Source organism: Paenibacillus sp. DS2015, from assembly GCF_050433705.1.
Taxonomy (GTDB): Bacteria; Bacillota; Bacilli; order Paenibacillales; family Paenibacillaceae; genus Paenibacillus_AQ.
On the sequence record NZ_JBNPWS010000001.1, the window covers coordinates 57,672 to 173,014 of the forward strand.

At 43.8% G+C, this 115,343-nt stretch carries 126 protein-coding genes and 2 pseudogenes (2 of these 128 cut by a window edge); 27 read left to right on the top strand and 101 right to left on the bottom strand.

Features of this window, described 5'->3' with window-relative positions:
- Window positions 1–565 carry the 3' portion of an AraC family transcriptional regulator gene (locus J2T13_RS00290; protein WP_429367229.1) on the top strand. It extends 386 nt beyond the left edge of the window, so 565 of the gene's 951 nt are visible here — the last part of the coding sequence; its start codon lies beyond the left edge, outside the window; it ends in the stop codon at window positions 563–565.
- Here J2T13_RS00290 and helD read toward each other — a convergent pair whose 3' ends face one another.
- The 4 genes from helD to J2T13_RS00310 form a co-directional block, all read right to left on the bottom strand.
- A complete protein-coding gene (gene helD / locus J2T13_RS00295) occupies window positions 566–2,914 on the bottom strand; it encodes an RNA polymerase recycling motor HelD (RefSeq protein WP_429367231.1) in 2,349 nt (782 codons plus the stop codon).
- Window positions 2,915–3,198: 284 nt separating this feature from the next.
- Window positions 3,199–5,037 (bottom strand): adenine deaminase, encoded by a 1,839-nt coding sequence (locus J2T13_RS00300; protein ID WP_429367233.1) that lies wholly within the window; start codon window positions 5,035–5,037, stop codon window positions 3,199–3,201.
- A 228-nt stretch (window positions 5,038–5,265) separates the two neighbouring features.
- On the bottom strand, window positions 5,266–6,282 hold the full coding sequence (locus J2T13_RS00305) for an aldo/keto reductase (RefSeq protein ID WP_429367235.1): 1,017 nt from the start codon (window positions 6,280–6,282) through the stop codon (window positions 5,266–5,268).
- 16 nt (window positions 6,283–6,298) lie between these two features.
- On the bottom strand, window positions 6,299–7,363 hold the full coding sequence (locus J2T13_RS00310) for an FUSC family protein (RefSeq protein ID WP_429367237.1): 1,065 nt from the start codon (window positions 7,361–7,363) through the stop codon (window positions 6,299–6,301).
- Between the two features lie 150 nt (window positions 7,364–7,513).
- Here J2T13_RS00310 and J2T13_RS00315 point away from each other — a divergent pair, with 150 nt between their 5' ends.
- Complete coding sequence (locus tag J2T13_RS00315; protein ID WP_429367239.1) at window positions 7,514–7,984, top strand: hypothetical protein; 471 nt, start codon at window positions 7,514–7,516, stop codon at window positions 7,982–7,984.
- Between the two features lie 51 nt (window positions 7,985–8,035).
- On the opposite strand, the gene J2T13_RS00320 is transcribed toward J2T13_RS00315, so the two are convergent.
- The 4 genes from J2T13_RS00320 to J2T13_RS00335 all read right to left on the bottom strand — a co-directional run bounded on the left by J2T13_RS00320 (window position 8,036) and on the right by J2T13_RS00335 (window position 11,849).
- The gene (locus tag J2T13_RS00320; RefSeq protein WP_429367770.1) at window positions 8,036–9,097 is read right to left on the bottom strand and encodes an AI-2E family transporter; all 1,062 of its coding nucleotides are present in this window, start codon (window positions 9,095–9,097) and stop codon (window positions 8,036–8,038) included.
- A 69-nt stretch (window positions 9,098–9,166) separates the two neighbouring features.
- Window positions 9,167–9,799: a phosphatase PAP2 family protein gene (locus J2T13_RS00325; protein ID WP_429367241.1), complete on the bottom strand. Its 633-nt coding sequence runs from the start codon at window positions 9,797–9,799 to the stop codon at window positions 9,167–9,169.
- A 266-nt stretch (window positions 9,800–10,065) separates the two neighbouring features.
- Entirely contained in the window at window positions 10,066–10,335 is a 270-nt protein-coding gene (locus tag J2T13_RS00330; RefSeq protein WP_429367243.1) for a DUF6171 family protein, read from the bottom strand.
- A 23-nt stretch (window positions 10,336–10,358) separates the two neighbouring features.
- Complete coding sequence (locus J2T13_RS00335; protein WP_429367245.1) at window positions 10,359–11,849, bottom strand: alpha-N-arabinofuranosidase; 1,491 nt, start codon at window positions 11,847–11,849, stop codon at window positions 10,359–10,361.
- Window positions 11,850–12,170: 321 nt separating this feature from the next.
- On the opposite strand from J2T13_RS00335, the gene J2T13_RS00340 reads away from it, so the two are divergent.
- On the top strand, window positions 12,171–13,361 hold the full coding sequence (locus J2T13_RS00340; protein ID WP_429367246.1) for a peptidylprolyl isomerase: 1,191 nt from the start codon (window positions 12,171–12,173) through the stop codon (window positions 13,359–13,361).
- 151 nt (window positions 13,362–13,512) lie between these two features.
- On the top strand, window positions 13,513–14,463 hold the full coding sequence (locus J2T13_RS00345) for an ArsR/SmtB family transcription factor (protein ID WP_429367248.1): 951 nt from the start codon (window positions 13,513–13,515) through the stop codon (window positions 14,461–14,463).
- A 111-nt stretch (window positions 14,464–14,574) separates the two neighbouring features.
- Here the strand turns inward: J2T13_RS00345 and J2T13_RS00350 are convergent, their stop codons facing one another.
- The 9 genes from J2T13_RS00350 to J2T13_RS00390 all read right to left on the bottom strand — a co-directional run bounded on the left by J2T13_RS00350 (window position 14,575) and on the right by J2T13_RS00390 (window position 25,857).
- Window positions 14,575–16,089: an alpha-N-arabinofuranosidase gene (locus J2T13_RS00350; RefSeq protein WP_429367250.1), complete on the bottom strand. Its 1,515-nt coding sequence runs from the start codon at window positions 16,087–16,089 to the stop codon at window positions 14,575–14,577.
- A gap of 215 nt (window positions 16,090–16,304) precedes the next feature.
- On the bottom strand, window positions 16,305–17,699 hold the full coding sequence (locus J2T13_RS00355) for a serine hydrolase (RefSeq protein ID WP_429367252.1): 1,395 nt from the start codon (window positions 17,697–17,699) through the stop codon (window positions 16,305–16,307).
- A gap of 36 nt (window positions 17,700–17,735) precedes the next feature.
- Entirely contained in the window at window positions 17,736–19,220 is a 1,485-nt protein-coding gene (locus J2T13_RS00360; protein ID WP_429367254.1) for a tagaturonate epimerase family protein, read from the bottom strand.
- Between the two features lie 40 nt (window positions 19,221–19,260).
- Complete coding sequence (gene larC / locus J2T13_RS00365) at window positions 19,261–20,703, bottom strand: nickel pincer cofactor biosynthesis protein LarC (protein WP_429367256.1); 1,443 nt, start codon at window positions 20,701–20,703, stop codon at window positions 19,261–19,263.
- On the bottom strand, window positions 20,700–21,380 hold the full coding sequence (gene larB, locus J2T13_RS00370; protein ID WP_429367258.1) for a nickel pincer cofactor biosynthesis protein LarB: 681 nt from the start codon (window positions 21,378–21,380) through the stop codon (window positions 20,700–20,702). The genes larC and larB overlap by 4 nt, the downstream gene beginning before the upstream one ends.
- Window positions 21,377–22,204: an ATP-dependent sacrificial sulfur transferase LarE gene (gene larE, locus J2T13_RS00375; RefSeq protein WP_429367260.1), complete on the bottom strand. Its 828-nt coding sequence runs from the start codon at window positions 22,202–22,204 to the stop codon at window positions 21,377–21,379. Before larE ends, larB begins: the two co-directional genes overlap by 4 nt.
- A 43-nt stretch (window positions 22,205–22,247) precedes the next feature.
- Window positions 22,248–23,819, bottom strand: coding sequence for a gluconokinase (locus J2T13_RS00380; protein ID WP_429367262.1), 1,572 nt, complete (start codon window positions 23,817–23,819; stop codon window positions 22,248–22,250).
- Window positions 23,816–25,093: a lactate racemase domain-containing protein gene (locus J2T13_RS00385; RefSeq protein WP_429367264.1), complete on the bottom strand. Its 1,278-nt coding sequence runs from the start codon at window positions 25,091–25,093 to the stop codon at window positions 23,816–23,818. Before J2T13_RS00385 ends, J2T13_RS00380 begins: the two co-directional genes overlap by 4 nt.
- A complete protein-coding gene (locus tag J2T13_RS00390) occupies window positions 25,090–25,857 on the bottom strand; it encodes an SDR family oxidoreductase (RefSeq protein ID WP_429367266.1) in 768 nt (255 codons plus the stop codon). The genes J2T13_RS00385 and J2T13_RS00390 overlap by 4 nt, the downstream gene beginning before the upstream one ends.
- 181 nt (window positions 25,858–26,038) lie before the next feature.
- Here J2T13_RS00390 and J2T13_RS00395 point away from each other — a divergent pair, with 181 nt between their 5' ends.
- Window positions 26,039–27,040 carry a LacI family DNA-binding transcriptional regulator gene (locus J2T13_RS00395; RefSeq protein ID WP_429367268.1) on the top strand — a complete coding sequence of 334 codons (1,002 nt, stop codon included), beginning with the start codon at window positions 26,039–26,041 and terminating at the stop codon, window positions 27,038–27,040.
- A 74-nt stretch (window positions 27,041–27,114) separates the two neighbouring features.
- On the opposite strand, the gene rhaD is transcribed toward J2T13_RS00395, so the two are convergent.
- A complete protein-coding gene (gene rhaD, locus J2T13_RS00400) occupies window positions 27,115–27,954 on the bottom strand; it encodes a rhamnulose-1-phosphate aldolase (RefSeq protein WP_429367772.1) in 840 nt (279 codons plus the stop codon).
- 277 nt (window positions 27,955–28,231) lie between these two features.
- On the opposite strand from rhaD, the gene J2T13_RS00405 reads away from it, so the two are divergent.
- On the top strand, window positions 28,232–28,987 hold the full coding sequence (locus J2T13_RS00405) for a DeoR/GlpR family DNA-binding transcription regulator (protein ID WP_429367270.1): 756 nt from the start codon (window positions 28,232–28,234) through the stop codon (window positions 28,985–28,987).
- Between the two features lie 140 nt (window positions 28,988–29,127).
- Here the strand turns inward: J2T13_RS00405 and J2T13_RS00410 are convergent, their stop codons facing one another.
- From J2T13_RS00410 to J2T13_RS00460, 11 genes are all read right to left on the bottom strand, one after another.
- On the bottom strand, window positions 29,128–29,853 hold the full coding sequence (locus J2T13_RS00410) for a LutC/YkgG family protein (RefSeq protein ID WP_429367272.1): 726 nt from the start codon (window positions 29,851–29,853) through the stop codon (window positions 29,128–29,130).
- Window positions 29,846–31,354, bottom strand: a complete 1,509-nt coding sequence (locus J2T13_RS00415; protein WP_429367274.1) for a LutB/LldF family L-lactate oxidation iron-sulfur protein — start codon at window positions 31,352–31,354, stop codon at window positions 29,846–29,848. Before J2T13_RS00415 ends, J2T13_RS00410 begins: the two co-directional genes overlap by 8 nt.
- 2 nt (window positions 31,355–31,356) lie before the next feature.
- Entirely contained in the window at window positions 31,357–32,079 is a 723-nt protein-coding gene (locus J2T13_RS00420; protein ID WP_429367276.1) for a (Fe-S)-binding protein, read from the bottom strand.
- Window positions 32,080–32,204: 125 nt separating this feature from the next.
- Window positions 32,205–32,963 (bottom strand): DeoR/GlpR family DNA-binding transcription regulator, encoded by a 759-nt coding sequence (locus J2T13_RS00425; protein ID WP_429367278.1) that lies wholly within the window; start codon window positions 32,961–32,963, stop codon window positions 32,205–32,207.
- Between the two features lie 19 nt (window positions 32,964–32,982).
- Window positions 32,983–34,458, bottom strand: coding sequence for a rhamnulokinase (locus tag J2T13_RS00430; RefSeq protein ID WP_429367280.1), 1,476 nt, complete (start codon window positions 34,456–34,458; stop codon window positions 32,983–32,985).
- Window positions 34,455–35,675, bottom strand: a complete 1,221-nt coding sequence (gene rhaI, locus J2T13_RS00435; protein ID WP_429367282.1) for an L-rhamnose isomerase — start codon at window positions 35,673–35,675, stop codon at window positions 34,455–34,457. The genes J2T13_RS00430 and rhaI overlap by 4 nt, the downstream gene beginning before the upstream one ends.
- 46 nt (window positions 35,676–35,721) lie before the next feature.
- A complete protein-coding gene (locus tag J2T13_RS00440) occupies window positions 35,722–37,791 on the bottom strand; it encodes a bifunctional aldolase/short-chain dehydrogenase (protein WP_429367284.1) in 2,070 nt (689 codons plus the stop codon).
- Between the two features lie 284 nt (window positions 37,792–38,075).
- Window positions 38,076–38,504 (bottom strand): RbsD/FucU family protein, encoded by a 429-nt coding sequence (locus J2T13_RS00445; protein WP_429367774.1) that lies wholly within the window; start codon window positions 38,502–38,504, stop codon window positions 38,076–38,078.
- Window positions 38,505–38,556: 52 nt separating this feature from the next.
- On the bottom strand, window positions 38,557–40,080 hold the full coding sequence (locus J2T13_RS00450; protein WP_429367286.1) for a rhamnulokinase: 1,524 nt from the start codon (window positions 40,078–40,080) through the stop codon (window positions 38,557–38,559).
- An 81-nt stretch (window positions 40,081–40,161) separates the two neighbouring features.
- Window positions 40,162–40,821 carry a class II aldolase/adducin family protein gene (locus J2T13_RS00455; protein ID WP_429367288.1) on the bottom strand — a complete coding sequence of 220 codons (660 nt, stop codon included), beginning with the start codon at window positions 40,819–40,821 and terminating at the stop codon, window positions 40,162–40,164.
- Between the two features lie 14 nt (window positions 40,822–40,835).
- The gene (locus J2T13_RS00460) at window positions 40,836–42,623 is read right to left on the bottom strand and encodes an L-fucose isomerase (protein ID WP_429367290.1); all 1,788 of its coding nucleotides are present in this window, start codon (window positions 42,621–42,623) and stop codon (window positions 40,836–40,838) included.
- Window positions 42,624–42,854: 231 nt separating this feature from the next.
- Here J2T13_RS00460 and J2T13_RS00465 point away from each other — a divergent pair, with 231 nt between their 5' ends.
- From J2T13_RS00465 to J2T13_RS00475, 3 genes are all read left to right on the top strand, one after another.
- Window positions 42,855–44,105, top strand: coding sequence for a methyl-accepting chemotaxis protein (locus tag J2T13_RS00465; protein WP_429367292.1), 1,251 nt, complete (start codon window positions 42,855–42,857; stop codon window positions 44,103–44,105).
- A gap of 292 nt (window positions 44,106–44,397) precedes the next feature.
- Window positions 44,398–44,964 (top strand): sigma-70 family RNA polymerase sigma factor, encoded by a 567-nt coding sequence (locus tag J2T13_RS00470; protein ID WP_429367294.1) that lies wholly within the window; start codon window positions 44,398–44,400, stop codon window positions 44,962–44,964.
- Entirely contained in the window at window positions 44,961–46,064 is a 1,104-nt protein-coding gene (locus J2T13_RS00475) for a DUF4179 domain-containing protein (RefSeq protein WP_429367296.1), read from the top strand. Before J2T13_RS00470 ends, J2T13_RS00475 begins: the two co-directional genes overlap by 4 nt.
- 105 nt (window positions 46,065–46,169) lie before the next feature.
- On the opposite strand, the pseudogene J2T13_RS00480 reads toward J2T13_RS00475, so the two are convergent.
- Window positions 46,170–46,576, bottom strand: a pseudogene (locus J2T13_RS00480) (transposase); the annotation flags it as partial.
- A 447-nt stretch (window positions 46,577–47,023) separates the two neighbouring features.
- On the bottom strand, window positions 47,024–48,130 hold the full coding sequence (locus J2T13_RS00485) for a DUF4349 domain-containing protein (RefSeq protein WP_429367298.1): 1,107 nt from the start codon (window positions 48,128–48,130) through the stop codon (window positions 47,024–47,026).
- A 332-nt stretch (window positions 48,131–48,462) separates the two neighbouring features.
- Here J2T13_RS00485 and J2T13_RS00490 point away from each other — a divergent pair, with 332 nt between their 5' ends.
- Window positions 48,463–49,110 carry a metal-dependent hydrolase gene (locus tag J2T13_RS00490; protein ID WP_429367300.1) on the top strand — a complete coding sequence of 216 codons (648 nt, stop codon included), beginning with the start codon at window positions 48,463–48,465 and terminating at the stop codon, window positions 49,108–49,110.
- Window positions 49,111–49,128: 18 nt separating this feature from the next.
- On the opposite strand, the gene J2T13_RS00495 is transcribed toward J2T13_RS00490, so the two are convergent.
- The gene (locus J2T13_RS00495; RefSeq protein ID WP_429367302.1) at window positions 49,129–49,968 is read right to left on the bottom strand and encodes an AraC family transcriptional regulator; all 840 of its coding nucleotides are present in this window, start codon (window positions 49,966–49,968) and stop codon (window positions 49,129–49,131) included.
- 152 nt (window positions 49,969–50,120) lie between these two features.
- Here J2T13_RS00495 and J2T13_RS00500 point away from each other — a divergent pair, with 152 nt between their 5' ends.
- Window positions 50,121–52,127 carry a beta-galactosidase gene (locus J2T13_RS00500; RefSeq protein WP_429367304.1) on the top strand — a complete coding sequence of 669 codons (2,007 nt, stop codon included), beginning with the start codon at window positions 50,121–50,123 and terminating at the stop codon, window positions 52,125–52,127.
- A 106-nt stretch (window positions 52,128–52,233) separates the two neighbouring features.
- On the opposite strand, the gene J2T13_RS00505 is transcribed toward J2T13_RS00500, so the two are convergent.
- On the bottom strand, window positions 52,234–52,440 hold the full coding sequence (locus tag J2T13_RS00505) for a DUF1657 domain-containing protein (RefSeq protein ID WP_429367306.1): 207 nt from the start codon (window positions 52,438–52,440) through the stop codon (window positions 52,234–52,236).
- A 134-nt stretch (window positions 52,441–52,574) separates the two neighbouring features.
- Between J2T13_RS00505 and J2T13_RS00510 the strand changes: the two genes are divergently transcribed.
- The 3 genes from J2T13_RS00510 (at window position 52,575) to spoVAD (ending at window position 55,042) form a co-directional block, all read left to right on the top strand.
- A complete protein-coding gene (locus J2T13_RS00510; protein ID WP_429367776.1) occupies window positions 52,575–53,435 on the top strand; it encodes a DUF421 domain-containing protein in 861 nt (286 codons plus the stop codon).
- Between the two features lie 105 nt (window positions 53,436–53,540).
- Complete coding sequence (spoVAC, locus tag J2T13_RS00515) at window positions 53,541–54,026, top strand: stage V sporulation protein AC (protein ID WP_429367308.1); 486 nt, start codon at window positions 53,541–53,543, stop codon at window positions 54,024–54,026.
- Between the two features lie 5 nt (window positions 54,027–54,031).
- A complete protein-coding gene (spoVAD, locus tag J2T13_RS00520) occupies window positions 54,032–55,042 on the top strand; it encodes a stage V sporulation protein AD (protein WP_429367310.1) in 1,011 nt (336 codons plus the stop codon).
- Window positions 55,043–55,171: 129 nt separating this feature from the next.
- On the opposite strand, the gene J2T13_RS00525 is transcribed toward spoVAD, so the two are convergent.
- Window positions 55,172–56,200: a Gfo/Idh/MocA family protein gene (locus J2T13_RS00525; protein WP_429367312.1), complete on the bottom strand. Its 1,029-nt coding sequence runs from the start codon at window positions 56,198–56,200 to the stop codon at window positions 55,172–55,174.
- A gap of 294 nt (window positions 56,201–56,494) precedes the next feature.
- Entirely contained in the window at window positions 56,495–57,382 is an 888-nt protein-coding gene (locus tag J2T13_RS00530; RefSeq protein WP_429367314.1) for a sugar phosphate isomerase/epimerase family protein, read from the bottom strand.
- 238 nt (window positions 57,383–57,620) lie between these two features.
- Here J2T13_RS00530 and J2T13_RS00535 point away from each other — a divergent pair, with 238 nt between their 5' ends.
- Entirely contained in the window at window positions 57,621–58,466 is an 846-nt protein-coding gene (locus tag J2T13_RS00535; protein WP_429367316.1) for a helix-turn-helix domain-containing protein, read from the top strand.
- A gap of 136 nt (window positions 58,467–58,602) precedes the next feature.
- On the opposite strand, the gene J2T13_RS00540 is transcribed toward J2T13_RS00535, so the two are convergent.
- The gene (locus J2T13_RS00540; RefSeq protein WP_429367318.1) at window positions 58,603–60,228 is read right to left on the bottom strand and encodes a response regulator transcription factor; all 1,626 of its coding nucleotides are present in this window, start codon (window positions 60,226–60,228) and stop codon (window positions 58,603–58,605) included.
- Complete coding sequence (locus J2T13_RS00545; RefSeq protein WP_429367320.1) at window positions 60,229–62,043, bottom strand: cache domain-containing sensor histidine kinase; 1,815 nt, start codon at window positions 62,041–62,043, stop codon at window positions 60,229–60,231.
- A gap of 126 nt (window positions 62,044–62,169) precedes the next feature.
- Between J2T13_RS00545 and J2T13_RS00550 the strand changes: the two genes are divergently transcribed.
- From J2T13_RS00550 to J2T13_RS00560, 3 genes are all read left to right on the top strand, one after another.
- Window positions 62,170–63,051 carry a carbohydrate ABC transporter permease gene (locus J2T13_RS00550; protein WP_429367322.1) on the top strand — a complete coding sequence of 294 codons (882 nt, stop codon included), beginning with the start codon at window positions 62,170–62,172 and terminating at the stop codon, window positions 63,049–63,051.
- Window positions 63,051–63,887: a carbohydrate ABC transporter permease gene (locus J2T13_RS00555; protein ID WP_429367324.1), complete on the top strand. Its 837-nt coding sequence runs from the start codon at window positions 63,051–63,053 to the stop codon at window positions 63,885–63,887. The genes J2T13_RS00550 and J2T13_RS00555 overlap by 1 nt, the downstream gene beginning before the upstream one ends.
- A 110-nt stretch (window positions 63,888–63,997) precedes the next feature.
- Window positions 63,998–65,296 carry an ABC transporter substrate-binding protein gene (locus tag J2T13_RS00560; RefSeq protein ID WP_429367326.1) on the top strand — a complete coding sequence of 433 codons (1,299 nt, stop codon included), beginning with the start codon at window positions 63,998–64,000 and terminating at the stop codon, window positions 65,294–65,296.
- Window positions 65,297–65,366: 70 nt separating this feature from the next.
- Here the strand turns inward: J2T13_RS00560 and J2T13_RS00565 are convergent, their stop codons facing one another.
- The 4 genes from J2T13_RS00565 to msrA form a co-directional block, all read right to left on the bottom strand.
- The gene (locus J2T13_RS00565; RefSeq protein WP_429367328.1) at window positions 65,367–66,104 is read right to left on the bottom strand and encodes a YdcF family protein; all 738 of its coding nucleotides are present in this window, start codon (window positions 66,102–66,104) and stop codon (window positions 65,367–65,369) included.
- Between the two features lie 76 nt (window positions 66,105–66,180).
- Window positions 66,181–67,074 (bottom strand): TIGR01777 family oxidoreductase, encoded by an 894-nt coding sequence (locus tag J2T13_RS00570; protein WP_429367330.1) that lies wholly within the window; start codon window positions 67,072–67,074, stop codon window positions 66,181–66,183.
- A gap of 57 nt (window positions 67,075–67,131) precedes the next feature.
- Window positions 67,132–67,401, bottom strand: a complete 270-nt coding sequence (locus J2T13_RS00575) for a hypothetical protein (protein ID WP_429367332.1) — start codon at window positions 67,399–67,401, stop codon at window positions 67,132–67,134.
- A 243-nt stretch (window positions 67,402–67,644) separates the two neighbouring features.
- A complete protein-coding gene (gene msrA / locus J2T13_RS00580) occupies window positions 67,645–68,163 on the bottom strand; it encodes a peptide-methionine (S)-S-oxide reductase MsrA (protein WP_429367778.1) in 519 nt (172 codons plus the stop codon).
- Window positions 68,164–68,393: 230 nt separating this feature from the next.
- On the opposite strand from msrA, the gene J2T13_RS00585 reads away from it, so the two are divergent.
- From J2T13_RS00585 to J2T13_RS00595, 3 genes are all read left to right on the top strand, one after another.
- Window positions 68,394–70,130 (top strand): DEAD/DEAH box helicase, encoded by a 1,737-nt coding sequence (locus J2T13_RS00585; protein WP_429367334.1) that lies wholly within the window; start codon window positions 68,394–68,396, stop codon window positions 70,128–70,130.
- Window position 70,131: 1 nt separating this feature from the next.
- Window positions 70,132–71,079 (top strand): YqhG family protein, encoded by a 948-nt coding sequence (locus J2T13_RS00590; protein ID WP_429367336.1) that lies wholly within the window; start codon window positions 70,132–70,134, stop codon window positions 71,077–71,079.
- A gap of 236 nt (window positions 71,080–71,315) precedes the next feature.
- Window positions 71,316–72,338, top strand: a complete 1,023-nt coding sequence (locus J2T13_RS00595; protein WP_429367338.1) for a hypothetical protein — start codon at window positions 71,316–71,318, stop codon at window positions 72,336–72,338.
- A gap of 264 nt (window positions 72,339–72,602) precedes the next feature.
- Here the strand turns inward: J2T13_RS00595 and J2T13_RS00600 are convergent, their stop codons facing one another.
- A complete protein-coding gene (locus tag J2T13_RS00600; RefSeq protein ID WP_429367340.1) occupies window positions 72,603–72,845 on the bottom strand; it encodes a YqzE family protein in 243 nt (80 codons plus the stop codon).
- Between the two features lie 245 nt (window positions 72,846–73,090).
- On the opposite strand from J2T13_RS00600, the gene J2T13_RS00605 reads away from it, so the two are divergent.
- Window positions 73,091–73,813: an N-acetylmuramoyl-L-alanine amidase gene (locus J2T13_RS00605; RefSeq protein ID WP_429367342.1), complete on the top strand. Its 723-nt coding sequence runs from the start codon at window positions 73,091–73,093 to the stop codon at window positions 73,811–73,813.
- Here J2T13_RS00605 and J2T13_RS00610 read toward each other — a convergent pair.
- The gene (locus J2T13_RS00610; RefSeq protein ID WP_429367344.1) at window positions 73,788–74,627 is read right to left on the bottom strand and encodes a divergent polysaccharide deacetylase family protein; all 840 of its coding nucleotides are present in this window, start codon (window positions 74,625–74,627) and stop codon (window positions 73,788–73,790) included. The two genes, J2T13_RS00605 and J2T13_RS00610, sit on opposite strands and share 26 nt — an antisense overlap.
- Before the next feature lie 447 nt (window positions 74,628–75,074).
- Between J2T13_RS00610 and J2T13_RS00615 the strand changes: the two genes are divergently transcribed.
- Complete coding sequence (locus J2T13_RS00615) at window positions 75,075–76,058, top strand: tyrosine-type recombinase/integrase (protein ID WP_429367346.1); 984 nt, start codon at window positions 75,075–75,077, stop codon at window positions 76,056–76,058.
- A gap of 56 nt (window positions 76,059–76,114) precedes the next feature.
- Here the strand turns inward: J2T13_RS00615 and J2T13_RS00620 are convergent, their stop codons facing one another.
- The 37 genes and pseudogenes from J2T13_RS00620 to J2T13_RS00800 all read right to left on the bottom strand — a co-directional run bounded on the left by J2T13_RS00620 (window position 76,115) and on the right by J2T13_RS00800 (window position 101,547).
- On the bottom strand, window positions 76,115–76,627 hold the full coding sequence (locus J2T13_RS00620; protein WP_429367348.1) for a DUF4352 domain-containing protein: 513 nt from the start codon (window positions 76,625–76,627) through the stop codon (window positions 76,115–76,117).
- A 110-nt stretch (window positions 76,628–76,737) separates the two neighbouring features.
- Window positions 76,738–77,049 carry a hypothetical protein gene (locus J2T13_RS00625; protein WP_429367350.1) on the bottom strand — a complete coding sequence of 104 codons (312 nt, stop codon included), beginning with the start codon at window positions 77,047–77,049 and terminating at the stop codon, window positions 76,738–76,740.
- 100 nt (window positions 77,050–77,149) lie between these two features.
- Entirely contained in the window at window positions 77,150–77,293 is a 144-nt protein-coding gene (locus tag J2T13_RS00630) for a hypothetical protein (protein ID WP_429367352.1), read from the bottom strand.
- Window positions 77,294–77,387: 94 nt separating this feature from the next.
- Window positions 77,388–78,164: a M15 family metallopeptidase gene (locus J2T13_RS00635; RefSeq protein ID WP_429367354.1), complete on the bottom strand. Its 777-nt coding sequence runs from the start codon at window positions 78,162–78,164 to the stop codon at window positions 77,388–77,390.
- Window positions 78,165–78,176: 12 nt separating this feature from the next.
- Window positions 78,177–78,395, bottom strand: a complete 219-nt coding sequence (locus J2T13_RS00640) for a hypothetical protein (protein WP_429367356.1) — start codon at window positions 78,393–78,395, stop codon at window positions 78,177–78,179.
- The gene (locus J2T13_RS00645; protein ID WP_429367358.1) at window positions 78,376–78,570 is read right to left on the bottom strand and encodes a hypothetical protein; all 195 of its coding nucleotides are present in this window, start codon (window positions 78,568–78,570) and stop codon (window positions 78,376–78,378) included. Before J2T13_RS00645 ends, J2T13_RS00640 begins: the two co-directional genes overlap by 20 nt.
- Before the next feature lie 37 nt (window positions 78,571–78,607).
- Window positions 78,608–78,844, bottom strand: a complete 237-nt coding sequence (locus J2T13_RS00650) for a hypothetical protein (RefSeq protein WP_429367360.1) — start codon at window positions 78,842–78,844, stop codon at window positions 78,608–78,610.
- 17 nt (window positions 78,845–78,861) lie between these two features.
- A complete protein-coding gene (locus J2T13_RS00655) occupies window positions 78,862–79,833 on the bottom strand; it encodes a tail fiber protein (RefSeq protein WP_429367362.1) in 972 nt (323 codons plus the stop codon).
- Window position 79,834: 1 nt separating this feature from the next.
- Window positions 79,835–80,407, bottom strand: a complete 573-nt coding sequence (locus J2T13_RS00660; RefSeq protein WP_429367364.1) for a putative phage tail protein — start codon at window positions 80,405–80,407, stop codon at window positions 79,835–79,837.
- Window positions 80,404–81,486 (bottom strand): baseplate J/gp47 family protein, encoded by a 1,083-nt coding sequence (locus J2T13_RS00665; protein WP_429367366.1) that lies wholly within the window; start codon window positions 81,484–81,486, stop codon window positions 80,404–80,406. The genes J2T13_RS00660 and J2T13_RS00665 overlap by 4 nt, the downstream gene beginning before the upstream one ends.
- Before the next feature lie 2 nt (window positions 81,487–81,488).
- Complete coding sequence (locus tag J2T13_RS00670; RefSeq protein ID WP_429367368.1) at window positions 81,489–81,905, bottom strand: DUF2634 domain-containing protein; 417 nt, start codon at window positions 81,903–81,905, stop codon at window positions 81,489–81,491.
- On the bottom strand, window positions 81,905–82,300 hold the full coding sequence (locus J2T13_RS00675; RefSeq protein WP_429367370.1) for a DUF2577 domain-containing protein: 396 nt from the start codon (window positions 82,298–82,300) through the stop codon (window positions 81,905–81,907). Before J2T13_RS00675 ends, J2T13_RS00670 begins: the two co-directional genes overlap by 1 nt.
- Window positions 82,301–83,434: an XkdQ/YqbQ family protein gene (locus tag J2T13_RS00680; protein WP_429367372.1), complete on the bottom strand. Its 1,134-nt coding sequence runs from the start codon at window positions 83,432–83,434 to the stop codon at window positions 82,301–82,303.
- Window positions 83,434–84,111, bottom strand: a complete 678-nt coding sequence (locus J2T13_RS00685; protein WP_429367374.1) for a LysM peptidoglycan-binding domain-containing protein — start codon at window positions 84,109–84,111, stop codon at window positions 83,434–83,436. Before J2T13_RS00685 ends, J2T13_RS00680 begins: the two co-directional genes overlap by 1 nt.
- Before the next feature lie 13 nt (window positions 84,112–84,124).
- Window positions 84,125–85,672 (bottom strand): annotated as a pseudogene (locus J2T13_RS00690) (phage tail tape measure protein); the annotation flags it as partial.
- Window positions 85,673–85,952: 280 nt separating this feature from the next.
- Window positions 85,953–86,417: a hypothetical protein gene (locus J2T13_RS00695; protein ID WP_429367376.1), complete on the bottom strand. Its 465-nt coding sequence runs from the start codon at window positions 86,415–86,417 to the stop codon at window positions 85,953–85,955.
- A 186-nt stretch (window positions 86,418–86,603) separates the two neighbouring features.
- Complete coding sequence (locus J2T13_RS00700; protein WP_429367378.1) at window positions 86,604–87,005, bottom strand: phage tail assembly chaperone; 402 nt, start codon at window positions 87,003–87,005, stop codon at window positions 86,604–86,606.
- Between the two features lie 85 nt (window positions 87,006–87,090).
- Entirely contained in the window at window positions 87,091–87,534 is a 444-nt protein-coding gene (locus J2T13_RS00705; RefSeq protein ID WP_429367379.1) for a phage tail tube protein, read from the bottom strand.
- Window positions 87,535–87,547: 13 nt separating this feature from the next.
- Window positions 87,548–88,594, bottom strand: coding sequence for a phage tail sheath subtilisin-like domain-containing protein (locus J2T13_RS00710; protein WP_429367381.1), 1,047 nt, complete (start codon window positions 88,592–88,594; stop codon window positions 87,548–87,550).
- Between the two features lie 52 nt (window positions 88,595–88,646).
- On the bottom strand, window positions 88,647–89,069 hold the full coding sequence (locus J2T13_RS00715; protein WP_429367383.1) for a hypothetical protein: 423 nt from the start codon (window positions 89,067–89,069) through the stop codon (window positions 88,647–88,649).
- Window positions 89,070–89,504, bottom strand: a complete 435-nt coding sequence (locus J2T13_RS00720; RefSeq protein WP_429367385.1) for a hypothetical protein — start codon at window positions 89,502–89,504, stop codon at window positions 89,070–89,072.
- Entirely contained in the window at window positions 89,504–90,145 is a 642-nt protein-coding gene (locus J2T13_RS00725; RefSeq protein ID WP_429367387.1) for a hypothetical protein, read from the bottom strand. The genes J2T13_RS00720 and J2T13_RS00725 overlap by 1 nt, the downstream gene beginning before the upstream one ends.
- A complete protein-coding gene (locus tag J2T13_RS00730; RefSeq protein ID WP_429367389.1) occupies window positions 90,145–90,990 on the bottom strand; it encodes a hypothetical protein in 846 nt (281 codons plus the stop codon). Before J2T13_RS00730 ends, J2T13_RS00725 begins: the two co-directional genes overlap by 1 nt.
- The gene (locus J2T13_RS00735) at window positions 90,987–91,385 is read right to left on the bottom strand and encodes a hypothetical protein (protein WP_429367391.1); all 399 of its coding nucleotides are present in this window, start codon (window positions 91,383–91,385) and stop codon (window positions 90,987–90,989) included. Before J2T13_RS00735 ends, J2T13_RS00730 begins: the two co-directional genes overlap by 4 nt.
- Before the next feature lie 209 nt (window positions 91,386–91,594).
- Complete coding sequence (locus J2T13_RS00740; RefSeq protein WP_429367393.1) at window positions 91,595–92,614, bottom strand: major capsid protein; 1,020 nt, start codon at window positions 92,612–92,614, stop codon at window positions 91,595–91,597.
- 74 nt (window positions 92,615–92,688) lie between these two features.
- A complete protein-coding gene (locus tag J2T13_RS00745; protein ID WP_429367395.1) occupies window positions 92,689–93,063 on the bottom strand; it encodes a hypothetical protein in 375 nt (124 codons plus the stop codon).
- Between the two features lie 28 nt (window positions 93,064–93,091).
- Entirely contained in the window at window positions 93,092–93,661 is a 570-nt protein-coding gene (locus J2T13_RS00750; RefSeq protein WP_429367397.1) for a hypothetical protein, read from the bottom strand.
- An 85-nt stretch (window positions 93,662–93,746) separates the two neighbouring features.
- Window positions 93,747–95,267 carry a phage portal protein gene (locus tag J2T13_RS00755; RefSeq protein WP_429367399.1) on the bottom strand — a complete coding sequence of 507 codons (1,521 nt, stop codon included), beginning with the start codon at window positions 95,265–95,267 and terminating at the stop codon, window positions 93,747–93,749.
- Between the two features lie 20 nt (window positions 95,268–95,287).
- A complete protein-coding gene (gene terL / locus J2T13_RS00760; protein WP_429367400.1) occupies window positions 95,288–96,868 on the bottom strand; it encodes a phage terminase large subunit in 1,581 nt (526 codons plus the stop codon).
- Window positions 96,869–97,586: 718 nt separating this feature from the next.
- Complete coding sequence (locus J2T13_RS00765) at window positions 97,587–97,979, bottom strand: phBC6A51 family helix-turn-helix protein (RefSeq protein WP_429367402.1); 393 nt, start codon at window positions 97,977–97,979, stop codon at window positions 97,587–97,589.
- Between the two features lie 218 nt (window positions 97,980–98,197).
- Window positions 98,198–98,428 carry a hypothetical protein gene (locus J2T13_RS00770; RefSeq protein WP_429367404.1) on the bottom strand — a complete coding sequence of 77 codons (231 nt, stop codon included), beginning with the start codon at window positions 98,426–98,428 and terminating at the stop codon, window positions 98,198–98,200.
- Between the two features lie 18 nt (window positions 98,429–98,446).
- Window positions 98,447–98,623, bottom strand: a complete 177-nt coding sequence (locus tag J2T13_RS00775; RefSeq protein ID WP_429367406.1) for a BC1881 family protein — start codon at window positions 98,621–98,623, stop codon at window positions 98,447–98,449.
- A 573-nt stretch (window positions 98,624–99,196) separates the two neighbouring features.
- A complete protein-coding gene (locus J2T13_RS00780; protein ID WP_429367408.1) occupies window positions 99,197–100,078 on the bottom strand; it encodes a hypothetical protein in 882 nt (293 codons plus the stop codon).
- On the bottom strand, window positions 100,075–100,359 hold the full coding sequence (locus J2T13_RS00785; protein WP_429367409.1) for a hypothetical protein: 285 nt from the start codon (window positions 100,357–100,359) through the stop codon (window positions 100,075–100,077). The genes J2T13_RS00780 and J2T13_RS00785 overlap by 4 nt, the downstream gene beginning before the upstream one ends.
- Complete coding sequence (locus tag J2T13_RS00790; protein WP_429367411.1) at window positions 100,356–100,532, bottom strand: hypothetical protein; 177 nt, start codon at window positions 100,530–100,532, stop codon at window positions 100,356–100,358. The genes J2T13_RS00785 and J2T13_RS00790 overlap by 4 nt, the downstream gene beginning before the upstream one ends.
- 142 nt (window positions 100,533–100,674) lie before the next feature.
- Window positions 100,675–100,995, bottom strand: a complete 321-nt coding sequence (locus tag J2T13_RS00795; RefSeq protein WP_429367413.1) for a hypothetical protein — start codon at window positions 100,993–100,995, stop codon at window positions 100,675–100,677.
- 342 nt (window positions 100,996–101,337) lie between these two features.
- Entirely contained in the window at window positions 101,338–101,547 is a 210-nt protein-coding gene (locus tag J2T13_RS00800) for a hypothetical protein (RefSeq protein WP_429367414.1), read from the bottom strand.
- 141 nt (window positions 101,548–101,688) lie between these two features.
- Between J2T13_RS00800 and J2T13_RS00805 the strand changes: the two genes are divergently transcribed.
- Window positions 101,689–101,895 carry a helix-turn-helix domain-containing protein gene (locus J2T13_RS00805; RefSeq protein ID WP_429367416.1) on the top strand — a complete coding sequence of 69 codons (207 nt, stop codon included), beginning with the start codon at window positions 101,689–101,691 and terminating at the stop codon, window positions 101,893–101,895.
- On the opposite strand, the gene J2T13_RS00810 is transcribed toward J2T13_RS00805, so the two are convergent.
- From J2T13_RS00810 to J2T13_RS00820, 3 genes are all read right to left on the bottom strand, one after another.
- Window positions 101,881–102,543: a hypothetical protein gene (locus tag J2T13_RS00810; RefSeq protein WP_429367418.1), complete on the bottom strand. Its 663-nt coding sequence runs from the start codon at window positions 102,541–102,543 to the stop codon at window positions 101,881–101,883. The genes J2T13_RS00805 and J2T13_RS00810 overlap by 15 nt on opposite strands.
- Window positions 102,543–102,824 carry a sigma factor-like helix-turn-helix DNA-binding protein gene (locus tag J2T13_RS00815; RefSeq protein WP_429367419.1) on the bottom strand — a complete coding sequence of 94 codons (282 nt, stop codon included), beginning with the start codon at window positions 102,822–102,824 and terminating at the stop codon, window positions 102,543–102,545. Before J2T13_RS00815 ends, J2T13_RS00810 begins: the two co-directional genes overlap by 1 nt.
- 92 nt (window positions 102,825–102,916) lie before the next feature.
- A complete protein-coding gene (locus tag J2T13_RS00820) occupies window positions 102,917–103,105 on the bottom strand; it encodes a hypothetical protein (RefSeq protein WP_429367421.1) in 189 nt (62 codons plus the stop codon).
- Between the two features lie 831 nt (window positions 103,106–103,936).
- On the opposite strand from J2T13_RS00820, the gene J2T13_RS00825 reads away from it, so the two are divergent.
- Window positions 103,937–104,341, top strand: a complete 405-nt coding sequence (locus J2T13_RS00825) for a hypothetical protein (protein ID WP_429367423.1) — start codon at window positions 103,937–103,939, stop codon at window positions 104,339–104,341.
- Between the two features lie 20 nt (window positions 104,342–104,361).
- Here J2T13_RS00825 and J2T13_RS00830 read toward each other — a convergent pair whose 3' ends face one another.
- The 5 genes from J2T13_RS00830 to J2T13_RS00850 form a co-directional block, all read right to left on the bottom strand.
- Window positions 104,362–104,532: a hypothetical protein gene (locus tag J2T13_RS00830; RefSeq protein WP_429367425.1), complete on the bottom strand. Its 171-nt coding sequence runs from the start codon at window positions 104,530–104,532 to the stop codon at window positions 104,362–104,364.
- Window positions 104,529–105,053 carry a zinc-ribbon domain-containing protein gene (locus J2T13_RS00835; RefSeq protein WP_429367427.1) on the bottom strand — a complete coding sequence of 175 codons (525 nt, stop codon included), beginning with the start codon at window positions 105,051–105,053 and terminating at the stop codon, window positions 104,529–104,531. The genes J2T13_RS00830 and J2T13_RS00835 overlap by 4 nt, the downstream gene beginning before the upstream one ends.
- A gap of 379 nt (window positions 105,054–105,432) precedes the next feature.
- Window positions 105,433–106,137: an adenylate kinase gene (locus tag J2T13_RS00840; protein ID WP_429367429.1), complete on the bottom strand. Its 705-nt coding sequence runs from the start codon at window positions 106,135–106,137 to the stop codon at window positions 105,433–105,435.
- Window positions 106,137–107,339: a hypothetical protein gene (locus tag J2T13_RS00845; RefSeq protein ID WP_429367431.1), complete on the bottom strand. Its 1,203-nt coding sequence runs from the start codon at window positions 107,337–107,339 to the stop codon at window positions 106,137–106,139. The genes J2T13_RS00840 and J2T13_RS00845 overlap by 1 nt, the downstream gene beginning before the upstream one ends.
- Before the next feature lie 76 nt (window positions 107,340–107,415).
- The gene (locus J2T13_RS00850) at window positions 107,416–107,691 is read right to left on the bottom strand and encodes a 3D domain-containing protein (protein ID WP_429367433.1); all 276 of its coding nucleotides are present in this window, start codon (window positions 107,689–107,691) and stop codon (window positions 107,416–107,418) included.
- A gap of 4 nt (window positions 107,692–107,695) precedes the next feature.
- Here J2T13_RS00850 and J2T13_RS00855 point away from each other — a divergent pair, with 4 nt between their 5' ends.
- On the top strand, window positions 107,696–107,857 hold the full coding sequence (locus J2T13_RS00855) for a hypothetical protein (RefSeq protein WP_429367435.1): 162 nt from the start codon (window positions 107,696–107,698) through the stop codon (window positions 107,855–107,857).
- Here the strand turns inward: J2T13_RS00855 and J2T13_RS00860 are convergent.
- From J2T13_RS00860 to dut, 5 genes are all read right to left on the bottom strand, one after another.
- Window positions 107,847–108,095 (bottom strand): hypothetical protein, encoded by a 249-nt coding sequence (locus tag J2T13_RS00860; RefSeq protein ID WP_429367437.1) that lies wholly within the window; start codon window positions 108,093–108,095, stop codon window positions 107,847–107,849. The two genes, J2T13_RS00855 and J2T13_RS00860, sit on opposite strands and share 11 nt — an antisense overlap.
- Before the next feature lie 129 nt (window positions 108,096–108,224).
- The gene (gene thyX, locus J2T13_RS00865; protein ID WP_429367439.1) at window positions 108,225–109,028 is read right to left on the bottom strand and encodes an FAD-dependent thymidylate synthase; all 804 of its coding nucleotides are present in this window, start codon (window positions 109,026–109,028) and stop codon (window positions 108,225–108,227) included.
- Window positions 109,018–109,173, bottom strand: coding sequence for a hypothetical protein (locus J2T13_RS00870; RefSeq protein ID WP_429367441.1), 156 nt, complete (start codon window positions 109,171–109,173; stop codon window positions 109,018–109,020). The genes thyX and J2T13_RS00870 overlap by 11 nt, the downstream gene beginning before the upstream one ends.
- Complete coding sequence (locus J2T13_RS00875; RefSeq protein WP_429367443.1) at window positions 109,170–109,532, bottom strand: hypothetical protein; 363 nt, start codon at window positions 109,530–109,532, stop codon at window positions 109,170–109,172. The genes J2T13_RS00870 and J2T13_RS00875 overlap by 4 nt, the downstream gene beginning before the upstream one ends.
- Window positions 109,529–110,089 (bottom strand): dUTP diphosphatase, encoded by a 561-nt coding sequence (gene dut / locus J2T13_RS00880; RefSeq protein ID WP_429367780.1) that lies wholly within the window; start codon window positions 110,087–110,089, stop codon window positions 109,529–109,531. The genes J2T13_RS00875 and dut overlap by 4 nt, the downstream gene beginning before the upstream one ends.
- On the opposite strand from dut, the gene J2T13_RS00885 reads away from it, so the two are divergent.
- Window positions 109,986–110,231 (top strand): hypothetical protein, encoded by a 246-nt coding sequence (locus J2T13_RS00885; protein ID WP_429367799.1) that lies wholly within the window; start codon window positions 109,986–109,988, stop codon window positions 110,229–110,231. The genes dut and J2T13_RS00885 overlap by 104 nt on opposite strands.
- Here the strand turns inward: J2T13_RS00885 and nrdJ are convergent, their stop codons facing one another.
- The 8 genes from nrdJ to J2T13_RS00925 form a co-directional block, all read right to left on the bottom strand.
- Window positions 110,232–112,445 carry a ribonucleoside-triphosphate reductase, adenosylcobalamin-dependent gene (gene nrdJ / locus J2T13_RS00890; RefSeq protein ID WP_429367445.1) on the bottom strand — a complete coding sequence of 738 codons (2,214 nt, stop codon included), beginning with the start codon at window positions 112,443–112,445 and terminating at the stop codon, window positions 110,232–110,234.
- Between the two features lie 69 nt (window positions 112,446–112,514).
- On the bottom strand, window positions 112,515–112,670 hold the full coding sequence (locus J2T13_RS00895; RefSeq protein WP_429367447.1) for a hypothetical protein: 156 nt from the start codon (window positions 112,668–112,670) through the stop codon (window positions 112,515–112,517).
- A gap of 151 nt (window positions 112,671–112,821) precedes the next feature.
- Window positions 112,822–113,145 (bottom strand): hypothetical protein, encoded by a 324-nt coding sequence (locus tag J2T13_RS00900; RefSeq protein WP_429367449.1) that lies wholly within the window; start codon window positions 113,143–113,145, stop codon window positions 112,822–112,824.
- Entirely contained in the window at window positions 113,142–113,678 is a 537-nt protein-coding gene (locus J2T13_RS00905; protein ID WP_429367782.1) for a crossover junction endodeoxyribonuclease RuvC, read from the bottom strand. Before J2T13_RS00905 ends, J2T13_RS00900 begins: the two co-directional genes overlap by 4 nt.
- Window positions 113,662–113,931 (bottom strand): hypothetical protein, encoded by a 270-nt coding sequence (locus J2T13_RS00910; RefSeq protein ID WP_429367451.1) that lies wholly within the window; start codon window positions 113,929–113,931, stop codon window positions 113,662–113,664. Before J2T13_RS00910 ends, J2T13_RS00905 begins: the two co-directional genes overlap by 17 nt.
- Window positions 113,928–114,131: a hypothetical protein gene (locus tag J2T13_RS00915; protein ID WP_429367453.1), complete on the bottom strand. Its 204-nt coding sequence runs from the start codon at window positions 114,129–114,131 to the stop codon at window positions 113,928–113,930. The genes J2T13_RS00910 and J2T13_RS00915 overlap by 4 nt, the downstream gene beginning before the upstream one ends.
- Window positions 114,128–115,183 carry a hypothetical protein gene (locus tag J2T13_RS00920; protein ID WP_429367455.1) on the bottom strand — a complete coding sequence of 352 codons (1,056 nt, stop codon included), beginning with the start codon at window positions 115,181–115,183 and terminating at the stop codon, window positions 114,128–114,130. The genes J2T13_RS00915 and J2T13_RS00920 overlap by 4 nt, the downstream gene beginning before the upstream one ends.
- Window positions 115,184–115,343, bottom strand: the 3' portion of a protein-coding gene (locus tag J2T13_RS00925) for a hypothetical protein (protein WP_429367456.1). The gene runs 95 nt beyond the window's last position; the window shows 160 of its 255 coding nt (coding positions 96–255); its start codon lies off the right edge, out of view; it ends in the stop codon at window positions 115,184–115,186.

Here is a 115,343-nt window from a genome sequence, read left to right on the forward strand (position 1 = left end):
AAATAGCGGGTGGGAAATTGATATTCTGAATTATTTAGATAACATCCTCGCTGAGAATGATGCTCAGACGCCGACATGTGAGTTAACCACTAAAGCGCAACTTTATCTTATTTTTGCCAAAATGAATGCCCATATGCAAGCCAACATCAAAACAGATCTTAGACCCACGGGCAGTCATGATAAAATAGAACGTCTAAAAAGTGTATTGAATTATATTCACCAACACTATTCCGAACCTCTAAGACTCAAAGACCTAGCTTCAGAGATCAATATGAGCGAAGGACATTTTTGTCGTTTTTTCAAGCAAATGGTCCAGAAAACGCCCGTGGACTACTTGAATCATTATCGAACACAGAAGGCATGTAAGCAATTAGAGAATAGTGACAAGAAAATCGTTGATATTGCCATGGATGTTGGATTTGAGAACCTCAGTTATTTCATCACCGTGTTCAAACAATATCAAGGCTGCACCCCTTCTCAGTACCGAAAACAATTCTATGGAGGGGTGAATATCATAACCGAATTATCTAATGATCTGCAACAGGGGATTCCTACTTCTCTTTGACTAGATTAGAACATATTTATCTGGAGATACATCCGTAATAAAGCGACTCGGTTCACCAAGGCTATATAGATGTAACAGATGCATCGCTCTCGTGCAGACAGTGTAGAACAATTTCCGTTCACTTTCTCTCATGTATACACTACTAGAAGCATCATAGATGAGGACGGCGTCGAACTCGACTCCTTTGGCTAGATATGAAGGGATAACCAATGTTCCTTTGGCAAAAGACGGCGTCGTCTTCGTCACTTTTTTCAAAGTTAACAAATCCTTCAATTCATCGTATACACGCTCACTCTCTTCTAACGTCTTACAAATGATCGCTGTATGTTCATAACCTTGTTCATTCAGGATTTCAATATCAGCAATAATATGGCGATGAAGCTGCTCTCGGTCTGTCAATACAGTAACAAGTGGCTTCTCACCTTGCCGGTTAAAGGGGACAATGTTCTCTCCACCGGGCATCATACTACGCGTAAAATCAACAATCTCATACGTAGAACGATAACTTCGAATCAAGTTGATGACTTCCGTTTCACTTGGACCGTATAACTCTTGTAGCGATTCTAAATTACCAAGTACCGACGCATGTGAATAAATGCCTTGATTAAGATCTCCTAATGCCGTCATGCGAGCTCTTGGGAACATTTTCTTCAAATATTGCAATTGGAATGGTGAATAATCCTGTACCTCATCCACAAACACATGCCGAATCATATTATTACTCTGGAATCCTTTTACAAGCTCTTGTAGATATAAGTAAGGTGTTGCATCCTCATAGGCAAGCTTGCCTTGATTCAGATCTGCAATCGTTAAAGTGCAAATCTCATTCCAAGACGAAGGTAACGTCTCTTCACCACTTACTAAGCGTATAAGTTCCTCATTCTGGTACAGCTCACGGTACAAACCTCTGACATCCACGAAGCGCTTCCGTTTAATCCATTTCCGAACCGGCTTCAACCATTCATTCACGATCATTCTTGCTAGCAAATTCCGTTCCCGGTCCACATCATTGAAGGTATCTTTGCGGGCATGCTGCTTACGTCTTATATGGGTGTATGCCTTCTGATACTCATCGGGACCTAGCAGCTCAATCTGACTATCTACCCACGATGCTGAGCGTTCCGACCTCGCAAATGTAGCCAACTCTTTGATCATCCACTCCCGCATCAATTCAATACGATTAGCAAGCTTTACACCTTTATCGAAACTGTAGAATTTCTTCACCATATCTTCAGCCGCTATAATAAGGCGCCCTTGGAAGCGAATAGGCTTAAATTTCATTCCGGAGATCTCCAGATTTTCTCTATACTTCGTGATGGCTTCTAGATAGGCTTGTGAAGATTTATAAGCAATGCTAGCTCGTTTCACTTCAAGCGGCTGCCCTTCATCTGCATTAAGCATGGACTCCATCTGTGAGAAGATATCTTCCAGTTCGAAATCTTTGGCCAAACGATAATCTAGATAAGCCTGAAAGGTCGTCTGCTGCATATTCTCTTCACCCAACTCTGGCAGCACTGTTGATACATAACTATTGAATAGAGGGTTGGGCGAGAAAAGAAGCACTTGATCCGCTTTCAGCGTAGAGCGATATTTATATAGAAGATACGCAACTCGCTGCAGGGCGGCAGATGTCTTGCCGCTACCCGCAGAGCCCTGAACGACGAGCATTCGACTCTTATCATTTCGAATCACCGCATTCTGTTCTTTCTGTATCGTTGCTACGATACTCTTCATTTGATTATCAGCACTATGACTTAGTACTTGTTGAAGTAACTCATCACCAATCGTCACACCTGTATCAAAGAGCACATCAATTTTGGCATTTCGAATGACGAACTGTCGCTTAAGTTTCATCACGCCATTCATCTCACCTGCGGGCGTCTCATAACTCGTAGGCCCTGGAGCACCATCATAGTAGAGGCTAGATACCGGTGCCCGCCAATCATAAACAAGGAATGTCTCATCGTCATTATCTAGAAATGAAGAGATGCCAAGATAGATGATATCACTCTGACTCGTACCTTCTTCTTCAAAATCAATTCTTCCAAAATAGGGTGACTTTACGAGTAGTTTCATTTTTTTCAGAGCTTCTGAGACCTGTAAATGACTTCTTTCCCGTTCCGACAATACTTGCGATTGCTGCCGCAAACTGGTTGAGGTCTCGCCCAAGTCATCCGAACTACTGAAATTCACTCTAACTTCATCCCAGAATTCTTTACGTAAATCAACTACATCGCCTCGAACGGTTCCTACTTCCTTTTGCAGCTTCTCGATTCGACGTGCGACTTTGTCAGTCACCTCGTCTACACGTTCCTGCTCCTCGCGCCATTCCTGATCGTTCGTGCTCATATATAATCCATCCCCTTACCCGTGGTTTGACAGTATCAATTTAGTATGTTATTATTATATTGGAATTATTTTGTTTTTTTATATTTTTTTGTCATTACATGACATCTTTCTATTGTAACAATCCACAGAATAGAAATCAAATCAGTTATCTACTTTATATGATGATCGTTCAAATATTGTCCATTAGTGACAAACAAACGGATATTCTCCCTTATGGGAGGATATCCGTTTGTAGTTTATTTATACTATAATATAGATAGCTTGAACTAAAAGCTTCTACTCATCTATTTGATTTCACCCTCTTGATCGAATAAGGAAACAATTTCAATACCCTCAGCAGAAATGGTTACCAGACCTTTATCTGACAGCCGTATCTCAGGAATAACAACTAGTGCCAAAAGCGATAGCGTCATGAAGGCATTATTCAGACTACAGCCAGCTCGCAGTAGCGCCTGACTTATCGCTTCAGATTGATGAGCCACCGTCTCGAAAGGCTCCGGCGACATCAAGCCCCCTATAGGTAAAGGAAACACCGTCGTTTCCGTTTCAGTAACCATTACGACGCCACCCTGCATCTCAGCCGTTAAATTCGCCGCTTTAGCCATAAGGTGGTCATCATTGCCAATCACCGTAAGATTATGGCTATCATGTGCTACGGTCATAGCGATAGCTGCTGGAATACGTAGCCCAACACCCATAAGGATCCCAAGCGCACTTCCTCCATTTTTACCATGACGCTCAAATACGGCCATTTTGCATAAATCATCTACTGAATCAAGCTGCACACGATTGCCTTCTACTTTAACAGGCACTTTTCTTTCCTTTGTCTCGACATGATTCTCCACCACTTCAATGGCTCGTGCGTATAGGAATCCAGATTCTACAGGAGCTACAATCTCGAAATCTTGCGCAACTAATTGGCGTCCCATATGAACCGTTTCGAATGCCTCTTCTGGAATACTATAGCCTTCCCATGTCGTTGTCATCTGACCATTCACTGCAACAACAATCCCTGCCGCAATCGTCATCACCACATTCACATCAGCCAGTCTACCATCCAGCAAAATAATGTCCGCGCAAGAACCCGGGATAATAGAACCGATATCTTGCGACACTCCAAATCGCTCCGCTGTATTTATCGTTGCCATTTGGAAGGCTGTCACCGGCTTCACACCTTGAGCAATAGCATGTCGCACAACGAAGTTCATGTGTCCTTCTCTTAGCAACGATTCCGAACTTCTATCATCTGTAACCAACATCATCCGGCGGGTATCTATTCCCCCTTCGGTATGTGCTTTGATGGTCTCTGCAACATCATGCCATGCCGAGCCTTGACGCATCTTAGCGTACATCCCAAGACGAATACGTTCAATTACATCTTCTTTCGTGACACATTCGTGATCTCCACTCACTCCACTAGCGGCGTATGCTGGCAATCTCCAATCATCTGATTTCCATGTAAAGTGACCATCCGCATATTTACCCGCTCGTAACGTTGCTTGAATTTCTCGAATCATTTTGTCATCCCCGTATACCACACCAGGAAAGTTCATAACTTCCCCAAGTCCAATCATATCCGGTCCCCAATTCAGTGCCTCTGCTACTTCATCAGGTCCAATGAATGCTCCTGTCGTTTCTAATCCTGGATGTGTAGAAGGAACACATGAGGCTACCTGCATGTAGGCTGCTAATGGCGTAGTTCTTGCTTCCTCTAGCATGAACCGTAAACCAGTGAGCCCCAATACATTCGATATTTCATGAGCATCAAAGAAACCTCCTGTCGTTCCCAGGGGTAACACAGCTCGCGCAAACTCGGTCACCGTTAATTGTGTGCTTTCGATATGACAGTGGCCATCTAAGAGTCCTGGTGCAGCATACTTTCCTTTGGCATCGATCACAACCGTATTCTCGTCTAACGTATGATTTATATCTTTACCCACATATGCAATCCTTGAGCCTTGAACTGCTATACACATGTTCGGAATTATTTCACCTGATACCACATTCACCAAAGTAGCGTTAATCACAGCTAGCGTGGCCTTTAGATCACCACGTGCGGTAGCCACTAAGTCAGGTACCCAATCTGCTAAAGTTGCTCTTTCCCACTTCTGTTGACTCGTCATTTGAATCCCCCGCTTCCTAAATGCTTGCTAGTATTATAATGCGATGTCACTTATATGTAAATAAACACTTCATCAATGTATGTTATATGAAGGAATCAAATCCATTCCATTGTACATTATTTTCGGATCACCACTTAAATGTTAGATTTTCTTACGAATAACTTCGCAAGGAAGGCTACCCTAGGGTTAGGGTAGCCTTCCAATCCATATATTATTTTAAATTATTGCTTAGGACAAGACAGCATTAGATACCTCACTTATTTCTGTTAATTCATCCCCGGTCAACGCGAACCTCATCGCGCCGATATTCTCCACTGCATGCTTAACCTTAGATGCACCTGGGATAGCCACCACTGTGTCACCATGATAATGAATCAACCAGTTCAACGCCACTTGGCTTGCCGTTCTCTGATATTTAATCCCCAATTGCTCTAACAAATCAATTAAAGGCTTGCTTATAGCCAGACCCTTTGGCTTAAATGATGAATGATAACGACGAATTCCCCCAACCAGCGTTGGATCTCCATGAAATTTACCTGTAAGGACTCCCTGTTGTAATGGCGAATAAGCAATAATGGTTATACCTAGTTCTTTGGCTGCGGCCAACACGCCATTGTGTTCAATTCTGCGGTCAAGTAAATTATATTTCACTTGATTAGAGACTAGCTCATATCCATATTCCTTAAGAATCGTATGCGCTTTGACCATCTGAGAGGCTGAGTAATTACTCACACCTGCATAACGAATTTTTCCGTTAGAGATTAATGCGGACATCGCCTTCATTTCTTTCTCAATGGAGGATAAGGAGAAAGGCTGATGAATCTGATACAAATCGATGGTTCGGCCACCCAGTGCTGCTATTCTATCTTCAATTGTTGTTGTTAATGAATTCGCACTCCGCCCGATAGGCCACCACTTTGTTGCAATATGGACATCTGACAGTTCCATACCTTGATTCTCAATGATTCGTAAAGCTCGATCAAGTGCTCGTTCGGACTGTCCTCTACCATAGGACTCAGCTGTATCTAACCAGTTCATCCCCCCTTCAAGACTCATACGAACAATGGCTACGATGTCCTCATCTGACAACACAGGCCAGTACCTTCCGACCAATCCCGTCCCTTTACTAAATTGCCAGCATCCAAGTCCCAAAGGGGAGATCTCTAGGGGGGATCTCCCCAACTTTCTCCGTTCTATCACGTGCTCATCAGGTTTAGTCTTAGGATGCAACAATGGTTGTTCCATGAATTCAACCCCTCCCTTACTTTCTAAACCAAGAACGCCATCCATTATCATCCTTTTTCTCTTCATCACAACCATGGTGATGATCCACTAAACGATTCAGCCGATCCAATTGATACCCATAATCATACAACGAGGCTGCTACAATAGACAGCCTAAACGAACCATTAATATCACTGTCTTTATATCGCTGAATGGTGCGTTTCATAAATTCATCACTATGCTCTTCTGATAAAAGCGCATCTGTGGTATTTTCCTTCAGTTTATCTCCAAATTTGAGTAGAATGTGTTCGTGAAATTTAGTTAAGTTCACAATTTGTTCATGGAAATCTTGATCAGTTTCTGAGAACCTTTCACATTGAAAATAGTGTTCATCTACGGCATCAAGCACTTCTCGCCCTTTATATAATGTATTTAGCATTTGCTTATATACTACTAAACGTCTACTTTCACTAAACGTTGCCTTTCTCATCTTCTTATGTTCTTCCTCGAACAATGAATATTTATCAGCTAAAGCTCGAATATCTGCTCTTAGCGTATTCTTTTCCTCACGAAATACATTTTCCTTGATTTCATTCGTAATCGAAGTTCGCAGTAACAAAGACATATGATCGAAGATCGTTTGAATTTGTTCACCCATTTGAATTTTAGGTTTGGGTGGAATTACTAATATATTGATCAAGAAGGCTGATACGATTCCAACTAGACTTAGTGAGAAGCGATTCAGTGCGAATTCCCATTGACCCGAGGCTTCCATAACAGAGATGACCGTTACAAGTGTCAGCCCAATCGTATCCCCCATTTTGAGCTTTAGACAGACCATAATCACTAGAATACATACGAGTCCAATAGCAATAGGTGAATTAGAGAAGAAGTAACCCGCTAACATCGCTATGACCGCTCCAAGCGTATTAGTCTGAAGTTGATCTAAGAAATAACGCCATGAGCGATAAATCGAAGGCTGCATAGCAAAAATGGCTGCTACTGCAGAGATAACATGTGGCGTCAATTCAAGCCAAGAACTAATATACAGGGCGAGGGTAACCGCAATCCCCGTTTTAAGCATACGTGCACCAAAAGTCACCGTTAACCCCTCTCCTCTACAATTAAAATTAAAATATATTACCCTTTAATGAGCCTTATGATACATGCATGAAATTTACAATACTGCTCATACTACAACTTATGAAATACAAAATATAGAAAATATCAAATATAAGAGGGTAATCTAAACATGAAATCAAAGATAAGCTTAATATTGTCCTGTTCAATAGCTTGCCTAGTTGCAAGTAGCATAGGAATGACATCTTCCACTGTCCATGCTAAACAATCTACATCAGAACTGTCTCAGTCTATGCCCATAATCAAACCAGAGCAACACCACCATGGAAGACATTATGGCATTCTGAAGGATGCTGCTACGTTATTAGGATTGGAGCGTCAAGATTTGATTCGTGAATGGAAGACCGGCAAAACACTTGCACAGATTGCAGTCGCAACGAAAGGATGGGATGAACAGACGTTCACACAAAAACTAAGTGATATACAAATAAGAAATATTGATCAAGAGGTTGCATCCGGCAAGATCACATTAGAAGAGGGAAATCGTATGAAGAGTAACTTACCTAAATATTTGAAGAAAGCCTTGCAATACACTCATAAAAATCACCATGAACGGCAAAAGGGCTCCTTCTCTCATATTTAACATCTATTGAACATTAAAATCCTAACTTCACGGTTAGGATTTTGTTATGTTTTATTCAGATTTCTTCAACTTTTTAGACTTCTTAGTAAACGGCAACAATATTGGAACTTCAAGTATATCTAATAAAAACATGAAGATAGGTACACCAAGAATCAGACCCCATACTCCAAAGAAATGCTCAGCCACAATCAATACCGCGAATGTATAAAAGATGGGAAGGTGCGTCTTAGAGGACATGAATTTAGGATTCATAAAATAAGCTTCAAATGCATGTAACCCCGCCACCATAATAAGCACATAGACTATTTTTATAATACCACCGATTTTAAAAGCAATCGCACATAAGGGAAGAAGAGATACAAATACTCCTACTACAGGCACTAATCCAAATAGAAAAATCATAATAGCTAAACCGAATAAATTAGTGAAACCCATCATCCATAAGAAGAATGTTGAAATCAAACAATTAATTAAAGATATTAAGAACTGAACTTCAATCACTTTTCCGAATGAAAACACGAACTTTCTAGAAAAATAAGCTAACTCATCATAAAAATAAGCGATTTTGCTTTCCTTGAAATTAGCAGTAAAATGAGTTACCTTCTCTTTTTCTAACATAAAGAATAAGCTCATGATAATCGCAATTCCTATATCAAACCCCCACTGACCAATATCTGAGATGGTCTTGACCAACAAGTTCAACCCTTGATCTACATAGCTAACGACATCAATTTCACGCAGTGTTTCCATAATATAATTTACTAGCTTGTATTCCGTAGGCTCGAATGGTTTACTATAGAATACAATCACTTGCTGAACAAGTTCATTAAGCTGCCAAATAAGCTTCGGGGCATATTTAACGGCACCAACAATCATAAGACCAATGGCAACCAGATACATTACAATAATTATTAATTTCCCACTCATTCGAAGATTAGTACTTATCCTCCGCGTTAAGAAAGAATGGACTCGATTGACCATATACGTAATGATAAACGTAATTAAGATCAGGTTCATCATACTCCGGAATAAATAAAGAACCATGACTGCAATTAATAATACTATTAGTCTTCGTATCAATGGAATTTGCAGTGTATTTTTGAATGATGTCATCACGAACAGTAAGACTCCCTCTAACGATATATTTTAGAATAAGTATACCACCAAGTAAGGTTCATCGCTTTAACGTTTCTTATATCTTTCAAAACCTATTACACAGATCAAAAGCCACATACTACTGGCAAGGTAGCCTCCGATCACATCACTAGGGTAATGGACACCTAAATATATCCGACTTACGCCAATAAGAAGAATCATACACGCACTGCTAATAAGTAGTATAATTCTAGCTATTCTTGGCCTTGTGTGCCTCCACAGTAAATAGGTCAGTATTCCATAGAATGAGAATGCTACCATAGAATGTCCACTTGGGAAACTATAACCTTCAATTTCAATGAGCCTATGTAAGTCCGGTCTTGCCCTTCTAAATATGTTTTTCAACATTATATTCATGAATTCAGAACCCAGAACGACTCCACAGAATAGGATTAACTCCTGACGATGTTTGAAAATAACAAACAAAATTACCAAGGTACCCATCGCTATGATGGTCATAACCTTGCCTGAACCTATCGCTGTGAACCATTTCATCACCCTTGTCCATGCTGGACTTTCTGCCGCTTGAATATAAGAAATTATAGGGTCATCAAAGAAAGTAACACGATTTCCTCCAATAGTATAAGCTACGCCTACAAACAACAAAAGACACAGCATCATGATCATATAAGTCAATTTTGAATGGCTTTTTAATTTCATAGATGTCTATTCCTCCGAGTATTTGAACTAAAATAGTATAGCACCAACCACAATTATTTATCCATAATTCAATATAAAATTTATCTTTTTGTCTTGAAAACCACTAGACTGTCAACTATACATAAAAAACAGTAGACAAGGTTTTACCTTGCCTACTGTTTTATCGAACTCTTTTAGAGAATATTCAACATGTCATCTATGGAATCATGGAGTTGGTTGAAAGAAGCTTGGGTACATAATCAGACTTCAACCCTCAGAGTCCTATACTATGTGATGGACCATTTCGTAAGCCCAGGGAATGGACAACCCTTGTCCTTCATCTTAGCCCTAATTTGTACAATACATCCACAATGTGCACAGGTTGTACCATATTGAAGAGAAGGACAGGCCATGCATATAGAGACTCGTTCATTATAATACTCGTCTGTCACCATATGCTCTGACTTCAATGATAAGGAATCAAGAATACGTTTCAACTGTACTTCTGATATATGCACATCTTCAGTGCAACCCTTACATATATTCTTCATCCCCATAACACCCCATCCCCTCACTCCATCTAATGTATTGCAATGACAACAACAGACATCGGTGGGATCTTAACCTTCAACTGATCTTCGTGTAAGCTTGCGCCATCAAAGGATGCAGGCGCTAACGTCTCAGGTTGATCAAATGTATTATGCGCGTCAATCTGATTGCCACTCAGAATAGTGCCCTGTATGGTCCGAATGTGCGTAGAGTCCACAAGTCCAGATAAGGAGATACATAGATCCGCTTCCTCATTATGACTTACATTACATAAACTTATATGCAACTTACCATCTGTAGCACGTGAGGCTGAAGCGCTTACCTGTGCTATAGACTCTCCATTATATTGATAAGTATCGGAGTCAATAAACAGCGGAAGTGAAGTTGCGTCTTGATGTACTTTGAACATATTAAATACATGGTAAGTCGGAGTAAGTAGCATCCGATCGCCTTCAGTCAGGATCATCGCCTGTAATACATTAACCGTTTGAGCTATATTCGCCATCTGAACTCGATCAGAGTGATTATGAAAGATGTTAAGAATTAATCCCGCCACCATTGCATCACGAATCGTATTTTGCTGATACAGAAATCCAGGATTGGTTCCCGGCTCAACATTAAACCAAGTTCCCCATTCATCAACAATAAGTCCTATGCGCTTATTCGGATCATATTGATCCATGATCGCAGAATGTCTTGTTATTAAATCGTCCATAATTAGAGCATTTTTTAATATTAAGAACCATTCATTTTCTGGAAAAGAAGTTGCATTCCCTTTTTCCTCCCAAGAATGAGCAAAGGTATAGTTATGTAGGCTAAGCCCATCCATCCACTGCCCTGCGTTCTTCATCAATGTCTCGGTCCAATGATAATCTGATACGTTAGCTCCACAAGCAATTTTGTAAATTTGGTTCTCGCCATAGTTACGGACATAAGTCTGGTATCTACGATATAAATCTGCATAATATTCCGGACGCATATTTCCACCACAACCCCAGCTTTCATTACCAACACCGAAATAAGTTACTTTCCAGGGCTTATCGCGTCCGTTCTCCTTACGCAGATTTGCCATTGGCGATTCACCATCAAAGGTCATATATTCGACCCATTCCTGCATTTCCTGAACCGTACCACTTCCTACGTTACCATTAACGTAAGGTTCACATTCTAACATTTCACAGAGCATAAGAAATTCATGCGTACCAAAATGATTGTTCTCCACCATGCCGCCCCAGTGCGTATTAATCATTCGTTTCCGCTGTTCACTTGGACCTATACCATCTTTCCAATGATATTCATCTGCGAAACAGCCTCCTGGCCAGCGAAGCACTGGAATTTGAAGATCTTTAAGCGCTTCCAAAACATCTGTCCTAATTCCATTGGTATTAGCAATCGGTGAATCTTCTCCGACCCATATTCCCTCATAAATACAGCGTCCAAGATGTTCTGCAAAATGACCGTAAATGTTTTTGTTAATGATACCCTTACTTTGATCTACGTTAATATGAATACTAGTTGTCACATAAGTCACCCTTTCAAGTCAATAATTATGAATATAATTCATATATAGTGGGAATATTATAACATCATTAGTTTCAATTGTCAGTGTTTAATCCGATATTTTTAATAATATATAAATTAATCATTAATATATATAGAGATTAATAAATCACTCATTTCACTTTCTCAAATCATACTCAACGGTTGATAGCATTAAAGATTTATTAAATCCTGGAGAATATTTTTTATTTTTTCTTAAGGAATGATTGTAACTCTTCTGGTAAAGTGTTAGAAATAGAAGGATAGCTATTGTTGTTGTTAATTAAAAGGAGGATATTATTCAATGTCGGACAAAGAAACATGGAACGAGAACACGGATAATAAGGAAGAAAAGTCTCTGGAGAATACCTCTGAGTCACTTCAAGAACAGACAAATTCTGAGATTCACCCAACAGCGGAGGAACTGAGCGGTACAATTGACCCATCGTCCTCCGTCACTTCAGAAAACCCAGTAACTCCAACACAACCAGTCACATATGTTGAACCATCAAGCCCATCTAATCCATCAAATCCAAGTCCTACTCCAAGTGAGCCAGACAATGCTAACCGCTCAACACGGATTTGGATAGGCGTTTCACTCGTACTTGCCATCATATTGGTCGTCGTGCTTATTAGACCTCCATTCAATGGAAGTAACCAAGATGAGGTTGTCGCTACTGTAAACAATGACAACATTACTAAGGACGAGCTATACGATACTCTAGTAAAAGCTGGTGGTGCTCAAACAATTGAGTCTCTAATTGTAGAGAAACTAGTTGATCAGGAAGCCGCTAAAGGAAAAGTAACGGTGACTGACGCTGATTTAGATAAAGAAGTTGAATCCATCAAGAAGGGCTTTCCTTCAGAAGATGATTTCACGAATGCTTTGGCACAATCAGGTATGACACTTGCTGATCTAAAGGAAAACATGGAACTACAAGTCAAAATGCGCAAACTACTAGAACCTAAAGTAACCGTTACAGATGCTGATATTAAAAAACAATTTGATGAGAATAAAGCATCCTACGACACTGCTGAAGAAGTTCGTGCTTCCCACATTTTGGTTGCTACCAAAGCAGAAGCAGAGGCAATACTGAAAGAGATCAAAGCTGGTGGTGATCTCGCTACCATCGCTAAGGAAAAATCAATTGATCCAGGATCAAAAGATGCTGGAGGAGATTTAGGTTTCTTTGCACGGGGTGTAATGGTCCCAGAATTTGAAGAAACTGCCTTCGCATTGAAGAAAGATGAATTAAGCGGAATTGTTTCTACAACAAACGGTTTCCATATCATTAAGCTTACTGATCGTAAAGAAGCTCATACAGCAACTTTGGAAGAAAAATCAGCTGATATTCGTGAAGAGCTTGTTACGACTAAAATTTCTGAAATGTCCACAACTTGGCTTGCAGAACTCAAAGAAAAAGCAACCATCAAGAATACACTTGAAGAACCTGCAGCTGAAACTACTGAACCTGCAGAAGATACAGCGAAGTAACTAACCTTCATTACTTCTACCGCGTGAGAACCTTCACGCGGTTTTCTCTATGTTGACATATAATATCATCATGTAGATTGCCATTAAAATAATATACATGATATTATTTATATAAATATTATTTAATGACCGTGCCGGAGGTTTTTCCTATATGAAACTTGATATCACTGACAAGTCTTTGCCTGTATATGAGGCATTAGCAAGTACCGTTAGGCTTCATGTGATTCAATTACTTGCTAAACAGCCTATGAATATTCGTGAGCTAGCCGAAGCTGTAAATCTCAGTAGTGCAATTATGACTATGCATATCCGCAAACTGGTGAAGGCTGGCATCGTTCGAACTGAAATGCGACCAGGCAAGGGTGGCGTTCAGAAAATTTGTTCACTACAAGTCGAACATGCTGATATTACTTTCCCGAATCAAGTTGATCCTCTACGAGAATATCATCAAAGTAATATCTCATTAGGACATTATACAGATGTAAAAGTTGAGCCTACTTGTGGACTAGCTACAATCGAGAGGTTTATAGGCGAGGTTGATGATCCGCGCTATTTCCTAGATTCTGAACGATTTCAAGCGCAAATCCTTTGGTTCAGCGAAGGGTATATTGAATATAAGCTCCCTAATTTTCTTCTATCGACACAGAATCCTCTTGAACTTGTGATTTCGATGGAAATTGCCTCTGAGGCTCCTATGACAAATAACAACTGGCCATCTGATATCTCGTTCTATTTGAACAATGTTAAGCTAGGTACTTGGACTAGTCCTGGAGACTACGGTGAAAGACGAGGTAAATATAACCCTGCATGGTGGCCTGATGCCATTAACCAATACGGATTGCTTAAACATTTAACCATATCACAGTCTGCTACGTATATGGATGGTATTAAGTTATCAGATGTATCACTCAAACAAGTTCATGTGCGTGATAAGCAATGGACCTTACGAATTGCTGTAGAGAAAGAATCTGAAAATGTTGGCGGAGTCACGTTATTTGGCAACGGATTCGGCAATTACAAGCAGGATATCGTTCTTCGGCTTTACTATGATAAGCCTCTACTTGCAGAATCAATATCGAAATCGGATCTTGTTAATGAATAATGTTGATAAATGACCACTACAATCAGCTTAGAATGCTATTTTCAACAAAGACTGATTATGGAAAAAACAAGGCGATCCTACACATCCTCATGTGTTGAATCGCCTTGTTTTTTATTTGATCTTACTTAAACGGATCACATTCCATGAAGCTTTCGTTAAGCTGGCTGTTACCCATCCGTCCTTACTTTCAGACTTTCCTTGAGAATGTGGTTTAACCTTCTCTTCCCCAGCAGTATTCACTGCCTTGAGATCGTCATGTTCAAGTACAATATGCTCTATAAGGCGGTATCCAGTAAAACTTCGAACATCGCATTCAAGAATTAATGAACTCTCTAAATTTCTATTAACAGCAAAGATGGTTAGCTCTTCATTTTCTTCATTAAATACAATTGCACTGTCCAGATACGGTACATCAGTGAAATCCTTAGAATCGTATTTCGGAGAATCGACCACCGGCATCAACGATACACCTCGTCCGAACTTGGAGGCATGTAAATAAGGATAGAATATAGTTTGCTTCCAAGCTCTACCCCCATTCTCAGTCATTATAGGAGCAATAACATTAACCAATTGTGCAAGACAGGCCATCTTAACTCGATCCGCATGTCTCAAAAATGTGATTAACATACTCCCCACTAACAATGCATCTTCTAAATTGTACACATCCTCTAATTGCGGCGGTGCAATGGTCCAAGGATCAAGTTTACTATCTTGATCATTAGAATGATACCAGACATTCCATTCATCAAAGCTAAGATTCATCTTCTTCTTGCTGCGCTTCTTAGCCATAATATAGTCACAGGTAGAAGATACTGTATGAATAAAGTGGTCCATATCCATGGTTCTCGCTAGGAAGTTAGCTGAATCATTATCCCTATTACCATAATATTGGTGTAAAGAGATATAATCTACTGCTTCATAGGTATGCTCTAACGTTGATGCTTCCCATTCAGGGAAGGTCGCCATCTGAGAACTTGAACTTCCACAAGTGACAAGCTCAATATCAGGATCGACTTGACGCATTGCTTTTGCCGTCTCTAGAGCTAATCGGCCGTATTCTTCGGCTGTCTTGTGCCCAATCTGCCAAGGACCATCCATCTCATTACCCAGACACCATGTCTTTATCTTATGTGGTTGTTCATAACCGTGCTTGCGGCGAAGATCACTCCAATAAGTACCACTAGGATGATTACAATACTCCAATAAATTTCTCGCAGCGTCAATTCCTCTGGTACCCAAGTTAACCGCCATCATTACTTCAGTCCCGAGATCTTTCGCCCACTGCGCAAATTCATTTGTACCAATATAGTTAGGCTCGATTGTTCTCCATGCGAGTTCCATCCGTTTTGGACGTTCCTCCACTGGACCTACACCGTCTTCCCAATTGTAACCGGATACAAAATTACCTCCAGGATAACGAATAATAGGAACATTCAATTCCTTAATAAGATCTTTTACATCGTTTCTATAGCCCTGGGAATCGGCACTCGGATGTTCCGGCTCATAAATCCCTCCATAAACGGCCCGACCCATATGTTCAATAAATGATCCATAAATTCTATTGTCGACCTCTGCTATTCGAAAAGACTTGTCTACAATCATTTTAGCCTTGTTACTCGTTGTCATTGTTAACATCCTTTCTTCTCAACATATCGTTAATGTTTTTATTAAATATAAGTAATTTCATTACTTAATATAATGTAGCAAATGAACCCTTCGTAGTCAATACTTAAACGCACGCACTCGGAATCAATATATTTATTTATGATATCCTTTCAATACATTGGAAGATAAAGAACCCAATGAAGCTATAGCTCCATTGGGTTCTTAGATATAGAGTATTATTGCTGTTCTAGTTCTTGTATATCACTCAGCATGGTAAGCACATCTATTCCCGATTGATTACCTAATAGAATAACCACCGTTCCACTTGTAAGATCTCGAGAAATACCCGTTGAATACCCGGTCCCACTGCCATTATGGAATACTGTTGCTCCCGCATCGGTTTCCTTAATCATCCATCCATAACCATAGTTTTTGACTGAATAAGGTGTGAACATCTTATTTAGTGACGATTGGCTGAGGATTTCATCTGTATAAAGAGCACGATCCCACTTCAATAAATCATCAACGGTTGAATACAACGTCCCTGTCCCTGACTGCGAAACATAATAACCAGCTTCATTCCATTGATTATCCTTGAGGACATATCCCTGAATAACCTTAAGCTTAGGAGATGCTACGCCTGTCTCCTTCATACCAAGCGGATCGAACACGATTTGCTGTAAATAATCACCATAGATCATTCCAGATACTTGTTCTACAATACTCGCAAGTAACACATACCCACCATTACTGTATTTAAAAGAGGTACCGGGTTCAAAATCAAGCTTCTTAGCCTTAATTTCTGCGAGAGTCTGTTCTATAGTCATACCTTCTTCTCTCGTGAAGTTGGCAGGTATACCCGAAGTATGAGATAGAAGCATATGTATCGTTATCTCATTCCCGCGAGGAAAATCTGGTATATAGAGACTGAGTGGATCGTCAAGACTAAGCTTCCCTTGTTCCACCAATTTCATGATCGCACTAGCAGTGAAGGATTTCGTAATCGATGCAATCCTTGACTTCATGTCCGGACGATTTAATTTACCTTTTCCTGCATTGCCGTAACCTTTCTTAAGAAGTACATTGCCATCCTGAGCAACAAGCGCTATACCCGAGTAAGATTGGTCAATTAAATACTTATCTATCCCTGCGGACTGCTTAGCAACATAAGTCACCTGATCAGGAGTCAATTGGAGAATACGCGCACCAGAAATCGTTTTAGTGCTCATTGAAACCTTCAATGCCTCAGTTAGACCACGCAAGGGTACCATTATCGTTCCCTTTATTAATTTGGAAGAAGCCATGGTATCCACCATGATGTTGCCATTCACTTCAAACTGCCTAGTTCCTGATCGATGTACAATCGTATCTCCATTGGAACGAATGATAGAAGCTCTCTTGACCTTATCCCATTCTACAGTGGCACCTATGCTCTTGGCTGTATCCCTCAGAGACACATATGTCGTTCCATTCGTAACAAATGGTTCATGACTATATTCGATAAGGTCCCCATTCACATATACTGCTAGCGGAGTCGCTGCCTTCACCGTACTAGGCGAGACCACTCCCATTGATGCTACAAGTAGGCTCGCTACGATGCCTAGCTTGATCTTGTGTTTCCAAAACTTCATCCAATCTTCTCCTTAAATACTAAGTAATACCCGTCTCTATACTCCCAACAAATCCAAATGTTTGCCGATATGACGGAGTAGAGATTGTTCATATTCTTCCTCATGATCAATCAATGTGTCAAAGAATTCATCTTTAAATAGAGAACTACCTGATTTATCTTGGGCTTTTAAAAGTATACCATAAGTAATATGAATGAGTTGACGCGCATTATCATCCTCCATGTATTGCGGAAGGTCAGCATCAGAGACTTCCTTCAATGGCTTAATCTTGGAGATGTCGGTTGTCACGTGATAATAAGCTGTTGCTTCTTCAAAGTGTTCTAGTGCATATTGATGCATTGCACGGTACAAAGTAGGATTAAGTCTTGCAATGGTTCTTACAGCTTCCAACCAGTTTGTTCCTGCTGTTTTGAGATGAAAGCGCCCCTTCGTATACTTAGCTACAAGTGGAAATACGCTGAATTTGTCGCTACCGGAGTGAATACTGAGTTTATATCCGAAGTGATCCGCAACTGCAGCATGAATGCGCAATTCTTGCTCAAATTGCTCTAAATCACCAATATAATCAATCCCTTTTTGAAACTCTCCACAAAATCTTGGAGCCATACTGAACAAATCTACTTGTTGTAAATCTAGTTCTGCTGCTACGAAATAATGCGCCTCAGGCGAAGTTGGTGTCACCGTCTCATCTATTGAAATCTCGAAATCTATCGCACGATCGGCAGGTTTAATATATTGCTCATAAATGTACACCATATATGGAATAGCATTTCCATAGATAAGAACACACTTCATAAACTCTGATTCATCGAACGTAATCGTCTCTCCACCTATTTGAAAGCTTTTGTTCAAATAACGCGCTTCATAACTCTGACGTTGCTCCTGTGAAACTTGTTCATATCTTTCTTTTAGCTGTGATTCACTTAAATCTTGAATATCACTTGGTATTTTCTCAGAACAATCCAACGTTAACATCGTGAAACCAAGATCAATAGACATCTTAATGTCTGATTCTTCTTTCAAATGGTCGCCATCTGCGCCATAACCCTCTTTGTAACCTTGTTGAAACGCAGCATAACAAGCAGCATCCAATACATCCTTGTACGTACGACCTGTCAATGCTAATTCACGAATACTTTGTTGAGCAAGAACTGGACGAACAGGATGTCCCTTTACTGTAGCAAGATGACCTGGACCTGCTAGACCTAAACGATCACCCAAACCGACGGTTATCGATTGCTTCCCAAATGACTGCGGTTTCAAATATTCAAAAAAGCGTCCAAGTACCTGACTGTTCTCGTGACTAAGCTCGCAACGTTTAACCCCATCCTCTTCTTGGCCAACCAGTGATTGAAAGAGTTCACCTTCACCTACAGCTATAATCTGTTTCTTACGATCGGCTTGGATCATTAGAAGATTCACATTCCCATGAGAATGTAAGGAATTCGGATACACCTTCACATTAGCATTGGAATCAGTTACTACCTTACCTTCACGTAAAGATTGGATAATTGCGTTCATATTAGTTAGCCCCCATGATTTGATTTAGATAGATTTAGATTTAGATTGATTTAGATTGATTTGATGTATGCTGTGACATGACTTCTGTAACTTCATCGTAAATATGTTTGATAGGTACATGATTGGCTCTCGCTGCCTTGGCTACATCTTCATATTCTGGAGACTGATGAATGACGCTATCATCTTGTATAGCTTGTTTCACGGATATCGTTCCATATTTGGTAGAGACTTGCACCCAACGACGATCCAGTATTTTTCGAGACCAGGTACTTTTTCGCACGCCCAAGGTCGATGTTTCCTTCAAAAGAGTGTCCTCACATCGATCTGCATCATCCGGTTTCGCTAGCACGGTAACTAATACGCCGGGTCTATTCTTCTTCATATAAATTGGGGTGAAAAATACATCCAAAGCCCCTGCAGCTAATAACTTTTCCATAGCGTAAGCCATGATCTCACCCGTACAATCGTCTAGTTGAGTTTCTAGAACTTGAATGGGCTCTCTGGATTCTTCCTCCACTCTTTGAATCAAACATACGCGTAGCACATTAGGATGAGCAAAGTCTTTGGTTCCTGCTCCATAACCCATTCGTTCTATTGATTCAGCCGGAAAGGTACCGAACCTTGTTGCTAATGCCTTCAATATTCCCGCTCCCGTTGGTGTTGTCAATTCTCCTTCGACCACAAAATCATCCAATGGTATCCCCTTAAGCAATTCTAATGTGGCCGGGGCAGGAATAGGATACAACCCATGAGCCATCCGCATTCTTCCCCGACCTGTCGGAACCGGGGAAGATTCGATTACATCGATGTCCAGACTTTCTAGTGCTAGACATACTCCCACAATATCGATAATTGAATCCATTGCGCCTACTTCATGGAAATGGACATCGTCTGGGCTCATGCCATGAATTTTACCTTCGGCTACAGCAATGGCTCTAAAGATCTGAACACTTCGACTCTTCACCCTCTCAGGTAACGTTGAATCCTCGATATCCTTGATAATACCCGAGGCTTTTCTATGAGCATGGTCATGACTGTGATCGTGACTGTGATCATGGCTGTGATCGTGACTGTGATCATGACTATGATCATGACTATGATCATGACTATGATCATGACTATGATCATGACTGTGATCATGGCTGTGATCGTGACTGTGATCATGACTGTGATCATGACTGTGATCATGACTGTGATCATGACTGTGATCATCACTATGACCATCACTATGATCATGACTGTGTTCATGACTTGAGTCTACACTCTCGGCCATATGAGATTCATCTCCGAAACGAAGTACCAATCTTTTCGCTGACATTCCTTGTTTTACAACAGGTTCAACATGCATATGAAAAGGATCAAAAGGCAAACGTCTTAATTGATCTTTGATGTAATTGATGTCCGCCCCAAGATCAATCAGTGATGACAGAGCCATATCCCCCGAAATACCGGCAAAACAATCAAAATATAATACTCTGTTCATCTATCTTTCGCCTCCGCCACTAATTGTTGAATGATTGCCGCATTATATCCAGCTCCAAATCCGTTATCAATGTTAACGACTGAAATACCTGCAGCACAGGATGTCATCATCGCTAACAATGGCGTTAGACCCTGGAAATGGCAACCATAACCCACTGAGGTCGGCACCGCAATCACAGGGCGTCTCACAAGCCCGCCTACCACGCTGACTAGCGCACCTTCCATTCCTGCTACAACAATAACTACATTTGCGGCTTGAATATTCTCACGATACGCAAGTAAACGATCAATTCCAGCAACACCAACATCATAGATTCGTTCAACTTCACATCCCATCCACTCTGCAGTAATAGCTGCCTCTTCAGCGACTCTCATATCCGAAGTTCCCCCGCTAAGTACTGTTACTTTCCCGGGAAATACCCGCTCTGCGGTACCATAAGTAAAAATTTGTGAAATGTCTCGATATATGGCATCCGGAAAATGAGACATGAGTTCCGCGCCTACTTCCGAAGTAACACGAGTGACCATCGCTCGACCATGTCTTTCGATAAGTCTTGCTACAATTTCTATAATCTGTTCCGTAGTCTTCCCAGCGCCAAAGACAACCTCCGGAAATCCTGTTCGTTGTTCTCGATCTGTATCCAGCTTACAGAAACCCATATCTTCAAAAGAGCTCATGATACGCCCCCTTGTTGTAACACGCGGTTCATGCTTCCGCTCTTATAACCTGCAAGATCCATCGTTACAAATTCATAACCGATAGTTCGTAACCTTTCAGTAATTTCACTACCCATTTCTACGACCCGAACCATATCAGACTGTTCGACCTCTACTCTAGCGATATTATTATGCGTCCGAACACGTACCTGACGAATGCCTAGAGATCGAAGATACTCTTCCGCCTGATCAACTTTAGTTAACTTCTGAAGTGTAATCGTTTCACCATAGGCAATACGTGATGATAAACAGGCGAATGATGGTTTATCCCAGTTAGACAGACCTAACTGCTGCGCAAGTTCTCTAATTTCATGTTTGAACATTCCTACCTCTTGCAGGGGTCCACGAACGCCATATTCCTGAGCTGCTTTTACACCTGGCCGATGTTCATTCATATCGTCTGCAATAAGACCAAACAGAATGTAGTTATATCCCTCGTCACTAACATTGATGAAGGGTAGCAACTCTTCGAACAGGTTTTTTTTGCAAAAATAACAGCGGTTCTCTGTGTTCTCAACATACCCCGGTATAGCTAACTCAGAGGTATATACAACTTTGTGAGGAACTCCAAGCGCTTCGGCAATCTGTTTCGACTCTTCTAATTCGCGCGATGGATAAGTTTCCGAATCGGCCGTGATCGCCAGTACATTCGCCGGACCTAGTGTATCTATAGCTACTTTCAATAAAAGTGTACTGTCCACACCGCCTGAGAACGCCACAACAACACGTTGCATTTCTGTTAAATGAGATTTAAGTTCTTCGTATTTTTGCTGAAGTCCCGGCATAGAGAATCACACCTTATATTTGAATTTTCGAATCTTCGTATGATCAGTTCATCATTTCTTTAATGTTTGCTGCATTGGATGTTTGAAATTTAGCTATTTGCCTAAAGCTATCTTTCAATTGAACATAAATCTGCTGATATAATGGGAGTAATTGTTTATAAAGCTCGTGATTAACTTCATTCGGTGTGTAAAGTGCTTGAGAAACATACTCCGACGAAGCAGGATCTAATAAATTGTCAGTGACACCCATAGCATATAAAGCTAATTTTGCAGCACCCAGTCCTGAACTTTCGATGACTTCTGGTACATCAACTGGAATCCCAAGTACATCCGCCATGATCTGGCAACAGAGCTCCGATCTTACAACTCCACCAGATGCCCGGATCCTAATGGGGGTCACCGATAGATTCTCTAGCAAGGAAACCATCGCCCCGATTTGAAAAATCATTCCCTCCATAGCCGCTCTCATCATATGAGATTTCCCATGCGCCATAGATAATCCGAAGAATACACCTCTTGCCTTCGCATCCCAGAAAGGTGCACGTTCCCCTGTTAACAGTGGGAGGAATAATAGACCATCTGCACCTGGAGGCGCCTCCTTAGCAATATCCAAATAGGATGTATATTGCTGCAATTCATGTTGTGACAGCGGTGCGGTACCTTCGGAGAATAATTGGTCTACCGTCCACTTCAGTACCACTCCACCATTGTTGGAAGCTCCACCAATAACCCAGTAGTCATCTGCCAATGCATAACAGAACAAACGTCCTTCCGGGTCCAAGGTCGGCTTCCGGACAACCGTGCGTACCGCACTACTTGTTCCAATCGTTACAGCCACCTCGTCGGAGTTCATAACGCCAATGCCGAGATTAGCTAGAACTCCGTCTGATGCCCCAATAACGAAAGGCGTATCCACATGTAAACCTATTGCCGATGCATGTTCAGGTTCCATTCCAGACATTCGATAGGTGGAAGGTACCGGCTCGGAGAGCTGTTCTTGTGTGACACCTGCCAATTGAAGCGCTTCTTCGTCCCATTTCAACTCATGGATGTTAAACATACCTGTCGCGCTTGCAATAGAATAATCGACCTTGTATTGTCTGAACAACTGATAGAATACGTATTCTTTAATACCTATAAATTTATAGGCTTGGTTGAATAAGTCTACTTGGTTGTCTTTCATCCAGATGAGCTTCGTCAAAGGTGACATAGGGTGGATAGGCGTACCTGTATTCAGATAAATTTGTTTACCTTTTCCACTATTAATAAGCTCTTCTGCCGCATCCACGCTACGTTGATCTGCCCAAATAATACTGGGTGTTAGCGGTTGATGATTCTCGTCTACCACGATGACACTGTGCATCGCACTACTAAAAGATACACATAAGATATCATCTGATTGAACTCCTGATTTCGTTATCACAACCTTCATCGCTTCTAAGGTTGCTTGAAAAATTTGATCAGGATCTTGCTCCGCTCTATCTGATTGTGGCACGTTCAGAGGATAACCAATCGAATGGATAGCCTTCACTTTTCCTGTCTGATGAATCATTAGTGTCTTAACACTCGTCGTTCCAATATCGACTGCTAACACATAATCTTGTATTTTACTCATTTGCTGAGATATCCTTTCTGATCAAACTGCCACTCGTAAGGTTCACTCACAATTTCAATTTGTGGATGACGCATGGCTTCAGCGAGCAGTGTTTCGGAAATTTCGATCTCTCCTAGGTGTAACGTATCGCGAATCCTAGCTAATCTGCACTCATGAAAATCAAGAATATTACATGTCTTAATACCGGCACGAATTGCATCTAGATCGTTAGATAACGTGGTCGCTTGCTTCGTTGGAGCACACACCGTCGATGTTAGTCCATTAGCATAAGTAGCAGGCCAATCGGCCTTGCTAACTAAACGTGCCGTGGTGAAATCTGCTGTACCTACTCCATTAGCGTTCCCCTTCGATTCAGGCGTAAGATCAAGCACCACCATTTTATTCACTTCTGGACCTCCATGAGCATAAGGAGTCGGGTATCTTCCAGTAACGTTAGGGTCCATTCCATCGCCACTAATATTTTTTCCAATATAATCAATAACAAGTACGTCCAGATTTGAAAAAAGTATTTTGGGCAGACGTTCCTTCGCTTCACGTAGCAGTTCAGGTTCGAAATCCTCCATCTCGGCTGCGGGAACAACTTCTATTCTACAAGTCTGATCATAAGCGTTCTCAATGAGTGCCACGCCGAACACGATCGGAAGCTTATCAATCATCCTTCTAGCCATAGCCGGCACGTTTTCCGCCATATATTTGAAGCCTAGTTGATGTGTCGCTTCTGCACCCTTTTGCTTGCCTAGGCCTATAGCAATCATCTTTAAGAGTCCACTCTCAATCGGACCACGGAATGCGGTATGTGGCTTAACTCGGTTAATCACTACGATCGCATCCGCCTCTGTAGCAGAAATTCTATCAACATATACCGGCAATCCATTAGGTAGCTTATCAATGAGAACAACATCCATTGACGAACGAATGGGAGCTCCCATTCTGGCTTCATCAATCCCTAGATGTGCAAGTACCTCAACCTGTCCCTCCGCTGTAGCACCACCATGACTACCCATACAAGGTACGATGAATGGCTCTGTTCCTGCCTTTTTGAGTTCATCAATGACTAGCTTAGTAAACTCATCCACCTTATATATTCCTCTACTCCCAACAGCAACAGCTACTTTGCTGCCTTTTGCAATCTTTGGAATACATCCCGAAGCATCTAACTTCAACTTCAGTTCAGAGATCGGATCTTCCAATCTTGTCTCGTCAAACTTCTGACGAATCCTCACCATCCGGGGTACTGGGATATCTTGCAACAGTTGGCTTAATGTATCACTCATATCGTCATCGCTCCGAAACCACCATCTACACGAATAAGCGCTCCAGTAATAAATGATGACGCTTTCACTGAGGCTAAATAAATCACGGTTCCTTGAAGCTCATCTGGGTTCCCAAACCGATTCATCGGCGTGTGCGTCATGATAGATTCCGTACGTTCCGGCGATAAGATCTTACGATTCTGTTCAGCTGGAAAGAATCCTGGAATAATGGCGTTAACACGAATTTGATGGGGTGCAAACTCTCGTGCTAGAAACTTAGTTACGCTATTTACGCCAGCCTTGGATGCCGAATAAGTGAACACTTTAGATAACGGTGGATCTGACGATACCGAAGATATATTAATAATGGAGCCACCCTTACCCTGCTCAATCATTTGCTGTCCAAAAATTTGACTTGATAGGACAACACTCTTCAAGTTCACATCCATGATGTTATCCCATTCGTCCATCTTAATTTCCATAAATGGTGTCGAACTATTGATACCCGAGCTGTTCACAACGATATCAACACTTCCTGTCCAAGAGAGAACTTGATCCAGTACATTTTTGAGATCATCTTCAACCGTAACATCAGCCTGAATGACCATCGCTTCTCCACCCGCTAATTCTATACGTTGCTTAACTTCATTGGCCTTATCTAAATTACGTCCAACGATAGCTACTCGCGATCCTTGAGATGCTAGTCCTTCCGACATCGCGCCTCCAAGCACACCATTTCCACCTATAACTACAGAAGTTGTACCTTTTAAGTCGAATAAATTCATTATTATCCCCCTTGATAGACTCCATATTCAAACAAATAACAACGTTGTTATTGTTATAATAACGTAATTTATACGGACTGTCTAGCTCTTAAGATTAAGTCTAAACTAAATAACTTACCTCTTTTCCGAAAAAAATATGATATAATAACAACGTTGTTACTGTGATTGGGAGGAATCAAAAGTGTCCGTTACAATTAAAGATATTGCCGAACGCGCCGGTGTAAGTTTCTCAACGGTTAGTAAAGCACTAAGAAACAGCCCACTTGTACAAGATATAACAAAACATAAAATACTGGAGATCTCTAAGGAATTAGGATACCAGCCCAATATAGCCGCCCGTAGACTTGTGTCGAACAAAAGTTGGACGATTGGTGTCGTGTGGCCTTCAGTTGAACGGGTTACCCCCTCAACTTTGATTACGAGAATCAATCATGAATTAGCCAAACATTCGTATACTACATTGCTATCCATTAACGAAACAAATTTAGCTATAGAAACCTTCATTCGTCTTCAGTGTGATGCCATTCTCGTATTCTATGATCAAGAAAGACGTGAAGGTGGAAATATCCGTAGCTTCCCAACTCCAATTAACATTCCCATTCTTTATTATGGAATCGATGGACTTACACCTTACACAACTATTGATACCGTTCGTAGTAAAGCCATTGAATTAGCCGTGCATCATTTAGTTGAATTGGGTCATCAACGCATTGCATATATCGGTCATGTGAAGTCCAAAGACCCACTGCAATATGAGAAGGTTGTAGCTTTCACTGACCTAATGAATAAATACAACTTACCTATAACTAGTGAATCTATTCTTCCTATTAATAGTCTAGATACGCATGAAGGATATATGACGGCTAAACAGCTACTCATTTCCACTCAACGCCCAACGGCGATTATTAGTGGTAGCTATGACCTTACCAAGGGAATTCTGCGTGCAGTAAATGAATTGAGGATTCGCATTCCAGAACATTTATCTCTTGTTAGTTATGATAATATACAGCAAATGGAAGAACTCGAAGTGCCTATGACTGCGGTAGGTGTATCGCTAGATGAAATTGTCGACACCACTGTCGAAACCTTATTAAGATTGATGAATGACAAGGGGCCTGTACCTTCTGTAAATTTAGAGCCTGAGCTTGTCGTTCGTTCCTCCACCTCACCACCACAGATATAAATAGAAAAAAAAAGGATTCTTACGTAATGAGTTACGTTAGAATCCTTTTTTTAATGTGTGATTGAAATGAATTATTATTTTTCTCGAAGAATGCCCGCAACTGGAGTCACTCCAAAAGCCTTAGCTAGTTCAATTAATTGTTGATCTGTGATTCTTTGTTTGATCTCATGATGAGCAACTAACATATAGATTTGTGCAGCCTTCTCAACAGTTTCAATTAATCCAAAGGCCTCATCCATCGTGGTACCTGTACCAAATATTCCATGTTGTGGCCAAATAACAACCCGATGCGACTTCATCTTCTTCGCTGTCTCACGTCCGATCTCACTACTTCCCGGTACCATCCAAGGGATAACACTGACTCCGTCAGGGAATACAACGATACATTCCGTACACATTTCCCATAATGTTCTCGTAAATAGACGTTCATCTAAATCATGAATGAAGGTCATAGCCAGGGTGTTCGTGGAATGTGTATGCATAACAATCCGATGATCCTTATCCACCTTCAAACGTTCAATATGACTCATGAAATGGGATGCAAGTTCGCTCGTCGGTACAGCATTATTACTTAGTCCCCATAGTACTTCAACACTTTCACCTGAAGTAGATACTCGAATAACACCGATGTTGGACTCTGGATCAGAGATCACATTTTTGAAATATTTACCCGATCCCGTCACGATAAAATACATGCCTGCTAATTCATTAACAGGAAATGATAAAGGAATCGTTCTAATCACGTTCTGTGTATCCATATATTTGCATACTTCAGACTCATCTAATATATAACTGATGTTTCCTCCGTTACGTTCGTCCCACCCAAGGTTCCACATATGATAAGTGATATCTGCCATTTCGCGTACAAAAGGTACATCCATTGCAGCAACATTATTTTTAGTATTTATAGTCATTGAAGTTGTAGTCACAGTAACTCTCCCCTTTAACTTCTTTTTTTGAAAAGATTCATCTTTTATACTTTCATCCTACGCTCACACATCTTTATTGTCAACATAACTAACAGAATAAATGTTGTATTAATTTGTTTTGTGTATTTTTCATGACATATTTAACATTAACCTTGATGATCTCCAGATCAGCTTATCAATAAATCAAGTACTTGCTATAACAATCACATTGTAGCTATGATATACAAAAGTAATAGTGTGACTGAAGAAAGGTGATCCTTCTATGTTAGCAGCTGAACGAAGACAAAAAACGATAGACTTAATTCATCAAGATAAGCGTGTACTTGTTGCCGATCTTAGTAAAATGTTTGATGTTACAGAAGAAACGATTCGACGCGATCTGGAGAAGTTGGAGAAAGAAGGTATCGTGAGCCGTACATACGGGGGTGCCATGCTTAACAGACATACTAATGAGGACCTTCCCTATACAACTAGAAATACGATTAATATGGACATGAAGCGAGACATCGCGCTGAAGGCCCTGATGCTTATTAACGACGGGGATACATTAATGGTCGATCCAAGCTCGACTTCTTTTGAATTCGTAAAGACACTAGGTAACAAGAGCAATCTGACCCTAATTACCAATTCAATTAACATTCTGCACGAGTTCGCCAATACGAATCTCAACATTATTTCGACGGGGGGTTCACTCCGATATCGTTCACTTTCATTAGTTGGACCTATCTCTCAAGAAACGGTGCAGAAATATAATGTTGATACGGTCATCATGAGCTGCAAAGGCCTCTCTCTTGATAAAGGTGTAATGGACTCCAACGAACCTGAATGTGTCTTAAAACAGCATATGATACGTCAGGCTGATCGAATTATTCTTTTAGCTGATCATATGAAGTTTGATAAGATTGCCTTTGTAAAATTGGTTGATCTTGCACGTATCCATTATTTAATTACTGACCAGAAGCCATCCGATCCATGGTTAGAACTATTAGCTAAACATAACGTTGAAGTTATCTATTAATGGCACAGGAATATACAACTACATTGCCTTAGAAACCAACTTCCGACTATCGATAAAATCTGAGCGCAAGTTTATTCTTTCTAACGAAAAGATACCTTCCTTGTCTCTCAAAGAAGGTATCTCTTATATCGATACTAACGTTATCCCACAAGTAAAGCGAACACAATACCAGGTCCATGTACCCCAATGGTAAGATCATTCTCAATGTCTGCCGAACGACTAGGACCCGAGATGAAATGGATGCCTGCTGGTAAATTCTCACGTCCTGCTTGATCAAAGTTTATCAATACTTCACCAAGCCGCGTCTTCAATCGTTCAAGAGGAATAATAGCAATAAGTGCCGTAGGTAATAGGCTAACTGATCTCCCCTTATCCTTGGAGGACAGCACCGTAATTGAACCTGTATGCGCAACAGCATAATCAGCTATGACGACACCAATATCTGCTTCTGCTGCTCTGGCTTTCCAGTGCTCTTGTGAATCACTGTTCCATAGAGAAACTTTGGCATTCTTAATAGACGCCTCTAACCCTAACGCATTTAATTCATCTTGATTCTGCCGAATGATATATTGTGCTGACATCTCTTCCGCTTTGTTCGCTATAAAGGTTGTAACTTCTCCCATATGGGAGAGGCGTTGTACACTTCCTCCAGCGCTGTTGAAGTTGACTGTGAATTCCTCAATACGTTCTTCCAGTGACAGCTCGTAGGTATTCCAGAAATCTGGAGCCCCCTGAAAGGGATGAGGTGGTGGCTCAATAACCCGAGATCGTCCCAGACGCTCTGCAATGCCAGACATAAATCGTTCTTGCTTCGAACGAGATTCTATCTCCAATTGCGCTAACCAATCCTGATGTGATTTAGGCATGGCCATTCCCTCCTTTTTCCCGGTCTCTGATGAGCGCTTCCATACGACTCTTTGCCTTCGGATCCATGTCCTGTATTCCACTTCTAATCTCTTCATCCAGCGTTTTCCACTGATTACGAAACGATTGTTTAGGAAGACTTGGCGTAACTCTGTAGCTGTTCCAGCCCTTTAGTGGACCTATCTTAGCGTGAATCTCACCTTTACGTACAACGATCTTTTGAGCTAATCTACCCACTTTTAGAACGCCTTCATACCGTTTAGAATTTGACATGATCGCAGCAAAACCACGCATACCCGCCGCTTCTACTTTATCACCATGCCCTCTTTCAACCTTCCGCCTGCGCAAATAAATGAGCATTTCGTGTAACGGAATCTTGACTGGACAAGCCTCGTAACAAGCACCACATAGACTTGAAGCACTAGCGATATCATCCCATTGTTCAATATTCTTATTTAATGCTGGTGTTAATACAGCTCCGATAGGACCACTATAGGTCCCGCCATACGCATGCCCACCGATATGACGATATACTGGACAGGCATTCAAGCAAGCCCCGCAACGAATACAATTCAATAACTCTTGGAATTCTGGATCACCAAGTTGTAAAGAACGACCATTATCCAGAATAATGATATGCATCTCATCTGGACCATCCGCGTCTACTTCTCTGCGTGGACCTGTAATACCAGACATATATACCGTTAACTTCTGCCCCGTAGCAGAACGTGGCAATAACGTAGCCATGACTTCTAAATCACTCCATGAAGGAATAATACGTTCCATGCCCATTAAAGTGATTTGCGTTGATGGAACCGTCGTAACCATCCGAGCATTACCCTCATTCTCGAACAGTACCATGGAACCCGTCTCTGCGATCGCGAAGTTGCAACCCGTCATGCCTATATCTGCTTCAAGAAACTTCTCTCTTAGCTTTTTACGCACGAAACCAGCAAGCACTGACGTCTCAGGAGGTAAGGTCTCGCCTGCTTCCTTAGATAGTAAATCAGCAATTTGATATCGATTCTTGTGTATTGCTGGAATAATAATATGAGAGGGTGTCTCGCCTGCTAGTTGAATAATATACTCCCCAAGGTCAGTCTCTACCGCCTCTACACCTATGGACTCTAATGCATGATTCAAATGTAGTTCTTCGGTAACCATCGACTTAGACTTCACGACTGATCGTGCCTTTTTCTGCTCCGCGATGGCAAGTGTGATCTTCACGGCTTCTTCGGCAGTATCTGCAAAATGGACATGAACCCCATTGGCTCTAGCATTATCGGCAAATTGATTCAAGTAATAATCGAGGTGCGCAATCGTATGTAGCCTAATTTGGCGACCACGCTCACGCCAATCCTCCCAATTCCCTTGTTGGTCTGCTGCCTTCTGCTTACCATCACGTAATCGTTCCGTCGTAAACTTAACTGCTTTTCGAAGAAATTCGTTATTCAAAGCAAGCTCGGCACGTTGTTTGACTGTCGCTCCATCTGCTGCACTCATGCTTACTTCACCCCTTCATATAACAGTTCTGCTAAATGCATGACACGAACGGGCTTGTTGCGATAGCGTAAGTTGCCCCCAATGTTCATCAGACAGGCCATATCCAATCCAACGAGTACTTCAGCTTCAGTCTCCAGCACGTGATCACTTTTCTCCGTTACCATAGCCCCTGATATATCGGACATTTTGATAGCGAAAGTCCCCCCGAATCCACAGCAATCTTCTGCAAAAGGAAGCGGCACCAATTCCATTCCCTTGACATTACGCATCAACGCCATCGGCTCTTCCTTAATCCCGAGCAGACGACTTCCATGGCAAGACGGATGATAGGTTACTTTATGCGGGAACGATGCCCCAACATCGGTAACACCTAGCACGTGCACCAAAAATTGAGTGAATTCATATGACTTTTTCTGGAGCTTCTCAGCCTTCATAAGCATCATCGGGTCATTCTCGAACAACTTTGGATAATGATGTATCATTCCAATGCATGAACCTGCAGGTGAAATGACAAAATCACTATCCTCAAATGCTTCAAGGATCGTCTTAGCAGATTCTCTAGCTTCGTTCCAATAGCCACTGTTAAAAGCAGGCTGACCACAGCAAGTCTGCACCCTAGGAAAATCCAATACAACACCGTATCTAGCAAGTAATCTAGCCATGGCTTCCCCAATTTTGGGGTATACAGCATCACTAATACAGGTGATAAACAAAGATACTTTCATCGCCGTACCCCTCTTTCACACCTTTTTGTAACATTAGAACGTATAAGTTTTAATTTATACGTTCTAATGTTCTTGGTAAACGTACGACACGATCAAGGTGGCCTACGCTTATATTTAAGTTGATATTACACCGTTGTGACCGATATTAGACGTTCCTTCAACATATTCATTTGCTCTTGGGCAATACGCTGATCGGTAATGATCTCATGAACACCCGTAATATCTGTCACATGAGTGAAAGACTGTAATCCGAATTTACTAGAATCGGCTAGTAGAAAAACCTCATCCGAAATACTGATCATTTTTTGTTTCACTTGCGCTTGTAGTTCATTAGATTCACTTATACCTCGCTCCAAATGAACTCCCTTACACGAAAAGAATAATTTATCGACATGATAGGAGTCTAATGAACGTTCTGCAAGCGGACCTACATAGGACATTGACTTTGCCGCTAGTAAACCACCCGTAGATATAACTTCAATCTTCTCTTTACTGCTAAGTTCCATCGCGACCTTAATTGAATTGGTGAGTACGGTGAGTGGAATATCAGGCAAATCCGCAGCCATATACCATGCCGTTGTACTTGCGTCCAGAAGAATTCTGTCCTTTGGCTGAATTCGCTTAATGGCCTCTTGGGCAATTCTTCTCTTCTCTTCCGCATGCATAATCTCACGTTCCATATAAGGCGTCTCAGGATGATGATCCTTTATGTTAACCGCGCCTCCATGAGAGCGCCGAAGACGTCCCAACTTCTCCAACCGGTCCAAATCGCGGCGAATCGTTTCTTCTGTCACCTGACACAAATCGCTAAGCACGGATACCCTTATACTTCCTCTTTCATTCACCAACGCAACAATTTTCTCGTATCGCTCTGCAACCAGCATAACTTCCCTCTTTCTAACGCTATATTTGGGCCAGACCCGTCACTTGACAGAATCGCCCGTGAGCTTCTTCCCAGACGTCCGACTGTTCAGGTTCATAGATGACTATTGGGAAGGAATCTCTTATGACCTGCCGAGCCTCCCATACATCTGACAAATCACCTTGGGCGATCCATTGCGTAGTTAAATTGCCGATGGCACTTCCTTCCGCAGGCCCTGCCCATACCGGTTTACCAATAGCATTAGCCGTCCATTGGCAAAGTAAGGTATTATGAATCCCTCCGCCCACCATATGCAATCCATTAAAGGATTGAGCTGAAAGACGTTCGGTCAGTTCCAGTACATAACGATATTTTAAAGCAAGACTTTCCAAAATGCATCTTACAATGGCACCGGGTTGTTCTGGCGGTTGCTGACCGGTCTGCACACAGTACTTCCGTATATGCCCTGGCATATCTCCTGGATGTAGAAATAGTGGGTCATCTGGATCAATAAAGGTTGTCAAGGCAGGCGCTTGGTGTGCCAGTTGGACAAGCTCTGGAAAAGAATACGAATTCCCTTCCCGCTCCCATGCCCTCCTGCTCTCCTGTAGAATCCATAGTCCCATAATGTTCTTCAATAATCTGAAGGTGCCATAAGCACCTCCCTCATTCGTGAAGTTAAGTTTAAGAGCCATATCATTAATAACTGGTTGCTGTACCTCTGTTCCGAGCAGTGACCATGTTCCACAGATTAAGTAAGCAAATGACTTCTCCATGGCCGGCACCGCAATCACTGCGGAACCTGTATCATGCTCTGCTGTCGTAAAGATGGACATCGGCTTAATGCCTAACTCATCACTTAGAGAAGAAGTAATTCTACCTACATGAGTTCCTGGTTGAGCCACGTTCCCAAACCATGAGCTCTCGATGCCTAGCCGCCGCATAAGGGATTGATCCCATTTGCCCTCTAGCGGATTATATAGCTGCGTAGTCGTTGCATTCGTAAATTCATTATGCATCTCACCGCTTAAGAAATAACGAAGAAGATCAGGAATCATGAGAAAATGCTTGCCTTCTCTAACTAAAGGCGAATTCGCTTGTCTAAGGGCATATAGTTGATAAATCGTATTAAACGGTAAAAATTGAATGCCTGTACGTCCGAACAGCTCCGCTGATGACATTTCATCCAACACGGCTTCCATAGCACCATCCGTATGCCGATCACGATAATGATACGGATTGCTGAGGAGTTCTCCATGACTCCCAATCATACCGAAATCTACAGCCCAGGAATCAATGGCTAAACTTTTAGCCTCAATATTCTGATGCTTCACCTTCAATAAGCCTTGTTTCATTTCATGAAATAAGCGAAGAATGTCCCATTGCAAGCGATTACCTACCTGCACGGGGTCATTTGCAAATCTGTGAACCTCTTCCACTTCCATCTTCTTATCGTTCAAACGGCCACGCACTAATCTCCCACTACTAGCTCCAAGATCGAATGCGAGCACACTCACCAGCTTGCACCACCCTTGCCTCTCACTGCAATATCTTGCGTATAACTACTATTCAGAAAAGCTTTCATAGGGTCTTGTGGTAGGTTCCGTTCTTCACGAATGGCTTGAATCAGCGGTGCTACATCGAACTCATATGCTTTACGAACCGCATCCTCTGCCCCTAATACATCGCCACGAAGCTGTGCTTCCTCAACTTCAGCATGATTAACCAGCAGCGCCTTTGCAAATTGCGTCTGTACATTCAGTACAGAACGAATCATCGCAGGTATTTTCTGTTCGATATTGTGACATTGATCAATCATATAAGCGATATTATTCACCGTGTCGACGACACCTGCATCAGAATCCTGTGAGGCATGTAAAATTTGATAGAATATAAGGAATAGTTCATACGGATTCATTGTACCGACAATAAGATCATCATCTGCATATTTACGACTGTTGAAGTGGAATCCTCCCAATCTTTTCTCATCTATTAGATAAGCAACGATATGCTCCACATTCGTTCCTTGCGCATGATGGCCTGTGTCCACAAGCACTTCGGCTTGAGGCCCCAGCTTCATAGCCAAGTTATAGGCCATCCCCCAATCCGCTAAATCTGTATGATAGAATGCGGGCTCGAAAGACTTATATTCAATAAGCAATCTCATCTGTGGTGTCAGAGCTTTATACACCTCTGCTAGTGCTTCGTGCATCCACGCTTTACGTTTACGAATGTTGCCCTGTCCAGGATAGTTCGTTCCATCTGCAAACCATAGACTGATATCTCGGGATCCCGTTGCCTTAGCAATATCTACACATTCTAACAAATGATCTGTGGCTTTACGGCGAACCTTGGGATCGATATTCGTAACACTGCCTAGCATATAGTCATCCTCTTGAAATAAATTCGGATTCACAGCACCTACGCTGAGCCCTAAGTTCTCAGCATGACTTCTAAGCTTACTGTAATCCTCCACTTTATCCCAAGGAATATGAATAGCTACCGAAGGAGCAAGTCCGGTCAAGGCATGAACCTGAGCCGCATCTTCAAACTTCTCAAACGGATTACGAGGGACACCTACTTTTTGATAGACTTTAAATCTAGTACCCGAATCGCCATACCCCCAAGAAGGAGTCTCAATTTGGAGTCCTTTAAGTTTCTTCTTCACTTGATTGAGGTCGATACCTCTAGCTTGCTGTTGTTCCTCAAATAACGAATATGCACGATCAGTCACATTCAACACCCTCTCATCATATAATCATTGGTTATTATCAAAAGATTTATCTTGTGAAGGCTGCAGGTACGCCGCCGTCAATGGTTAGCATACATCCCGTTGTCTTCTCTGATTTGGAAGATGCAAAGAAGGCAATTCCTTCAGCGATATCTCTCGGATAAATATTAACTAGCAAAGTTGTACGTTTGCGGTAATGTTCTTCTAATTGGTCAGGCTCAATGCCATAAGCGGCTGCACGTTCATTACGCCAGTTCGAATTCCAGATCGCAGATCCTTGTAGGATAGCATCAGGTAGAATTGTATTCACACGTATTCCGTATTCTCCGCCTTCAGTCGCGATACAGCGCGCTAAGTGTGCTTCAAGAGCCTTAGCTGAGCTATAAGCTGATACACTTTTACCTGCATATATCGAATTCTTGGATCCGATGAAGACCATGCTGCCTCCTACAGATTGTTCCTTCATTAATTTGAATGCTTCGCGTGCCACTAGGAAATAACCTGTTCCCAGCACCGCTATATTAAGATTCCATTCCTTCAATGATGTCTCCTCAAAAGGACTGGAAGTCGCAAGACCCGCATTGTTCACAATAATATCTACGCCACCAAAAGCAAGCGCTGTCTCTGCATAAGCATTCACAACATCTTCCTCGCTCGTAACATCCATTTTGACAGCTATGGCTCGGTTCTCACCATACTGCGCATTAATCTCCGCCGCTACCTTCTGTGCACCTTCTAAATTCAAATCTGCAAGTACCAGATGTGCTCCTTCAGATACGAGTCTCCGTGCAGTTTCGCTACCGATTCCGCCTGCTCCGCCTGTGATAAAGGCTACCTTACGTGAGAATTCCGCCTCCGCTGGTGCGAGTGATAATTTGTATAGCTCTAGTGGCCAATATTCTACATTGTAGGACTCATTCTCGCTAAGAGAAACGAAATTCCCCAGAGCCGTAGCCCCTCTCATAGCCGCGATAGCTCGATGAAACAATGCACCACTGACTTTAGAATTGGACCAGCTCTTCCCTGTATTGATCATCCCAACCCCTGGAATTAGAATAACTCTTGGCGCTGCTTCGAACATCACATCATCCTCGTGCTTATTGCGCTCAAAGTAAGCTTGATATTTCTTTTTGTAAGTAGCAACCCCATCTTTTAGCTTCGCTTTCAAGCCCTCTATATCGTTTACATTCGGTGTCCAATCAATAAAGAGTGGGACAACCTTTGTATGTACCAAATGATCCGGACAGGCTGCACCCACTTGAGATAGTTGAGCAGATTCACGCCCACCTACAAATTGCAGTACATCTTCCGCGTCATCGAATGTAAGAATCATTTTCTTAGCATCGCTTACAGCACCTCGAATGAGTGGTAACACGCTAGCAGCAATATTTCTACGATCTTGTTCAGGTAGTGTTTCTACAATAGCGCCACCAAAAATTGTATCCTCGTTCACACGGTTCTCAATATAATTCTCAGCTTCCGTAATGATCTCAACCGTCTTAGCGTAACATGCTTCTGACGTTTCACCCCAAGTGACAAGACCATGCTTCTCCATCAGTACCAATTCTGCTTTAGGATTAGCTAGCACACCTTCAGCAATCATTTTAGATAGTGTAAATCCAGGTCTAATATAAGGAACCCATACAAATCTATCCCCATAAATTTCGCGAGCAATCTCCTTACCATTGTCTGCACAGCAAAGACTTATAATCGCATCAGGATGCGTATGATCCACGTGTTTAAAAGGTAAAAAAGCATGTAACAATGTTTCTATGGATGCTCTTGGATGCTTAGAGTCGATCATACAATGAGTGAGGTAATTGACCATTTCCTCATCCGGCATTTCAGCTTTCTCGAATAGAGGGCGAATATCTTCTAAGCGTAGTGCTGTAAAATTACTTGACTTCATAGAGGCAAGGTCAGAACCACTTCCCTTTACCCACATTACTTCAACGTCCTGACCACGGAAATCTTTAATCGTTGTTTTTGTAGACGTATTACCACCACCCCAATTACATACCCGACGATCTTCACCAATGATATTAGAACGATAGACTAACTCATCAAGTCCATCCTGTAATTGAACCGCTTTCAAAGAATCCCATAAGCTCTGTACCATAAATAATATTCCTCCGTTTTGTAGTTTATTGTTGTTGTTTTTATTATTGTATTACATTTGTTTGTGTTTGAATAGACACAATTCAAAAATAAACAAAAATTAATAGGCGCCCCAAGGTTAAAATACTGACCACTTGAATATGTCCCTTTTGTTTATTGACACCTCCAAGTGACCGGAAATAACAAAATGGCGGTTCAAGGATAACCCTCGACTGCCATTTTGTTTAGATCCGTCTATATCTTCAGAAGAGCAGCGCCTGCACCTCCAATAGATGATATCAGCCTTTAATTAATAACCCCTTTTTTAAGAATCACATTAGCATAAAGTGCCTTTTCACCCGTAGAGATAATCGCGTAGGCTTTCTTAGCACGTTCATAGAAAGCAAACCGCTCTACTTCTTCAAAAAGATTCTCTCCGTCCTGATATGTAGCAACAATCCCACGATAAGTATCCCAAATAGGCGTCTTTACTTGATCTCCTGGGGTAACCTGCATTAAAGATATAGGATGTTCAACATATTCATCTAGTGGAACAAGTTGCAGTACAGCTTCTAGCAATTCAGGAATACCGTGCCCATCACATCGAATGAGTCTTTGAGCATGGCTCGCTGCCGGAAAATTACCATCTGCAAGCACAATTTCATCAGAGTGACCCATTTCCATTAATACTTTCAGTAGTTCCGGAGAGATTAATGTGGAAATCCCCTTCAACATCATGCACGCCTCCTCTATCACTTTGCACGCTTTGTCTACTTGTTACAACTTGTTACGTTGTCATCATTTGTGTTGATTTCGTAATTTGACTGTACTTCTCATAAGCATCAGTCCACGCCTTGGAGTCTTGAGGGCCATAGCTCTCCACAGGAAAAGAATTACGAATTAAATCCTTTCCTGCCGCCATATCCTCGAGTTGCCCACTTGCTACGAGTTGTACCATGATATTGCCAATGGCACTAGCCTCGATCGGACCTGCCCAAAGAGGACGCTGGATAGCATTAGAGGTAAATTGACAAAGCAACCTATTCTGAATTCCTCCACCTACCATGTGCAATCCCTCAAAGTTAACCTCACACAATTCTTCTGCCTGCTCTAGAACTTGACGATACCGAAGAGCCAAACTTTCTAGAACACAACGAATGACTTCACCTTCCGTTACTGGCTCCGGCTGTCCAGACTCTCTACAGTAACTTCTAATCTCATTTGGCATATCCTTTGGATTCATGAATCTAAGATGATCAGGATCTATCAAGCTACGAAAAGAAACAGCCTTATCAGCTAGTTCAACTAATTCTTGAAAAGATAAGGCAATCCCGTCGTTTTCCCATTTGCGTTTACACTCCTGTACAATCCACAGACCCATAATATTCTTGAGTAGCTGATAAGTCCCCCCAACGCCACCTTCGTTAGAGAAGTCTCGCTCCATGACACCCTTATGAACCAAGGGTTCTTGAATCTCTGTTCCAAGCAAAGACCATGTACCACATACAAGATAAGCGTAAGTTGCAGAGGTTGCAGGTACTGCTGCTGCCGCAGACTCCGTATCATGTGAACCCACAGCAACCATACGAAGTCCAGGAATACCTAACTCTCGACATACCTCCTCGGTCAAATCTCCCGTATACGTACCAGGTGGTATAGGGTCTATCATAAGATCACTAGGGATTCCCAATTGTTCCATAAGCGCTGTGTTCCATGAACGTGTTGTCGGATTGTATAGCTGTGTTGTAGTCGCCATTGTGAACTCGCATACCTTGACTCCAGTAAGAAAATAAGATAATAAGTCCGGTGTTAACAGTAGCGTCTGAGCCATCTCCAACTTCGGAGAATTCGCCTTCTTCATAGCGTACAATTGATAAATCGTGTTGAAGGGCATTAACTGCAATCCACTTTCCATGAATAACCTTTCCCGACCGAATAGATCACACAGTTCTTCAACTAATCCCTTGGTTTGGGGGTCTCGGTAATGATAAGGAAGTCCAATTAACTCGCCATTGCTATCCAGTAGCCCGAAATCAACACCCCAAGTATCAATACCACAGCTCTCCAGCGTGTACCCTGCCTGTGAAGCTTTGCGAATGCCTGTCTTTACTTCCTGCAATAGTAATGCAATATCCCAATGTAAATGATTATTAATAACTACCGGTACATTGGGAAAACGATGAACTTCGGTCATTTTTAATATACATTTATCCGAACATTGATCCTCTACTCCCGTTACCAACTCGCCTACAATCGCTCGACCACTACTTGCTCCTAGATCAAACGCAAGTACAGCACCTTGATTGCTCAACAGATACACCACCTTTAATTCATAAACATCCTCATCTAACTTTCACCGAAACCCTATACCGTAGAAGGAAAATGATTATATTTACTTCATCTGCTGCAACAATTTAATCCGATAATCTTCGCTCTCAAGCGCAGCAATATCAGCAAATTCCTGATCTGTTAGAACCACTGGATTACCCACAGCTCGCGCTGATAAGTAAATCTTGGCACTTTCCTCAACAACCTGAGTACGGTAAAAAGCTTCGCGTAAATTTCTTCCCGTCGTAACCAATCCATGATTCCCCAACAATATAGAACTTGCTTCAGTTACCTTATCCGCAACAGCATTCGCCAGTAAGTCTGTCGTTGGAATTAAATAAGGGATGTACAATGTCTTACCTACCAGCGCTGCTTGATCTGGAAACATGATCGGAAGATTCTGTTCTACCAAAGTAAAGGCAATACAATAGGGTGGATGGGTATGGATCATAGCCCCCATATCAGGTTTCTGCCGGTATCCATATAGATGCATCAGCACTTCTGAGGAAGGGCGTAGCTTAGTGTCACTTATCTCACCCGATGGAATATCCACTTCAATCCATTGCTCTGGTTCAATTTCCTCCAGTGCGAAGCCACTAGGTGATAAAAACATGCTATTCTCTAGCCTAGCGCTGATATTCCCTCCTGGTCCTACTACAAGTCCGTGATCGACAATTTTACGTGCATATTTACATAGCTCATTTCGAATATCTAAACTACTCATCGTATACCCCCTAATTATTTATATAGCGGTCCAAAAGCACTACATGCCCGGAAATCCGCACTTTCTGTATTCTCAGTTCCGAACATACCCCATACCCGAGGGCGGAATATTTGATCGCTAGGTACATTATGCATATTCACGGGAATACGAAGAATGGATGCTAAGGTCAATAAATCAGCTCCGATATGCCCATAGCTAATAACACCATGATTAGCACCCCATTGATTCATCACTTCATACACACTTGTAAATGCACCGTCTCCTGTAAGATTAGGTACGAACCATGTCGTTGGCCATGTAGGGTCCGTTCTCTGATCTAGAATGTCGTGCACATTTTCCGGTAGTTCAATAGAGTAACCCTCAGCAATCTGAAGAACAGGCCCAAGACCCTTTACAAGATTCAAGCGAGTCATTGTCATCGGTATACCACCATGAGTCAAGAAATCTGTAGAGAAACCTCCACCTCTGAAATACTCTAACGATGCAGGTCTCCATTGTGTTGCCTCTAACGTATTCTTAACTTCCTCATCTGTTATTTCCCAGAAAGGCTTCATCGCGGGTTGCCCATTAATTTGTTGTTCTCCTGTACCATCAAGCGCAGCAGAACCCGAATTAATGAGATGAAGAATGCCATTGGCTGCGCGACCTTCTAGGGTATGTCCTGTCACACGTTGAACTGAATCTGGGCTCCAATACGTTCTCACATCCGCAAAAATTTGTGCTGTATTACTTAAGAGGTATCCGAACAACATCCCTACACCATTCAAACTATCATTCTCTGTAGCTACCAAAAAGGGAGAACGTAATCCATTCCAATCGAATGACGAATTAAGCATCGTCTCTAAAAAGTCAGCATTGGGACTATGATCCGTCCATTGACGTTGTCCTTGAAAACCACTGACGATCGCATGATGTCCCTCTGCTTCTTCCAGAAAACCAAGTTCCGCTAAGCGAGGGTTACCAATCATCAAATCTCTAGTAATAAGTGTCATCTTGACAACCGTCTCCCACTCCCAATCTTTACGTTCCCGAGTGGACTGAAGCTCTAGTGGATTATGGTCAGGACCCTCATTGCAGTTCTCTTTTACCCAAGAAAGCGCATTCAAAAATTCCTCAGGATCATAGATTCCCTCTTCTAACCTACGGGTGAATTCACTCATATCCACGTACTCATTACGCATTCCTAAATATTCCTGAAAGAAGGAATCATCTACAATGGAACCTGCTATACCCATAGAAACTGAACCTAGAGAAAGATAGGATTTACCACGAATATATGCTGCCGCAAGCCCACTCTTAGCGAATCTGAGTAATTTCTGCTGGATATCATCAGGTATCCGTTGATCTCCTTCATCTTGTACGTCTTCCCCGTATATACCGAATGCAGGTAATCCCTTCTGTGCATGCGCTGCCAATACTGCGGCAAGATATACTGCTCCAGGTCTGCCCGTACCGTTAAATCCCCATACCGCTTTAGGAATCGTCGGATCGGTATCCATCGTTTCCGTCCCATAACACCAACAAGGGGTTACTGTAATGGTTAATCCCACTTCTGCATTTTTGAACTTTTTGGCAGAGGCTGCAGCTTCTGCAACTCCCCCGATACAGGTATCTGATATAACGCATTCTACTGGATCACCGTTCGGATATCGTAGCTCGTCAGAGAGCATTTTTGCTACAGCTTTGGCAAGATTCATCGTCTGTTCTTCCAACGATTCACGAACGCCTCTTCTTCTACCATCAATTGTTGGTCTTATTCCAATCTTTGGGAAACCATCTTTCCATCTGTGAATATTGTCCATTCTTATCCATCTCCTCACGATTATGTTGAAATAGTATGACTATTTCAACTTAACAATACAATCTACCAATGTCAATTTAGCTATATATTCCATTAATGTAAACAGTCGGATTTTATTAGGTCTTTCAACTCATGTACATTTATTCCTAGTCTCTATTACATAGACTATTTGCCCTATTACATGTTACAATATGGTATAAAATATGGTTTTATCTAGGAGGATTTATTTACTATGGCATGGTTCAACAATCTACCTCTTTCAAAGAAGATTATAGCTGGATGCTACGTCGTTGCCGCCCTTTTTGCTATTCCCATCGTTATCGCTTTTATAGTTTTGGGTAAAGTTATTATAGGCATCAGTTTGATTGTAGTCCTATTAGCCCTAACCTTTCCTATTTCTCTTTTCATTGAGAAAGCGCTTACATCATCATTCGATGATATTTCTACCGTCACCCATCATATTTCCAAAGGAGATTTCACATTAAGAGTAAGTGAAACAGGATCAATGAGTACTCTGAGTCGTTCTTTTAATAACATGATTGATAAATTAACTAAAATTCTTAGCGATGCTTCAGGTATTACCAAGCAAGTTATGGGCACAAGTCGGGGTATTGTCGACAGAAATGAAGAACTAAGATTGGTCATGGCTCAAGTTGCCCACTCTTCTAATGAACTTGCCATAGGTGCTAGTGAAATATCCCAAGATATTTCCGGCATGACTGACTCTATTCAGGATATTGAGCAAAAGGTTAGTAATTATACCGCATCTACTAAATTAATGAATCAACGCTCAATAGAAATGATCTCACTCGTTGAAAAGGGCAGACAATCTGTTGAGAAACAAGCCGAGGGAATGCGCCTAAATATTAGTGCAACTGAAAAAGTAGCTGATACTATTGAAGATCTTTCTAAAAACGCTTCACATATTACAAAAATAACCAAGTCCATCTCGGAGATTGCTCAACAAACCAACCTGTTGTCGCTTAATGCATCCATTGAAGCAGCACGTGCTGGTGAACATGGCAAGGGATTTGCAGTGGTCGCTCAAGAAGTTCGTAAGTTAGCTGAAGAATCTACTGCATCTACACATGGCGTATTTAGCTTAGTACAAAGTATTGAACAAGGTGTTAAGCAAGCGATTGAACATATCCATGTTAACGAAGAAGTGGTACGTCAGCAGAATGAAATGATTGGCGAATCAGAGCAAATCTTTAAACAAATCGTCCAAAGTGTTCAGTACATTTCCGATCAAATTTCTGCCTTCTCTAAAGAAAGTGATATTATGCTAGAGAGTGCTCAGAAAATTTCAAGCGCGATTCAGAATATATCAGCAATCACAGAAGAGTCTGCTGCTGGCACACAAGAAGTATCTGCATCTATGAATTCACAAATTGAAACCATTCAAGCTGTAGCTAGAGAAGCTGAAGCCATGAACGCTTCTGTATTTCAGTTACAAAAGACAATACATATTTTGAAATTTTAGCTTAAACCGAAACCCATGCCGATCTACAAACGCTACGATTTCTATATGCTACCGTTATCTGCGGGTACTGGTTAGATATCAAATGGATAGAGTCATCAGAAACCCTCTGATGACTCTATCCATTTTTCTTTATGTGCTCAATATCCCTATGCAATTCCCTCGTAACTGTATTGTGTTTTTTATAATTATGCTTACCATCCTAAATGTTTCATTCTAATGTGAGAGAAAATCTCATTCAATACGTTGTATAAGGTGTAGAAGCGCTTTTACAAAAAATAAGGGGAATCGACACATGAAGTCTAATGATACAAATTTTATACGACGGTTACAGCGACAAGAAGAAGACGCATTGGAATTTATAGTTGATAAATATTTGCCATTAATCAAAGGGATAACTCACAAAGTTCTCGCTCCCCTTAACAACTGCGGTGTCATAGAAGAATGTATTAACGATGTTTTCCTTGCCATTTGGAACCATTCAAAAAAGTTCAACGGAGACACCCATGATTTCAGAAAGTGGATATGCGCTATTGCTAAGTTTAAATCAATTGACTATTACAGAAAAGCTAGTAAGGAAATAGAATTCAGCTCAGATTATATGGATTTGAACACAGGAAAATCAGCAGAGGATGAACTCATTCTCCAAGAAGACAGAACCGAACTAATCAGGTTAATCAATCATCTTGAGCCTGTTGAAAGAGATATTTTTATCATGAAGTTCTTTCTAGGCTTAAATACTAAGGATATTTCACTTAAACTCGGTTTGACCAAAGCTGCAATTGATAATCGAATTTATAGAGGGAAGAAAAAACTTAATAAAAATGCGATAACCCCTATGTTAGGAGAGAGTGGAATATGAAGGATATTTATGAATTATTGAATGATATAAACCTAGTCGAAGAGGAATTTGAGGAATTGCAAGTAAACGAACTCGAAAAATCTAGAATCAAAAGCACGCTAAAAAAGTCAATAAATAAGAACAAAAAAGTGACAAGTTGTAAAAGGTACGTGACGGTAGCTTCCATTATCGTTGGCTTATCATTTACAACGTTGGGTATAACGTTTCCTGCATATGCCAGCAGCATCCCTGTAATAGGTGATATTTTTAGCTTTTTGAATAATGAAAGCACAGGTCTTTATGATAATTATAAGGAGTATTCCACCGCAATGAATACGACCACAGAAAGTGAGGGCATCACAGTAACGATTAATGATGCGATTTACGATGGAAATACGGTAACACTAACTTACTCTATAGAGAGTGAACAAGATTTAGGAGAGAATCTCATGATCCATGGCAATCCAATGCTAAAAGGGTCAAAAGGCATGGCTGGCAGCTCAAAAATTTCGAAAGTGGATAAACATCATTATGTAGGCATATTTAATGCTACGTATTTGTCCAATAATAAAGAAGATACCGTAGAGATAAAGTGGGATTTAGACAGTATCATCAATCAAGATAAACAGCAAGAGATAAAAGGAAACTGGGAATTTGCTTTTACTTTAAAGGCTACGGAAAGCAAATCACAATTCATTGGCCAAAGTGCTGAACAAGATGGGGTAAAAGTAAGTGTAAATAAAATTTCCATCAATCCCATGTCCGTCATCATTTATTACGACCAAGAGGTTTCCGAGAAGGTAAGTAACAAATGGCACGAGGTATATGTTGAATTAGCTATTAAAGATGATTTAGGGAATATCTACTCAGGAGAAGGTAATGGAGGATCAGGTAAAGATTCTTATACGATGAGCTTGAGTAAAACAATCGAAAAGTTGGAACAGAATGCAACGAAACTTATAGTAACTCCTCATATCACCTTAAGAAGTTACAATCCTGATAATCATGGTTCCGTAGAAATAACGAGGAGTGGGCCGAGGGAAATTCTAATCCCAACAAAGCCTGGTATTGGGAAAGAAGATTTTGTATTACAGGACATCATTATCGAATTAAAGAAATAACATAATAAACTAAAGGGGCTGTTTCAAAAGTAGATTTTCTACGAGCGGAGACAAACACTATTCATTCTCAAAATAGTAAAAATCAATAGAGCAGCGATTCTCCGGTTATTGGAGGATCGCTGCTCTGCGTTTTTGGTCATTTGCGGCTTGCTTCAGTAGATTATGGGCAAGTGAAAGCCAACCGACCTCAAGCGTCACTTTTTTCATGCCGCGAAGCAGAAATCTCCGGAATCCCGGTTGTTTTTCAGTTGTCCAAATACACTTTCTGGTTCCGTCATTCGGCGTACCAAGGCGTAACCTTCCTCGCTTCGCAGAATTTCCCGAGCCTGATTCTGGTACCGCAGTCGTTCCAAACTGACAACAACTTCCCGATTTCCTACTGCCTTCGTGCAACGTTCCTTTAGCGGACAGCCCTCGCAGTTTTGGCTTCGGTAATGACGTTTTTGAATTTCATATCCACTAGGTTGAGTTTCTTTGCTAGTTTTTCGGAAATGTAACGTTTGTCCAGCCGATTTACGGCAGCATTGACAAGACGAACGAGGTGATTTTGTGGAATGTCTTCTTCTAAATCCATTGGCAAGAAAAGTTGGTCCATGGTATATTGAATGTAAAAAGAAATCGCTCCTTTGGAATGGTTGGTCGTACTTCCATTTTACCAAAAAGAGCGATTTTTTTGTGTTGTTTTCGGTTGAAAAGTTGCAAAAATATGCTTAAGGTAGCGCAGAGGACGAAACGATTTCGTAAAAGCGATAGCGTTCGCCTTGGTCTCCGAATTTCAACCGCTAGCGGTTTCAATCCAGAAATTTGGAGACCACAGCGATTGGAGAAACGATCCGTTCGCGGAGCGTCCTCTCACACCATCTATTTTGCTCCTACAGAAAAAGGGGGGTCCCTAGCCATTTTCATGACTTATGGGACAGCCCCTTTCATCTGTCTAGCGTTTAATAAGATATAACAATCTAGCTCTTAGCTTGATTATCTTCATCTACATCAACCTGAGCGGTATGATCCATGTCCTTTTCATCATGAGCTGGATCGAACATTTTATGATTATGTTGTCTATTGAGATCTCTACGATCTGCACGCTTACGTGTATTATTTCTGCGAATAATCCATATCAACCATCCTATAACTCCACCTACCAGCAAGAAAGGGAGTAACGCGAATACAATAACAACCAACCATTGGAATAAGAGTGACATGATATTGATGGCACCTTTTAATGCATCATTTGCCCGTTCGAAAAGTGGAGCTGGCTTCTTCACTGTATTGTTTGCGATATTATCTACTATCGGTTGATACAGACGAATCTCAATCGTTGAATAAGAAACATTGTTATCAATGTATCTCATACGTCCTTTTGTCTGTTCAATCTCTTCTTGAATCTTGCCTAATTCTTTGGCGAAAGTTACTAATTCTGTAGGCTTCGTTGCCTTCTTCATAAATTCCGTATATTGAATTTCCATTAGCTCTTTGGTTTTGAGACGCGCTTCTAGATCCATGTATTCTTCGGTAACATCCTGTCCATTTATACTTCGTTGTAGTGATTCATGCTCCAGCTTTTCCAAATTATCAAGGAATGGCGAGAATCCCGAGGCAGGTACTTTCAGAGTAAAAGTGCCACCCTGCTCTTGCTTAGACTGATTTTCTGTAAATCCCACAATGTATCCGCCTGCAAGTGTCACCATGTTACGTATTTCTGATTGAGATTTACCGTAATCTTCTACTTCCATCACTATATCTGCTCTATAGATTAGCTTCTTATTCAGACCTGCCGCAGTATCACCACGGGTAAAACCTTCACCACTTACAGGTACTTCCGAACCAGAAACATTGCTCTGATCTAACTTCATTTTGTCGACAGAACTACTTTCCTTATCAGCCTCTGCTTCCGTAGTCTCACTCTTCTGTTCGCTCATCGCTTTATCGGCCATAGGTGTCTCTTCCGACATACTTACCTTTGAATTAGCCGCACTGTCGTTATTACTTGAGGAACCACATCCGCCGATGAACAATATACAAACCATGAATACAATTAGAAAGCAATTAAACCCCCGTTTACGCATTCTTATAACCCCCAGCTACTAAGATTAAAGCATTATCATCCATGGTCATGTATATTGGAAGGTAACCCTTATTCACTAAACGTTGGAAATCCATGGAAGGTTGCACTTGTATTCTTATTTCCTGCCGCATTCCATTCTTCACAAGGTAACTTGTCTGAACTACACACATACGTGTATAATTAACAAACATACGTTTGGTTTTTTAAAAATATAAGAAAGTATACATTTTTACTTACTTTACTTATGTTTCTACGAGCAACGGTTAACCTCCCTTTAAGGCGGCGAAGCCGTTGCTGCTTGTCCAATCAACTTTGTCAGTCATAGGAGGTCACATGAAAGGTACCACACATCTCGGCATAGGTGTCGCTATCGGCGTCGCTGCTACTTTCTACTACCCGTTTACTATTGAGAATGCTGCTATTTATGTGGCTGTATCAGGCTTCTCGGCTCTCAGTGCAGACCTTGATGGTCCAAGCATTCTGAGTTCCAGAATCGGAAAGTTCTCTAAACAGCTCCAAACTTTATTAGTCTGGCTTAGTTTCATCCTTATTACCTTCCTTACGTATATGTATTTATCTAGGGGAGCTTTCTACCCTGAGTATTCCGTAGTCTGCGTGGTCTCTTTACTCATCGGATTCATGACCAAACAAGGGGTCATTCGAAATGCTCTTGTCAGTATCGTTGGAGGATGCCTGATATACGGTGGGTGGTTACTCGGAATGAGTGGACTCATTGGGCTCGGAATATTTGTGGCCTGGGCTCCTTGGCTCAATCATCGTGGCATGACACACACGATATGGGCACTCTTCTATTGGGCAGCCATAAGCTTAGAAATGGAGCGAAATCTACATATTGAGGGCATCATGGCCGTCGCTACCACAGGTTATCTTTCTCATTTACTTGCGGATACTTTGACACCTCAAGGTGTGAAGTGGTTTTATCCATTCTATAAGAAATCAATCAAGCTGCCACTGAGATAGTGGCGGCTCTTTTGCTCATTAGCCGAACGGATACGACAAGCGAAATTGATTAGGAGTAACATCTTCATATTTCCGAAAAACATAAATAAAATAACTCGAATTCGCAAATCCACATTGCAGTCCAATCTGTTTAACCGTAAGGGTACTTGCAGCAAGTAACTGTTTAGCCAATGTAATTCTTGATTCCATCACATACTGCACAGGAGTCTTGCCCATAATTTGACGGAACATACGATTGAAATACCATGTGCTGTACCCTGAAATAGCTGCCATCTCTGTGAGTGTGAGCGGTTCAATGCAATGATTTTGAATATAATCTGCGGTAGTCCGTATTTTTTCATGATGATTCAGTAAAGATTGACCTTGTACATTCACTGCATTGAGAGCTAACTCGGCTAATATTTCGTACAAGATTGAAGATAATCTAGGTTCATTCGCACTTTCAAAAGATTGCCCATACCGCAACAACTCATCTGTTAGCTCCAAGAAGCGATCTTGGCGACCAAATGAAAATACCCAAACCTCACCTATACCTCTTCCGTTCAATAATTGATGCAGATCATGACCACTGAAATGAATCCAACGAATATCCCACGGATCACTGGGATCAGCACGATATTGCTGCACTTGTCCTGGACCATACAGAAACCCACTTCCCTCACTCAACTCCACCCAGCTCTGCTTCTCATGAATAAAGATATAACCCTTTCCTTTGAAAACCATATGTAGATTAAATGCTGTGAAGCTCCCCGCTGTTCTATTCTCCATATGCAGTGGATCCATATAATGTCCAAATGCCTCAGGATAACATGTATAACCTTTATATCCTGCATTCGGAAGAAAGTACTGTGTTCTCATTACTATTTCACCTCAATTGAGCGCAAGATTACGACATAGTTGACAAAATGATAGTATATTATCTCATATTTCATTGATATACAATGAGATTACAATACAATCAATTCTGCAATAATACTATATCATTGTAATCATGAAAGGAAATAACGCGAATGAATAATTTCTCACACGTACAAATGGGCGTTGATTATTACCCTGAGCATTGGGACCGTTCTTTGTGGGTAGAAGATGCACAAAAAATGAAAGAGGTCGGCGTTAAAGTCATCCGTGTCGGAGAATTTGCTTGGAGTCGATTTGAGCCTAAAGAAGGCCTATTTGATTTCAAGTGGCTTGATGATGCAATTGCTCTTTTTCACGATCAAGGGATCCAAGTTGTTATAGGTACACCTACCCATACGCCACCCCGTTGGCTCACGGAGAAATGTCCCGATATTTTGCCTATTCAAGCGAATGGACAACCTAATCATGCAGGGGTCCGTGGACATCGCTGCTTTAATAGTGAATCCATGGATTCCTACGGATCACGGATCGTTGCGCAGCTTACACAACACTACAAAGACCATCCGGCTGTCATTGGATGGCAGACTGATAATGAGTTTAGCTTAACCTATTGTCATTGTGAGTCATGTAACGCACGTTTTCGCGAATGGCTTCAGAACAAATACAGTAGTCTAGAACAAGTGAACCAAGAGTGGGGAACAGTTGTATGGAGTGGAGAATATAACAGCTGGTCACAAGTGACCACGCCTATAGGCGGCTCACCTTTCCAGAATCCATCCTATCAACTCGATTATTATCGATTCCAATCGCACTCAGCCAATATTTTTCAACAACGCCAGATTGATATTATTCGTCATAACTGCCCTCAACATTTCATCACGCATAATTTCCACAGTTATCCGCAAAAGCTTGATCTCTACCCACTTGGAGAGAATTTGGATGTGGCCGCTTTTGACTATTATCCGAACACGTCTCCTAATAAAACAACGACAGGACCTTATAGCGGGGCTTTATCATTAGATATTACCCGTGGAATTAAAAGACGCAACTTCTGGATTATGGAGCAACTAAGTGGACCTCCTGGATGCTGGATGCCTATGTGGCGTACACCCTATCCAGGATTTATCCGCGCATACATCTGGCAGGCGATTTCAAGAGGCGCAGATACCGTGGTCCAATTTCGCTGGAGAAGTGCCAACATCGGAGCAGAACAATTCTGGCATGGTCTGATAGATCATAGTAATATACCCGGTCGTAGATTTGAAGAATTCACTAAAGTATGCGCAGAGGTTAATGCTCTTTCATCAACACTTGCAGGTACGGTCTTACGCAATGACATTGCCATACTACATTCCCATGATCAGCTTGTAGCCTTAGATATTCAGCCACAGTCAGAAGGGTTGGACTATTATGAGAATATCAAATGTTGGCATCGTACAGTAACGAAGCTTGGCCTCGGTGTAGATGTCCTGAATTGGATGGAACATTTGTCAGACTATAAGATTATCATTGCTCCAAGCCTATATTTAATGGACCCTGCCGTAGCTACAAATTTAGCATCATTCGCTGAAGCTGGCGGAACAATTATCTTCACACACCGAACAGGTGTTAAAAATATGAATAATGTATGCCTCATGGAGCCCTTACCTGGGTTACTATCCGCATGTGCTGGAGTGGAAGTGGAAGAATACGATCCCATTGGTAACGATCCTCATCACATGGTGACGGCAGATGATATCTCCTACTCCTGTTCACAGTGGTGTGACATTCTGAAACCAACTACGGCCGAGACCTTGGCTTGGTACGCGGATGATTTTTACGCTGGAAAATCAGCGGTTACGGTGAATAGTCACGGAAGAGGTAAAGTTTACTACTTAGGAACTCATGTAGATGAATCCTATATGAAGGTCTTGATAGAGGAACTAGTGGAAGCTCACGACCTAATGATATTTCCTGAGCTTCCAGAGGGCGTACAAGTCTCCGTACGCGTGCGTGATTCACAATCCTTCTTGTTCATTCTGAATTTGAGCAGGGAATTCCAGCGTATTCCTTTAGATTCTTCCTACGAGAGTGTGCTCTATCCTGGAATCAAACATCCAAACACATTGACACTTGAACCTTACGGAGTAGAGATATTAAACATGCATAATAATCATTAACAATTTCATTTCCAGCAGGTTCTCATAACTAAACAAATAACCTTGAGTCAGCTATAACGCTGATCAAGGTTACTTGTCATGCCTTGTATGTACAAGACGTTAGTTTTTAGAAGCCTTTATATTGCGGCTCTTCGTTTTCCAATTGTTGAACTCTAGTCTGTACTTGATCCACGATTGTTTGTGTTTGCTCTGCAGCACTTGTGAACATTGTTTTTGCTTCTTGATTTTCCGTACCAAGGGCAAATGACTCTAAGCTCGCTTGCGCACTCTTTAACGAAGAAAGGCATGTTTTAACATCGGAAGAAACAGTCATTGTTGTTTTCACCTCCTTGTAATGAGAGTACGAATTATAATCTAACCTTCGGAGTGAAAAAAAATACATAATTAATCTATTTTTCGCAAATAATTTAAATGTTAAAGATCACTGGAATGGAGGAAGCTTACAACATGCAGAATTGGGTTGAGGTTGTTCTTCGGACACTTGTGTCCGTAATTGTACTCTTTGTTTTAACTCGACTGTTGGGAAAAAGGCAGATTTCTCAGTTATCTTTTTTTGAGTACATTACCGGTATCACTATTGGTAGCTTAACTGCCTATATTTCATTAGATCTCAATAGTGATTGGTATCTGGGAATAATCTCCGTAGTCGTATGGACATTAGCCTCATTAGGGATTGAATTCTTACAGCTGAAGAGCAAAAAAGCACGTGATTTAATCGACAGTACAAGTAGAATCCTTATCAAGGATGGAAAAATATTGGAAGATAACCTGAAAAAGGAACGCTTAACGAATGAAGATTTACTTGAACTAATTCGTAAAAGGGATGCCTTTAAAGTGGCTGAGGTGGAATTTGCCATCATGGAGCCTAACGGAGAAGTCAACGTTCTGTTGAAAAAGGAATTTCAACCGATAACCCCTTCTCATTTAGGTATTAAAGTCTCTCCTGAGACTGAACCGCAGGCTACCATATTGGATGGAAAGATTATGGATGAAGCACTTGCTTCCGCAGGCTATAACCGCAAATGGTTAAATACCGAACTGGAGAAAATCGGTGTGTCTCTTGATAATGTCTTTTTGGGCCAAGTGGATACCTATGGAGAGCTTCATGTTGATTTATATGATGACAAGATTATAGTTCCAGAGCCACAAAAGCGAGCTGTGCTAATGGCTGATCTCAAGAAATGTCAGGCTGATCTGGAGTTATTCTCATTGTCCGTCGATAACTCAGAGATCAAGCAAATGTTTGGACTATGCTCAGATCAACTAGAGCAAGTCATCGCAGATGTCAAACCGTTATTAACTACATAGATTGAACTAAAGACGTACCCCCATATTCATGATTTTATTTAGAATTGATTGTACTTGGGAGCGCATATTTTAGTTCAATCTATCTACATAGGGAGATGATACAAAATGGCCAGCAAAAGCGACAAAGAGAAATTAACGCCTGTCCAACAACAATATCAAGATCTCGCCGCCCACCGTGAACCCAGAAGATTTACTTTCATAAATTTGGCACGTGCTTTTGTCGTTGGTGGCTTAATTTGTGTCATAGGACAGGCGATTCAGCAGATGTTTATCCATTGGGGTGGTTTTGATGAGAAAAAAGCTTCCAACCCTACCGTAGCTGTGCTTGTTATGATCTCCATCATACTTACCAGTCTTGGAGTATATGACAAGTTAGCCCAGTGGGCTGGAGCTGGAACAGCAGTCCCCGTTACTGGATTTGCTAATGCAATGGCATCATCAGCGATTGAGCATCGTAGGGAAGGACTGGTTCTCGGCCTAGGTAGTAGTATTTTTAAAGTGGCCGGGCCCGTTATCGTATTTGGTACAGTAGCTGCTTTTATTATTGCTATTGTTTATTTCATATTTGATATTAAAATGACTGGAGGTTGATTAACATGCTAAAAGGTCATCAAAGTTGGATATTTGAGAATAAACCCTCTATCATCTCCACTGCGACCGTAGTAGGTCCATTCGAAGGCCAGGGTCCTCTTGCTGAGGACTTCGATGTCATTCATGGGGAATTATATGTGGGACAAGATAGCTGGGAGAAGGCAGAGAGAGCCATTATGGAAGAAGCAGCACAGTTAGCCTTGCAGCATGCCAATCTAAAAGAAGGACAAGTTCAGTTCTATCTTGCTGGGGATCTAATGAATCAGATTATCAGTAGTACCTTTACTGCTCGAACCTTAACTATTCCCTTCATCGGATTGTTCGGAGCCTGCTCCACATCGATGGAAAGCCTAGCTCTCTCTGCTTATATTGTCAATACAAATGGAGCCAATTACGTACTCTCTGGAACCTGCAGCCATAATGCTAGTGTAGAGAAGCAATTCCGTTATCCAACAGAATATGGATCTCAAAAGCCTCCAACTGCTCAATTTACGGTCACAGGAGCAGGGGCAGCTGTACTTTCTTTGAAAGGTGAAGGGCCTTATGTGACTTCAGCGACCATGGGGCGAATTGTTGATATGGGGATGAAAGATCCATTTAATATGGGTGCAGCTATGGCTCCTGCGGCAGTAGATACCATAGAAGCCCATTTTCGAGATTTGAACATTGGGCCGGAGTATTACGATTTAATTGTCACTGGAGACCTCTCTAAAGTTGGCTATGATATTGCTTGTGACCTATTCGAGAAACACAAAATTCCTATGCATAAGACAACCTACTCCGATTGCGGTATGTTGATCTACAATTATGATAAGCAGAATGTCCAATCTGGAGCTAGTGGATGTGGATGTTCCGCAGTCGTTACCTACGGACATATTATTAACAGGATTCGCCGAGGGGAATTGAACCGTGTTCTCATTGTTGCTACCGGCGCACTTCTGTCACCCCTCACCTTTCAACAAGGTGAAAGCATTCCATGTATTGCTCATGCTGTCTCGATTGAAAGTAAGAAGTGACTAAGTAAAAGACCCTAGCACCCAAATCAGAAGGCAGTAAAAAGCACGACGCTCCTTGAACCTTAGGAACGTCGTGCTTTTGTTATTATAAATAATATATGACTCTAAGATTCGATTCCAGACTAATTTTTATAAATATATTCTTTTATTTTCTTTGCCTGATTGATATATACTTGCAATCATTTCTTGTGTCTTGAGTGCTTCTTTGCCATCAATAAAAGGCGTTTCGCCTCTCTCGAGTGTTTCATAATATTCACGAATTTGCTTCATATGGCTAACACCCCAGTAAATTTTCACACCTTCACCATAATCAATAACTTCATTTGGATTAGTGTCCTTCGTTATCTCCGTACCATCGTTATATTTAATCGTCGCTCTCTCTGCAACCATCTTGGCAATTCCCTTTACACAATGGACCTCAATCTCAACTGGCGCATCATAACTGTAGTAATTCACAGCAAAGAATCCCCCAAAGATGCCATTCTTAAATTTCATTACGCCTTCCACACTATCTTCCACTTCAATTTTCTCATGCGCTCGGTTACCAATCTGAGCATCGACATACTCAATTTCTTCGCCTACAAACCAACGCATTAAGTCCATCGTATGAATCGCTTGGTCAATGAGCACCCCGCCGCCTTCCATATTCCATGTACCTTTCCAATCACTTAAGCTATAGTACTCATCCGAGCGGTTCCAGGTAACTGAACATTTGGCTCCCAGTACTTGTCCAAGACTACCATCAACAATAGCGTTCTTAATGAGTTGCGATCCAGGATTATATCGATTCTGAAAAATAACCCCTAAGGTGACGCCATTCTCCTCACATACCTCAACCATTTGTCTAGCTTCTTCCGTACTAATACTCATCGGTTTCTCAGTAAGAATATGCGTTCCTTTACGCGCTGCATATAATGTCATCGGAGCATGTAAATAATGAGGAGTACAGATATGTACAACGTCTAATTCCTCTTGATCGATCATCTCTTCATAACTCGTATAAAAATTACAGTTATACTTCTCAGCAGCTTGCTTCGCGCGATCCTCCTTCACATCACAGACTGCTGTTAACTCTGCTACATCTGATAATTGAATAGAACTTGCATGCATTGGAAAAATGTTACCACAACCGATAATGCCTACTTTAAATTTTTTCATATCCCTATTCTCTCCCTAATTAGTGTTAGATCTCCCTATGAATTGGGGCCAACATTATTATAATTGAATTCAACCAACTTTACTCTCTGACCTTTCTTCGAACTTTCGACTGCGCCGTAAACATTTCATCTAGACACCCTTGATGTCCTTCTCATCCCTGACAAGAGAGGGGTACTTCAATCTTCTGAACAGGTGAAGAGAAATTAGCAGGTTTATACGGGTCTACCCCTTCACTTTCAGGTCGATGAGTGCCGTCCCAACGCACCGTTCCCGAACTGCCGGTGCAATCACCCTCTAATAAGAAGGATTAGGAACAAAATGACCCCCACGACATTGTTTCAAATAATTCAGCGCATGAACCTGTCCTGTCATTTCCCAATCATCGCGATAGACCGGATCATGGAAGCCTTCGATGTCGATCGTTCCGCTATATCCACCTTGACGAAGAATGGAGATGATATCACTCCAGTTGGTATCTCCAAAGCCTGGAGTCCGGTGCCATACGTATTCCTTCGAGCTATGAATCCCATACTCACGGATAAGATCCCAGGCAATCGTAGCATCTTTACCATGAACATTGAATATTTTTCCCATCCATTTCCGAAGCTGCGGAATGGGATCAATCAATGCGAGCATTTGATGGCAAGGTTCCCATTGTAACCCTATATTATCCGCTGGAACGGCATTGAACATCATTTCCCATGCCATAGGATTGTGGGCAATATTCCAATCCCCCTCCTGCCAGTTACCATGCATAGCACAGTTCTCAAACGCTAAGCGTACGCCACGATCTTCAGCTCGTTTACTTAACTCTCCGAACACTTCTGCGAAACGTTTCATCGATCCATCAATAGGTCCTGGCAAACGCCCCGTAAATCCTGTCACTAAATCCGTGCCAAATTCATGGGCATGATCAATCAGACGCTCCCAACTTGCCAAGGTATCCGCATTATCTCCCTCACCTGTTAAAGGATTACCGAATACGCCAACACTGGATATGATTATATCCTTCTCATTTATAATTTCTTTCACTTGTTTAGCTAATTCAGATAAATCCACCTGTTGCGTCGACTGCCAGAATGTGAGCGCAACAGATTCGAATCCATGAGGAATAATTTGTGGAAGTACCTTTACAGCGTCAGGGCCACCTACTAATGTGCCTATACGTAATTGTTTCATCATTTGTTCTCCCTTCGACGTGGACCTTGAATTGAGTAATACTAACATGATGTTGGTCTTGCTATAATGTAATCAATTAATCCATTGTTTGATAGACATAAATTTATGATAATATAGTACAATCTTATGATATTTCAAGAGTCGTAGCGTTTTCATCTATAAAATCATGATTATATATGATAATATCGTTCATGATGTTTCTATTTCATGATATTTTCTCCCATAAGAAGGTGTTTTACACATGACCGTCAATATGTTAAAAGAGAAAACTTGGCTTCCCGATCAGACATTTCCCATTAATATTTTCTTCTCGACTTCGTTCCCTCTCCATTGGCACGATCATATTGAATGGGTCTTCATGAAAAAAGGTAAACTGCGCATTCAGATTGATGCAGATATAGAGGAGCTTGAGCCTGGGGAGCTTGCCTTTATTAACTCCAAGCAATTACATGGCGGTTGGCCCTTGGTAGAAGGTACTGAATTTGTGAGTATTGTTTTTAATGAAGGATTGGTTAGAGGGAGTGAGCTTGATGTGACCGAGAATCATTACTTCCTTCCGTATCTAACAAACCAAGATAAATGGCCAACTAAGATTCAAAAAAACGATCCTTACCTTGAAGAAATCAGTCATTCTTTCAGTCGACTTGTCGAAGAATTCGAAAGTAAACAACCTGCTCACGAGCTGATTATTAAAGCAGAACTACTGCGAATTTTCGGGCTTTTCTTCCGCTACGCCAGTCAGAATGATGAATCCCCTAGAGTTTCCAGACGAGTTAATGAACGTGATTTCCCTCATCTTCTTCACCTACTCCGTGAACGTTTCCGAGAGTCAATCACGGTAGATGAAGCAGCACAAATCGTTAACCTTAGCCCTAATCATTTCTGCCGAGTATTTAAACAAATGACTAGTAAAACCTTAATTGAATACATCCATCTATTAAGAATAAATGAGGCCGAAAGATTACTTATGGAGACGAATGATCCAATCTGGGAGATTGCGCTCCAGGTTGGATTCTCCAGTACAGCATACTTCGGCAGAGTGTTCAAGAAAATTAAGAACCTGTCCCCTTCCGAGATTAGAAAATGATCAGGAGCTATGAGCGATGATCCTTTCGATTCGAACAGCAGTTCAGTCTATTCCATGAGGAATCCGGAATTATTCTTACTTTTAACAAAGATAGAAGCACCTTTGACACAGATGTCGTGTCTAGGTGCTTCCCTTTTTATAATTTATAGATAAGTAATAGTCTACGGTATCCTTGCGGCGTAACTCCCTCTTGTTTCTTGAACACCTTACTGAAATATTTCACGTCCCGGAAACCAACCATCTCGGATATTTGTGAAATTTTGAAATGTGGATTCTGCAGGAGTAGCTTGGCCTTATCAATCCTATACTTTGCGATATAGTCTGAGAAGTTGATACCCAGCTCCTGCTTGAATTTACGTGAAATATATTCCCGACTAACAGAGAAATGTTGCGCGACTTCTTGTAGTGACAGTTCAGATTGGTAATGATGCTCAATATATTTGACGATCTGATTCATCGTCTTGTACTCACTACCTTGCCGTGAGAGTAGCTCCTGTGATAGACGCTGCATGAAGGAGTACGACCAGTCACGCCAGGAGAACAGAGAAAAGGAGTAACCATTCGTAAAGGGCGCAGGGTATAGCAAGTCTGAGCTCTCGAGCGTAGCAATAGCACTTTCGGCATCATCACCAATATGCTCACGTAGCAGTTGCGAACGGAATAATATAGCATCAGCTCTCCAAGAAGAGAGTATCTCCGGAGTCACGACCCCGCAGCGAGTTAACTCATCGATCCAGCGCTTAGACGTTCCCTCTAGCAGAGCCGGCTGACCGCTCATAACAGACGTTCGCCAATCATCGCTCATATTTGCGAACAAGCCCTTTACAGAAGTATTATCGTCAGTACTACTGTGCACATACTCTTCTGGATTCAGTAGATTACGACGTCGTAGCGCAGTAGCTGCTTCTGCGTACTGAGCAGGCAGGCTTTGTGGCAGTGCGCCCGTACTACCCATGCCCAAATGTATCCGACGTTGAAGGGTATGGAATAGCCCTTGATTAATATCTGAGATGAGTTCTTTAGCCGCCTCCGGCTGATCCCACAAAATGATGGCAATCTCAGTTGGAGCGCCCCAATAACGAAATGCAACGCCACGTTTCCTAATCAACAGAAACTCATTACAAATGTTCATAATGGCATAGTATAGTAGATCATTGTCATTACCAAACCGCTGTAAAAGTGGGCTATCACCAACATCCATTTGCAGTAGTAATAGGCGTGCAGACACGGCACGATCTGGTATAACACCTTCGAGACGTAATCTACGGAGTGAAGCCTCAGCAGTCATAGGCTCGTCTATCAAGGAGGAGAGCAGACGCTCCCCGTAAATCGGCTTGAACTCGTTCAGCTGGATATTCTGTTTCTGCTGAGTATGGCGTTCCTGCTCCTCATGATTCCAAGCCGTGACCGCTTTAGAAACCGCCGTATTGATCGCTTCGGGATCTATCGGCTTCAGAATATAATCAATTCCGCCGTGGCGAACCGTATGTCTAACGAAATCAAAGTCATCATGTCCACTAACAACTATAAATTTAACACTAGCAGCAAATTCGCTGACCCATGTCATCAACTCTACACCATTTCCCTTTTCCATCATCATATCCATGATAACGATAGCAGGTTTCAGGGTACGAATACATTCAATCGCTTGCGTACCACTTTCAGCTTCCTCTATTACATCTATACCATGCCGCTCCCAATCTACCAGCAGGCGCACGGCTTTTCTAACCCTAGCTTCGTCATCTACTATTAACGCTCTCACTTATGCCTCACGCTCCGATCCAGATTGTATTCTCAAACGAACGCGAATCCCAACAGGTTCAATATTATCAACTGTCATGACTGTATCGTTACCGCAAACCATGCGTAACCGTGTCAGAACATTTACAAGTCCGATACCTGAAGTATCAGAAGCTTCTCTGACCGCGTCACCTTGGACAAACCTGTATATGTTATCGGTGCTGTGCAGCTCCCATTTCAGTCTTTCTAGACGGGTTTCAGATATCTGAGCTCCATTGTTTTCAATGTCGATTTGTATCCATCCGTCAGCTAATCCTTTAACCTTGAGCAAGAGGAATCCATCCGATCGTGTACGATCCATCCCGTGCTTGAAGTAATTCTCCACAATGGGTTGTAATATCATTTTCGGCATCGGCGCCCGTAATAAAGATTCCTCTACATCGTAACTGAAACTGAATTTGTTTTCAAACCGTTCCTTTTGCAGCTCAACATAAGCTTTGACATGCTCCAGCTCATCCTTCAGCGTCACTGTTTTTTCATTATTATGCATACTGTAATGCATCATTTTCCCAAGAGCAGACAACAGTGCGTATATTCGCGGAACATTCATTTCAAGCGCGAGCGTACCGATAATTTGTAAGGTGTTATTCAAAAAGTGAGGATTAATCTGCGCCTGAAGGGCCCTCAACTGATTTGTTTTGTTGGACAACTCCAGCTTGTACTCGCTTAGGATCAAGTTGTTGATCGTATCCATCATACTCCCAAACTGCGTCATAACCAGCCCGATTTCATCGTTACTTACATCTTTGATATTAATGTCCATTTTACCCGTCTGCACCTGATTAATGTAACGACTAAGCTGTTTGATGGGAGCGGTTATTTTGATAGAAATAACTACTGAAGCGGCTGCTATTATGATTAAGGAAATCCCCAACAACAGTAGATTGATGGCTACAGCCTTGTTTGCTTCACGAATGAGATAGGGTACAGGGATCTGTTTCACAAGTGTCCAATCAGCCCCGGCCATGTTCAGATGCTGATAGACAAATATGGCATTGTCACTCTCGAAGTTCCCAGCACTCTCTTCTGCTCCCACAATATGTTCGGTGTACCACTTTTCCTTCATCGTCGATCCTAGTTGTTCGGTATCATCGCTATAGACGATACTTCCATTGGCATCAACAATATAAACATTCTCACGTTCTTTCTGGTATAACTGCTCTGTAATATCGCTAAGTGCAGACAGCTTCACGTCAATAGATAAGTAACCTATGGCATCCGTGGAGGGGATCTGCTCAATTCGGCGGTGTAGCGTAAATACCGGTTCTGCTGGATAATACGGCTGAATTTCACCAAGTCCGTATGTGTTACTCATATGAGTCTTTTGTATCGATGTACTCTTGGAACCTTCAACGGCTGCCTCTGGGAAAACATCCACACCCATATTTCTTTTGGGTGTGTTTAGGGTGACTAGCGTTGCCTTACGGCTCTTGGTTTCATATAAATAGACCTGATAAATATCAGGGATGGATGTAGCAATATAGGATAATCCTGCGAACATCCGCGCACTGCTCTGTGCGTCTTCATACCCACTCTTCAATAGTCGGAAGAACTCCGTATTGGAATACACCGTGGTCGAAGTTCGGTTCAAATCCTGCAGCAGAGCGCTGAGATTCCTTTGTCCTTGATATAGCAGATTGGCATTCTCATCTATGGACCGTGAAATTAGGGATTTCGTCGTATAAGAATAGGTAATAAGCATTGTAGCTACTATGGGTATCGTAACAGCAATTAACATAAATACAATCAATTTCGTACGTATTCTGTTCCATTTCATAGGGATACACCTCTTCCGATCAATAAATTACACCTTTGAGTTCACCTGCGTAGGTGTTTAACCTTCTTCATAAGTCGCATAATAAAAATACAACAGTTCTCCAGTAGAAAGAAAGAGGGGTGCAGGATGAACAACCACAAAAAGTCGAAATGGGTGCCGCAACTTATATTTGTAGGCCCGGTTCTCATATTTTTCACTTTAATTATGATTATTCCATTTCTGCTTGGCATGTACTACTCGTTCACAGATTGGAACGGGGTAGCAGGTACAGTTAACTGGGTAGGTTTTAAGAACTTTACTCAAATCTTTACGAATGATTCTGATTTCTGGAAATCCTTCGGATTCACAGTACGCTTTACCATTGTAGGCGTAATTCTAACCAATGTCGTTGGTTTCTTCCTAGCTTACTTCCTGACCAAAGGTTTGAAGCTACGTAACGTGTTGCGTACGGTCTTCTTTATGCCGAATGTCATTGGGGGTCTGCTGTTAGGTTTTATCTGGCAGTTTATTTTCATCAAAGGGTTCTCAACACTAGGCGATCTAACCGGTTGGTCATTCTTTAACCTTCCATGGTTAGGTGATTCGACAACAGGATTCTGGGGCATCACCATCGTATTCGTATGGCAGTCCGCAGGTTATCTAATGGTTGTCTATATCTCATCTCTGACTAACGTACCTACTGAGGTCATGGAAGCAGCTGAACTTGACGGAGCAAACACTTGGCAAATGTTGCGCAGTATTATTATTCCGCTAATCATGCCTGCTGTAACGATTTGCCTCTTCCTAGCCATTTCGTGGGCGTTCAAGATGTTTGATCTCAACTTGTCACTAACCAAAGGTGGACCTTTCAAATCAACAGAATCGGTAGCTATGAACGTCTACGTTGAAGCGTTCCAGAATAACCGATACGGACTCGGTACGGCGAAATCACTATTGTTCTTCATCGTAGTAGCGGTCATCACCATGATTCAGGTTCGCCTGACCAAGAGTAAGGAGGTAGAGGCATAATGGGTATGCAAAAAAAATATAGCGGACGCTTATTCATCACTGAAATACTGATGGCCCTTGTCGCTCTGTTGTTTCTTGTACCGTTCTACTTTCTATTCGCGAACTCAGTGAAGCCGTTCGGAGATATTATGACGAACTCGGCTAGCTGGCCTGCCGTATTCCAGTGGGAGAACTACACCAAAGCATGGGAACTTACCCGCTTTCCAGAAGCCTTCGCCAACTCGTTTGGCATTACTTTAGTAAGTGTAGTACTCATGGCATTATTTGCGGCAATGGGCGCCTACCAAATGGTGAGATCCGATACGACTTTTAATAAAGTTCTATTCTTCCTGTTCGTAGCTGCTATGGTTATTCCCTTTCAATCGATCATGATTCCGCTACTGAAAGTGATCAATGTGCTTGGGGTCAACAATAGTAGAACCGGACTGATTCTTACCTATCTGGGGCTTGGGGCTCCAATGTCGGTATTTCTATTCCACGGCTTCGTGAAATCGATTCCGCTGGAGATTGAAGAAGCAGCAACGGTAGACGGATGTACAAGGATTACGGTATTCTTCCGCGTCGTATTACCGATGCTTAAACCGATGCTCATGACCGTTATCATACTGAACTGTCTATGGGTATGGAACGATTACCTACTACCTTCACTCATTCTACAAAAACCTGAGATGCGTACCATTCCACTTGCAACATACGCTTTCTTCGGACAATATACGAAGCAATGGGATATCGCCCTTCCGGCACTTGTACTTGGTATTACACCTGTCATCATCTTCTTCCTGTTGTTACAGCGTTATATTGTAGAAGGAATTGCAGCTGGTTCAGTTAAAGGTTAACATTAGTTTTTCTAATGCTAGGAACTTCGGCTCATCCGGTACTCATCAACCGGGTGGCCGTTCCAATATAAAGTCACATCATTTTACAATCAGTCAAGGGGGAAATAGAAATGAAGATCAAAAAGTCTGCAACATTATTAGTATCTGTTTTGTTGGTAATGTCACTGGTTCTAGCAGCCTGTGGTGGTAACAATAACACGAAGAGTGATAATAGTAGTAACGCTACTTCAAGCGACAAAGTGAAAACGGTAACAATATTTCAATTTAAAACCGAGATTGTTCAAGGTCTTAATGAGCTAAAAGTAGAGTTTGAAAAAGAATATCCTAACATCAAACTTGATATTCAAACTGTCGGTGGTGGTGCGGACTACGCAGCATCCCTGAAAACGAAATTCGCTTCTGGCGACGCTCCTGATATTTTCTCTAACGGCGGATATAACGAAATGGAAATGTGGTTGGATAAACTCGAAGATGTAAGTGATCAACCATGGGTTAAGGATCTAATTCCTTTGGCAGCTGAGCCTATGACCAAAGATGGTAAAGTATACGGTATGCCAATGAACCTTGAAGGCTACGGATACATCTATAATAAGGATTTGTTTGCTAAAGTAGGTATTACTGAAACTCCAAAAACTTACACTGAGCTAGAAGCTGCTGCGAAAACACTTCAAGCAGCTGGGATCACTCCTTTTGCCAACGCTTATCAAGAATGGTGGCTGATGGGTAACCAAGGGATCAGCGTAGCTTTTGCACAGCAACCAGATACAGACGCATTTATTCAAGGTCTGAACGACGGTTCGGCTTCCATCGTAGGTAATGAGAAATTTGATAACTTTGCCAAATTGATGAAGCTTACTGTTGATTACGGAAACAAAAATCCGTTAACCACAGACTATAATACACAAGTTACGTTGTTCGCAAATGGTGAAGCAGCCATGATGCAAGAAGGTAACTGGGCACAAACCATGATCGATGGTATCAATCCTGATCTAAACATCGGCGTATTGCCAATGCCACTTAGCGATAATGCAGATGAAAGTGACAAACTAACAATTGGTGTTCCGGCTAACCTTGTGATCAACAAAGAATCCGATTCCAAAGAAGAAGCGAAAACGTTCCTGAACTGGCTCGTAACTTCTGATATGGGTAAAGAATATATCGTGGATAAATTTAAATTTATTCCAGCATTGTCTACAATCAAAGCTACTCCTGAACAAATGGGCGATATTGGTACCGAGCTGTACAAATACATCGATGCAGACAAAATTATCGGTCTTCAATCCTCTAAATTTCCTGATGGTGTAGCTCAAGAATTCGGTAGCGTTATTCAGAAATATGTTGCCGGACAAGCTGACGTACAACAGTGGGAAACAAGTATGCAAGAAGCTTGGGACAAACTAAAGAACTAACTAAGGTATTTTGAAAAAGGACTGCTTGTGCATCATCGAATAGATGAAGCACAAGCAGTCCTTTTGTGTACTATAAGAATGTTTTAATTGTAGCGAGATACTCTCTAATCATATTTATAGGCTTTAGATATCCAGGCGACTTACTAGACATGCCGTAGACATCAAAACCTGTTTTTTTAGCTATTAATTTCGCGCGGTGCATATGGTAGTCACTTGTAACAATCATGATTGAAAGATCCTTTAATCCCTTTTCATTCATAATTGCCTGCGAGAACAATAGATTTTCTTGCGTACTTGTAGATTTACTTTCTAGAATAATTCGCTCCTTAGAGATGCCTTTACTTATTAAATAGTTACTCATCGCTTCAGCTTCAGTAATACTTTCCCCTGGACCTTGACCACCTGATACAATAATCGGTATGTCCTTCTCCTTATTTGCATACGTCAGACTCATATCTAATCTTTGCTGCAATGTGAGAGACAATTCCGATCCTTTAATCCCTGCACCTAAAATAACTATATAATCCACATCCGAAATCTCACTATCATGACTACCAAGCTCTGATATGATGAATGATTCAATGATTATGAATGAAATACCCAAGATCAAGGAACATGCAATCAGCATTCTCCTTAACATCACATGTTTTCTTAAATCAATTCTTCTTAGAACCATAATGATCAAACTTACACCCCATACTAACTTAACCCCGAATTGATTCCCAAACATAATCAAATAACCCAGACACAGTAGAATTAAAATAATATCTATCAAGCTAATCTTCTTAAGTTGTGCCATAAACCGCATATATTCCTCCATACTCTTGATCTTTGTTCTCGTCATAAATTGTTTCTAACACCACTAGGTGAGTTCATCTAGCTTTCTAGTTCGCTACTATGATCTGCTCAAGTGCCGTATTGATTGTATCGAACTTAAATGTATAACCTTCCCTCTCCAACCGCTCTGGAATAACCCAACGACTCTTTAAAATCAATTCAGTCTCTGTTTTAATTAACAACGCACCCATTTCTAGCATCCATTTTGGAGAAGGAAGTCCCACCTTTACATTCATCGTTTTACGTAATTGTTCCATTAGATCCCGATTGGTCACAGGATGAGGTGAAGAACAATTAAATACGCCGTCCAACTCTTCTCTCTCCCTAAGGAAAAGAATAATATCAAATAAATCTTCGATATGAATCCAACTAAAACGTTGGTTTCCAGAACCTTGAACGCCCCCCAGTCCAAATCTGACTAAGTTTGTGAACGGCTTCATAACACCACCGTTTTTGCCTAATACAATCGCTATTCTTAAGGCGGCTTGCCGAGTGTGGGGTAGTTCACAAGAAAAGAATGCTCGCTCCCATTCTTTCGCTACGTCAACTGAGAACCCTGATCCAATCTCTCCATGGTCTTCGGACATAGGTCGATCTTCGGCATGTCTATAAATCGTAGCTGTACTAGAGTTAATCCATAATGAAGGTGGATTGTTGCATTCTAATATTGCATTTCCTAGTAAGCTAGTTGTCTCTGTTCTTGACTTAAGTATTTCTTCTTTGTTCTTATGATTATATCGACAGTCCACTGATTTTCCCGCTAAATTGATTAACATCTCGGAATTTTCTAGCGCTTCTGCGATTTCGTCATGACTCTCCCATGAAATATTTCCCACTTGTCTTGATATGATCTTTACGTCGTAACCGAGACGTTTAAATTGTTCATCAAAATAAGTTCCTACAAAACCCGTTCCACCTGCTAGAATAACTTTCCTCATCATGTCATCAACTCATTTCTCTTCTAGATTATTGATAAGAATTAAACAAGATAAGATAACTTACTCCTGCACACTTCTATTTTTAATGATAAATTCAACAATCAAGGAGATATAAGCTGCAACATACATTGGAATAGATAATAAGATTAAGATTAGTATCACATAGGCATTCCCTGAGGTCCACATCCATAGAAGCACACCACCCACAATTAACATACCATGAATAACAATAAAAATGACCGAGCTCACTCTATATTTCTTATAACAAACTATTGGAATAACGATACTGCCCACAAGAAGTAGTAGATACATCAGAAATATAAAATCCATTTGTACACATCCTTAAACTGAAAATATGATATCTGTCGAAAATTAATACTATCTCTCGTGCATATTCTTCAAAAACCGACAGTATCTAACAGTTCTTCTTCATATGCTACTTGAAATCCTCTTTTTCACACATGAAGATTTAGGGTGTTTAATCTTCAATTCTAATTAAAAAAGACAGAATAGCGTCGTTTGCCATCTGTCTTTTTACTCTATTCACAAGTATAGGTTTGAAGCCCTTGCTTATCAAATATCCCAGTACGTATCAATAAACTCATCTCTCCCGGATTGTTCACGATCTTTCTTATAGTGCTTGGGGTTCTTTTTATGGAAATCCTGGTGATAATCCTCTGCAACGTAGAATGTCTGTGCCGGTATAATTTCAGTAACGATGGAACCAGTGAACCTTCCACTCTTAGCTACTTCCTCCATAGAGGCGAATGCCGCTTCCTTCTGTTCTTCATTATAATAAAATATCGCCGTCCGATATTGCGTTCCTCGATCCTGAAACTGCCCTCCATCATCGGTAGGATCAATTTGCGGCCAATATAACTCAAGTAGCTTCTCATAAGGGAAAATTGCTGGATCGAACGTGATCTGTACAACTTCGTAGTGTCCTGTCGTTCCTGTTTTGACATCCTCATAGGTAGGGTTCACATTCGTTCCCCCCGTATAACCTGATACAATCCCATGAATCCCAGCCAACTCTTCAAACGGTGACACCATGCACCAGAAGCAACCTCCTGCAAACATTGCCTTCTCTATCATTTCTACTACTCCCCTATCCTAAGCATGTTAACCCATTATAGAGCAAAATTATAGGCACTACCAAATCAATGAACTATCTTCAATAAAAATAAGGAATGACTTCTATACATATCAACCAATCTATTACCCCTCTACCCGAGCAATCTCTTTTTTTCCTCTTTTAAGTTATGAATTTGAATACTTACGTGCATACTACTGAAACTAACCATGTTAAGGAGGCTACATCTATGGATATTCCACATGTTGAACCCATGACATCAATGCAAGGTCTCCCTATCCCTCTATTCATAGATCATAGCTGGGTTGAGAATATGGAGAACCGTCTAGATAAAGGAGGACCTTGGGGCGATTGGAGGTTATTTCAACTTGCAGTCCAAGGTGAAGAATCCCGCTTAGTAACAAGCTTTGATGAGTTATTGTGTCTGAAATATTTACAAGACTTAACACCGTTACCCCACCAGATTGATACGGCACGTAAAGTGCTTTTTGATATGTCAGGACGGGCCATCCTTGCCGATGAAGTTGGGCTAGGTAAAACGATTGAAGCAGGTCTAATTCTGAAAGAATATATGATCCGAGGCCTCGTCTCTAAAGTGCTTATCCTGGTTCCCGCTTCGCTTGTCCTCCAGTGGGTTCGAGAGCTAAATAGTAAATTTGGGATCTCTGCTGTAGCCCAGAAGAAGGCCTATTCATGGGAATGTGATGTCGTTGTTGCTTCTATAGATACTGCCAAAAGAGATCCTCACAAAGAGATCCTCCTTAATCAAGAATTTGACATGCTCATTATAGATGAAGCACACAAGTTAAAAAATAAAAAAACAACAAATTACCAGTTCATCCAGAGACTTCGCAAGAAATATTGTCTTCTATTAACAGCAACACCCGTCCAGAACAATCTGGGTGAACTATTTAATCTAATTACATTACTTAAGCCCGGTCAACTCGGCAGAGCTGGTGATTTCTCTACAAATTTCGTTGTAGATAAACGCATTCCTAAGAATGAAGAGCAACTGAAGCTCGAACTTTCCAAGGTCATGATCCGCAATCGACGCGGTGAGGGACCCACGATTTTCACCAAAAGAACAGTGAAAAATGTTAGTCTCCAGCTCTCTCCTGAGGAACAAGCGTTGTATGACGGCGTGACTTCTTTTGTCAAAGATCAATATCAAGCAGCCGGTGGTAATTTGAGCAGTATGTTATCACTCGTCACACTTCAACGTGAAGTGTGTAGCAGTCGTGATGCAGTGTTCCTCACTTTAGTCAATCTATCCAAGAAAATGGCTGAAGACTCCCCATTACGCGCCAAAATATGGGAACTTGTATACGCGATCAAAGAAATTAAATCCAATACCAAAGCCGAGAAAACAATCGAGCTTATCCGTGGTATGAATGAAAAGGTCATCGTATTTACAGAATATCGAGCAACGCAAGAATACCTTCTACAATATTTCCGAACACATGGGCTGACCTGTGTACCCTATCGTGGTGGAATGAACCGTGGTAAAAAGGATTGGATGATGGATTTATTTCGTGGCAAAGTTCAAGTTATGATTGCCACAGAAGCAGGCGGGGAAGGCATCAATTTACAGTTCTGTCACCATATGATCAACTTCGACCTCCCTTGGAATCCTATGCGAGTTGAACAGCGGATCGGAAGGGTACATCGATTAGGACAGAAGAATGATGTGAAGATTTACAACTTATCCACTACAGGAACCATTGAAGAACATATTCTCAATTTACTACATGAAAAAATTAATATGTTTGAGATGGTTATTGGTGGACTCGACGTTATTCTGGAACGTTATGAGAAGAAGGAATCCCTTGAGAAAAGCTTATATAAAATCGTCCTAGAATCACAAACGGATGAGGAAATACGCCAAAAGGTAAGCTCGCTTGGTCATAAGCTTGATGAATTGAAGCAGCAAGTCGAATTCGAATCGGTAAGAGAGGAAGACGCCTGATATGAGTATGTCGAAAGAACAAGTGCAGGAGCAGATCATGACCTATTTGGAGGCGACAGAATGTCTTATTATTGAGAAATCGCCTTATCATGTGACCGTTAAACTTTCACCTAGAGCTGACAAAATTTTAACGAATCGACCCTATTATTGGGGATTTGTTGAGCGTGTAGGTGTAGAACCCGAGACATTATCTTATACCTTTGTATTTGATCCTGAACACTATCAGATACCTGATGAGATTCCATCCCCACCTTTAAACGGTGTGCAACAAGAAGGAATTTTATCTAGATATTTCGGAGTAGCTCCTGCTGTACCAAGAATCGGTCCTGGAAGGATTCCGCGCGAAGATGTAACCTATGGCAGCCGAAGACTACAGCAGATTTGGGATGCAGCGCGTCAAGAAGGCGGCTCGGTCTATTTATTTGAACAACCCATCGATTTACAGCGCCGAATGTTATTCTCCGCAGCGTATGAACCTTGGCTAGCTGTCTGCTATAAAGTAGAAATGGCCTGCGATATTAAGAAAGAACAATTGCACTTCTTAGGGATCTCTTTGCTAAGTGGAACCATAAAGGAGAACTTCTTTCATTTATTGGAAGGGCTTACGCTAAGTCCGCGACTTCCTGAGAATATTCATATTGAACCTGCTACCGTAACCTTATCCAATGCAGCAGATAGGTTGCGATCCCATCTAACATCTAAGCTCAGTTTGCTTGACTATGATTGGGCTGAGCTAGCTAAAGAACGTCTAAAGGATGAATTAGCTGTTGTTGATTTCTATTATGAAGATTTACTGAAAGAACAGGATCAAGAGAAACAGATCCATATTCAGGAGCAGTACGAGCGCAGACGTAGCGAAATGACATGGCAATATGAACCAAAAGTCAATGTATCTGCCATCACCTACGGTCTATTTCACCTCCGAAATGAGACTCTAAGAGCGCACTAAAGATAAGATGAGGCTTCAACGATGCCTCCCCTGGTTATTTCTATTCTCCATAAGCATAAAGTTCGACACCGCAGATTTTAGCTCATTCTATACAAAAGAGAGCGTTTGACCTTCATCGCTAAAAGAGTGCAAAAATAGACCCTCTCTTCATGTTATTTCTATGACAGCTTGTAACAACCTTTTTAGAGCCTGTCCCTTACAATGTAAGAAGTTCCCATAATAGAAAGGTGGATTATATGAAATCCTTGCCTTACACATCTAAGTTTATTCTTGCCTTACTATGTATGAACCTAATGCTACCTTTTGAACTCCTATCTGCAACCGGCAGTATGTCTCAAGCTGGCGCAACGAATACCGCACAAGCTAAACCAGCACCAGAGCAGAATCGACCGGATGAGTTCATCTCCACACCGCTTATATCAACACCTGTTTCCCTACAGTCTTTTGCAACAACCGTCATTCAGCAACTCTCAGCACAGAAGCCATTTGCTTCCTGGAAGGATGCTGAACTTCAATACTTTCCACTAGGGCCTGGAACGCGAAGCTGGCTCGTGATCATATCCCAGAACCAAAAGAAGGACCTAGGTTATCTGATCTTGTCAGCCAAAGATAATGGGAGCAATCCTGATCAGAGCTATATTCTAAGTGAATATGGCTCCGCCCCCTCTATCCCGTATAACTTAACCATGTTGCGCCAGACTCTGGTGCAACTTGAAATCATTCCTACTAGCTTTCCAAACACGATTAAAGTAGAGGCGTTATATGTCCCTCTTTTACCATTGTGGAAAATCTCTTCTGATACTAAAGAAGCTGTCTATATTAATGCACTCACACTGGATGTGTTGCCATGGGGAGACACCCACTTCCAATCTTTATCGGATAAAGCGGTCTGGTCGAAGGATGGTATCCCTAGCTCGGATTATAGCCATACTTCTACAACACCTGTATCCTATTCAGCCGAGATGGATCCTTATAACAACCTATTATGGATTACATCTCCTAAGGTGCCTTTACCTACAAACCAAGCATTCACCTCTTACATGAAATCACAGAACTCGCTTATCTTCACTGCACCTAACCGTAACGACGATTATGGAAGTCCCTTTAATATTACAGGCTTTCAGGAGTGGTCCTCGATGCACCAAGATACACAGGACTTTCTATACGTTGGCACTGGACTAAGTGGGAATCGCTACATCCCCTTATCCCTATTACGTAAGCAAGGCGAATTCAGGGCTTTGCCTGAGATAAACGGCTAATAGAGGTTGTTCAAAAAGTCATCTTTTGATCACGAAGCATATCCAGAGGCCTAATCGACGTCGAAGATTGAATTCAGCCGGTCTTTCCGGTGCTCACGTAGGTACTGCCTACGCTCCGCTCCTCACTCCCTTGCTTCATCCAATCTTCTCGGTGCTGAAAAGTCGACTTGTTGAACTCGCACTAATAACTAGTTCCATTTCCACCATTTCAAAAGAGCGCAGACTTCCATATTGGAAGCCTACGCTCTTTTGAATATTCCCCCACTAGCCATTATGGCTTATAAGTTCCTCTGTTTTCTCTGCTACATACTCATCGAGTTCCTCAGCTTGTTGCTCACTTTCAGAACGAGTTGCTGATTTATCTCTCAATAGCGCTAGACTAATCGGAATCATACCGAACCATTTCGTGGACCACGTTTCTTTGACACTGGCTTGTTGCTTCGGTGTCTCCATATAGATGACAACTTGCTCTGTAATGTATTTCACCAATTTGTAATCATCAGCCATCTCTACCCCTCCTTAACGTTCAGATTCCGTACTGAAGCTCTTACTCGTAGGGTGCGCATATCGTGTTTCTTTTAAACCTTTGAGTTGCAAATAAATCCTCCTTACGCTCTCAAAACTAATGATTACGCTTAATGATTTAAATTTATCGGATCATATATGCATTTTTTAGCTTCTTTTGCACAATATAACAATGCAATGCACTATCTGAATCAGACACCTAAATACACGAGGAGAATTTAATAACCATGAATTTAAAAAAAACATTTCACTTAACCGTTGCCTTGCTGGTCATGATCATGACTACAGCAAGCTTATACCTTTCAAATACAACCCTATATGCTGCCAAATTCTCTGATGACCCTTTAGATCCAGTACACCCTGCCTTCCCCAAGGAAGTTGTACTCATCGATGTAGGTCATGGAGGCATTGACGGAGGCACATCCTTCCAGAAAATTGTAGAGAAAGATATCAATTTAAAAATCGCACTAAAAGTATTCATGTTACTAAAGAGTAAAGGATATTACGCCATACTCAATCGTTCCAACGATTATGCTCTCAGCGATGATAACCACTGGCTACATAGTTCTTCACGTCACCTACGTGATTTGGCACAGCGCAAAGAGCTAAGTCGTCAGGTTCCAACGTTACTCGTAGTTAGCCTTCATGTGAATTGGGGTAAATCGCCTAGCAAAAGGGGGCCCCTTGTCCTACACCAGAATGAAGGTCGAAGCTACCTTTTAGCTGATGCCATCCAACAGCAACTTAATCTGCTTTATGAGACTAATCAGCAACCCAAGCTTGGTAAACCTTTTTACATCCTTAATTATATTAAAGACCCAGCTGTCATCGTCGAGACTGGTTTCTTAAGCAATCCAGAAGATCGAGCCATGCTCACCAATCCCCGTAAACAATTAGTCATCGCAGAGTCGATCACCGCTGCCATTATTGGTTATTTGATGGAAGTATAGGAGCAGGAGTCCAGCCCTTAGTTTTAGCCAGCTCACTAACACTAACAAATTGAACTCGTTTCTTCATATCGGGGATGCGACTTTTCAATGCGGCAGCTGTTTTGTCCCCTTGAGTCCCAACATGTCCAATCGTGACACAGATCTCATGTTCCATAGCCCAATTTTCTACTGCCTGTAATTGTTTGGTGATATGACTACTGGTATGAACGTCATCTAGGAAAATATTATTTTCTATGACAGGCATGCCCATTTGAGTGGCTAGCTTACTGACCACTGATCTGTAATTTGTGTGGCTATCCACGAAAATTAACCCTCTCTCCTTACATATCTGTAGCACAATAGTCATGATTCGTTCATCTCCCGTTATTCGCGAACCCATATGATTATTCATCCCCACCGCATGTGGAATATCATCAATGGCATCTTCTATACGTTTGCGGATTTCTACATCGCTTAAATTAGAGGTAATTGCACCAGGGCCGAGCCATCTTACATTTCCACTTTTAGGTTCCATTGGCATATGCACAAGCACGTCATATCCTCGCTTATAGGCTAATTCAGCATCACGGTGGCTTGTCGTTAAGAATGGCATGACGGCCACGGTTAGTTTCACAGGCATGGACAGCATTTCATCTGTCCCTTTCTGCCCATTGCCAAAATCATCAATAATGACAGCCACTTTATGATGTAAAGGATTTGGCTCCTGCGTACGATTAGGCTCAAATGCATATGCTGAATGACTCCAAGTCACACATAGACTACAACATAATAGTGAAATTTTAAGAGATCTCCTCAAACCAAGCACTATCTTCATAAAGACCACTCCTTTTTTATCTTGTTCAGTCAGTGTTTGAGTAAGAGGAGGTAAATATGTATGCCCGTATTAATAAGTGGATTCATCCTTATGTGCATAGTCCTAAGTTGCAAACATGGAACATTGACTTGAAATAATGTAAAGTGGTATTATATTTCTTACGTAAGTGCTACAAACCAGCGCAATATGCGGTCGTGGCGGAATTGGCAGACGCGCACGGTTCAGGTGACGAAGTTTCCCACGTTTCCTTACGGAAGCCATACGCACCAAGGGATTCCGGCGTTTTCGTCCGCTAAATACAGTCGCATAATTTCGATAAATTGGCGCTGAAATTAGCGTTTAATAGCGGAGCCTTGCGGTGCGCTTCACGCTATCCTATACGTATACATAATCGGAATACATACACCTCTTTTACGCGTAATAATCGTGATGGAAGGGGTTTTTGTCTTGACGCAGGCTAAACGGACTAGACGTCCAAATTTGATTAAAGCAGAAGTAATGTTAGATGGTGAAAGTAAATACCCGTTAGAAGCGCTAGACTACGACGCGGCGGTCGAAACGTTCCTGCGAGATTGTCGCGTTAAGAATTTAAGTCGCGCATCCATTACGTACTACTCAAACGCGATGAAGGAGCTCGTTAAATTTCTCCGCAAAGTCGGCGTGGAACGTCCGCTAGATATAACGGAAGATAATTTCAAATCGTGTATACTCGCAAAACAAGAATCCGGAGTAATGGACTCGACGGTCAATACGAATTTAAAGGGGTGGCGGACATTCCTTCGGCACCTACACGAAGAAGGGTACATACCCCATAATCCAGCGGAGCATGTTCGATTACTCAAAACAGAACGGCACATTATTCCGACATTTACACGCGAACAAATCAAGTTGTTATTATCGCAGCCAGACTTATCCACGTTTACGGGATATCGCGATTATGTATTTTTAATTACATTGCTAGAAACAGGGGTCCGCATATCCGAGATTGAAGGCGTAAAGGTAACCGACATCCTTTGGAAAGAACGCGTCATCAAGGTAATGGGAAAGGGACGCAAAGAGCGGTATGTCCCTTTCCAATCTAAATTGGAGAAGGAACTTAAGAAGTATATACAGTACCGCGGATTACTTGACCACGATGTCTTATTTGTCAATATAGATAATAGTCCGATGAAGAAACGTACCATGCAGCAAAATATGCAACGTTTTGGGATTGCGGCGAACATAAAAGGCGTAAGAGTAAGCCCTCACACGATGAGACACACGTTTGCAAAGCTTTATATCATGAACGGCGGGGACGCGTTTACACTACAGAAGATACTCGGACACACTACGTTAGAGATGGCGCAAACATACGTATCAATTTTTAGTACAGACATTGCTAAACAGCATCGGAAATTTTCGCCGTTGGAGCGATTAGATTACGAGGATTAAGTAAACGCAAAAAAGGCGCAGACTCAACGGAATCATTCCCGCGAATCTGCGCCTTTTTACTTAAAATCACCTAAGTTGATTAACGTATATTCTGCGCCAAAATCGAACATGTTGTCCCTCATGGAGAGCGTTGCGGATGTGACGTCCGTAGGTACCTCAAACTTTACTTTTTTCGTTAATTTTAAGCCAGGATTTATTGAATCATACATAAAAACAGGGTCACCTTCGAAGCTAAAAGAATCAGAGGGCTCAAATTCTCTATCATTAGTATCTAGTAATTTAAAATAACTACTATCTACTCTTATAGGCTCCTTCCCCTTGTTTTCTACCTCAATTAAAATATCAATATGACGTACTTCGTCCTTAATTACCGCAGTTACGTCCACTACAGTAATTCCGTAATCTCCGAACTTAACCCTCTCGCCTACTACATAAGTAACAACATCTACTACTTTTTCTGCAACCTCGACTATCTCCGGCTCAGGTTCCGAAGTCGCATATATAACTGGTTTATCCTCTCTGTCTTTTTGGCTCTCGGTGAGAGCAGGTAACGCATAACTCGCAATCACTAATACAATAACTGCCGCGACAAAAACGCCTAATAATTTTTCCCCATTAGAATTAATATGTATCAACCTCCACTATTTATAAAAAAGAAAATGCGACACATCAACGGTGTCTATGTTTTTAAATCCGTGGTTGTAACTACCGTTCCGGCTATCCCCACGTCTACGTCCTCGTCATCCTTAACGCCTTTAAGCGCAACCTCTAACGCAATCCATATAAGTCCGACTATTAACGCTCTGACTCCGGTAACTACGTAATATACTAGGTAACTGCCTTGATCCGCTAATACCTGTAACCCTTCCGATTGCGTCGCTACGTTAAGATAATCCTCGTATCCCGTTGCTATTTTTATAAAATAATTACCGAGTAACACTAGCGCAATTACTCGTATCGCGATCTTTAACGCAAATACCGCCTTGTCCATATGTACACCTCCGCTATTATAAAAAGAAAATGCGACCCACCAGCGCCGTCTATACGTTATTATACGATAGATTACGCCAATAGGTCGCATTAATTTACATTTATTTCTTCGCACTCACCACCGCCGACTTCCCGACGTCATACAGTTTACACGCGGCCAGTCCCGTTATGATCCCCGTCATTATCCCGTCAGCTACCGATGTGTGCGGAATATACAATAGTCCCGCAGCGAGTCCGATCGCCATCGATATTAGCGGTAAATACTTCGCGGGTACGTATAACTTGAAGAACTCGCCGAGCGCGATAATCACCGCAACTACTACGCCAATTTCGTACATACTACTTCGCCTCCTTCGTAAATAGTCCTACGCGATTCATCACGGTAATCATGCGGTAGAAATCGTAACTACCATCCGCAGTCGTATCGAGTACGCCCGCCTTCTTAGCGGCTTCACACGACGTTAGCGCCCACGTTGGGATTGCGCTCATCTTCGCCTTAGCTACTAGTTGCGCGATCTGTTCCGCTTGCTTCACTACTACGTCCTCTAGCGCGCAAAATGCCGCCTTTTCCGTTGCCGTCATCGCTTCATCGTCTCCTTCGGTTAATTTCGTAATCACCGCCGTCGCCGCGTCAATCTGCGCTTTCGCCGGACGAATACTGTTACGATACTGCGCGGTCGATAGTCCGAATGTCATCTCGAAATGCGGCATGTCTACGAAGCTGCGCCAATCTCCGCCCCACGCGAATCCGATCCGTTTAGCCTCTGTAACTACCTCGTCCCAATCCGGTAGTAAATCGAGATCACCGTTGCGCTTCGTATCCCACGATACCGAGCGTCCGTCCGGAAGTAGTAACGCGAAGTCAATCGCGACTCCGAAGTTATGAAACGAGGTTCCTCCGCGTGCGTTCGTTACAATCGCGCCCAGCTTCGTCCGTCCTTGCGCGTAGAGTGCGTCTTGCTCCGCGATGGTCCGCAATCCCTGTACGATAACAATTGAAACGCCGCGCGCATAGCAACGGTCGATTAGCGTTTCCGCCGCGCATTTAACAACGGGTAATAGTCCGCTCAATCGTGCCGCGGACTTGCTACGTACATATTCGAGTGTTAACGTCATATTAGCGCTCCCTTATCGCGGAGAAACCCGCGTTTTAATTTCGTGTACATCGAGCGATAGAGATTCGTATTGTCCCGCGAGCATTTCGAAGCGTCCCGTTAAATCCTCCGCCAACGTCATCAAGCGGTCTTCCCGTACGAGTGCTTCCGAGTGCATCCGGTCGCGCTCCGTCTTAGCTTCCGAGCTAATGCGTTCTTCACGTAGGCGCGCTTCATCCGACATCCTCCGCATTTCTTTCCATAGTACATACGCGATGACGAACGCCATTACCGCAAATATTCCGTTCTTTGCTACCACTTCCCATAGCGCTTGTTCCAATCCGTGTCACCTCCGTGTAGCCTGCGTAGACATAAAAATACGCCTGCGCGGCGTTGTTGATGTTGCGTATAATCGTCCTGCTGTTCACTAAACTGTTTCTATCGGTTATCCGTTTTCGTCGGGTATCACAAGAGATCCTTGAACCCTAAAAGATTTTCAGGGTCACTATCTCGAATTCCTTGTTTAACATCTTCGCCATTATCTAGTGCGTTCTGGATAGCATCGCCGAACATTTCAATGAATTTAATAATAGGTGTATAAATACCATAGTATCCTTGCTCGTTACCCCAAACTATAACCCTACCCATAGCCGAGCTGTCAGATATATAATAATTTTTTTCTAACCATTCTTTAGCTAACATTTTCAGTCACTCCCATTCTAATTTGATATCATTGAATAGTTATAAGTCTGCGCGCCATCTGTACCAGAATAGAACGTTACCCTTTCATAAGAATGAGAGGATATTATACCATAGTTAACATCAGCCGCCCTTCTAGTAAACTCAGTAACGACGGAATAACCAAGATTGGTAGCCCGACCTGTATTATAAAAAGAGGCTGATATAATTCTAGTTTTACCACTAGCAGGGAAAACATCTAGATAACTATTACTAGGTACAGTAATAGTAGAATTTGTAATAGTATAACCAGACGCCACATTACCATTACCGTCATGATAACCTTTCGGTATAACTTGAACTGCCTCTTTTGGAGTAATTGTAACTGCTCCATTATTGACCATCGTTCCTGATATAATCCCCGCGTCTGTTCCGAGTGTCTTCCCTGCCAATACATCTGTGGCAATTGCTGTTCCATACTCACCTCCTTCACCCTGTAAGATAAAAGACGTACCATTATATCGCAATGTGTAAACGCTATTCGCCTTTAGATTTCCGCTTACCATTGCCAATCCATTAGATTTCAGAACTGCTTTCACACCCAAACCATTCACATTAATAGTTACTGCCCCTGTATTTAAAACATTGTTTGTAAATGATATTCCTAACCCCTTTTTTAAAGTAGCCACAGCAGCACTTATTACAACTACTTTTGCGTTAGCTGTCCCTGTATCATCCGCATAGTATACATGTGAGGTGCCATCCAATATGTGCTTTATATAATCCGCCTTATGCGCAACAACGCTATCATTTACCGTCTTCAACGCGTTAGCCGTCGGAGCCATCGTAACCGACGTACTACTCACCGCATCCACAAGCGGTACGCTAACGTCCGCAATCGCGGCTACTACTGCGCTATCAACCGCCTGCGCCAACGCATTAATATCACGCGGTACATCTGCGACCATATTATCGTCAATCAACGGTAAGTTTAAATTGACCGTATTCGCCATATTATGTTAGCCCCCGATCTTTCAATTCTCCGTACGTTTTCCCCGTTGCTTTCAACGCGCCATACGTTAATCCCGACGCTTTTAACTCCGCGTAAGTGTAAAAACGGAACACGTAATTAATCGCTAAATGTGCCGGTGTGATATCACGTACCGCCGCCTGTAACTCGACCATCTGCGCCGGCACTCCGTACTCACTCACGAATGTAATCGTAATCGTATACGCGGGCACATTCGCCGTTACCGCAACGTCACCGTTCCCATACGCTGACGCGACCGACTCGATTAACTCCGCTGATACCGCGCCAACTCCGCGTAATCGCGATAACAGTATTTCACGCCGCTGTACGTACGTTTTCGACACATCCGTTACGAGTCCGAAGATGCGCTCCCATTGCATTAATCCCCACGTAGCTGTCTCGATGTACATTTGCGCGAGTACATCGTAGATATCCGTGTTTAACTTCGCGAACTCCTCCGCCTCACGGTCGAAGATGTTCGTAGCAATCGGCATATCTCCGTAATACCTCGGCGCATAGTCGAGCATATCGCGTTTAAACTCCGTTAATGTCCTCATGACGTAACAGTCACCGTCCCCAATACCGCGACTCCCCCGTCTGCAATAGCGATGTTACTAAACGCGCCATTTATCGTAAGTGCTTCGTAATCAATAACCGGAGGGATGTCGAGTATCACGTTAGCTATACGCGTAACGCGCACTAACGGATCAGCGAACGCGAGCGTCTTAAGATATGCAGCAACCCCCGCCTCGATTAACGCCTTAACTTGCGCAGTAGTTGCGCCAGGTGCTAGCGTTACTTTAACCGCGATATTTACCGGAAGTTGAGTTGCGCCAGCTACCGTTGCTATCGCGCCAATCGGAGCCGCGCCCATTCCGCGTCCATCCTGCGTTGGATCAATATACGTTTGTGCCGCGTCAATAATCGTCTGATCCGGCGCGGTCTTGTCATCGTCCAATAATACGACTTTAACCGTGCCGGGTCCGTTCCATATCGGATATACTTTCGCGTCAGATACGCCGGGTATTTCTAGCGCCCACTGACGGTACTGATTCGCGTTACCACTCGTAGCCGGCTTACGTGCGCGTTCGAGATATCGCGCCAGTAGTGATTCGTCCGACTCCGCGTCAACTCCGCCTTCGAACGCAGTCGCGTTAGTCACTGTTACAATCCCTACTAAATCGCCCATTAGCGTTAATATTGTGCCGGAACCAACGTTACCGCGAGCGCCCGCATCCTGCGCCGTTGTTGTAACCGTTACCGATCCGCCTGTTATCGTTGCATCTACGTTAGTTACGAAATATACCGGTGAGTCTCCGCCTGTACTTGCGATTGTTCCCGCGACTATAAGCGTATCGTCCGGTCCCGTAAACGTGAGTGATCCGGTTGACTTAACCGCCGCTTTCCGTGTTAGTCCGTATTCGCGCGCTCGCATATCGAGAAACGGGCCGTACGTTGTCTCCGCAAATCCAAACGCAATTACGTTATCTATCTCCGTATATGCGCGCATGAACTCGATAGCTGCAGGCGAAAGTAAATCGTTTGTTATCGATCCTTGGCGCTTGTCTACCTCCGGAGGCGACGCGGCGAGCATTCGCGTTAATATCTCCGCGCTTGTTTGTTCTTCGTATGCCATCGTTAAATTACCACCTCCATCGGAATATTTGATTCCGTTGTTTCAACGTAAAAAGACACGTAAAGGCAATCGCCCTCGCGCGTTAATTCAAAGTCATAAACGTCTAGTATACGGTCATCGAAAATAATCGCTTCTTTAATAGCACGTGGTATTTCCGTGTCTAGTAACGCGACCGATACGTCCTGTCCGATTAAATCGTCGATCTCGCTCCCATAATCCGTATCGTAAATTGCGAACCGGAATCGTGCTGTTTTAATCGCTTTTACAACGTACTGTTTAATTGCCTCTAATCCGTCTACCTCTCCGCCAATGTCGCCGGTAGCGAAGTTGATAGCATATGTTTTTGACGTCTCAATTGCGTCGATATCCGTTGTTTCATCCATAACCGGATCAATTGTAGCTAACGGACTTAGCGCCATTATTTCACGCCCCCTAAGCGGTCTAATATAACGTATAACTGACCATCGTTGATCGACGCAATTACTACGCGGTCGCCCGCCTTAAGCGCGTTGTCTGTTTCGATACTAGTGGACGTTCCCGTCTTAATCGTGCCATCACGTAACGTACCGTCGATATCCACTTTAATCGCGACGTCCGCCTTAAACTTAATATCGCGCGTAGTCTTCGTTAATGATTCGCAAATAGAGAGGTCATCCGCGTCTAATTCGATCTTCATGCCGTCGACTACTACGCGTATTGACGGAGGTGGTGCTAGTACCGTGGCGAACTCGATGTCCGCGGACTTAACATACGTAAGTTGTTTGACAACGGACTTAAGCTGACTAACTCCGCCGCCATCTATTAATTCAATCATCTAACTACCTCCATTTATTTCGCGCAGTAATCGATCAACCACCGTCTCTGCTGCTGGCTTCTTCGGTTTGGGAGTCTTCTTAGCTTTGGCTGTCTTTTCCTTTGCCTTCTTCTTAGCTGTCTTCGCCTTCTCAAATTGTTCAGGTTCTTCATATTCGAGCTTCGGTAGGTCGTCCGTTTTAGATAAGGTCACGTCCATACGGTGGCTCCCGTTCTCGAACGTGTGTGTATCCGCGTTAACGTAAAATCCCCCGACTAACCGCGTCATCGACTCGAATGCGTATACCGCGTAACCTGCGACGACTTCCGTTATACCGAGCGCTTCGACCGTTACATCCTCCGTCACCTTACCGAGTTCCTTTAATCGTTCTTTCGCGAGTTGGTCAATCGCGGATTTCTTTAACCGTGAATCCGCAGATTCTACGTGTTGCATAAGTCCGTATTGCTTTGCGAGTGCCGCGTTCTTGGCAATCGAGACTAACGGCTTATCCTCGCTGTCCCCGCCGATAGCCTTAACGGATGTACGCATCTCTTCGATAGACTGCGACCGACTCGCGGTAATAATATTAACGCCATCTTCCAGCATCCAACGGACTATTTCGTCCTTCTTCTCGCGTAGGTTCAGCTTACCTTCGCGTGCATAAGCGTAGAACTTGCGTCCAGACTGCGCACGTGTCTCGGTCAATGCGGTTACAATCATATCCCATAGCGTCATATTCTTAAGTATCATCCGTGGTATTACATAGCCTGTACTCGCGATATCCCCCGTTGGTATTTCGTAAGCCTTCGCGACTTCCTTTACAATAGCGCCGGCAGTCATCTTCACGAATTTACGCGTATCTACGTTTTTAGTTAAGTAAACATTTTCGTCGTGCGCGATTACCGTTGCGTTTCCGTCACTTGAGATATCATACGTAAATATAATGCCGCGAAATAAGCCGACCTTGTTTACGTAAAATCGGATTTCCTTACCGAGTTCGAACGCGATTGCTTCGTCCTCACTGTTCTTCGTATTCGATACAGATAACGTTAGAGTACGAAATGGTTGTGATACGTCTCCGGACCATTGTGCCGATGTAACGAGGTTCTCGATCCAATGCGTATTATTATAGAGTACCGCTATTTTCGTAGCCATTAAGGAATCACCAACTTAATGCCGAGTTTAAGCGTATTGGGATTAGCGCCAATCACCTTTTTGTTAGCGTTGTATATCTTGTGCCAATCATCCCCGCGCCCGTACACTTCCGCTTTGGCCGCAATCTTAAATAACGAGTCGCCGGATTTAACGGTGTATGCGGATATCTTGTTAACCGATGTTGACCGCTGTGCCGTTGTTGAGGTTAACTTAGGCGTGGTACTAGCGGTAGTCATCGGCTGTGATTTTTTGGACGCCGTAATCGAAACGTATTCTTTCATCTGCAGCGTGTAATAAACATCGCCAGGCTCTCCGCCGCGTTCTTCGTATTCGAAGCTACGTATAGTGACCGCAATGTTAACCGGCGTTCCCGTCATGATAAATCGAATAGGACGTCCGGACCGTTGCCACCCTTCTATCAACGATGCACACGCCCACGGATCACGTAAATTCGAATAATTACAATAGGATCCGTGATAATCGCGCGGAAATAGTGAAGATATCGTAAACTCTTTTAGTTTGTTATTACCGAGTATCGTGTATTCTCCGATGTTGGAAACTTCGACGTCTTCGTAACCGTGTGTAGAGGAGACGGATATAGAACCGGGATTAACCGGTAACCATAGTGTCTCCGCGCTGTTGTTAAACTTAAGCCAAAACTGCGTCTTCTTCGCCACTCTTCCGCCTCCTTTACGTTGCCATTAACCGCGCCAATTGTCCGGCGATACGGTGAATATCCGCTTCCTCCCGTACGTGGAACGTATTACCGGTGATAACGACTTGTCCGCCACTACCTCCGCTGTTCTCGCGATAGTCTTTGTTCTCTTCGCGCGTCAATACCGATTCGCCTTGATGCAACCGCGCTGGAAAATTGTTATATGGAACGTTATCGAGTCCGCCGGAGAATCCGAGGGATTTCTGTGTTGAGAAGTTATTTTTATTATTCTGACTAGCGCTGTCAAGTATTTCCTTACCTGTACGATACGGACTTTGCCCAGGAGACGGTAGAGTGTAAGTACCCGTCTTTTCGGCAGATTTCTCCTCTTTATATTTATTTGTCACGTTAAGAGTGGGGCCGTCTTTACCAAGGAACATTTTAAGTGTTTCAACCGATAGTATCCCTTTTAAAATCCCATTGCCAATAGCGACACCTAGATCAATAGCGGCTGCCACTAACGGTTGTGAGTTTTGTAACCCGACAGCTAGAAGATCAATAGCCTTTTTAGCTACAGCGGATATCTGGGCGCTGCCTCCACCGTCCATCCACTCGCTGAACGTCTTCATGATGTCCTCAAATATAAATTTAATCTTCCCTTTGATGTCCGGTATCCTCTTGAATGCCTCGTTATTCGTAAAGTGTTTATCAAGGTATCCGGAAGCACTCGCTACCATTTTCTCCATAGCCGCGGTAATCTGCGGACTATAATCTTGAATTAGCTTAGACACTCCGTTAGCAAATCGCGTAATCAGCGGCATCGTCGGAATCAACGCGGATATCTGCAATGTTTCGAACGCGCCTTGGAGTTGTTCAACCGCGCCGCCAGCGCCTTCCATTTTCTTCTTCGCGACATCGAGCGCCTTAACGTTCGACATTGCGCTTTCGAATTTCTTAATTCCTTCTTCGCCTTCTTCGTAAAGGATATTCGCAGCACGAATCGCGTCCGTACCGAACATCAGCTTTAACGTTAACTGACGTTGTGCGTTGGTTAACTTGCCGAGTTTCGTACGTAAGACACCAGCGATCTCAGCTGTTGATTTAATATTATCCTTGGAGTCATAAAACGCGTTACTCGCTCCGTTGACAGTAAATCCAAGATCCTCGAATAGTCCCCTCTGCATATCAGTTATGGGTTGCAACGTTAGTAACATTTGCTTAAGCGACGTACCCGCGTCTGATCCTTTAAGTCCGTTATTCGCAAATACACCGAGCGCTAGATTCGTATCTTTAAACGACAAACCACTACCGGAAGCGACCGCTGAAACTTGCGCTAAACTTTCCGCCAATGCGCTAACTCCTGTTGCTGACGCATTAGCTGTTCCTGCAAGTATATCCGCCGCTTGTGCCGCACTCATTCCGTCTTTCTTAAACGCGTTAAGCGCCGTCGACATGACTATCGCGGATTCTTCTAAACCGAGTCCGCCCGCTGTAGCGAGGTCAAGCGCCGCTCCGAGTGCGCCGGCTTCAACCACTGCAGGCGTTAATCCCGCCTTGAGAAGTTCTTCTATCGCTTTTCCAGCTTCTAATGCATTATCAGATTGTTACCGTAAAGGCTCTTTATCCTCTACTTCCGGGGCTTTCGCCGCATAATAGTATGTCAGTTCATACTCGGCTCAGACTATATCTTCACCCTCGACACTACTCGGTCGGGTGCGATGCGCTCGTGGGAATTTCGACTGTTCTAGCCTACTTTTCCTAGTCGTTACACCTTCCGTATATCCCTATACGGCTTGGCTCGGTATTAACATAGCGTTTCCGCCTTAGCCTTCACCGAATTCACATCGTTATTTTTTCCGCAGATTACGCCGCGGTGAAGCATCTTCCATACTTCGTACGTGCTCCCTCAAATAGCGCGAGGTTTGACATCCGTTTCATTTCGTCAGCGGTCGCGCCAGTTAGCGCCTCAATCGTTAGCATCTGCGCTTCGAAGTCCATCGCCTTTTTAACGGAGTCACCGAGGAAGTCCGTAGCCGCGCGTGTTACGTTGCCAATTCCGTTTATTACCGCGTTACCAATTCCGAAGCCAAGTCCGCCGGAAAACGCGCCTTTTAAACTTCCGAATAGCGACTTTGACTCTTTTAGCTTGTGGTTCATCTTTTCGGTATCATTTATAAAGCGCCCTTGCGAGTTACGAAGCCTTCCGGTAGAGTCGCGATATGATTCAGTTGCTTTACGGACTTGATCCGTCTGTTTCGCTATCTTTTCAAGTGTGCGAGAGGCTCCGTCATCTTTGATCCGGATTTTCCCTTGTAAGTCGAAGGACATTAGCTTTCCCCCTTTCTCGCGCTAACTCTTCGTCTTTAGCGCGTTTTATCTCCGGTTCCATTGCGATCAACATCGACGCGAACATAAAACACTGGTGGGATTTTTCTTTTGCATAAACTTCATCCGGCGGAATGTGGTGGCGTTGAAATATCTCGTGTAGTAGTCGCGGAACTCCGCCGGAATTTATTAGTTTTTTGCGTCCTCCACCATCTCTTCCTCGTCACCGAATCCGGACACGTTGAGTACCGCCTGCAACACCTTTCCGATTTCTCCGGGGAGCAGTGCCTTTGTAACGCATTCCACGTCATCAACCGCACCATAGTGTTGTATTAGCGCCTTATTACTAAACTCCGGCTCTACGCAGCCCTTAGCGATAAACAACGAATTCAATAACTCGTTATCGACCTTTTTCTCGCCCCTTGTGTTCGGTATCGTCGCGCGTTCGTTAATTCTGCGCATCTCATCGGACGTCAGCGCCTTTACCGTAAAGTGTGTCTTCAACCGCGGAATGTATACCGTTTCCTGCACATCGAGAGTCGCGCCGAGTAACGCTTCTAAACCCCTACCGCCTGTTTTTACCGTTGCCATATATAATCATCCTCCGTTATTTTCATAGTTAAAAAGCGAGACATCCCGAAGGACGCTCGCTGTAATCACGTTACTATCGCGTTAGTTATCCGCGAATGGAATCGAGTACTTCATATCCGCTAAACACGAATGTAAACTCCTGTTCAACGATCGATCCGACTTCGAAATTAACAACCGGAATGTTATCGAACGTAACGTTTTTCAAGCGTACGCGATACGTTCCGAGTGCTTCTGGATCCTCCAGTTTAACGATGAGCTCCGTTACAAACGGTGAGCTGATATCGTCTGTTACCTGCGCCATCTTCTCAATCCACTCCGACGTTACCATATAGCCACCGATCGACCCTGAGCCTTTCAGTGTAGTCGTTTTGTTACCTAACCACCGGGTGCCGGCGAGTTTAATCTCTTCCATACCGATCTCGATATTCGCTTCAACTTTCGTGGTATTCGTTAACCAATTGCCGTCGAGGTCGTACAAAAATCCGAAGTTACCGGAGATTACGTTTTTTGCGTCCATTGGACCTGCCATTATCTCACCGCCCTTATACGTTAATTGTCAAGAAGATTCGTTCGATGCTATCAACTTCCATATAGCTGACCGTCAAGTAAACGGAGTCGCCAGCGCTCACATATGCAGGATCAAGCGCTACGTAAGGACTCGTTAATACTCCGGCAACTTCCATCGTTTCGAGATACGCCTTGATTGCGACAATTAACGTTGCTTGTCCGTCAGCGTTGTTGTTTAATTTACCGATGTAGCTATCGTTCGCTGTGCGTGCGATATCCGTTGCAATCGCCTGACGTGCGCGAATAGACCGGATTTTCTTACCGGACGTTACGATGCCTTGCTCGACTACGACCTTTTCGCCATCATTGAAAAGTACGAGTGATCCCGCAAGCAACGCTACCTCAACCTGTGAATTAGTCATCCGCTTAGTCACGTCTTCGAGCGTTACGTTATGGCGCGTAATCGACTGATTAATAGCGGTACCTGCGATATCTCCCGCAATGTATGCCGCGTATTCAGACGAGTTATACGTCAACACTCCGATAACTCCGCCGCTTATTACGTTAACGATGTAGTCGTCATCGTTTAAGATAGAGCGCGTATCTCCGGTAGCTGGCGTTAAGTCCGTCGTATCGTCACCGCCGATAACTACTACAAAGTGCTTGCCCTCTGTACGATTGCGTGCTACCCATGTCTTCGTCGCGGCTTGTTCCGTAGCGCTATATTCGCCATCGTAGACAAATACGTTAAACGCGCGCGCTTCGAATGCCTCACGCATAGCGATATAGTCCGCGGCTAGTGGCGTTGTTGGCATCGTATACACGAGTACCTCTTTTGCTCCGCCTTGTAACGCGAGTAGTATCGATGAGATATTCGCGAGTCCAAATAAATCCACCGCTGCTTTCTCGGAATCGACCGTATAAAACGTTTCTTCCGTTGCTGTCACCGCGTATTTAAGTAACGGAATAGCTACAATTCCTCGTGCGCCTCCGCGTATTGCCGCTAGTGCGCGCTCTACGAAGTTAATGTAAATGCCGGGACGTGTCGGTAATGCCGTAGGGTCCCATTGTGGTGCTGCCATATGTCCGCCTCCTTCGTTATATAAAAAGAGCGCCCCATTTCGGAAGCGCCCGTTAAACTCTTCGTACATTTACGTTGTTAATTTTCGGATAAGCCGTCTGATCCCGCGCTTCTCGTATACTTGTGTCGAGTATTGCGATTATCGCGTATAGTCCGTTATCCGTTAGTGCCGGTTGTGATACGCTGTACGCATTAACGCGGATGTGTCCGATTAACTCGTCCTGATATACCGCGCGTCCTAATGCATCCATATCCGCGAGTACAGTATCCGGTCGAACCGTTACATGCACGATTTGATACACGCGATCCACACGGTAGTGATACCGCGTTTCCGTCGTTCTGTCCTCGTCAATCATGCGCACATAAAACGAGCCTGCCGCCGGTTGTAACGGTACAACTTGCTTACCGGTAATAGCCGTAGGGAACTGTGTTTTAATGAACGCTTCTATCGTAACCATATCGCTTATAACGCTCATTTACGTCAGCCCCTTTCGGCTTAACTCCGCCTGTATCGCGTCCTCAATTAGCGCAAACATCTTCGATTCTTTGTTACCCTTCGCCTGCGCTAGAAAATCGAGTACCGTTCCGGATTCGCGTGCTACCGCGCCTTTACCGCCAGCTACGTTATGCAGATAGTACGCGTAGTTAAATCCGCGATTAAATGCGTTAGCAACGACCGCACCGTTAATCTCGTTACCGCTTAATTTCGGCGTAGTATGTTCGATGCGTGCGCGTAGATTACCGCCACGGCGCCCTTTATAACGACCGATTGGCGCAAGATTCGTAGCTTCAAGTTGCCACAATTCGAGCGCGTCATCCATTCCGTTAATGGCGCCTTGACTAACTGCATCCGATGCATCTTCAAGTTTCCTCGCAAACTTACCGATATCAAACGTAAATTCTATCGACACTATACGTACACCTCCGTTATTAGCGGAGCACCATCGACTCTACGTTTAATTACGATGCGCACCGGTACACGTTCGACTATTACGCCGAGCTCGTTTTCGTAACGGACTTTATCGCGATAAGTAACATCGACTAAACCTTCGAGTACAATCCGTAACTGTACCGATGTTTCTTCGCCATATTGATTCGCGACTTTCTGCGCATCTTCGGACACAAACGCCGGATATATAACCGGTGGTAATTCCGCAGGTACACCCCATCCGTCGTCAACTCCGCTTTTGATTACGCTAATATACAAACCGTCCGTAACTGCGAGCATCGCGCGGCATTCGTATCGATTTAATCCGCCGAGTCCTCGTTCGTCCACGTCCGTTATGATATAGCGTAAGTTCTTGCGGATGACTCGGATAATTCCGGTAGCGTCCGTATTAGCATCGAAGGTAACCGTGTAATCGTTAGAGTCTAGCGTGTAGTCTCCGAGATTGCGCGCTATTCCCCCGGTCGGTGTCGGCGGTTCTTTCCATATCGCGTCAACCGTAAGTGTCCGTCCGTCTACGTATTCAACCGTAACCGGCTCGGTGCGATGCTGTTTAATCTCCGTTCGATTCGCGTGAATCCACGCTGCGTCTGCGTCTGTTAACATTACCGCACCTCCTCGGATAAGATGTATTGCGTATATGCGGTACAATTCGGATGTATCGAATAGATGTCGGTATCGGACGGAAGGAAAATACCCGCGCCTAGTCCGTGACGGTCTTCGGCTGCTTTCGCAACACACTTCGGACTATGATGCGCGCCTGGAACTAAGCGGAGCGCCTTAACGAATTTCGATTGTTCGGCTACGTATCCTATCGCGGTCCTATACGCTGTATTCGATTCCGTCAACGCGAGTCTCCGCGCTTTCCAATCCTCCGTGCTATACACGTTTTTAATATCGCGCACCATTGATGCCGTCGTGTCTCCGCGAATGATCCCTCGCCGAAGAACGTTACTCATTTCCGCGCGTTGATCTCCGGCAAATTGCCAGACGCGATCGGATAACTTAAGACCGTCGGGTCCCGTCTTTTCCGCAAGATATGTCGCGAGGTTACGTGTCGTCGGTTGCTTACCGGTTAGTCCACGTAATACGACGCTTTCCGCTATCTTCGCGGTTAGTATAAACTCAACCGATTGACTCAGCGTTGATTGTATCGCGTCAGTAGTACCGCTTAGTCCGCTTTCCGCAGCCTCGTCCATAACCGTTATCAGCGCAGATTCCGCCGTTGTGCGTATCGATTTTTCAACGTATTCCAAGTCACGAAGTAATGGGTTTAATCGCGCTTTACTAACGATATCGTTTTTAGTCGCGTACTCCTCTAATAAATCGATGACTTGTACCCGTGTCTTACCGACTTCGCCAACCACATATGCCTGCTGCTTAACCGTTAAGTCTAGATAATCCGCGTGTAACTTCGCTAATGCCTCGTTTAATTTGCGTTCATTATTCACGTGAAATCACGATCCAACCGCCGCATCACGTGAAACGTTGAGTACTGGCGCTTGTTGCGGTCTATTACATCCTTGTCGCGTACATAATCCGCAGTCAATGACGTGACCATTGCGAGGTATTGTTCGGACACTTTCGTCTTATCAACGGATTCTTCCGCGTCCGTGTACTTAAAATAATGCGCAGTCGAGAACGCAATAGCGCGCGCTCCCTGTATCTGCGCAAGTAATAAGACTAGCGGAGTTTCAACGTCCGGAACGGTATCCAGCGTAGTAGGCGAGTACCCGTAAATGTACGCCGCCTCGGTTAACCACGCAGTCAAGTCCGCATCCGTTACGCCTGGGACTCCGCTGAATCGCGCGGCAAGACGTTGTTCTAATTCGCGTAAACTCGCCACACTAACGCCTCCTTATTGCGCCGCTTTCGGTTTATTTGCAGATACTTTTGGCTTCTCCGCTTGCTTAACGACCTCTACAACTTTTGCGTAATCTATGCGTACCAGGTATTCGGCGGATACCGATTCCACGTCGATAACCGCTCCTTTACCTTGCCCGTCGATTACTGCGTCGAGGACTTCTACTCTAACGCGTGCTAATTGCGTCATTATTACGCAGTCACAACGTCAGCGTGGAAGAGTAATGAAGGTACGTTAACAATTGGGAATCCTGCAGCGGCTACGCGGATAACGGATTCGATAGGCTCGAATTTATCGTAAGCGCGGAGATCAATACCCGGTTGATAGTTGTTTTCCACCGTCGGGCCATATAGGAAGTTACCTACGCCTGCTGACGCAAATACTACGCGATTCTGCGGCATAAATTCGATTACTTCGTCATTACCGGTATAAATGTCTTTAACCGTTACCTTACGATTAACCACGACCTGAACCGGAGGCAGTCCGTAACCACCAAGTACACTATTCAATTCGTCAACGGATACACGAGTTCCACCACTATTCAACCCGCGTGCTTCCGTAACGATTGTTACGTTCTTAAGCAACAACGATTGTACCTCGCGTGATACGAGGATAACATCCGGCTGTTTGCCGTTGGACGCTTCATAGATGGCCGCCCACTCAAGCAGGTTTCCGATAACATCTACGGTTGTAACAGACCACATATTTGCGCCTGTTAACGCTACTTTGTGGTTCGCCGGGATACCGTAGTCAACTACGATTTTCACTCCGTTTTTGTTATACGTAAATGTACCCTTCGTGATTGCTTCCATCTTCGATACGTTAACGCGAAGTTGCAACGCTTTTACGAGATCAACGGCTTTAACGGTTAGTCGATCAACCATCGCGGATGATTCGGAGTCAGAACGCGCCTGATTCAACGCGAGTAATTCTTCTTCTGTCGCGATGTACTTAAGTCCCATCTTTGCAAGTTCGCCCATTTTAGAAGCTACCGCATCACGGTCAACAACCGGAGGCTCCGAGCCGTATCCGATCATAGCAGCGATGTGATTCGATTTCTTGATGATATCGTACGCAAATGTAGTTGAATAGATTTGGTCATCCGGCATAAATGCGTCTGCCAACGTAGGCACCGCTGATTCTACTGTTGCGTCGATCAATCCTCGTAGTGCGGGTTTCTTGAACTCTTCCAAATGTGTAATACCTGCCATTTATAAACACTCCTCTTATTTGTATAAGTTTTTTGGGTACAAAAAAGACGCCTCCATTCGAAGCGCCTACAGTATTAAATATGTTTTACGTAACGGATCAATGGAGCAGCCGTCTTAAATGCCGCCAGTGCCGCGTTCGTGGGAAGTTTGGCTTCATATACGGAACCGCGTACAATTACCTCACCGACTACTAAATCGTGGACACCATCGCTAATTGCATCGATATTCAAAATACCGAGACTATCGAATCCCGTAACTGTTGTAAACTTTTCATATTTGCCGGATGTGGTATTACGCGCGATTAATGTACCTACCTCGATCAAACCTGCAGCAAACTTCGTACCGTCTAGCGTGGCACCACCCTCGATAAATTGCAGGTGTTCCGATGCTAAAATATTCTTTCCGCCCTTAAATGCTGTTGTTGTAAATTTTGGTGTGTAAGCTGGCATTAACGTCATCTCCTCATAATTTTAATTATTAAATCTTTCCTTGTGCCTTCAAACGGTCGAATCGCGCCTTAACTTTTGCTTCAGGCCCTTGCGGTACTGGATCGTTCTTTCTTCCGTTACCTGGATTCGGATCAACTCCGCTGGCCTTCGGCGGTATATCCGCTTTGATCTCGTCAATCGACGCTTGCAACGCTTCTTCATCGTCACCGCTTACGAATTTACCAACACGCGTAATTTGATCCGCAGCATATCCGGCTTTAACGAGTAATTGCGTTTTCAATGCATTGATCTGCGCAGTTTTCGCTTCCCCTTGAACACGGACGAGTTCCGCTTGCGACGTTTCATAAAGCGCCTTGTATTCCTCGTTTTGTTCGCGTTGGAGGCGTTGTGCTTCCGTTTCTGCAGCGGTCTTCTCTGCGTCAAACTTCGCTTGTTGCCTCGCTAACCTATCCGCAATGACTCGATTCATCTCCACTTGCTGTTCCGCAGTAAATTCCGTTTTAACTGGCGGAGTTGCTGGCGTAGTTTCTTCGTCATCCTCCGCGAATAGTTGTAGATTAAGCGGATAGCGAGTCTTTCGTGCGATTACGTTCTTCATGCGTGTTACCTCCGTTTTAAAGTCGCGTCGACTATTTGTGTTAGTCCCGCGCCTTTTAGCGTCGTAAGCGTATTGGACGTGCGGTCTATTCCGCAGTTTTATAAGGGTCAGTTTCGGTTCTTCGTTTCGCTACCTCTACGCTGATTTCCGCCTGTTTAGCGGCTACATTCTCGACGCCTAAACGTTGCATAGCGCCAACAATTGACTCGAAGCCTGCGCCAGTTTCTAGCGTTAATAATTCGACTAGAGTTGCGCGATTATCCGGTAAAGGTAAGACGAATTTAATTTCGTTTGTGTAATCGGTAATGCCGCGAACAACCGCCTTATCATACGCAAACTTCGTACGATCGGCACGCGCTTGTAGATACCTGATTGACTTCTCGTGTAGCTCCGTTAACTTGTCGTCCCATTCGAGCCAGTGTTCCTCGGTTTCTTGAATGATCGCTTGGAATAATACGTGTAGCGTATCACCGTTCAATCCACCGAAGTTTAATTCTTGCGGCACGATATTCGGTAGCGACGTTACTTCGTGTAGCGCACCTTTTAAGCGGCTATACTGCGCATCAAATGCCGCTGACCAACCGAATCCGCCTTCTACGCGTTTAACGTCCGGCTTCGCTTCGCCTTGTAAATTGGAGTTAACGATTTCCAATATCGCGCCGGGCGCAATCTGTACTTTTTCCGCTGTTCCTGCAGGTACGTTAATTAGCGCAGTCATCGCAAACATTTCGAATTTCAACGCGTCCAGTGCGTCCTCGTTCGATGAGTTAATAACATCCGTAATCGTCCGCATAGCTTCGATCTCGCTTACGTCCATTTCTTCGCCGCTTAGTCCGGGAACGGAGATAACGACTAGCGGTAGAAAATCGAGTCCCATCGGTGCGCGTGCGGTAATCGTCCGGTATAAGTCGAGCGTTTCCGTATATTCCGCGTCTTCGTAGTAACATTCGTAATCACCGTTATCTCGCGTTTCAAGTGTGAACGATTCCTTGCGGATTAGTGTGCGTTGTGCTCCGTCGATGCTACGTTCGACCGTAGATACAAAATGACCTCCGATTAATTGCGTCATATCATCGTCTGCATAAACCGGCACGAACTCCGCATCGGATCGCCATATCCACCGCAGCTTACCGGTCGTAGCGTCAAATACGATCTTACATACAACGCGGCGTGCAATTAAGTAGTCTCGCGCGGATTTAACTAGCGCGGTGCGCATCCGATTCTCGCGCCATAACTGATAGAGTAGCGCTTCGTATCCGTCCGCTGTTTTGATAACGTCGGCTGGCGCGTCTTTCATGACCGGTACGTTAATCCCGTGCTTACCGCTCATTAACCAGCGCGCTTTTTTATCTACGAAGGACTTAAACATGTTAACGTCGAGTCGCGTGGGATCGTAGTCGAGTCCGTTAGGTCGCGGCATGTCACGTCCGCTTACGAGTTGCCCCGTGTCCGGACTAACGTGCTGTTTACCCGCGTAGTATTCGTAGTCGCGTAACTGGCGGTTCATGCGTTGCCAAGTCTGCGCGCCTAACGCCTGCTGCAGCGGTGAAAATATTAAGCGGTCGAGTTCGTCCGCGGAAATAGTTGTGTATGGTATAAGTTGCATAGCGTCCTCCCTTCGTGTGATTAGCGCATCTTACGCGCGATTGTTCGTACGGATACCTTAGTTCCGGATAGCGCGGATACTGACATTTCTAAGCTATCCGGCAAATCGTCGTGTGTGCCTGTTCCGTATTGTTCGAATTGTTCCAGTAATAGAGAATGCTTTCGACTAAACCGTATCGTTCCGTTTTCGATCGCCGGTGACATCGCTTCTATACGCAGCTCCTTACGGCTTCGGTGATATACCTTTTTAACACGTGTTTCCGCAGGGTACCCGACTTTAACGAGCGCCTTTTTCAACTCATCTACGATAAATTCCTGCGCTGCAACTGCTTCCGCGGCAATAATGGTTGGTTGATACTTAATCACTTTTTGTACAATTATTTGAATTAGCATGTCCGGCTTAATACGCTCTCCGTATGAATCCACAACGTAAATAATTCCGCTTTGCTTATGTTTCGCGGTTGTAGTAATCGCGGAATAATCTCCACGCTGTTTACCCATCGCCGGATCGATTCCCATAGAGACTTCGTAGTCGTCCGTTAGATATGCAATATCCGCGTCCCAATACGTAAATAGTTCAGGATTGAATACCATGTTTTCCTCATCCACCGGATTGTTCATGTACTCCGTGTTAAACGCCTTACTTCCGTTATCCCATTTCCACGTAAACAACTTCCATATCGGCTGTACGTCCGGCCATAATACGACTGCGCCTTCGTCCATCTCCGCTTGGTTACCTTCGTAGAATGCCTTCGCATCCTCCGCGCGTAATTCATTTTCGCGATCCACGTAGATTAATCGGCATTGTTCCCATAATTCCATACGCGTAGGCCATTCGATAACCGCACGAAATAGCCGCGTCTTGAAATCCGACCGGCTTTCCATAACGTAGCGTAAAAGTGAATCGTGATGGACCATCGTTCCCATATATACTAACGCGGTCTTCTTACCGGCCGGATCACCGAGCGGTACGACAACCTGCGTAAACCAGTCGCGCATTTCCGACCGCAGTAAGTCCGTATTTGTATTCTTTTTACCTTCGAGATCATCGCATATAATCAGATCCGGACGAACACCGTTCCAGTTACGTCCACGTAGCGCCTGGCCGGTCGATGCCGCTTCTACTCGCGCTAGTAACCGTTGGCTACCGTCTTCGCGCGGTTCCCATGCGATAAACTCCGACGAGTTATCCTTCGGATTCTCCTGCTGCTTAACGGATAATAGCGGTCCGAAGTCCGCGCGTAACTTAGCGTTAGATTTCAACTGTAGCGATAACCACTCCATATTTCCCGTTGATACTTGCGGAGTTTCCGATATGATAATCGCGTATTTACGTTTACGGAATACAATCTCGCGTATCGGATTACCCTTCGATAGAAACGATGATTTGGCGTGAGAACGCGGCGCTGCTACGGATACCTTCGCGTTAGTATGTACCGCTGATACATCGTCCATAATCGCGCAAATCTCACGGTGAAACTCCGGCGCGTTTCCGATAGTTACCGGAATCCAGTTACCGTCGTTATCCGCGTTATAGTGATCTCCGAAGTATTCGTAACAAAAGTATAGTAAATCGTTCTCGGCGCGATGTATCCGTTCCAAGCGTTCGAGTTCCGTTGCTGTCTCGAATAACTCGCGTTGGATATCGTCGGGATAGGCGATAATGTCCGCGAGGTCAACCGTGTCTATTACGCTTCTTAATTGCGCGATTAATCCGGCGCGCTCCGGACGTTTTAACCACTTACCGTTGACCCATGCGATAGTTACCGCCTCCCTTCCATATAATTACGTGAGATTACCGTTGATTTAGCCGTTTGCGTTGCGTAAGCGAGTATTCGTAACCTGCGTAATGTAATCGCGTATTTCATGGCGTTTATTAGGCGCAAAAATAGAAGCGTCACAATTGTGTGTGCTCTTCGTTGTGTCTCCGTAAAAGTCAAACGTTAATTTTGATACGCGGATTTGTCCGGCGTCAGATTTAAGAGTGTCACCGGAGGGTACCCCGCCCCCTTCGCACGTTACCGCGGTAAAGCGATGTACATATACACAAAATGCTGATTTTGTTCATATGTGCGAGTATCAACAATGGCGCAACCACGCGGTTTCCCACGCTTCCACTTACGCACACTGTCCGATACCTACGTTAATCCACGTATATACACCGTTTATGCATCGGATATACACGTAATTATGTGTTATTTAGCGCGTTGAAGCGTGAAAAGTTTCGGAGGGTCACGCGTCAGAAACGCTGAGCAGGTTATTACGCGGTAAATACGAAAGCACCCGAACTCCCTTACGCGTGTTCCTTCATTATATAGCGTTATAATCCGCTTGGTTCGGATGGACCGACTTGCAACGCTTTGATACGGTCCCGTAGCGCATTCACATCGGTAGTCTCCGTCACATTCGTATCTAACGCGACTCTATCCGTTAGCATATCGTTCATCTGCAGTACTAACTTCGCCGCTGCTGCGTTACCTTCTTTTATAGCTACATCCGTTAGTGATGCGATCATCTCCGGTAGCCTCGTACTATTATTACGTACCATAGCGCGCTTCAACTCGACATCGAACGCTCTATCCTTACGCCAATTCTCGATAGTACGCGCTGTTACTCCGCATATTGCCGCTACCTCTTCGTATGTCTTTCCGCCTTTATTCGGTACCGATAACCATTCGATAGCTACGTATTGTTCCGCCTTTAATTGCGCCATATTAGCGCCTCCTTTCGTTACCCTTACGTTTATACTCCGTTACTCATACAACGCCTACAGTGCGCGTATTCTACGTGTTTATCCTGCGCCTAGCTTCGTACGTGTTCCGCTGTTTACTAACGCTACCCTTCGGACTATGCAACGCAATAGTACACGTGATAATCAGTGTTGTTATCATACGTTTGATTACGCCCATTAATGTTAACCTCCGTTTCACATTACGCAATTAACCCTACGTATACTGCGTCCTTATGCGCTACCTTCCGTAATACATCCGGTACCCACGTAGCGCCTACGCGTTCTACGAAGTTACATATAATAACGTTAGGATGCATAGTTATATCGAGTGTGTCTCCGTATGCTACAACGCTTATGTTATCCGCGATTATATACTTGCGTAGATCCTCCGCTATTTCCTTCGATTGGGCTACGTATAGGATTACGTACATTATCGTGTACCTCCGTATCTAATCGATGTTAATAAGTACCGTTGCAGGTCCGTAATGTCCAACGTCCTCTCCGTCACTATTCGCAATAAAAACGTAATCCTCCGGTCCGTACACGTAATACTTGACGCCTTCTCTACGTGATAATTCGGCACTTAATTCATGCGTTGATACTTGCGTTAGATTAACGTTACTCATTCGATAACCTCCGTTTATATACTTCAAGTACCTGCGCAAATGTTTCGCCAACAGTAGCGCTGAACATACGTTTAATATCCGTTAATTGACCGATGCAGTTAATCATACGTATACCTCCGTTTGTATAACGTTAGTTCCCGTGGATTGTTGACAATCATCGCGAACCTAAGAGCCTGCCGCGTCACTGTCGTTCCTTGCCCTCTCCGCGTAAAGAAAGGGCGACGCGTCGAGATGTATTATTTAATACTATTTACTCGCGTAGATTTAAAACCACGCAATAGAATTGTAGTTTTACCATGCGTCGGATACGTCCCGGTCTTGGACGGATTCGAATCTTCGCGGAGTGTTCTTCTCCGTAATCACTAAGTGCTGTTAACAAGCGCAGTCCCAACGCTAGGCATACGTTAGGAAATACGCTTGTTACGGCACAAACGCGACTCCGCTATTCTATAAGATAAGAGAAGCTCGGAGCTAAAAACGGCTGTAACCCACGTCGCTCTAAGGCTGAGGTCACTTTTGAACTATGCAGTATTTGCAACAAAACAGGGCTAAGAATGCAGTATTTGCAACAACCTAATATGGAAGTTCCTCGTCGCTCCCGTCAAACGCCGATTCCGCCAGTCGTTTATTCTGCGTAAATTCATAACGTACGCTTTCCGTATACTCATCTTCCGTATATGACTTGCGGAACATTACGTCAGGGTTCATTTTTATTACAATAACTCCGTATGATTCCGATCTCATAATAAATCCGTTTAGGCTTAGCTCGCGCATACTCCGACTGATTGTAGATCGTTCCTCGCCGAGTATCCGCGCTAAGTCCGATTGAACCATGTGATTCAACGCGTCAAAATCGTCGCCGTCCGGATTGTGACAAAGATAAAGGCGCTCATAGTGTATATACGGAATCATGCAGTACAGCAAACCCGCAGCTTGTACCGATAAGTTTTTAACGTCCGATCTCGTTTTAGTTTGGTATACCTTCGTATATCGACCGCCACTAAGCGATTTACCTATCGAATGATACTCCGCGCCAATCTCATATACTTTGCGCCTACCTTCGCGACTCTCCGTAAGTACTCCGCATGATGTTAACGTGCTAATTAACGTAGCCGTCCATCGCGTAGCCTTTCCGATTGCTTTCGATATCTCAGCGGAACCCATACGTTTACCTTCGTAATATAACTTTCCGGATTTATCTAGTCGCATATACGGCAATAGCTTCATAACTGCGCCGAGTTCATTAAGCGCTAATAGTGCGGATAATTTACGTACTGGTTCGTGATATGATGCTACGTAATGCCGTGGATCCTTATTAATCGCGTCCTGGCGCTGTGCGTATTCGCGTTTACGTGCGATGTTCTCTTCGGATTCGGTGCGGTATCCATCGACAGGAACCGCCTGCATCCAACGTTCTATATCGGTATCGAAATACGTATATATATCAGTTGTCATTCGCTCACCTCCAACAAACCAATAAGCGCCTCGTCTATCGAATCCTCATCTATAAGTAATAACTGATACGCTTCATGTCCGTCTAAGAGATCGTCATAGAATGCGCGTATTATATTAAACTGCCTATGATTAGAGCCGCTTATATATTCGAGTGCAACCATTTCCGTATTATATATTTCCTCGCGTAGATCAACGCCAAATTCACGCTGTTTTCTATCGAGTGACTTCGAAATTAAGAGCGAGTGTGTGACGCTATCCTCCGTATGTGTCCATTCGCTCACTCAACCACCGCCAATTGCGCAGCTTCTAACTCACGGAGCGCCTGCGTAGCTTTCTTCGCTTCTCTTTGTAGCGCTTTGAGTCCGGTAATAGTCTCCGTAATGTCTACGTACAATTCTCCGAATGTTGCTGGCGTCGACATACTTACGCTTAGTACACGTTTAGATTCCGTCATATATAACGTCCCCTTTCGAATGTAAGGCGTATGAAGACAACACAAAAACGCCACCTTATCGCGTTGATATCGCGTAAGATAGCGTTTATTTACTTCCTCAAAACCCGTAGCCGACTGAGCCTACAAACTATGGGTGTAGGCGTTATTTATTCATAAATGAGTCTAAAAAATAATCATTATCCTGTAAATAGTCTTTGTCATATCCTTCAGCTTTCTTTTCCGCTTTAGCCTTTAAAATCTTATTTAATCTTTCTACTCCAAATCTATCATTTCGACCGTATAGATCGTCTTTGGTCACTAAGAATATAATGTTCTCACTATGAAAAACAGGTAAATCAAAGACCTCCGTCCACGCTGTGTTGTCCTCAAAATCTACATAAATAGCGGCTTTTCCTTGGTACGCGTTAAACTGGGTCCTAGCCTCCTCTAACCCTTTAAATAATTCCTCTTTAGTCTTCGTCATTTTAATTACCTCCATTTTTGTTTGTTTCTTATGTCCTAAATATACCATGACTCGCTAAACGTGTCAACAACTATTTGCAAATAGTTTCATCGTATGTTTTTCCTCAACCAAACGTCGAAACTGGCGCTATCTAATGGAGTGTGTTCGCGTACATTATGCGCCTGCTCCCACTCGCGTATCTTTCCGGTAATCCACGCGATATACTCGTAGCTGCGTAAGTTCGATCCTTCCGTAAGACTGCGCGCCTCGACGTAGGCACGCGCTCGACTATGCATATTAGCGGTGTTTTCCTGCGTAAGTATCATCGGCACACCTCCGTATAAAAAGATAAGGCTCCGGCAGTTAAGCGCGGAACCCTTCGTACGCATCACGCGCCATAACTTCCATAGCTTCGGGACTTCTCGCAATCATTATTGTTATGAACGTTGTCCGTGCTTCTTCAACTTCTGTGGGCGTTAGTCCTTGACGCTCGCAGGCTTCGTTGAATGTTGTAAGTAACTCCATTGCTTCCTCGTCTTTGTTTAATATGTTTATTATTTGTTGTCCAATCATTTTAATTACCTCCGTTTTATCGACTCGTTTACCGTGTCGTTCTTTATGTACTAAATATACCACGACTCGTTTAAGGTGTCAACAACTATTTGACTCTTTTAGCGTGTCAGTGTATATTTAACATATCGGAGGTGATTTCGGATGAATATCCGCTCAAATTTACGTGAACTTACGGACGATCGCGGTATTACTATACGTGAATTATCGCGGGATATCGATTACCGCTTCGAATCTGTACGTATAATGTACAATGACGAAATGGAACGATATCCGCGCGATCTATTATCGAAGCTATGCGTATATTTCAACGTTACGGCTGCGGAACTACTGACGCTATCTAACGATTAATTCACGCCATCTATCAGCTTGTTCCGCCGCCGTAACGAAGGATTCCGCCAATTCTCCACCATTCTCACGCAAATTATATGAGACAACATCGCCATTGGATGTATCACGTTTATACTGCGCGTTTCTCCTGCGGTTCTTGGCTTGCGATACTTTTTCTATAAAACGCGATTCACGAGCGGTTCGGTGTCGGCGCTCCGGCTTCCCTCGGTTAACGCCGTCAGTGTCATAGTTTTCTGCAAGGGATAGGGAATACTCATTATCCCTACGACGATTTAACTGACGTTCACTAAGGAACGGATATTCATCGCGTGTTACTTTATCGGGATGTGGGTCCGTTATCTCTTCGTCTAGTACCGCATCCGCCAACCGATCTAATAAGGCAGTATTCAGCGATATAGATACTGGTCGTTCTCCTTTACATCCACTATCTTCCCACCTATCAATAGCGCGATGATTGACGTCAGCGTGTGCACTTACATAGTCGTCCGATATACGTTGGATTAATTCCATACGGTCAACGCGATCAGCAACGTCATACGCCTCTCCAACATACGAGAGTCGAACACTTTCGTCGTTCTTACGCAGCCTAATTGTTTCCTCTACGTTGGTCACTAGTTCTGCAAATAACTCCGTATATGTCATCGTCACTAAACCGCCTCCTCTTCCGTATCTTCTGTGATGACCTCACCATAATTCCACGCGCTATAAACCTTCGCTATCCTCGTTGCGGCTCCGTTAACGAAGTCGCTGACGCTGTCTTGTCCAACTCCCATAATCGCCGCTGCGTCCTTCTGCGTTAAATCCATTCCGTAGACTAACGCAATCGCCTCCGTTTGGCGCTCCGTGAGACAGGCGGTATTCATCGCGCTGTGCAAATCGATGATAATGTCGGATGCGGAATAATCTCCGCCGAATCTCCGTGACGCCAACTTGTGGCGATCGCGTAATAGCGCCTTAACTCCGGTTGCATCGTCCAAGCAATATTTAACGCTGTATTGGCGTTCCTTTTCCGCGATATCCATTAGCGTTGCACCTCCGTTTTAGTTTCGTCAGTTACGAAGCAACCACAACCGCCGATGTCGTCGTAGTCTACGTCACTCTCGCCAGGACCTTCAATTGACTCGCGGAGTTGTTTAAGTGATAGTCTATACGTAGCTTTATCGCGTACCTTTTTCAGAATGGTAACGTCCTTACCGAGATAATCGCGCATCTCCTGCTCTTTGCCTTCGTGATACGCGAATTGTTCCGGGAACTGTGTGAGGAGGTTAGCGAAGTGTCCTTGACCGGCGCGTACGCAGAAACCGCCGCAGTTGTTGTGTGCGAACCCCAACGCGTATAGGCGAGGTCTTGCGATGTTCAATCCGTCTAGCATCCGGAGCATGTCGTGTTTATCAAGGTATGGTTCATCGCACATCGGAAACTCTACGGTATATGGCGCCCAATTCGCTACTGGCGCTGTTCTCCGGTGGTCCTCCGACCAGTCAATGCCTAGATATAATTTACAGTTGTCAGGCGAGTAATTAGCGTGTATCCACTTGGCTGCTGTCTCTTGTTTGAGTACGTGAGAACACTTAGCTAAGCGTGAGTTGCCGAGGTATCGCGTATCGTGAAATACTTCCCACGGCGTACGACCTTCGATTATCCAAACGAGTCCCGGTATTAAACGCATAGCTTCCATAGCTATCTCCGCGATCATTAATTTACGTACTACAACGTCAGACTCCGTTTCGATGTCCGGTATCTCTGCGCATCTCACTAATAGCGCGGTAGGACTCGGGACTCCGTAGGCTTCCGCATTGGTTTCGATAATGAAGCGGTATAAGTCGCGATCCTCGATGAGAGTGTCCGTAAATAGGTTAACTACGCTATCCGACGGAGCAGCCACTGCTAATACGCGTTTTAACGTTGCCCACGAACCTATACCGCCGGAGTTAAAGTTGATATGAGTTATCAATAAACCGCCTCCACCTTCGTATTTGTTATTTCGTTACATTTGCGTTATACTTGCGTCATAAAATTAATCAAACGGAGGATTCCGCCTATGGCACGTAAATCCGATGAATCAACGATTGAACTAGCGCCATCAACAACGTCAGCATCCGTATCTAAACGCTTCAACATCGTAGGTGTACCGATGCTCAACCTATTCCTCGCTACGGACGTACACAGCCGTATCCGATTCTCCTCCGATTTAATCGCGTTATACAAGCTACGCAAGGAAGAAAACGGAGTATCTCCGCGTGTATCATTCGGATATGATCGCGGTAAGCGGTTGATTGCGGTTAGACTAGCGGCATCCTTCGGTGATCCTACCGCTGCTAACGTAGATATGCGCGGTTACGCGTCTGCTGCGAAATTCTTCAATAAAACGAAGTTACCGCGTGAACCGCGCCGCTACGAATTTGCCGGAGAGCAGGACGGATGGCTCGTGTTTACTGCGGAATAATTACGATTGCCTATTTCGTACTATTCCGCCTCATCTTCGTCACTAAACCGCTTACCTGGCGTACGACTGTCGGGTTCTTTTCCGCGTAATCCGTCGATGAATCCGTACATATAGCCGGCTTCGTATCCCTTACGATGCGCTTCTAGCGGAGTCTCACCGTACATATTCCGGGTCCATTGGTCAGCGTTCAATTGGCGGTCACCTCTTCCGTTAAGATATCTTCAATGTGGTTAAACTCGGTGTGATTTATACGCAACAAGGGGATTCCATTATGTGCGCACCACTCATCCTTTCGCCTATCGTGTTCTTGACGCACTTTGAAGCTACGTAAGGATATCTCCGCACCATCGCCCAAATCGCGAGGGCCTGAATGAAGTATGCCGTCAAACTCAATTACACAGGACCACCGTCCTTCCTCGGTTGGTAAAACGAAGTCGAACCGTAATGGGTTTCCGCCCATGCCAACTAGTCCTGGTGCAGTAGCTTGGAGAATAAATACGATGTTTTGTTGTCTTAAGAAGTTCACAATTCTGCGTTCTCCTTTAGACATACTGCAGATAAAACAACCATTTCCTCCGTTAGTGCGGCTTCCTATTATCGCCTCCCATTCATACCCACATTTAGCACATAACCACCAAGCTTTTTGACTGCTATATGGCGTATAATCAATAGGAGTCTTCTTGTTTTTGTTCGGATGCCAACTTTTAGCCACTTCTGGGTATTTTATGAGAAGGTTGTGGGATGGAGTCGGAGCATTTTCAATCCTTCCCCTCGAAATAGATGCACCTCGTGTAGATGCCGTATTCTTTAACATCTCCTTTAAAGAACACTTACGACACCTGTCTTTTCCTTCTACTCTGCAGCGTATAATTGCGTAAAAACTCTGTCGTAATACCTCCTCAGAGCAGTAGTCACATATCTTAGTCAGTTTTGCTCTACTACTGACAGGTAGATCGGTAACATCTACTAATAATGTTGCCCCATGCCGGACTTGCATCCCTTTTGGGGTCTTCCTACGAGGGATTTCATACCCCAAACTCTCGTAGTGCTTAATTGTAACTGAGATTAACGTGACTAATACTCTGTCTTCTTTAATCGTGAATACCACCTCCTAGTTCCGCCATTATTGCATCCACCTGTGCGTAAAGCTCCACCAGTGTTTTCGAGTTGTTAATCTCGTAATCGACCGCGAATCCCTCAACGTGTGCCTCCGTATCATGCGTTAAATCGCGTAGATTGAACGTATCAGACGATTTGATTGCGCGGTCAATACGGACGGATTCCGGTGCGGTTACGCGGATGATTACGTAGGATTCGGTGCAACAACGTGTGAGTTCGTTAGGTTGGCGGAGATCGCTGATTACGGCGCGCTCCGATACACCGTAGTGTCCCATTATACGGCGCGAATCCTCGATGTTATCGAAACATTTCCGCGTCCAAATATCGGGATCACGTTCGCGCATCGTCTGACCGAACCACTGATATAACTCGCGCGGCTTACCGTTCGGTTCTCCGAATAATTCGTGTGCATAACGTTTGAGTTCGTCGCCGAACGCGAACCGCGTGTATCCGTAGTTTTGCGTGAGATACGCGGCTACAGCGTCTTTTCCACTCCGCATAAGTCCGGTTAATGCGATGTTAGGTAACGTAGTCAATACGGTTACCTGCGTGAGCTTTCGAATCATCGGCGCGCCCATACAGCGTTTATGACCGCTATACCACACGTTTTCATGGTTGAAACTGTACGGAGAGCTTGCGAACTTTCCGCAATAATCGCAAGTTTCGGATATCTTCATTACGCGCTCACCCCTTCCGATTCCTCACGGCTGTCATCGATGATTTGTCCTACGTCTCCCGCGCACATCCAATCTCCCGTATTCTCCGCGTATTTATACGAACCATTTTCGAGTACCTCCGTAATCGTGAACGCCTTATTCACCGAGTAGTATCCACCATCAGTACATGTACCAGACACAACGTCCCCTACGCGAACCTCCGTCGGTGCCGGCACGCTCATATACTCCGCAGGTACTACGAGTCCTAACGCACGGTGTAACGCTATAGCGCGTCCGATATGAACGTTAAACACTTCGCCAGCTGCGGCTTTTGCCGTCCCTCTTTCGCAGATATTTCCGGGAAGTATATTCCACGATGCTAACGCAACAACCGTTCTTTTTTCCCGATTGACTACGAAATTAATCTGCATTGGTCCGTGTTCCTCAAACGCAGGAATGGCGCTATTCTCCCAATCGCATCCATTAACCTCCGCTACCAAACGCGCAACGTCAATCTTCGCACGCGCTACGATTTCGTCGCGGATTTGTTGCGCCGTTTTTGCTACGTCTAGCTTCGCGAAACTCGGTAGCGCAGTATCAACGGGACCTGACGCTACTTTAGCGGTGTTAGCGGATTCCAACGTTGCCACACGTTTCTCCAACGCCTGCACCTTCGTAGTTAACTTCGCGATGTTACTTGCGTATTGGTCAACGGGATCGAGCGAGGATAGTTGCGTCGGGACTGCGGCGGTTAACGGTTCGAGTACGCGGTATTCGGTGTGTGCTATTACGGAGACGATATCGAGTCCTTCCGTATCAATATAAATTAAGAGGTCCCTTACGTGATCAACGGTAAATACCGCCCCATTTGTGTACGTACCGTTGGTCATACTCGCGTGGACGATAACAACGCGCTCGCCCACCGCAGCTTTCCGTTCGACCATGCGGAATCGTTCAGCTCCTCCGTCGCGGTCAGTGTTGATGCGGATGATATCGGAGGGTTCGAGGACAACGTAATCTTCCATACTCCAAAACGAACGTCCTCTTCCGTTATTATCCGTAAATTCAGCACCGTAATAGTCTCCGCCGCTCATGTGACCAATTCCCGTCACAGCGAATGTATGATCGCGCTTAAATCCGCTGAGTCCAAGTACGTCGTCCGCCGTTGCTTTAACGAGTTCACCTACGCGCGCCTTCCGTTTAACCTCGTTGTATTCGCGCATCAATCCTCCGAGTGATTCGTCAGGTAATAGCGTGATGGCTTCGTTAACTTTTCTCATATAATCCGCTCCCTTATCGTTAATTTAAAATCCGAACCTTTACGTCCTGCCTTCCGAAATCCCGCGCATCCTTTAATCGCGCCATCAATACGTCAATCTTGCGCCCCTTTATCGCAGTACCCGTGTCGAGCGCTATCGCCGTCATTTCCGTCCCATCCGCTAACCGTATTTTCAACGTTGATTTCAGCGGAATAACGTTCGGATCAACCGCTACTATAACCATTCCGTCGTAACGCGTCCGATTACGTACATCCACGCCAGTTGCGGTAGTGCCGGTGCACCCCGTATCACACATCGCTATGTACGCCGATGCGTTGAATGTGCGCCACTTAGACGTTGAAACTGCGGTGATATTGGCGGTTACAGGCGGAGGCGGTGCGAGTATGTCCGCAAGTGCTACGTTAGGAGGAACGCCGCTGATTCCGAAGAATAACGTGATAGTTGCGATGATTACTTCGTAGATACTTCGCGAGATTCGTCCGCCTCCTCTACGTTAAACAGCGCTTCGACTTGCGCAAGTAGCACGGACTTCGCTTCGGCGGGCGTGAGGAGTTCGATCTCCGTAACCCATTCCGCGTCTACTTCCGGTAAGAGTACACTCGCTACCTCGAAGGGTAGGCTTCCGTCATAATCGACCGGTTCCACTTGGGTAACGGTGACGACGGTTCCAACCGTAATATCCGATCCTCCCAAAAGCACGCGGGCATAATCGCCTACTTTCGGACGGTTAGCGCGACGTTCATCCGCAAGCTTCGCCTCTAACTCCGCGAGTTCAATACGTTTCCGGGTGATGATGTCAGCGGTTGTGACTTTGATTAATTGTGGCATCTATTTGTCCTCCTTCGATTTGAAATACGCCGATAACCACGGATCAACCTTCGTAATCTCATCGCGGATACTTACGCTCAATTCCGCTATTTCCGCCTGCGCTCCGTTACCTGGACGTCTCTTCGCGTAGAAATCGAGGAATGTACGTAGGTTGCCGGTCATAACGAGATTACACGTAGCTGCATTCGGAAGGACCATGCGTGCGTCTTCCTGCGGGACTCCTAACGCCCGTAACTCGTCATATGTTCCTTGCGCGCGTTCCATCGCTCGTGTGTAAATGTGATCCGGCGTCTTGTACATCCTCCCGTATTTTCCGTCAACCGTTCCGTATCCGACGGTCTCTCCGGTAGTTGCTTGCGAACTTGTAACACTTTCCGGCGTTACATAATCGAATCCACCGCTCTTATTACCTGATCCGAACGGAACATATCGTTGACTCTGTACGCTAAACGATAGGTGACGATGACGCGTTAGCTGCGCTAGTAATGCGCGACTTACGCCTTCGACCGCGAATGTATACGTCAGATGTTCGAGCGTACTAGTATGACCGGATCGCGTAATATGCCGGAACAATCGGTCAGCCTCCGTACCACCTTCGTTATCTGACGCGGTATTACCGAAGTACTTGGCGCCCTCCTTCGCGACGATCTCCGTAGGCTTAAGCGGTGAATAGCACGTACGGATTGCGGTTAATGCGATGGCTTTCTCACGCGCGTCCCATCCGTATTCGCCTACGAGGTCGAACGGTAACGATGCGAGAAACTCCGGTGTTAGCGTTGAGTGTGCGATTAGTTTAACGTTCATTCTGCGCCTCCTTTACGAGTAGATAACCGCTGATAAATCCGATTAGATAAACTATGAACCCCTCCGCGGGAGTCGCGTTGTATAATGAAGAGGTTGCTATCAGTTTTAATATGATTCCGAGGACTAATCCGACAAGTGCGTTCATTCCTCGACCTCCTTCGTTGTTGCGAGAATATCCGCCAAGTGTTCGCGGAGCATCGTCTGTACCAGTTCCTGACGCCCACTATCGGGTAACTTTTCGGTTTCCTCCGTAAATATAGCGTCAATAGTAGCGATTTCCTCTTCCGTGAATATTTCCGCTAACTCTCCGCCTACGGAATCTATTGCGAGTAGTAGCGCGCTAAACATTACATATTTGCGTAACATTTCGTCCGTCATTTTTTCACCGCCTTTCTTTTTACTTAACGCGTTTGCTCCGTTAACAATAATGTCGTGCGTCATTCCTATCGCGAATATTATGATTATCGTGGTTAGTACTGGATGCTCAAGCGTCCATTGCGTCATTCTGCGGTCACCTCCGAGGTAACTCCGCTATGTCCGAAGCCACCTTCGCCTCGCTCCGACTCACTAAGCGCGTCAACTTGCGTGAACTCTACGTGGGGAATGCGTTGGATAAGCGCTTGAGCGATGCGGTCTCCTTTGCGGATTAGATACGTTCCGTCGAGATTTCCTTTGACTCCGGAATTAGCACCAGTAACATCGTACGTTATTCCGGTTGATGCGATTAGTACGAGGTGACCGTTGGAGCTTCCCGCGATGAATACATCCTTTACTCCGATGTTATCGATGATCACGTTGACTTCGCCTCTAAAATCCGAGTCAATCGTACCCGGCGTATTTCCTACGCGTAGCTTCGTGTTCACCGTAATTCCGGAGCGCGGCCGGATGTCCATTACGTAGCCGACGGGGATTTCGAACGCGAGTCCAGTCGGTACTAACGCGGTCTCTCCTGGCGCGATGATGACGTCGGCTACCGATACAAGATCGAATGCTGCGGCGCCGGGCGTTGCGTACCGTGGAATAACGGCGTCTTCGTGGAGCTTGCGGATGTTTACGTTGATTGCGTTTATAGCGATCACTCCTTCGCGTACAATTTTGTTTCATACTGTATTATTCGGATTGGCAGCGAGGGTTGGGGCATTTTCCGTAAATAAACGTAAAAAATCCGCCAACCTATACGCAGGTGGCGGACTCATTCGGTAACTATCTAATTGGACACGCGCCGGTAGCGCAGTCGATGTCGCCATCGTCTAGTTCGCTGATTCCGTTAGTTTCATATCGCGCTAGTATCGCAGGATCAAACGGTTTCATCTCCGCGGCCATGCGTTCATACTCCGCTTGTGTAATCGCCTCGTACGGTGCCAACGCATACGAACCGCCGTCTAACGCGAGGAATGATACCGCGGTGAACTCGTCCCATTTATCGTATACAATCGCTTCGGCTTCCGCCCATTCGTGCGGTCGTACCGTGATTGTATTCGAAGAGTTGTGTTCCGTATAGTGACGCTGGAAAGCGAAGTAAGTATCGAGTTGACGCGATGCTGATACGTCATCCTTCGTTTCCTTGGCGCCGGACGCTACTGGAAAGTCGATTACGAGCGTACGCGCATTGGCGAGTTGTTCTTCGCGTGTTTCGCCCGGCGTACCAACTTCGGGATTAACGTTCCACCCGAGATCAACGACCGCCTTCGCTAACGGATCGGCTGCGTTAATGCGTATGCGGCGGATATAATACGGAGAATGCGACCAATGTAATCCGGATGATACTCCGCCGGCTACCTGTGATATTGTGCCTTCCGGCTTGACCGTTGTTACGAGTAATGGCGAGGATACGCGAAGTATCTTAGCGTATGAATCCGCCTCTTCACGAGCTGTGCGTCCTAATGTGCCGAGGAATCCGGATTCTTTCATATTGGAGAACCCAACAGATGCGAACGCGTCCTTAACGCCGGTTAGCGAAGTGCCGAGTAGTCTGTCGCGTTGTTGAATTGCGTTCCAATGCGGTAATTCTATTTCAGCGAGTGTCATACGCATTCCGGCACGAGCAGATAAACGTTGTGCTTCGAGCAGACCACGCACATCAAATTCATCGCCTGTTACGAACGCGGTCATATTAACGGTGGTTAAATTGCAGACGCCGTAGCTATCTAGAAGTATTTCTGCGCAGGGATTAAGGCCCTCAGCGTTCGGGCGACGTCTACGCGCTTCCTCTAAGTTAACGAATCCCGGCTCGCCTTCCGCCTGCATCATCTCGAACACGAGGTTCAATCGTTTACGCGAGGGCTTCGTCTCAAACGCGATAGAGTTATTCGACATCCTGCGGTGATGCAGTGGTCGCACATTCGGATCATTCAGCGCCATCCCTTCGAGGAATTTAACTTGATCCACGAGTCCGAGAGAGTGAGCCACGTCTATTACCTTCGCATGTTTCTCCGCGTCCCATATTCCGTTGAGTCCGTATTTAGCGAAGATACATTCGTAATCATCCGCGTCCATAAGGAATATTTCCGCAGTACGACGCACGCCTCCGACCACAACGTTATTTCCGATGAGGTTTCCGATATCGAGGATGTGAACCGGACGCACACGGCTGTATCCGCTTGGGTTACCGCAGTCATCCGTTTCATCATCGTGATAGCACGTAAGTACTTCATCTAACGGGGCCAGCGACGGATCGATTTCGTTCTTCAATACGCGATTAATTCCGTCGAACATTTCCAGTAGTGGCGCATGTCCCGACGCGGTGCCACCGAACGTCTGCAGGCGCTCTCCATTCGGACGTACGGAGTTATACGAAATCTTAACCGTGTGGATATGCTCATAGCGCGATTCCGTTAGGATTTCGAGGTACAGACGTAGCGACTCAACCCATCCTTCCTTACTGTCGCCTACGTAAATCTTCGCGTACCCGTTTTCCATGTCGCGGAATTGCGTATGTTCGTAGCGTGCGGACTTCGGTACTGGCTCGTAGCTCGAATGTAATAGCGTTGTATTCGTGCGTATCGGTGCGAGTCCTGCAGCGAGTTCCTTCGTACATTTGAATCCAACGCCGGTACCGACCATTAGCAAGTAGAATAAATCGCCTAAATCGGACCATGACGCAACGTTAATAAATGAACAGTTGAAATTCGCGAGTGGATACTTGTCCGCTACTCCGTTCTCCGCACCGCCGACCCATAGCGTGCGTCCGCTTAGAAACTGGCGCAGGTTAAACATATTATCGAATAGCAATTCCGCCTCTTTCTGGTGCCACTCGTAACCAACCGGATAACCGATATTATCCGTATGGTTAACGCCGAGTTGTACGTTATATTCCGTAGCACGTCGGCATGTCTCGCGCCAATTCTCACGCCGTCCCTCGCTCGGCAAGAATCGCGAATATGTCCGCAGATATACGAATTGTCCTAGCGCGTTCATTTGTTCCGGAAACTCCGGATATTGTGCGATAAACTCGTCCGTTAGTAGTCGATTAGTTTGCGTAATAAGTCATCGCTCCGTTTCGTATTTTAATAGCTGCGCGTCAACACTCGCTAATCGTTCGGTCATCATCGCGATATCTTCCGTCTTAATGCGTATATTCCACGTCAGTCTTTCGCGTTCATATCGGAGGGCGTAGAGTAGGCGTTCGTCCATCGTTAACATATCGGCTGAATCTTCGGATCAACGATACACTCACCGGTGTCTGATACGTCCCACTCGCTACCGCATGTTGGACAGCTTACGTCATTCGGAATATCCGACGTTGGAATTGCGAAGCCACATCCGCATTCACATCTGAAACATATCCAGTTCATTACGCAGCGCCTCCGCCTTCAATAAAGTCGAGTCCGTTATCTACACAAAACGCGTGCATAGCCTTCGCAAGTTCCTCCGTGTACAACTCGTCATTATCGCCCCATTCGATGCCACGTTCGTGTGTAAACGCGTGGAATAATTCGTGCCAAAACGTATTGACCATTGATTGCGTAGAGTGATACGTTTCATCGCGGATTTCTATTAGCTGCTTATCATACGTGATTGAGCCAACGCACTCACGTCCGCTCACGGTAATGGGATGTTCCGTAATTTTAACGTCATACGTCATTGCGCCGACTTTAACCTTCTGCGGAATTTTCACGCGACACCTCCGTCAATCATATTTTCGCGGATGAGATACGATAGGATCACCGTAATTGCGTCCGCCTCGTCGCCATCTTTATTCAGCGGTAACTCCGGATTATCGAAGTATATCCGGACGGCTTCCGCAATCATCGCCTTGTCGTTACGCTTACCTGGCGATCCCGTAATCCGCCGCGCCCACGCCTTCACCGTTTGGATATTGATATCGTAGATTTCGTAATCTGCGAGAGCGAATTCGGTTACTCCGTGGCTCTTGAATATCTGCTTAGTCGGAATGTTAAACCGGACAATTCCGGCTTCCCTCGGAATCACACGCTCGACATTCGGATATCTGCCTAGAACATCCGTAATACCTGCGTGGATCTGCCGTAAGCGCTCGCCGTCCGAGAATTTAGCGGTGGACTTAATAAGTCCGTAATCAACTAACGTCGGCTTGCGGTCAGTAACCGATATGACCGCGTAACCGGATTTCGTGAGTGACGTGTCGAGTCCGAGGTGGAGCGTTGTATGTGCGTCAGTTTTCGGGATGATCTACCACCTCCTCTCGGAAAGTGTAAACGGTATTCTTCGTTGTTATCCTCCGGAATGATCCGCAGTCCGAGCCAAGTACGCTGACTACCTCGGATGTCCGTAAGATACTGTTATGGTCATCGCGATAACATACGAGCATAGGCGAGCCAACGTCGTATGATAACAATTCTACGCGCTGTCCCTTGCGACGTGCTTCGCGTTCATGCGGACTCCCATCGTCGCGATTACGTATAGACTCGATAACGTAGATCACGCGTTCACCTCCGACTCTTTACTGGAAATATAACCGGAAATGAATGATAGCAACGCTAGGACTCCGAATATAATCCGAGCAGTCAGCGAACTATCCGCGCCAAATATCATCGATAAAAAGAATAAGAATCCAAGGAACACCGCGCCTATAATACCAACGTATACGAAACCGCCCATTGCTTTATTTAAGAACTTCTTCATAGCGCCACCTCCTTCGTACTCTCCGCTCTAATCCGTTCAATCTCCGCCAGTGCTTCCGATGGACCACGCTTCTTGTAATCCGGAAGTGATGAACGCTGTAGCGCGCTTACTTGACGTTGGATATCCGCGAGTTCTTCATCCGTCAACGATAGCGAACATGCGCGTTTGAAGTTGTTGAACGTAAAGTTATCGATATCCAACTTCGGAGGGATTCCGCTTTCTACCGCGTCGAGGACTTCCGTGAATCCGTCGAATACTTCCGAGCGCATCGCGTCGGTAATCTCGAAGCCGAATGCGCGGATATCCGGACTCTTCGCATACTCTTCCGGAGTCATTACGTAGTTTTTCTTCGAACAGTTAACGTAGAGGATAACGTAATAATCTACGTTGTACATTTGCGAATAACATACGACTTGCTTAACGTGCTTGTCCTCCGCAGCTTTCATCGAGTAATCTCCGGTACGTGAACACGTAGTCTGCTTCGATTTTATTTCGAGTCCGACGCGTAAGACTTCGCCATCATCCGTCCGATAAAGCATGATACCGTCGCAGAATCCGTAGAGTGCGAATGTTTTACCGTTATGCGTTACTCGTGCGAGTCCTGGCGCAAACTGTTCGAACATCGGCTCATTATATGCGTTACGTTCGAAGGCGAATCGCGGATGTTGACCGACCTTAGCTGCGTAATGTTTCTCCGCGAATAACATATTACGTTGGATAAGATCGCCCACCGTTGTTCCCAATTGATTCCAGCGTCCTTGATACGGAGGTTTATTCGCATTATCCTGCGGTTTCTTAATCTGCTTCATGTACAACATTCGTTTACATGACCCTACGGACGATGGCGAGAAGTACGGAATGTCCTTCGGCGCCCATACTTTACGTTGCCTATTCGTAAGTATATCCGCGTACCATCGGTGAATCTCCGCGTCTAGCGCATCGTCGTATACTTCGGGAACGCTGAACCATGCGTCAAGGTGCGCTATTAAATCGGATGCGATGCGGTCAGCTAACGGAATTGATGGCGCGCCTACTTTCGTGAATATACTCAATTAACCACGCCCCTTTTCGGACTCGTCTACGAACTCATACTCGTAATCCTCACCGCGCTTACCGGCTTCGTACGCCAACACAAGTAATCTGCGGATACCTAACGCACTCTTTAAATCGCGATGGAACGTATTATCTTCGGGACAATCGCAAGCTGCGCAG

What these genes read in the sequence shown, in the direction of transcription:
- helD (WP_429367231.1), bottom strand. Translation starts at nt 2,914, where the DNA reads ATGAGCACGAACGATCAGGAATGGCGCGAGGAGCAGGAACGTGTAGAC.
- J2T13_RS00300 (WP_429367233.1), bottom strand. Translation starts at nt 5,037, where the DNA reads ATGACGAGTCAACAGAAGTGGGAAAGAGCAACTTTAGCAGATTGGGTA.
- J2T13_RS00305 (WP_429367235.1), bottom strand. Translation starts at nt 6,282, where the DNA reads ATGGAACAACCATTGTTGCATCCTAAGACTAAACCTGATGAGCACGTG.
- J2T13_RS00315 (WP_429367239.1), top strand. Translation starts at nt 7,514, where the DNA reads ATGAAATCAAAGATAAGCTTAATATTGTCCTGTTCAATAGCTTGCCTA.
- J2T13_RS00320 (WP_429367770.1), bottom strand. Translation starts at nt 9,097, where the DNA reads ATGACATCATTCAAAAATACACTGCAAATTCCATTGATACGAAGACTA.
- J2T13_RS00325 (WP_429367241.1), bottom strand. Translation starts at nt 9,799, where the DNA reads ATGAAATTAAAAAGCCATTCAAAATTGACTTATATGATCATGATGCTG.
- J2T13_RS00330 (WP_429367243.1), bottom strand. Translation starts at nt 10,335, where the DNA reads ATGGGGATGAAGAATATATGTAAGGGTTGCACTGAAGATGTGCATATA.
- J2T13_RS00340 (WP_429367246.1), top strand. Translation starts at nt 12,171, where the DNA reads ATGTCGGACAAAGAAACATGGAACGAGAACACGGATAATAAGGAAGAA.
- J2T13_RS00345 (WP_429367248.1), top strand. Translation starts at nt 13,513, where the DNA reads ATGAAACTTGATATCACTGACAAGTCTTTGCCTGTATATGAGGCATTA.
- J2T13_RS00350 (WP_429367250.1), bottom strand. Translation starts at nt 16,089, where the DNA reads ATGACAACGAGTAACAAGGCTAAAATGATTGTAGACAAGTCTTTTCGA.
- J2T13_RS00355 (WP_429367252.1), bottom strand. Translation starts at nt 17,699, where the DNA reads ATGAAGTTTTGGAAACACAAGATCAAGCTAGGCATCGTAGCGAGCCTA.
- J2T13_RS00360 (WP_429367254.1), bottom strand. Translation starts at nt 19,220, where the DNA reads ATGAACGCAATTATCCAATCTTTACGTGAAGGTAAGGTAGTAACTGAT.
- larC (WP_429367256.1), bottom strand. Translation starts at nt 20,703, where the DNA reads ATGAACAGAGTATTATATTTTGATTGTTTTGCCGGTATTTCGGGGGAT.
- larB (WP_429367258.1), bottom strand. Translation starts at nt 21,380, where the DNA reads ATGAGCTCTTTTGAAGATATGGGTTTCTGTAAGCTGGATACAGATCGA.
- larE (WP_429367260.1), bottom strand. Translation starts at nt 22,204, where the DNA reads ATGCCGGGACTTCAGCAAAAATACGAAGAACTTAAATCTCATTTAACA.
- J2T13_RS00380 (WP_429367262.1), bottom strand. Translation starts at nt 23,819, where the DNA reads ATGAGTAAAATACAAGATTATGTGTTAGCAGTCGATATTGGAACGACG.
- J2T13_RS00385 (WP_429367264.1), bottom strand. Translation starts at nt 25,093, where the DNA reads ATGAGTGATACATTAAGCCAACTGTTGCAAGATATCCCAGTACCCCGG.
- J2T13_RS00390 (WP_429367266.1), bottom strand. Translation starts at nt 25,857, where the DNA reads ATGAATTTATTCGACTTAAAAGGTACAACTTCTGTAGTTATAGGTGGA.
- rhaD (WP_429367772.1), bottom strand. Translation starts at nt 27,954, where the DNA reads ATGACTATAAATACTAAAAATAATGTTGCTGCAATGGATGTACCTTTT.
- J2T13_RS00405 (WP_429367270.1), top strand. Translation starts at nt 28,232, where the DNA reads ATGTTAGCAGCTGAACGAAGACAAAAAACGATAGACTTAATTCATCAA.
- J2T13_RS00410 (WP_429367272.1), bottom strand. Translation starts at nt 29,853, where the DNA reads ATGCCTAAATCACATCAGGATTGGTTAGCGCAATTGGAGATAGAATCT.
- J2T13_RS00415 (WP_429367274.1), bottom strand. Translation starts at nt 31,354, where the DNA reads ATGAGTGCAGCAGATGGAGCGACAGTCAAACAACGTGCCGAGCTTGCT.
- J2T13_RS00420 (WP_429367276.1), bottom strand. Translation starts at nt 32,079, where the DNA reads ATGAAAGTATCTTTGTTTATCACCTGTATTAGTGATGCTGTATACCCC.
- J2T13_RS00425 (WP_429367278.1), bottom strand. Translation starts at nt 32,963, where the DNA reads ATGCTGGTTGCAGAGCGATACGAGAAAATTGTTGCGTTGGTGAATGAA.
- J2T13_RS00440 (WP_429367284.1), bottom strand. Translation starts at nt 37,791, where the DNA reads ATGGTACAGAGCTTATGGGATTCTTTGAAAGCGGTTCAATTACAGGAT.
- J2T13_RS00445 (WP_429367774.1), bottom strand. Translation starts at nt 38,504, where the DNA reads ATGTTGAAGGGGATTTCCACATTAATCTCTCCGGAACTACTGAAAGTA.
- J2T13_RS00455 (WP_429367288.1), bottom strand. Translation starts at nt 40,821, where the DNA reads ATGAGTAGTTTAGATATTCGAAATGAGCTATGTAAATATGCACGTAAA.
- J2T13_RS00460 (WP_429367290.1), bottom strand. Translation starts at nt 42,623, where the DNA reads ATGGACAATATTCACAGATGGAAAGATGGTTTCCCAAAGATTGGAATA.
- J2T13_RS00465 (WP_429367292.1), top strand. Translation starts at nt 42,855, where the DNA reads ATGGCATGGTTCAACAATCTACCTCTTTCAAAGAAGATTATAGCTGGA.
- J2T13_RS00470 (WP_429367294.1), top strand. Translation starts at nt 44,398, where the DNA reads ATGAAGTCTAATGATACAAATTTTATACGACGGTTACAGCGACAAGAA.
- J2T13_RS00475 (WP_429367296.1), top strand. Translation starts at nt 44,961, where the DNA reads ATGAAGGATATTTATGAATTATTGAATGATATAAACCTAGTCGAAGAG.
- J2T13_RS00485 (WP_429367298.1), bottom strand. Translation starts at nt 48,130, where the DNA reads ATGCGTAAACGGGGGTTTAATTGCTTTCTAATTGTATTCATGGTTTGT.
- J2T13_RS00490 (WP_429367300.1), top strand. Translation starts at nt 48,463, where the DNA reads ATGAAAGGTACCACACATCTCGGCATAGGTGTCGCTATCGGCGTCGCT.
- J2T13_RS00495 (WP_429367302.1), bottom strand. Translation starts at nt 49,968, where the DNA reads ATGAGAACACAGTACTTTCTTCCGAATGCAGGATATAAAGGTTATACA.
- J2T13_RS00500 (WP_429367304.1), top strand. Translation starts at nt 50,121, where the DNA reads ATGAATAATTTCTCACACGTACAAATGGGCGTTGATTATTACCCTGAG.
- J2T13_RS00505 (WP_429367306.1), bottom strand. Translation starts at nt 52,440, where the DNA reads ATGACTGTTTCTTCCGATGTTAAAACATGCCTTTCTTCGTTAAAGAGT.
- J2T13_RS00510 (WP_429367776.1), top strand. Translation starts at nt 52,575, where the DNA reads ATGCAGAATTGGGTTGAGGTTGTTCTTCGGACACTTGTGTCCGTAATT.
- spoVAC (WP_429367308.1), top strand. Translation starts at nt 53,541, where the DNA reads ATGGCCAGCAAAAGCGACAAAGAGAAATTAACGCCTGTCCAACAACAA.
- spoVAD (WP_429367310.1), top strand. Translation starts at nt 54,032, where the DNA reads ATGCTAAAAGGTCATCAAAGTTGGATATTTGAGAATAAACCCTCTATC.
- J2T13_RS00525 (WP_429367312.1), bottom strand. Translation starts at nt 56,200, where the DNA reads ATGAAAAAATTTAAAGTAGGCATTATCGGTTGTGGTAACATTTTTCCA.
- J2T13_RS00530 (WP_429367314.1), bottom strand. Translation starts at nt 57,382, where the DNA reads ATGATGAAACAATTACGTATAGGCACATTAGTAGGTGGCCCTGACGCT.
- J2T13_RS00535 (WP_429367316.1), top strand. Translation starts at nt 57,621, where the DNA reads ATGACCGTCAATATGTTAAAAGAGAAAACTTGGCTTCCCGATCAGACA.
- J2T13_RS00545 (WP_429367320.1), bottom strand. Translation starts at nt 62,043, where the DNA reads ATGAAATGGAACAGAATACGTACGAAATTGATTGTATTTATGTTAATT.
- J2T13_RS00550 (WP_429367322.1), top strand. Translation starts at nt 62,170, where the DNA reads ATGAACAACCACAAAAAGTCGAAATGGGTGCCGCAACTTATATTTGTA.
- J2T13_RS00555 (WP_429367324.1), top strand. Translation starts at nt 63,051, where the DNA reads ATGGGTATGCAAAAAAAATATAGCGGACGCTTATTCATCACTGAAATA.
- J2T13_RS00560 (WP_429367326.1), top strand. Translation starts at nt 63,998, where the DNA reads ATGAAGATCAAAAAGTCTGCAACATTATTAGTATCTGTTTTGTTGGTA.
- J2T13_RS00565 (WP_429367328.1), bottom strand. Translation starts at nt 66,104, where the DNA reads ATGCGGTTTATGGCACAACTTAAGAAGATTAGCTTGATAGATATTATT.
- J2T13_RS00570 (WP_429367330.1), bottom strand. Translation starts at nt 67,074, where the DNA reads ATGATGAGGAAAGTTATTCTAGCAGGTGGAACGGGTTTTGTAGGAACT.
- J2T13_RS00575 (WP_429367332.1), bottom strand. Translation starts at nt 67,401, where the DNA reads ATGGATTTTATATTTCTGATGTATCTACTACTTCTTGTGGGCAGTATC.
- J2T13_RS00585 (WP_429367334.1), top strand. Translation starts at nt 68,394, where the DNA reads ATGGATATTCCACATGTTGAACCCATGACATCAATGCAAGGTCTCCCT.
- J2T13_RS00590 (WP_429367336.1), top strand. Translation starts at nt 70,132, where the DNA reads ATGAGTATGTCGAAAGAACAAGTGCAGGAGCAGATCATGACCTATTTG.
- J2T13_RS00595 (WP_429367338.1), top strand. Translation starts at nt 71,316, where the DNA reads ATGAAATCCTTGCCTTACACATCTAAGTTTATTCTTGCCTTACTATGT.
- J2T13_RS00600 (WP_429367340.1), bottom strand. Translation starts at nt 72,845, where the DNA reads ATGGCTGATGATTACAAATTGGTGAAATACATTACAGAGCAAGTTGTC.
- J2T13_RS00605 (WP_429367342.1), top strand. Translation starts at nt 73,091, where the DNA reads ATGAATTTAAAAAAAACATTTCACTTAACCGTTGCCTTGCTGGTCATG.
- J2T13_RS00610 (WP_429367344.1), bottom strand. Translation starts at nt 74,627, where the DNA reads ATGAAGATAGTGCTTGGTTTGAGGAGATCTCTTAAAATTTCACTATTA.
- J2T13_RS00625 (WP_429367350.1), bottom strand. Translation starts at nt 77,049, where the DNA reads ATGGACAAGGCGGTATTTGCGTTAAAGATCGCGATACGAGTAATTGCG.
- J2T13_RS00630 (WP_429367352.1), bottom strand. Translation starts at nt 77,293, where the DNA reads ATGGCGATCGGACTCGCTGCGGGACTATTGTATATTCCGCACACATCG.
- J2T13_RS00635 (WP_429367354.1), bottom strand. Translation starts at nt 78,164, where the DNA reads ATGACGTTAACACTCGAATATGTACGTAGCAAGTCCGCGGCACGATTG.
- J2T13_RS00640 (WP_429367356.1), bottom strand. Translation starts at nt 78,395, where the DNA reads ATGCGGAGGATGTCGGATGAAGCGCGCCTACGTGAAGAACGCATTAGC.
- J2T13_RS00650 (WP_429367360.1), bottom strand. Translation starts at nt 78,844, where the DNA reads ATGTTAGCTAAAGAATGGTTAGAAAAAAATTATTATATATCTGACAGC.
- J2T13_RS00655 (WP_429367362.1), bottom strand. Translation starts at nt 79,833, where the DNA reads ATGGCGAATACGGTCAATTTAAACTTACCGTTGATTGACGATAATATG.
- J2T13_RS00660 (WP_429367364.1), bottom strand. Translation starts at nt 80,407, where the DNA reads ATGAGGACATTAACGGAGTTTAAACGCGATATGCTCGACTATGCGCCG.
- J2T13_RS00665 (WP_429367366.1), bottom strand. Translation starts at nt 81,486, where the DNA reads ATGGCATACGAAGAACAAACAAGCGCGGAGATATTAACGCGAATGCTC.
- J2T13_RS00670 (WP_429367368.1), bottom strand. Translation starts at nt 81,905, where the DNA reads ATGGCGCTAAGTCCGTTAGCTACAATTGATCCGGTTATGGATGAAACA.
- J2T13_RS00675 (WP_429367370.1), bottom strand. Translation starts at nt 82,300, where the DNA reads ATGATTGAATTAATAGATGGCGGCGGAGTTAGTCAGCTTAAGTCCGTT.
- J2T13_RS00680 (WP_429367372.1), bottom strand. Translation starts at nt 83,434, where the DNA reads ATGGCTACGAAAATAGCGGTACTCTATAATAATACGCATTGGATCGAG.
- J2T13_RS00695 (WP_429367376.1), bottom strand. Translation starts at nt 86,417, where the DNA reads ATGTCCTTCGACTTACAAGGGAAAATCCGGATCAAAGATGACGGAGCC.
- J2T13_RS00700 (WP_429367378.1), bottom strand. Translation starts at nt 87,005, where the DNA reads ATGGCAACGGTAAAAACAGGCGGTAGGGGTTTAGAAGCGTTACTCGGC.
- J2T13_RS00705 (WP_429367379.1), bottom strand. Translation starts at nt 87,534, where the DNA reads ATGGCAGGTCCAATGGACGCAAAAAACGTAATCTCCGGTAACTTCGGA.
- J2T13_RS00710 (WP_429367381.1), bottom strand. Translation starts at nt 88,594, where the DNA reads ATGGCAGCACCACAATGGGACCCTACGGCATTACCGACACGTCCCGGC.
- J2T13_RS00715 (WP_429367383.1), bottom strand. Translation starts at nt 89,069, where the DNA reads ATGAGCGTTATAAGCGATATGGTTACGATAGAAGCGTTCATTAAAACA.
- J2T13_RS00725 (WP_429367387.1), bottom strand. Translation starts at nt 90,145, where the DNA reads ATGTTAACAGACGCAGACGCAGCGTGGATTCACGCGAATCGAACGGAG.
- J2T13_RS00740 (WP_429367393.1), bottom strand. Translation starts at nt 92,614, where the DNA reads ATGGCAGGTATTACACATTTGGAAGAGTTCAAGAAACCCGCACTACGA.
- J2T13_RS00745 (WP_429367395.1), bottom strand. Translation starts at nt 93,063, where the DNA reads ATGCCAGCTTACACACCAAAATTTACAACAACAGCATTTAAGGGCGGA.
- J2T13_RS00750 (WP_429367397.1), bottom strand. Translation starts at nt 93,661, where the DNA reads ATGAAGAACGTAATCGCACGAAAGACTCGCTATCCGCTTAATCTACAA.
- J2T13_RS00755 (WP_429367399.1), bottom strand. Translation starts at nt 95,267, where the DNA reads ATGCAACTTATACCATACACAACTATTTCCGCGGACGAACTCGACCGC.
- J2T13_RS00765 (WP_429367402.1), bottom strand. Translation starts at nt 97,979, where the DNA reads ATGGCGCAATTAAAGGCGGAACAATACGTAGCTATCGAATGGTTATCG.
- J2T13_RS00770 (WP_429367404.1), bottom strand. Translation starts at nt 98,428, where the DNA reads ATGTACGTAATCCTATACGTAGCCCAATCGAAGGAAATAGCGGAGGAT.
- J2T13_RS00775 (WP_429367406.1), bottom strand. Translation starts at nt 98,623, where the DNA reads ATGAGTAACGTTAATCTAACGCAAGTATCAACGCATGAATTAAGTGCC.
- J2T13_RS00780 (WP_429367408.1), bottom strand. Translation starts at nt 100,078, where the DNA reads ATGACAACTGATATATATACGTATTTCGATACCGATATAGAACGTTGG.
- J2T13_RS00790 (WP_429367411.1), bottom strand. Translation starts at nt 100,532, where the DNA reads ATGACGGAATCTAAACGTGTACTAAGCGTAAGTATGTCGACGCCAGCA.
- J2T13_RS00795 (WP_429367413.1), bottom strand. Translation starts at nt 100,995, where the DNA reads ATGACGAAGACTAAAGAGGAATTATTTAAAGGGTTAGAGGAGGCTAGG.
- J2T13_RS00800 (WP_429367414.1), bottom strand. Translation starts at nt 101,547, where the DNA reads ATGATTGGACAACAAATAATAAACATATTAAACAAAGACGAGGAAGCA.
- J2T13_RS00805 (WP_429367416.1), top strand. Translation starts at nt 101,689, where the DNA reads ATGAATATCCGCTCAAATTTACGTGAACTTACGGACGATCGCGGTATT.
- J2T13_RS00820 (WP_429367421.1), bottom strand. Translation starts at nt 103,105, where the DNA reads ATGCGCGATTATCTCGGTAAGGACGTTACCATTCTGAAAAAGGTACGC.
- J2T13_RS00825 (WP_429367423.1), top strand. Translation starts at nt 103,937, where the DNA reads ATGGCACGTAAATCCGATGAATCAACGATTGAACTAGCGCCATCAACA.
- J2T13_RS00840 (WP_429367429.1), bottom strand. Translation starts at nt 106,137, where the DNA reads ATGAAGATATCCGAAACTTGCGATTATTGCGGAAAGTTCGCAAGCTCT.
- J2T13_RS00845 (WP_429367431.1), bottom strand. Translation starts at nt 107,339, where the DNA reads ATGCGCGAATACAACGAGGTTAAACGGAAGGCGCGCGTAGGTGAACTC.
- J2T13_RS00850 (WP_429367433.1), bottom strand. Translation starts at nt 107,691, where the DNA reads ATGTGTGATACGGGGTGCACCGGCACTACCGCAACTGGCGTGGATGTA.
- J2T13_RS00855 (WP_429367435.1), top strand. Translation starts at nt 107,696, where the DNA reads ATGTACGCCGATGCGTTGAATGTGCGCCACTTAGACGTTGAAACTGCG.
- thyX (WP_429367439.1), bottom strand. Translation starts at nt 109,028, where the DNA reads ATGAACGTTAAACTAATCGCACACTCAACGCTAACACCGGAGTTTCTC.
- J2T13_RS00870 (WP_429367441.1), bottom strand. Translation starts at nt 109,173, where the DNA reads ATGAACGCACTTGTCGGATTAGTCCTCGGAATCATATTAAAACTGATA.
- J2T13_RS00875 (WP_429367443.1), bottom strand. Translation starts at nt 109,532, where the DNA reads ATGACGCAATGGACGCTTGAGCATCCAGTACTAACCACGATAATCATA.
- J2T13_RS00885 (WP_429367799.1), top strand. Translation starts at nt 109,986, where the DNA reads ATGATGACGTCGGCTACCGATACAAGATCGAATGCTGCGGCGCCGGGC.
- nrdJ (WP_429367445.1), bottom strand. Translation starts at nt 112,445, where the DNA reads ATGAACGCGCTAGGACAATTCGTATATCTGCGGACATATTCGCGATTC.
- J2T13_RS00895 (WP_429367447.1), bottom strand. Translation starts at nt 112,670, where the DNA reads ATGTTAACGATGGACGAACGCCTACTCTACGCCCTCCGATATGAACGC.
- J2T13_RS00915 (WP_429367453.1), bottom strand. Translation starts at nt 114,131, where the DNA reads ATGAAGAAGTTCTTAAATAAAGCAATGGGCGGTTTCGTATACGTTGGT.